Here is a 107,602-nt window from a genome sequence, read left to right as displayed (position 1 = left end):
CTATAGGTCACGTCACATCTACCAGATGCGTTCAAATAGAGCGCCCCAGACTTCGGTTTGGGGCGCTTTCTTCAGTTGTGCGCGTTGTGTTGGTGGCTATCACCTTGAGAGCTGTCGCCATGTAGGGATTTGCTGCGCCACTTCACGAGTGCCACAGCGCCTGGGAGATTACCTCTCAGGCACTCTGTATTTTGCTGTTATCCGCTATGAAAAGGGCAGCGCCGCAGGTCCTCTTGCCAGGCCGGTCGCTGCGCCGTGAAGTTAGGCTTTACTTGAGTGTCGTCGTATTGCTGATGCCACACCGGCGTGGTGGCGGGCGAAAGCGGCGGAATTAACCACGACCAGAGCCCCCGGACTGGGCGCCCCGCACGGGCTTCTGCTGCCTCAAAGGCCTGAAATTGCCGGGTGACGCTGTGGTGGTCAGCCAGACGCACACCCGCCAGGTCAAAAGAATGCAGGGTGGCCACGTTCAGCTCCAACAGAGCGCGGTCTAGCCACAGCGAACGCCGCCACGTGGTGTCTAGGCCCAGCGCACGCGCCACCACAGGCAGCTGGTTATACCGGCCTTCGTCGGCCAGATTGCGCGCTGCAATTTCAGTCTGTAGGTACCAGCCATTAAATGGCGCACACGTGAACTGCTGCCCAGCAACGTCCAGGGTCATATTGCTGATGACCGGCAGAGCAGGCCACCGGAGCCCCAGCGCCTCTATAGCCGGGTGATCTGGGTGGGTGATCGTTACCTCCTGCACCGCATCGGCTGGCAGGTCAAAGAGGGTCACCTGGCCCTCAGCCTCAATGGCCAGTGGTAGGAGGTCAAAAGGGGTGCCGGGGCCGCCGGCCCAACCCAGTCGCAGTAGATGCTCGGTGAGGGCAACGTTTTGAGGATCGCCGACCACCGAGCCGTCGCTTTGTCGGTACCCGGCGTAGCGCAGCAACTGGTCATTGTGAATCCGCACGCCTGGCCCGAAGACACTCATAAGCGGCTGGATACGCCCGCCGTTAAACGCCGTTCGCAAGTGGTCGCACAGCGTGGCGAAGACCTGCGGCGCCTGGGTCACATGCCGCAGGTCACGCACGTTGAGAGCCGCCCAGGGCAGGCGGCCTACGCAGCGCGTGCTGTTGCGCCAAGCCACACGTGCGCCGTGGGCCAGTTCATCTGTGCTGAGCGTGATGGTCCCGGTGGTCAGCACCTGCCGCCGGCGCGTCGTTAGACCCGGCGTGCCTGTCTCGGCATGGTACAGCTCCAGAAAGTCCAGGGCATCCTGCAGCGCAGGCGACGGGGGAATGAGGCGACGAGGGGCTGACATTCTGCCCATGCTGCCCCCCCTGATCACGCAAAATGTCCCTGAGCTGCAGCCCAGGGAGAGATTCAGGACAGGTTAAACGCGGGCCAGCCGAGAGAAGTGGACCGAAGATAAGAGAGGAATATAGAAGTGGGAAGTGCTCACTATCGGGTTTGCCGTATGAGTTGGGAGCAGCCCATTCCTCGATTGCCATTCACTTGCTGGTTGTGAACGGCAATCTTTCTTCTGAGTCGGTGTGCTGGTTTGTAGAGAATCTCTATTGCCGACCGTTATCAGCCCTACCCCAAACGCAAACCGCTTCGCCTTAAGGTGCGCAGTTCTTGGCCGACTGACCCTTGGTGAGTTCTGCGCTTCGGGCGTCCACCTTCTCAATGACTTCTCTGTTGTCCAGTTCGTTCACTACGGCGCCGGGCCAGAAAAAGACAGCCCAGAAGACGTTTTCCTTGCTGATGCCTTTCTTGCTTTGGGCTTCAGACCGGATGCTGGCCAGTTTGACCTGCTCGTCTTTCATTTCTGCGCAGCTGAGGTCGCTCACCGGTTTGGCAGTAGCAGCGGTGTACTTGGGGGCGCAGGCCGAGAGAGCCAGCGCAGCGGTTGCGGCCAGAGCTAACGTTACTTTGTTCACAATTCTCTTAATAGCAGAGTTCTGGAACTCATGCAACATACATTTTTAGTTAGAGAGATATGGGAAGGGGATGGTCATCTTTGTCTACCGCAGGCATAAGTCCCCAATTGTGAGGCCAATCTCTACCCAAAAACCCCCATTGTTTTTGTGGAGCTACTCTGGTAAGTACAGTCAAAACCCCTGCGCCGGGCCTGGGCAGGGGTCTGGATGTGGCGCGCTCTCCGTGACTCGAACACGGGACCGACCGCTTAGAAGGCGGTTGCTCTATCCAACTGAGCTAAGAGCGCAAAAAGCCCCCTGAACGGGGGCCAGTTTGGAGCGGGATCACGGATTCGAACCGAGGCCAGAAGCTTGGAAGGCTGCTGTGCTACCACTACACCAATCCCGCACGGCGCGTGGAGGTGCCCAAGACAGGGTCACTGGGCTGCATGGTCGAGGCGACAGGATTCGAACCTGCGACCCCTTGGTCCCAAACCAAGTGCGCTACCGGCCTGCGCTACGCCTCGAACCATCCACGCGCAGGGGGCACTATAGCAGAAAGCCGCCCGCCTCTGTGCGCGCTATGCTGCGTGGTCGTGAGTGATGGCGCAGCCCGCGTAAAAACCTACCTGGACCTGGTGAAATTCGAGCACACGGTATTTGCCCTGCCGTTTGCCTACGCCGGGATGCTCCTGGCCAGCATGCAAACGCGCGGGAGCGGGTGGCCTGGCTGGGAGGTTCTGTTGTGGGTCACCGTGGCGATGGCGGCGGCCCGCACCGCCGCGATGGGTGCCAACCGGGTGATTGACCGCTACATCGACGCCCGCAATCCGCGCACGGCCGGGCGTGAAGTGCCCAGCGGCAAGGTCAAACCTGCGCAGGCCTGGGCGCTAGTGCTGGTCAGTCTGGGCCTCATGGCTTTTGCCGCCGCGCAGCTCAATCCGCTGTGCCTGGCCCTGATGCCTGTCGCCGTCATCTTCCTGATTGGTTATCCCTACACCAAGCGCTTTACCTGGCTGTGCCACGCCTGGCTGGGCGTGACCGACGGTGCGGCGGCGGCGGGCGGCTGGATTGCCGTGACCGGGGAGTTTGCGCCGCCGGCCTGGGTGCTGTGGGCCGTGGTGATTTTCTGGATGATTGGTCTGGACGTGATCTACGCCACGATGGACCGCGATTTCGATGTGGCCAACGGTATTCGCAGTATTCCGGCCCGCTTTGGGATTCCTAGGGCGCTGCGCATCGCGGCCCTCAGCCACGGTCTGACATTTGCCCTGCTCCTGGTGGTCGGTGCGGTCACGGGCGCGAGTGTGTGGTACTACCTGGCGGCGCTGGTGATGGGCGGCATTCTGCTGTACGAACACCGCATCGTGAATCCGCAGGACCTGGCGCGCGTGAACGTGGCCTTTTTTGACGCCAACATGTGGCTGGCCCTGACCATGCTGGCCGGTGTCATTCTGGACGTGACGTGGCGCACCCTGACCTGAGCCTCAGCTGGATTCCCCTGGACGCGGCCCAGGCGTTTGTCGGCGGCGATGAGCGCCTGGCTGCCACCCTGCTGGCGCGGGCGCGGGATAGGGCCGTGCCCGACAGTCTGGTCTGGGCCGTGCTGGAGCGCCTGCACGGCCTGGTGCTGATTCATGTGCAGCGTGAAGTTGAGGGCACCTTTGCGCTGGAACGTGCCGACGCCCTGCTGGACCAGGCTGGCGCGCCCCGCCCGGACCTGGAGTGGCTGAGCCTACGGGCAGCCCAGTAGAATGCCCAGAATGGTCCACGACCCTGTGGTAGATGGCGGGCAGAGCTGGGCGGTGACACTCACTGTCAGGCTGACTCGTGGGCGCCCGGAGCATTGCTGGGCCCGGCGCTCATCCTCCAGAGGTCAGGGGTGACGCTCGAAACGTCAGAACGGGAATTCGGCGCGCGGTTCGCTGCCTACGCGGCGTCAGGCATGCTGTACCCACAGCGCGAGGGCAGTCCCCTGCTGGAGTTCGCGGTAGGTGGCAGGGTCCTGTACCTTTTTGACCGGAGCGGGCCGTATGCCGCGCGCCCAGGGCCAGCGCACCTTGTGGTGCATGGGGTGCTGGACCCACATCACACCCAGGTGTTGCCGGCCAGCTCCCACTCAGAGAGCTTGCAGGTGCTGGGCGTATCCGCTGTGGAAGGACAGGGCGAGGTGTTATGGGCCCAGCGCGGCGTGCTGGTGGTCCAGGCCCGGCTGCCGCTGGTGCTGGCCACGCTTAACACACCAATCAGCGCGCAACCTGGCGAATGGCTGGCCTTCCGCACCCTGCCACCCCTGCACGGCTTTCTCGTGGGCCCGCCCTGAGGTTGGGAGTTCATTGCGTCAAGAGCGTGCTACGAGCGTCCTGTTAAGTTCTATAAGGCGCTGTCCTCGCTCGGCACGGTGAGTCCTGACTGGATTATCTCGGTACCAATCTTCCTTCGGTAGTAGTGGGCCTCGCACTCTTTATGAACTGGTCAATCGGTCGGCTGCAGCAGAGAGAAGGCTTTGAGAGTCCTTCTTTTTTACATCCGTCTAGCTATAATGGACGTGGCCTCATTGTGAGATTTTATATGTCTGAGTTCCCGCGACTTTGATTCAATCTCACCTTCCTTTCTGACCTGTCTTCAGGCATCATAAAGGCCGCTCTCTTATGCCTGACCTCCTGCTGCCCCTCCCCGGTCCCCAAGACGACACTGTCGCCGCCTGTATCGTGCTGGTGGACCTCGTGGGCAGCACCGCACTGGCCCAGCAGCTGACCCTGTCCCATTACATGGCTCTCATGCAGGAGTTCGTGCAGGTGATGCTGCTGAGTTTTGAGGCCCGTGGGGGCCAGGTGCTGCAGCATCAGGGTGACGCGGTGCTGGCGTGGTGGCCTGCACAGCACGCTGGCCAGGCGTGCGCCGCCGCACAGGACGCGCACCGCCGCGCCTCCCGCCTGAATCTGGCTGGTCAGCTGGGGGTGCAACTCCATCTTCGTGCTGGGGTCTCGGCTGGGCCGGTGTTGATGGGCATGGTGGGTGGGCAACTCAGTGCTTACGGTCTGCCTGTCAACTACGCCAAGCGCCTCTGTGACGCCGCGCGCCCCGGCGACACCCTGATTTGCGATGGGGTCAGCAGCCGCCTGCCCCAACATCTCACCTGGCCCTGCGCGCCGCTGGCGCTGGCTGGCTTTGGTACCCAGTGCAGCGCGCACCACCTACTGGACCTTTCTGCCGACGAAAGCCGCATGAAAGTTGATTAAGCGCGTGGGCGGGCTTCTCATGAGAGCGCTCCCTAGACTGGCCGCATGGAACGCAAGCCCCTGGTACTGGTCATTGAGGACGAGAAGGACATTGCACGCTTCATAGAACTTGAATTGGCTGCCGAAGGTTACGCCACTGAAGTCGCCTTTGACGGCGTCACAGGCCTGTCTAAATTTCGTGAGGTCAACCCCGACCTGGTGATTCTGGACCTGATGCTGCCGGTGCTGGACGGCCTGGAAGTGGCCCGCCGCATCCGCAAGACGAGCAATACACCCATCATCATTCTGACCGCCAAAGACGGTATTCAGGACAAGGTCGAGGGTCTGGATTCTGGCGCCGATGATTATCTCATCAAGCCGTTTTCCATTGAAGAGCTGCTGGCCCGCGTTCGTGCCCACCTGAGGCGCGTCAACCCGGCCGTGACGGGTGAGGTGCGCGTGGCCGACCTGGTGATGAACCTGGACGGCCGCGAAATCTTCCGGGGTGGGCGGCGCGTTGAACTGTCAGCCAAGGAATTTGAGTTGCTGGAACTGCTGGCCCGCAACCCTGGCAAGGTGTTTTCGCGCTTTGAAATCGAGGAAAAAGTCTGGCCGGAATACACAGGCGGCAGCAACGTGGTGGACGTGTACATCGGCTATCTGCGCCGCAAGCTGGAAGAAGGTGGCGAGCGCCGCCTGATTCACACGGTGCGCGGCGTGGGGTATGTGCTGCGCGAGGAGTAAAACATTGCCTGGCAGCTGCGGTCTCCCGGCGCTGTTGGCCTGGAGGCCTGCTCTCACGAACGGCGCCGCTAGACTGCCTGACATGAGTGCCGCCTCTTCCCGGAGTCGCCCGTGACCCTGCGCTGGCGGCTCACGCTGTTCTATACGGCGCTGCTGACTTTCTTGCTGACTGCCGTGGGCATCATCACGCTCTATGTAATGCGCGTAAGCCTGATTGGCAGCATTGACCGGGACCTCAACTCCACCTACGAGCAGTTTGTGCCGGTCGCGCCCCGATTGCCGCTGGATTCTCAGGTCAATCCGCTGGATGAGGCCAAGTTGGCCACCCGGTATTCCTTTTCAAACTACAGTCTGGCGGTCGAGGAACTGACTTTTTACAGCCAGCAGTCGCTGCTGGACGAACTGGCCGCTGCGAATACGCCTCAACAGAAAGACCAGTTGTTTCTGTCCATCGACGCCCTGCGCCAGGCCACCCGCCGTTCTCTGGCAGTAGACACCCAACGCCCCATCGAGCTGTCGCAGGCAGAGTTAGAACGGCTGATCAACTCGCCGGATGGCCGCCTGACGCTGAACCGCTCCGTGGCAGTGGCGGCCAACGTTCAGCCCACCCTGATGCGGCTGCTGGTGCTGCTCGTGCCGTTTCAGGCGCCGGAACTGACTGTGGGGGAGCCGGCCAAGTTGCAAGACCCGGCGACTGCGGTGGGCCTGCGTCTGGTCTATGTGGGCCGCAACCTGAGCACCGTGCAGCACCTGCTGGACCAGCTGAAAAACGTCATGCTGCTGCTGTTTGGTGTCGGTCTGGTCACGGCGGGCACGGGCGCCTACGCCCTGGCGGGGCAGGCGCTTCAACCTCTGCGCCGGGTCCAGCGCGCCGCCGAGCGCATTGGCGGTCAGAACCTGACTGACCGGGTGCCAGTGCCCACGACAGGCGATGAGGTCGAGTCGCTGGCCCGCGCCCTGAACGCCATGCTGGGCCGCCTGGAAGGCAGCTTCGAGGCGCAGCGCCGCTTTACCAGTGACGCCAGCCACGAGCTGCGTACGCCCGTGACGGCCATCAGCGGCCACGCCGGGTATCTGCTGCGGCGCACCAACCCCACAGGGCAGCAGGCCGAGAGCCTGCGCATCATTCAAAGTGAATCGGCGCGGCTGACCAACCTGATTGCCAGCCTGCTGCAACTGGCCCGTTCGGACAGCGGCGCGCTGGTGCTCAGCCGTCAGCCGATCCTGGCCGCCCTGTTTCTCTCGGACATCACGCGGGAACTGGCGCCGCTGGCCCAGGCCCAGCAGACCACCCTGACGGCCGTGGGCGAGGACGTGACCTTCGAGGGTGACCCCGACCGCCTCAAGCAGGTCATGATTAACCTGGTCAGTAACGCCCTGAAAGCCGGCGCCCAGACGATTACCCTGCGCAGCGCGCAGGTGGCGGGCGAGGTGCGCCTGAGTGTGCAGGACAACGGGCCTGGCATCCCCGCCGATCAGCTGGAGCGCCTGTTTGACCGCTTTTACCGCTTGGAAGACAGCCGCAGCCGCGACCAGGGCGGCGCGGGCCTGGGCCTGAGCATTGCGCGCGGCATCGTGGACGCCCACGGCGGGCGCATCTGGCTGGAAAGCGAACCCGGCCAGGGCACCACCGCGCATGTGCAGCTGCCGATTGGCAATGTACCGGTGCTGGACGAGGACGACGTGCCGTGAGGGGTGTGGGACGTAGGCTGTGGGAAAAGCAAACTTCCTGATGTGTCCTACGTCCCACCCCCTCCTTACCCCAGCATCAGCGCGTGGAACTCTTCCATGATGTTCTCGGCGTCTCCTGTGGTGCGGGCCACCACAAAAATGGTGTCCTCACCGGCAATGGTGCCCACGATATCGTCGCGGCGCACGCGGTCCAGCAGCAGGGCCACCCCGCTGGCGTGGCCTTCGGCGGTGCGGATAACCAGCATGTTCTCGCCCCGGTCCACGTCATGCACGAAGTTCTGAAAGAGGCGAGCCAGTTCTTCCTCGGCGCCCGTGTGGCCAGCGGTCTGCGCCAGGGCGTAGCGGTGGCGGCCCTTGCCCACCGGCAGGCGCACCAGGCGCAGCTCGTTGATGTCGCGGCTGACGGTGGCCTGCGTGACCCGGATGCCCTCGGCGCGCAGGCGCTCGACCAGATCGCCCTGGGTGCTGACGCTCTCGCGGGCGATGATGTCCTGAATGCGTTTTTGCCGTTGTTCCTTGCTGAGCGCGCCTGCCATTCCTCACATGCTATGAATATTCATTCCATTATGCAATCGGGGCCTATGGGGTGGGGGGCAGCAGCCGAACGGCCTCGGTCAGGAGCTGCTCGGCCACCTCGCGCTTGCTGAGGCGGGGCCAGTCCTCGTGGCGGCCGTCTGGCCGCACCAGGGTTACCTGATTGTCGTCGCCGCCGAACGCCGTCCCCTCGCGCGTGGGGTAATTCAGCAGGATAAAGTCGGCGTTCTTGCGCTGCGCCTTACCGGCGGCCCGCTCCACCCCAGCGTGCGTTTCCATGGCAAAGCCCACCAACACCCGGCGCCCCTTGTCCCGCCCCAACTCGGCCAGGATGTCGGGGTTGGGGGTCAGGTGGATGGTCACGTCGCCAGCAACTTTCGCCTGTTTTTCGCCGCTGGGGGCGGCAGCCCGGTAGTCGGCCACGGCGGCGGTCATGACCACGAGGTCAGCGGTCTGGGCGGCCGCGACCACGGCGTCCCGCAATTCCAGCGCCGACTCAATGCGTACCACCTTCAGCCCTGCTGGGTCAGGGAGGTTGACCGGCCCGGTCACCAGGGTCACCTGGGCGCCCCGGTCCCGCGCGGCCTCGGCCACGGCAAAGCCCATCTTGCCGCTGCTGGGATTGCTGATAAAGCGCACCGGGTCCAGGTACTCGCGCGTAGGACCAGCGGAGACCACCACCTGGCGGCCTGCGAGGTCGCAGAGGGAAGGGGAGGGGGGCATCACGCCTCCGGGCTGAGCGTTGCCTGTCCTGGGCCGCAGCGCCAGCACAGCCCCGGCAATGTCCTCCGGTTCGCTCATGCGACCCAGGCCCGACCCTTCGCCCTGGGTGCCGAATGCGCCCACGGCTGGCCCCAGGAAGGCGTGGCCCCAGCCGCGCAACTGCGCCGCGTTGGCCTGCACCGCCGGGTGGGTCCACATGGCCTCATTCATGGCGGGCACCCATATCACGGGCGCGCGCACGCTCAGCAGGGTCGCCAGCGCTAGGCTACCTGCGTGACCGTGGGCGGCGCCGGCCAGCAGGTCGGCGGTGGCGCCCACCACCACAGCGGCGTCCACCTTCGCGCTGTGCAGGTGCAGGGCGTCCGGGCGGGCCTCGAACCAGTGCTCATCCGTGCCCACCGGGCCCGCAGCAGCGGTGCTGAGGGCCAGCTCGGTGGTAAAGCTCAGGGCGGCGCGCGTGGCGATCACGCGGACGTGGGCGCCCCGCTCACGCAGCCTGCGCAGGACCGCTGGGGCCTTCACGGCGGCCACGCTGCCTCCCACAATCACAAGTACGTCCGGCGCCTGTTCGCTCATCAGGGCAAAGTGTAAAGGATCGGCAAGGGGCCGCCGCTCAAGCCTGGCAGCCGCCCGGTCAGCCGGGTTCTTCTCAGAATTCCGTTCCATTCTGGAAGAGGAAAGGAGAGCGGATGTTCGCTGCCTCCGGCGCGTTGCCAGCTCAACGGCCCGACATTCCCCTTGCCTCTCTGGCCGGAAACATGCCAGAAGTCTTCACATCGAGTCTTACCCCTCGCGCTGGCCGGTCACCCAGTAGCGCACGCGCTCAGCGATATTTTCCATGTGGTCGCCCACCCGCTCCAAGCTGCGGCCCACGCGCATTAACATCAGGGCCTTGCTGATATTGCGGGGGTCTTCAAGCATGTAGGTGACCAGTTCGCGCTGAATCTGCTCGTAGAGGTCGTCCACCTCGTCGTCCATCTGCACGGTCGCCTCGGCGCGGCTCACATCGCGGTCGGCGATGGCGGTGCGCAGGTTCTGGCTCATTTCACCCAGGCGGTCCAGCATCCGCGAAAGGTTCACGTAGCGTTTGAGGGCCGGGGCCTGGGCCAGCTCGGCGCCGTCTTCGGCCACATGCACCACGTAGTCCCCCATGCGCTCGATGTCGCTGAGGCTCTTGAGAATCAGGGCCACCATGCGCAGGTCGCGGGCCACCGGCTGGTGCAGCGCGATAATCCGCAGGCACTCGGCCTCAATTTGCGCTTCCTGGGCGTCCACCTCGCGGTCCAGGGCCTTGACCTCGCCTAGGCGCTCGACCTGCTCGCGCAGCAGCACGTCGCCGGCCACCGGCAGCATCTGCTCGACGGTGCCCAGCATATTGAGGGCGCCGTTCAGAACGGCACGTAAATCGTTTTCCAGGGCTTCGCGCATCGGGAACTCCTCGGGGAGGTGGGGGCAGAGACTCGGGTGGGGTGCCGGACAAGGGGCCAAGGGGACGGAAGGAGGGTGCTCTGAGACGGACTCCGGTTGAGGCGTGTGCAGAAACGGTGAAGTCCGTCTGACCCCTGATGAGAGCGACCCTAGCACCCGGCAGCGGGGCAGGTGTCAGGGGGATGTCAGCCGGGGGCCTGCCGGCTTACAGGCCCCCCACGCCCGGCAGCGTGAAGCAAAAGGCATTCTGGCTGCCCTGGCGTTCGGCCCAGGCCTGCCCGCCCCAGCCGTGCACAATCGAGCGCACGATGTACAGGCCCATGCCGCTGCCCTGGCCAGTGGCTGACGGGCCGCGGGTGTGCGCCCCGAACAGGCTCTCGGTGTCGGCGATAGGCGGGCCGCCGTCCAGCACGCTCACCTCGATCCAGGTGCCCCGCTCGGCGGTCAGCACCTGCAGCGGCTGACCGGCCGGGCCGTACTTCAGGGCGTTTTCCACGAGGTTGAGGAGCACCTGAAGCAGCTTGTCAGGGTCGGCACGCACCAGAAAGTCCTGCCCAAAGGTCACGGCGGCGCGCCGGGCAGTTAGTTCTGCCGACAGCAGCCGCTCGGCGCGGGCAAACGCTTCGCTCAGGGGCAGGGTCCGGGCCCGCGTGGGCCGGAACCCCACCGCCAGGTCCTCGACCAGCCGGGCCAGCCGCTCGGTTTCTTGCAGTCCCTGGCGCACAAAATTTTGCGAGAGGTCGCGCGGCATGTCGTATTCCAGGGCTTCAAGCACCCCGCGCAGCGCCGCCACGGGCGTACGGAATTCGTGCGACAGGACGGCGGTGGCCTCGCGCAGTTCGGCCTCGCGGCGGCGGTGGTCAGTCACGTCCTCCACAATCAGGGCGCCGCTGCTGCCGTCGCGGGTGGCCTGGCAGCGCAGGGTGCGCCCCGAGACCTCCAGTTCCAGCTCGCCGCCGCGTTCCAGCAGGGTTTCCAGGGTGTGGCGGCGCACGACCTCCAGCACCGGACGTCCCTGGGCCCGGTCCTGGGACAGCCCCCACAGCCGCGAGGCGGCGGCGTTCACCCGCGTAACCTGCCCGCCCTGGGTCAGCAGCACCGCCTGGGGCAGGGCGTCAATCCAGCGGTCTGTGACGGGCCCGGCGGCCAGGCCCTCCGCGCCCGTCACGGGGTTTCCGTCCAGGGGCGCATGCGGTAGCCCTTGCCGCGCACGGTTTCCAGAAAGCCGGGTTTGCCGGGGTCATCGTTCAGGTGGGCACGCAACTGCGTGACGTGCTGGTCCACCGTGCGCTCCCCGCCCAGAAAGTCCGCGCCCCACACCCGGTCCAGCAGCTCGGTGCGCGCGTAGACCCGGCCCACATGCTGGGTAAAAAAGGCCAGCAGGTCAAATTCGCGCCGCGTGAGGTTCAGGCGCTGGCCCCCCAGGCGCGCCTCGGCGGCGCTCATGTCCACGCTCAGCGGCCCGTTGGTCATCAGGGGCGGCACGTCCGGCTGACTGCGCCGCAGCAGCGCGCGCACCCGTGCCACCAGTTCTGCTGCTGAAAAGGGCTTGGTCAGGTAGTCGTCGGCCCCTGATTCCAGGCCCTCGACCCGCTCGGCCTCGGCGGCGCGGGCGGTCAGCATCAGCACCGGCAGGCGGCGCAGTTCGGCGTCGGCGCGCACCCGCCGCAAGAAACTCAGGCCGCTCTCGCCGGGCAGCATCCAGTCCAGCACCAGGGCGTCGGCTTCCGGCAGGGCGGCCAGGGCCCCGGCCACCGAGTCCAGGGCCGTGACGCGCAGCCCGGCCCGCTCCAGGTGAAAGCGCAGAACGTCGCGTACCGTTCCCTCGTCCTCGATGACAACGACGTGGCTCATTGCCTTTCATTCTGACCGGCCACGTCAGGCGGATGTCAGGCGCGCGGGTCAGCCGGACTGGACAGGGGCGGGCGGCTGTCCTTTCCGCGCCCCGGAACGGTGGGTTACGCTGCACAGGCCGGTCGCCGGAACGCGGAGAGTCTGGGCCCGGCCGTATGGGAACCGCAGCGACATCCCTCTCCAGGTGGTTCTGTGAGACGCCCTCCCACGCGCAAGGAGCAACTATGCGGAAGTACTACACCTCGGAATCGGTGTCCGAAGGGCACCCCGACAAGCTGGCCGACTTCATCTCGGACAGCATTCTCGACGAGTTTCTGCGCCAGGAACCCGGCAGCCGCGTGGCCGTCGAAACCCTGCTGACCACCGGCATGGCCGTGGTGGCGGGCGAAGTGACGGCCAAGCACGCGAGGGTGGACGTGCAAAAAACCGTCCGCGACGCCGTGATGAAGGTGGGCTACACCCGCGCCAACTACGGCTTTGACGCCGAATACAGCGCGGTGCTGGTCAGCCTGCACGAACAGAGTCCCGAGATTGCGGGCGGCGTGAACCACAGTGAAGAGTGGCGCGGCATGACGGACGACGAGCGCGCCCGCCCCGAGAACGCTCACTCCGAGGTGGGGGCCGGTGACCAGGGCCTGATGTTCGGCTACGCCACCGACGAGACCCCGGAGCTGATGCCGCTGCCGGTCTCGCTGGCGCACCGGCTGACGCGGCGCCTGGCTGAACTGCGCAAGGCGGGCACCCTGCCCTACCTGCGTCCCGACGCCAAGGCGCAGGTGACCGTGGTGCGTGACGGCGAGCCGCACGAGGCGGGCCTGACCCTGGTGGACACCGTGGTGATCAGCACCCAGCACAGCGAGGACGTGACCCAGGAGCAGATTCGCGCCGACATGCTTGAACATGTCATCGGGGCCGTCATTCCCGCCGAGTTGCTGACTGATGACACCAAATACTTCATCAACCCGTCGGGGCGCTTTGTGATTGGCGGGCCGCACGGCGACACCGGCCTGACCGGGCGCAAGATCATCGTGGACACCTACGGCGGGGCCGTGCCGCACGGCGGCGGCGCCTTTTCCGGCAAGGACCCCACCAAGGTGGACCGCAGCGCCGCCTACTACGCCCGCTTTATCGCCAAGAACATTGTGGCGGCGGGGCTGGCGCGCCGGGCGCTGGTGGAGGTCGCCTACGCGATTGGCCGCGCGCATCCGGTCAGCCTGCGGGTGGACACCTACGGCACCGGCACCGTGAGCGACGAGCGCCTGGCCGAACTGGTGGGGAGGCACTTTGACGCCCGCCCCCAGGCCATCATTGCTGAGCTGGACCTGCGCCGTCCCATCTACGCGCAGACGGCGGCTTACGGTCACTTTGGCCGCGCCGAGTTCCCCTGGGAAGGCACCCACAAGGCCGAGGCGCTGAAGGCCGCTGCGCAAGGCTAAACCGGGTGGTAGCGGAGGCTGGGAGCGCAATGCTTTCAGCCTCCTTCTCGTTTGGGGTTCTGGTCGCTGCGGAGGCAACGGCTGTCGCCTCTGGGCAACTGCGTTCGGCAGCGTCATTCAACAAGCTGAAGAACCAAGCCGCCGTCGCCGCCGGGAGGTCTAGAGGGCCGCCCGCCGAGCAGAACTGCTCTGCTCTCCACGGCCCTTCTGTCTAGTTCGGAGAGGCTGGTGGAGCACTAATCGCCGGGAGCGTCAGCAGTCCCTCGGCTTCGGCGGCGGGCAGCGGGCGCGTGAGCAAAAACCCCTGCATGCTATCGCAGCCCAGTTCACCCAGCAGGGCCCGCTGCTGCGAGGTTTCGACCCCTTCAGCCGTGACCAGCAGGTTCAGGCCGTGGGCCAGGGTAATCATCACGCCGATAAAGACCCGGTTGGCCTCGGGGTCGGGCGCCGCCTGCAGAAACGAGCGGTCAATCTTCAGGAGGTCAATGGGCAGCTGATGCAGCAGGCTCAGGCTGCTCTGGCCGGTGCCGAAGTCGTCCAGCGCAATCTGCACCCCCAGGCCGCGCAACCGGGACAGTTGCTGCGCGGCCGCTTCCGGGTGGCGGGCGGCGGCCTGTTCGGTCAGCTCCAGAATCAGGTGCTGCGGTGCCAGCCCGGAAGCTTCTAGGGCCTGCTGCACGGTGGTCAGGAATCCTGGCTGCTCGAACTGCAGGGCGCTGACATTGACGCTGATGGTCAGGCCGGGGGCGCGGGTTTGCCAGGCCGCCGCCTGCCCGCAGGCTTCGCGCAGCACCCAGGCCCCGACTGGCAAAATCAGCTGGCTGTCCTCGGCAATGCCGAGAAACTCGCCGGGCGGCAGCAGGCCCTGGGTGGGATGCTGCCAGCGCAGCAGGGCCTCAAAGCCGGTCAGCGCCTGGGTGCGGACATCGTACTGGCCCTGGTAGTGCAGCACGAACTCGCCGCGCACCAGGGCGCCGCGCAGGTCGCGCTCCACCTCCAGATGACCGGGCGGCTGTGGGGACGCCTCGTCGGGGCCAGGCTGGAAGGTGCGCACCCCATTCTTGCCCCCCTGCTTGGCGCGGTACATGGCCAGATCGGCGTGTTTTTGCAGGGTGCCCACATCCTGACCGTCACGCGGCGCCACCGCCACCCCGATAGACCCCGTGACCTGCAGGGTGTGCCCGCAGACCAGAAGCGGCTGGGCCAGGGCGTTCAGAATCTTGTGCGCCACCCGCTCGGCGTCGCGCGGCTCGCGGAGGCTCCGCAGCAGGATGGTAAATTCGTCGCCGCCCATCCGCGCCACCAGGTCACCCGAGCGCACCGCCCCCCGGAGCTGCCCGGCCACGGCCTTGAGCAGCTCATCTCCGACCTCGTGCCCCAGGGTGTCGTTGACCTGCTTGAAGCGGTCAAGGTCAATAAAGAGCACACCAAACGGCGCGGGGCTGGCCGCCTGCACGGCGCGTTCCAGTTCGGCCTGAAAATGAGCGCGGTTGGCCAGTCCCGTCAGGGCGTCGTGGGTGGCCCGGTACGACAGCGCCTCCTGCGCCGCCTGAAGCGCGGTGTTGGCCTGGGTCAGCTCGGCGCTGCGGCGGCGTTCGGCGTCGGCCTCGCGGCGCAGAATCTCCACTTGCATCTGCGCGCCCATCACCTGCGCCTTGCGCGCGACCGCCTCGGCATGCAGCGTCCGGTTCAGCGCCTCGTAGGCTTGCAGGCGCTCGTAGGCCTGCTGCCATTCGCCCCGCGCGGCGTGCAGTTCGCTCAGGTGCTGCAACACCGTGCGCTCCGAGAGCCGGGCGCCGTGCTGCTGGGCTTCGGCCAGGGCCAGCAGCAACTGCTCCTGCGCCGCGTCCAGCTGCCCCAGTTGCGTCAGGGCCTGCCCATAAAAGGCCCGGATATACGCCACGTATTCCCGGTCATCCACCGCCTGGGCCAGGGGCAGCAGGTCCTCGGCCTGGCGCGCGGCGTCGCCAGCCTGGCCAGTCTGAATCAGGCAGGGCAGCAGCCAGGCGCGCAGCACCACCTCATGCTGCCGGACACCCAGCGCGCGCACGACGGGCAGGTGGGCGGCGCCCAGCGTCAGCGCGTCGGCGTAACGGCCCACATGGTAGTAGGACAGCACGAGGTTGATGGTCGAGGAGGACTGGGACAGCGCGTCCTGGGCCTCTTCGGCCAGCGCCAGGACTTCCTGAAAGACCTCCAGCGCCAGTTCGTGTTCTCCCAGTTCCAGGTGAATCAGGCCCACGTTGCTCAGGGCGCGGGTGCGGCCGTCCTCGTCGCCGCAGGCCTGGGCCAAGCGGAGGCTTTGCTGGTAGTACTCCATGCCCTCGCCGTAGTTGCCCAGCGCCACCTCACAGTTGCCCAGGTTGTTCAGAACGCGGGCGGTGATGCGGTCATCCTGCGCGCGGTCGGCAGCGGCCTGCGCTTGCCCCAGCACCTGAAGCGCCGTCGGGTACTGAGAGCGGAAGAAAAAGGTGGCTCCCAGCAGCGTCAGGGCCAGGGCCTCGCTGCGGGTGTCGCCCAGTGCGCCCGCCAGCTTCTGGGCCTCACGCAGGGCCGCCTCGGCCTGCTCGGCGTCCGACACCACCAGAGGCTCGGCCAGTTGCAGCAGGTCGCGCAGCCGCGCGGCGGCCGTGCTGGGCACCGGGTCCAGCGGGGCGCCCTGCGGGGGCAGGTCCGGCCGTGGGTCAGGAGTGGACACGCCCTCAGGGTAAGGAGAGGGGTCTTACGGCGGTCTTTACCTTAAAGTTGCACAGGGTAGGCCTGAGCTGCTGACTTCAGGAAGGGCGCCGGGCGGCGGCCAGCGCCGCCTCTCGCTCGGCGTACACGTCGGCGTGTTTGCGGCGCAGGGCGGCGGCGCTGGCGCGCGGCACCATCTCGCTGATGTCGCCGCCGTAGCTGGCAATTTCGCGCACCATCGAGGAGCTGACAAAGCTCCAGCGGGTCGCTGCCATGATGAACACAGTTTCGGTGTCGCCAATCTGGCGGTTCAGGTGGGCAATTTGCAACTCGTATTCATAGTCCGACACCGCGCGCAGCCCCCGGATGATGATGCCCTGCTGCTGCTGCGCCATGTAATCCACCAGCAGGCCGCCAAAGGTGTCTACGCTGACGTTGGGCAGGTGCGCGGTGGCTTCACGCAGGATGTCCAGCCGCTCGTCCAGGGTAAACAGGTGGCGGCCCTGCTTGCGGGCGTTGTGCATCACGGTGACGGTCACCTGCTCGAACATCTTGGCGGCGCGGGTCAGCACGTCCATATGTCCACTGGTAATCGGGTCAAAGGAGCCGGGAAAGACGGCGTTCATGGCCCCGTTACCTTAGCGGCCTCGCCCGCTCAGCTCAAGTCGGCTACCAGGCCAGAGGCTTCAGGGCGAGCGCGCCAGTAGAGCGTCAGGCTGTTGCTGCCGTATTCCCGGACCTCGTGACTGTACCCTGCATGGGGCGGCAGCTGGGTGCGGTCTGGGTGCTGGCAGATCAGCAGGCCGCCTGGGCCCACCACGCCGCTGCCCAGGAGTTTCAGGGTCAGGGCCGGAATATTGGCCTCGTAGGGCGGGTCACTGAACACCACGTCAAATTGGCCCAAGCGCGGCAACAGGGCTTCGGCGTCCCCGCGCAGGATGCGGGCCCGGAGGTCCAGCGCTTGGGCGTTGGTTTCCAGCGCCCTCACCGCGCGCGCGTCCTTTTCCACCAGGGTCACCGCGTAGCCCCGGCTGGCCGCTTCCAGGCCGATGGCGCCGCTGCCCCCGTGCAGGTCCAGAAAGGTGCCTGAGGGCGCGCGGGCCGCCAGCAGATCAAACAGGCTTTTGCGCACCCGCGCGCCGCTGGGCCGGGCACTGTCCGGCACCTGAAGCGCCCGGCCCTTGGCACTGCCACCCAGAATCCGCAGACTCATGAAACCACCGTCACTGCCCCAGGATATCCGGGGCAAGGTACGGGGCAGCAGCCTCAAAGCCGCCCAGGGCACCGGCCGCCAGCTGCCAGTCGTCGTCCTCACGGGTGGCCTGACCCGCCTGGACCAGCCGGTTAAGTTCGGCCTCGACCCGCTGCTGCACGCGGCGCAGCGGCATCTCCTGGGCGCTCTCGACGCCCCGCCAGGCGAGGAAGGCGCGGTGAAAGGCGGGCAACTGGTCCAGGCCCACGCGGGTTTCCAGGGCGCGCCAGCTGAGGTTGGGGGAGGGGTCGGCCGTCATGCGCTCCATTCTCCACCCTGCGCGGCGCGTACAATGCCCCCATGACCGCAGACCTGCCCGGCGAAGACGCTGGTGACGCTGCTCTCCCGGCCCCACCCGAACTGGTCCGGGCGCTGGAGGCGCTGGGCGGCCAGCTGGTCTGGCGCATGGGCAAGGACGAGGCCAGTGACGACGTGGTGGTGCGGCTGGGCTTCGCCTCGGCCACGCCGCGCTTTGCCCACCTGCCCCGGCTGCGCAGCGCCGGCGACGCCGAACTGCAAGCCGCCCTGAATGAAAACCGCGTGGTTATCGAATGGGTCGAGTAGGGACGGCAGCGGCTTGAAGGTCGAGGCGGCGCAGACCTTTACCGTGCCCTGGTCCGGCGCGCCGGACGCGGCCCTGGCTTTTGTACGGGCCCCGGCCCGCGCCCTGGCCCGGGTGCGCTTCTTGCGGGATCTGCGGACAGAGGGCGCGGTGGTGCGGGGCGAATTGCTGGTGCCGCTGCCAGGGCTGGGGGACGTGGACCTGCCGTTTTGCAGTGTGGTGGAGGCCACCCCGGACGGCGCCGAGTTACATCCCCAGCTGGTAAGCGGCGAACGCGCCTGGGTCGAAGTGGCGGGACAGGCCCGGTGGGCACGTGATGAACTGCACTTTGCCTTTCAGTTTTGCGCCCACCTGGCCACGCCGGACGCCCAGGGCTGGGGCGGCGCCGCCTTCGAAAAGATGGTGCGGGCGGCGGCAGGGCGCACCCTGGAGCGCGTGGCCCGCGAATTGCCCCTGGGCATCGGGCAGGCCGCGCAGGCTGAGGACTGAGGGCAGCTGCCAGTTCCACACTGGGGCAAACAACAGTCCTTCCATTTCACTTTTGCCGCAATTGCTTGCGATCACGGCCCCTGTTCGTCCCAGAAGGCTTGAGTGTTCCTTCTTCAACCACTCTGGGTTTCGCTGTGAGAGTGGTTTCCCGTTGCCTCGGTAGAGCCTCAAGTGGCTCTGCCGCTTGACAAGTTTGTTCGCCCAGTGTCTTTCCGGATGAGACCCAGGGTGGTGCTGGATGCTGCTCTGAGCGCTGCCCCTGGAACCGCTCTAGTGCCACGAGACTGGTTGATCGGTGAAGTCCTTCCCCCAGGCCCGGCAAGGTGCATATTCGGGCGACGCTTCAAGGCTCCTGCGTTACCCTGCCAGGATGACGCCGTTTTGCCGTGGCAGGTTGAGATGACGGGCCTGCTGACCCTGGTCAGGCATGGCCGCACCGCGCACAACGCGGCGGGCCGCTTTCAGGGCTGGACCGATGTGGCTTTGGACGAGCAGGGCCACGCCCAGGCCCAGGCGCTCGCTGGGCGGCTGGCGGCGCATGTCGTGCGGCCCACCCACCTGTATGCCAGCGACCTGAGCCGCACCCGGCAGACGGCGGCGCCGCTGGGCGAGCAACTCGGGCTGCCGGTGCAGACCAGCCCTGCGCTGCGCGAAATCAATATTGGGACCTGGGAGGGACGCACCCTGAGCGAACTGGACGCCCTGGACCCGGCACGGTTCCGGGCCTGGCCGCGGGTGGCGGCGCCGCAGGGTGAAAGTCTGGAAGCCGTGACCGGGCGCGCCCGCACCTTTCTGGACCGCCTGGCCCTGACCGACACCGACCACGCGGTTGTCGTGACGCACGGCGTGGTGATCACGGCCCTGCTGTGCGACCTGCTGGGCTGGAACTTCGAGGAGGCGTGGTCCACCCGGCGCGGTCTGCATGACAACACGGCCCTGACCTCGCTGCGGCGCACAGGGGGCCAGGTCAGCGTGGAGGTGCTGGCCTGTGGTGCCCACCTGTCGGCGCTGACCGTGGCCGTTTCCTGAGAGGGCCTCCACGGTCATCGTTGTCAGACACGGTTCAAGTCGAGCAGACCTGGAAAGCTGCGGGTCAGCCAGAGACTGCCTGATTCCATTGTGTTTCGTGTCTTTGGATGTTCCAGAGGGCTCCCGTATAACAATCAGAAGGCCGCCTCCGACCACGCTGGTCCGGGGCGGCCTCTGTGCGGGCACTTACGCCTGAACTTCGGGGAAGTCCAGCACGTGGGCGTCGCTCCATAGGCCCTCAAGGTCGTAATACTCGCGGGCGTCTTTGGTCATGATATGCACGACGATGCTGCCCCCAAAGGCCAGCAACAGCCAACGCTCGCTGGGGCCCTCGACGCTGGGACGCGGCAGGCCCGCCGCCTGCGCCTTCTCGCGGATGTTTTCCTGAACGGCGTTCAGCTGCAGTCCCGCTGTGGCGGTGCAAATGACAAAGTATTCGAGGGTGCTGCTGACCTCGGTCAGGTCGAGGACCAGCACGTCCTCGGCGCGGCGCTCGCGGGCCGCGTCCACGATGGCGCGCAGTTGGGTGTGGGTGGTGGGGTCTGGGATCATGGGGTCTCCGGGAAAGAGGGGGAAGGGGCAGGGGACGGCCAGCAAACGGCCGCGCGGGAAGCCAGGGGCGTGGGCTGAAGCCTGTGGCCGCCGGGTCGTTGGCAGCTCGGGGGGACGCGGGGTCTCCCGGCGCCATATCGGTGCAGTCTACAGGGCTGGCCGGGGCAGGTGCCTTGAGGGTTCAGTGATGAGGCGGCGTTCAGGGGGTGGCGGGGCGTGACGGCGTAAGCCCACGGAGAGCGGCCAGCGTCCCCTGGGCGTCCTGGCCCAGGAAGATGCCCACCTCGTCGGCGCCTACGGCAAATCGCTCGCCCTGAAGGCGCGGCAGATGCAGGGCCTCGGCCAGCAGGTTAGCGTCGGTCAGGGCCAGCTGCGTGAACACCTGACTGGCCTCGCGGCTCTCGGGGGCCACGCTGACCTCCACCTCGGGGTAGCCCAGCGCGCGCAGCGCCGCCGCCAGCGGGAGACCCAGGGCCGCGCCGCTGGCGTCCACCACCTGCACCTTCGCCTGGGGAGCTGGGGCCGACGACGTGCCGGCGGCCGACCACAGCCCCGCCAGCCGCTCGCGGTTGACCGCCAGATTGAAGGTGCCAGGAATCTCGTCGGTGGGCAGGGTGGCAAAACTCAGTTTCATCTGCCCCAGGTGGGGCCGCAGCGCCGAGAGCAGCGCCGGATCGGCGTTGGTTTCCACGCCGTTGCCAATGCCGCCCAGAATGGTGGGCAGCGCCGCCAGCCCCTGCGCTGACCGCAGCCGCCCGGCCAGCTGGGTCAGCGCCTGTTTCTGGTGGTCAATGCGGCCGTAATCGTCGCCAAAGCCCTTGCGCACCCGCAAGAACAGCACGCCCTGGTCGCCGCTCAGGTGGTGGGGGCCAGGGGCCAGCCGCAGGTCCACGCCCGCCGCCCGGTCCACCCACTCGATGCCGCCCTCGGGGACAGTGACGTCCAGGCCACCCAGCGCGTCAATCACGCGCGCCACGTAGTCGGTGCGCACAATTACGTAGGAATCCACCCGCTCGCCGGTAATCGTCTCGACCGCGCGGGTCAGGGCCTCGGGGCCGCCAGTGTGGTACTGGCTGTTCACCTTCTGGGCGCCCACGGACCGCCAGGGGTCATAAGGGCCCACGTTGGTGTCGCGCGGAATATTCAGCACCCGCACGCCCGCACTGTCCACCTTGACCAGCATCAGGGTGTCGGTGTTGGGTGGCTGCACCAGGCCCGTGCGCTGCTCCTGGTCCTTGCACGGCTGCTGGTAATAGCAGTACACGATGTCGCGCCCGGCCACCAGCACCGTGAACTGCGGGGCCTGCCCGGCCGGCGCCGCCGCCGCGCTGACGGGTCCGGCCCCGCTGAGCAGGGCAAAGGCCCCCAGGCACAGGCTGGCCAGGCTCAGGCCAAATGCCTGCAGGGCGCGCAGCCCGGCAATCCGGGGCGAGGGCGCCACCGGAAGGGAAGGGTCCGGCGTCACGACTCGAACGGCAGGGGAGGCTGGGGGCGCAGCGGGACTGAGGACGCGGCCGCCTGCGCCACACACGGCAGTGCGTGATACGCCTGCAAGGTGCGCGGATGGACCTGAATCCCCCGTCCTTGCAGGTACGTGACTTTCGAGACGATGGCGCGTTCCAGCGCGGCCCCCAGGTCGCACAGCGCCAGCTCGCGGATGTCGTGGTTCACGCCGCGCCCCGGCTCGGAGACGTCGGCGATATACACGCAGGCTGACACCGAATTGCCGCCGCGCGGCCCGGTGGTGTGGTCCTCGACGGCGTCCAGCACCACGCGGTCCTGGTATCCCCAGCGCTCCAGCAGCACGCGCGCGGCGCGGCCGTGCAGCGCCAGCGGATGCGCGGCGTCAATCTCACATTCGGGGGGGGCCAGGCGCAGCAGTTCGGCGTCGGGCAGGTCGCGGGCGATGTCGTGCAGGATGCCAGCGGCATAGGCGCGCATATCGTCCAGGCCGTTGGCGCGGGCAATCTGCGCGGCCAGATCGGCGACGCGCAAGACATGTTCGTAGCGGCGCGGCCTGACCATCAGGCGCACGCGCTCCTCCCAGCCGGTCCAGGCGGCGACGGCATGCCTGGGCACGAGAAGCTGGGCTATCACGAATGGCTGTGGCCGCTTGCCCACATCATGATCAAGACTGTACACCTTCAAGGTGTGAGTCGGCTGACTTCCGGGTCACCTTCTGAAGCCGGGCGGCCTGGGCGCGGCTTCAGGGAACGGGGGGGGTGACGACCGGGCGCGCCGCCACCGTCAGGCGTACGCTGACGGCTTCCAGGGCCTGCGCGCCAGCCGGCACCGACAGCCGCACTGGCACTGTGGAGGTGCCCACGCGGTAGGTCACGGTCCCCGAGACCTCGCGCAGCCGCCCCAGCAGTTCAGGGGCCGCCACCACGCGCACGGTGCTGGGCTGCACGCTGATGGCAGTGACAATCAGGGTAGGCGGCGGGTCATTCAGGACGACTGGCAGCGTCTTGACGGGCAGCTCGCCGGTATCCAGGCGGCGCACGGTCACGGTGGCGGGGCGCAGCGTCACGCCGGTCACGGGGAGGCCCGCGCTGCTCAGGGCCACCAGCGGCACCTCCTGCTCGGCGCCGGCCGCCAGGGCCGCCGGGCTGGTGATGATGCGGGTGACCTGGGCCAGGGTCTGCCCGGCGCCGGTCACGCTGGCCTCGGTGGGCGAGACCACGTAGCGCGGCACGCTGGATTCGGGCGGCGAGGTCACGCTGAGGGTCACGGGCAGGGTGCGCTGCACCTGGGTGTCCACGAAGCCCTGGACGCGCGTTGGCGTCAGGCGCTGCACGGCCGTGCCGGTAGGTGGGGTTACGGTAACCGGTTGGGTGAAACTGCCTTCCGGAATGCCGGTCACGTCCACGACCGCCTCAATGTTCTGGGCTTCCAGCTCGCGCAGCCGCTCGGGGCGACCCGACAGAATCACGCGCACCGAGGGCGGCGTGAGGCTGCCCACCGCCCGCTTTTCCTGGCCGTTGCCGGTGGTGTCGCGCACCGTGACCGGCACGTCAAAGCCCTGGTCCACGTTGGCGCGGCGGTCGGCGGTGGCCAGAAACCAGAGGGTCAGCGCCACGCCCAGCGCCAGCAGTTTTGGGCCCAGGTTGTGGGTAAAGCGCGCCCAGGCGTAGCGGGGGCTGAGCCAGCGCCGCCAGCGGTCCCGCGGCGCGCTCACCGGACCTCCTGCGGCGCGGCGGGGCCGGGTGGCGTCAGGTCCGGCACGCGGTCATACACCAGGGCGCGCAGCTGCTCGCGCAGTTCGGTGCCGTTCAGGTCCGGGCCCAGCCGGCCCCCCAGGGCCAGGCGCATGCTGCCGCGTTCCTCACTGACGACGAGCACCACGGCGTCGGTCAGTTCAGAGAGGCCGATGGCCGCGCGGTGCCGGGTGCCGTAGCGGCGGTAGGTGCCGTCACTGGACTGCAGCGGAAACAGGCAGCCGGCGGCCACCACCCGCGAGCCCTGCACCACCACGCCGCCGTCGTGCAGGGGCGCGTTGCGGGCAAAGAGGGCCTCCAGAAACGGCACGCTGACCAGGGCGTCCAGGCCCACCCCGGTGGCGGCGTATTCGCCCAGCGGCGTGCGCCGCTCGATGGCGATCAGGGCGCCGGTCTTGCGCTCGGCCAGGCGTTCCATGGCGCGGGCCAGATCCTGAAGGGCGGCGCCGCTGGCCCCGGCGCCCGCGCCCCTGGGGCGGCCGATGCGTTCCAGCGCCGCGCGCAGCTCTGGCTGAAACAGCACGATCAGGGCGAAAATGCCCACCGTGCCCGCACGCCCCAGCAGGTAACTGAGGGTGGTGAGGTTCAGGAGCTGCGCCGCCACCCACACGCCGGCAAAGACCAGAATGCCTCGCACCACGTTGACCGCGCGGGTGCCGGCCACCAGCAGGTAGCCCTGATACACCAGAAACGCCACCAGCAGGATGTCCAGGGCGTCCCGGACACTCACCTGACCAAATGGCGTGGATAGCAAAAGAGAGGCACTCCTTGACGAGAGGCGGCAGGGCGCAGTGTTTGCGCGCCCACTATACGGCCTGAACGTCAGTGGGCGTCCCGGCTGCCCCCCGGCCCCGGCCAACGATGGACGCTCGGTAAAGGCAAAGGGGCCGCATACCCAGGTGAAATACCCCTGTTCTGCCCGGAGGTTTCCTATGAAGATTCACTTTCTTGGCCACAGCGCCTTTCTCCTTGAAGCCCAGGGGCACCGCTTGCTGCTCGACCCCTTCCTGTCCGGCAACCCTCAGGCCAGTCTGGGGGTGAAGGAGGTTCTAGCCCTCCGGCCCAGCGCGGTGCTGATCAGCCACGCGCACGGCGACCACTGGGGCGACGCGCTGACATTTGCCCGTCAGGGCATTCCGCTGGTGGCCACCGCCGAGATTGCGGGCTATGCCCAGAAACACGGCGCCAGCGCCGCCACCGGCATGAACATCGGCGGCACCTTCCGCGCCGAGTGGGGCAGCGTTGCCTTGACCCCCGCCTGGCACAGTTCCTCGTTTCCTGACGGCACCTACGGCGGCATGCCCACCGGCTTGGTCATTGAATTGGGTGGCCAGCGCGTCTACTTTGCGGGCGACACCAGCCTCTTTTCGGATATGCGCCTGATTGGTGACCGGGGCCTGGACGCCGCCCTACTCCCCATTGGCGACCATTACACGATGGGCCCGGAGGAAGCCGCGCGCTGCCTGGAGTTGCTGCGGCCCCGTGTGGCCATTCCCATGCACTACGGGACCTTTCCCCCACTGACCGGCGACCCAGCCGTCTTTGAGCGTGAAGGCAAGGCGCGCGGCGTGGATGTGCGGGTGCTGAAGCCTGGGGAGGAAACGGACCTCTAGCGTGGAGGGGGCGGGCAGCGCTCGGCGGCTTCGCGCCTCTCGTTGGTGTCCACGGAGCCATTGAGGTGGACTTGAGCAATGCCGCCGGGGCGCAGCAACAGCGAACTGCTGGGCGTGCGTCAGCCGCTGCGCTTGCGGTCGAGAGGCAACTCAGCCCGAAGGCCCTGCGACAGCCGGAGGTCGAGCGGACTTGAAAAGATGCGCTGCAAAGCGAGTGAGAGCAAAACGGATTCCGTGCTTTATCTACGAACCAGACGGAATCTGTATCCAGTCCCTGACCCACGCCAGGCTCATGCAGGAGCCACTCTGAGCGGTGGACTGGCTGGCTGATGCTTGAAGCAGGGTCGTAAGGTGCTGCGTTTGACCGGCGGTCCGGCACAGCCCGAAAGTCCGTGCATCTCGCCTTCAGGCGGCGCCAGACCGCTGTAGAAGGTCAGCCCTCCTGGCCAACCGGTTCGCGCACGTTCAGATCATCCTGAGCGGGTGTGCGGGTCTGGTTGGGGGTGGGATCGGGGAAATCGGGGTTGGCTTTACGGGCCCCCTCTCGCGGCCAGGTGCGGGCGTCCACGTGGGGCTCGGTGGGCGGGCGCAGCTTGAGGCGAGTGGTTCGGGCGGGCAGGCCCATGGCGATGCCGTGCGGCGGAATGTCGCCGCGCAGCAGGGCGTGGGTCGCCAGCATGGCGTCGTCGCTGACCACGCTGCCCGCCAGCACCGTGGAGTGATAGGTGATGCGCGCGCCCCGGCCAATCACCGTTCGGCGCAGGGTCACGTCCGGGCCGTCCAGCACGCTGTGGGTGTGGCTGTAGATGTTCACGTAATCGCTGACCGAGGCGCCGTCGTGCAGCTCAATGCCGCCGATGTCGTCCAGCAGCACATGGCGGTGCACCACCACATCGTCGCCTACATCCATGTTGTAGCCCACGCTGAATTCCACGTTCTGCCAGCATTTGAAGTTGCGCCCCACCCGCCTGAAGATGTGCTGGGCGAGCACCCGCCGCACCGGAATGCCCAGCACCGGATTCTGGCCCAGCGGGGTCAGGTCCAGGTTCTTCCAGAGCCACAGCAGGGGCTTGACCTGGGCAAAGCGCTCCTGGTCGGTGGCCATGTAATATTCGGCCTCAAAAGTGACGTTGCCCGCGTCCAGATTTAGGGCGGCCAGCGGGGCGTCCGAGAGCAGCTGGGCATAGGAGCGGCCATACATGGCCTCGGCCAGCACAGAACAGGTCAGGGCGGCGCGGTTGGTGTTGGGGTCCGCCAGGCGGGCCTCCAGATCACGCACGAAGTCGTTGAAGGTCGCCTGCGCGCCTGCACCTATGTCTACTGGCTTGAGCCACGTCACAGCATCACTGTACCGCGTACAGTGAAAAACAAAGTAGGGAAGAGGGGAGGGACGTGCAGACGAGTGCGAGTGGTGCCAGAGACGGAGACGCTATACCTTCGTGTTGACGCTCATTGCGAGCTCTGTGGTCAGACGCGGCCCACCATTCTCTCAGTCCGGTCTGACAGCGCCACTTGACCAAGTTTCACCACGCCGTTTCCCCGAGGCAGGCTCAGGAGATGTCTCTTGAGTGTTACGGTCATGCCCTCAGGTTTGGAGGCTCAGGCGAAAAGGCCGTTGGGGTCTCCCTCTTTTTACCGATGAGCCGGACCTGCGCTCAGAAGGCGAGCTGCGGCCTGATGAAGAAGTTGATCGGTCCTCCTCTCAGTCAAGCCACCCGTCAGTCTCCGGCCCTGGCCAGAGCAGGCCGCTCCGGCCGCCCAATGCCCTGCGTCAGCGCCGCTGCGGCCAGGGACAGCAGAGCCGCCACGATGAACGCCACGCCATAAGACCCCAGGGCGTCGCGCGCCACGCCGCCCAGCCACGCGGCCAGCGCCGCGCCGACCATATGGGCGCAGAACACCCAGCCGTACACCGTGCCGACATTCCCCCGCCCAAACTTGTCGGCCACCAGCGCGGTGGTCGGCGGCACGGTGGCGATGTAATCCAGGCCAAACAGCACCGCGAAGGCCACCAGCCCTGCGCCCGGTGGAATGAACAGCAGCAGGGCCAGGCTGACGCCACGAAAGGCGTAGTAGGCGCCCAGCAGCAGGCGGGGGTCGTAGCGGTCGGTCAGCCAGCCACTGGCGATGGTGCCTGCAAAGTTAAAGGCACCCATCAGCGCCAGCATTCCGGCCGCGTACCCAGCGGTCAGGCCCGCTTCTGTGCAGTAGGCAATAAAGTGCATGCCAATCAGGCCGTTTGAGGTGGCCCCGCAGACAAAAAAGGTGAGCGCCAGCAGCCAGAACTGTCCCGAACGCACGGCCTGCCGCATCACCCCAGGGTCGGGCCGGACGCTGGGCGCCTGCTCGCCGGGTTTCAGCCCCAGAGGCTGCGCGCCAACTTCGGTGGGCTGGTCACGCAGCAGCGCGGCGGCTGGAATCAGGGTCGCCAGTGCCAGGCCTCCGATGATGACGGCACTCTGGCGCCATCCCAGGGCCCCGGCCATGGCAGTCAGGAGCGGCAGAAACAGGAGCTGGCCCGCCGACCCTGCGGCGCCGAACAGCCCCATCACCAGGCCGCGCCCGGTCACGAACCAGCGGTTGGCAATGGTGGCCCCCAGCACGCTGCCCACGATGCCGGTGCCCAGCCCGCTCAGGACGCCCCAGACCAGATGAAGCTGCCAGGCGGTGTGAATCAGGGCGCTGGCGCCGAAGCTGGCGGCGATCAGCAGAAGGCCCGCTGCCGTCACGCGGCGGGGACCAAACCGGTCCATCAGGGCGCCACTCAGGGGCCCGCCCAGGCCAAACATAATGAGGCCCAGAGACGCGGCAAAGGACAGCACCGTGCGGTTCAGGCCCAGGTCGCTTTGCATGGGCAGCAAAAAGACTCCCGGCGCCGAGCGCGCCCCGGCCGACAGTAGCAGCACCAGGGCCGCCACGGCAACGACAATCCAGCCGTAAAACAGCCCAGGACGGGACGTGGAGGGCCTCTGCTCTGACGGCGGGAGATCCAGCGGCGACATGACGCTACGGTAGCGGCTCTCTTTGAGGCCTGTCTTGCAAAAAATTGCTGGTGTGGCTGCCTATGCTGACGCGGTGAGCGCAGACCTGACGCCACGCCGGGCGCCCCTGAAGCGGGATGAAGCGCGGCTGTGGCGCGTGCCTGCGCTGGGCGGCCTGGACGTGTTGCAGGCCCGGTTCGTCAAACAGGCCTTTGCGCGGCACACGCACGAGGAATTCACTGTCGGGGTCGTGCATGAGGGCGCGGCGGAGTTCTGGAATCGCGGCGCCGAGCGCGTGGCGCCACCAGGCAGCGTCATGCTGATTAATGCCGACGAGGTCACCACCGGGCATTCCTGGGCGGAAGGCGGGTACCTGCATCTGGTGCTGTACCCCAGCGCCGAGCAACTGCGCCGGGTGGCCGAACAGGTCACCGGGCGGTCGGTGACCACGCCGTATTTTCCGCAGAGTGTGGTGGCTGCGCCAGCCGTGGCGGCGCGACTGACCAGGGCGCATCAGGCGCTGATCCATCCGGCGGCGTCGCAGCTGGCCCGTGAGACAGTGCTGCAGGACGCCTTAGTACAGCTCGTCACGGACCTGGCAGAGGCGCGGCTGTCGCCAGGGCGCGTGGGCCGGGAACGGGCCGCTGTGCGGGACGTGCAGGCCTATCTGGACGCGCACGCCAGCGAGGACGTGTCGCTGGAGGATGTGGTGCGCGTCTCGGGCCTCAGCCCCTTTCACCTCTCGCGGGTCTTTCGGCAGGAGGTCGGGCTGCCGCCCCACGCCTATCAGGTGCAGGTGCGCATCCGGCAAGCCAGGGCCAGGCTAAACGCAGGCTGGAGTCTGGCCGAAGTCGCGCTGGCGACGGGATTCAGTGACCAGAGTACATTTTCAAACCAGTTCAAGCGGCATGTGGGCGTGACGCCCGGCCAGTTCGTGAAAGGGGCGCCGGGCGCAGGGGAACACTGGTGGTCAGAGGCTAGGCTGCCACCGCGCAACCCATAGGGAGCAGGCGAAGACGCCCTAACCGTGCGAAGGATGAAGTAGCGGCCCATCCATAACCTGCCCCAGAAGCCTAGATCAGGAGGCGGCGCGGGCTTCCTGATGGAATGACCCGCGCCGCCTGCTTCTACTGCCTGGCGCCTTACCGGCGGCCGTAGGAGCCGCCGCCCCCCATCTCGGGCGTGCTGGTGCTGCGGGCGTCCCCACGGCCCACGTCGCCGCGTCCTGTGGACTGGGTGGGCGCCGCCGTGCCGAAGCCCTGCACCGGCGCGCTGCCGTAGCCGGCTGGGGCCGCCGCCGCGCCGCCCGCGTTGCCGATGCTGGGGTCGTTGGCCAGGCGGGCAAACTCCTTGGCGTCCACGGCGCGTTCCACGCCCACGTCAAAGGAAATCACGCGGCGGCGATACAGGTTGGCCAGGAAGGCGTCCATGGTGACCATGCCCTCGCGCGCGCCGGTCTGCATCACGCTGGTGATCTGGTAGGTTTTGCCCTCACGGATCAGCGAGCGCACCGCCGGATTGGCGATCAGCAACTCGTAGGCCAGGATGCGGCCCTGGCCGTCCAGTCGGGGCAGCAGCTGCTGGGTCATCACAGCGACCAGGTTGTTGGCCAGCTGCACGCGAATCTGCTCCTGCTGCTCTTCGGGAAACACGTCCACGATACGGTCAATGGATTCCGGCGCGCTGTTGGTGTGCAGGGTGCCCATGACCAGGTGTCCGGTTTCGGCGGCGGTCACGGCGGCCTTAATCGTTTCGTAGTCGCGCATTTCGCCCACCAGAATCACGTCGGGGGCCTGACGCAGCACGGCCCGCAGGGCGTCGTTAAAGCTCATGGTGTCGGCGCCAACCTCGCGCTGGTTGATGATGGACTGCTTGTGCGTGTGCATGAACTCGATGGGATCTTCGATGGTCATGATGTGTAGGCGCTTGGTGGTGTTGATGTGGTCAATCATGGCCGCCAGCGTCGTGGACTTGCCCGAGCCGGTCGGGCCCGTGACGAGCACCAGCCCGCGCGGAGCGTTGGAGATATCCACCACGTTCTGCGGCAGGCCCATGTCCTGCGCACTCTTGATCTTGGTCGGAATCAGACGCAGCACCCCGCCCACATGGCCGCGCTGCATGAAGGCGTTCACGCGAAAGCGCGCCTTCTCGCCCAGGGCAAACGAAAAGTCCAGTTCGCGCCGCTCTTCAAAGGTGCGCTGCTGCTTTTCGTTCATCATCGAGTACATCAGCTTGCGGGTGTCGGTTGGCCCCAGCTCGTTAAAGCCCTGGGCGTCATAGACGCCTTGCAACTTGAACTGCGGCGCCAGCCCGACGGTAATAATCACGTCGGACGCGCCCTTGTCGGCGGCAAAGCGCAGGATGTCGGTGATATCGGGGGCAGGCTGGGTCATGGGGGATACCTCGGGGCAGGGGAGAGGAGGGCGGGGGTTACTTGCTGGTGACGGCCAGCACTTCTTCCAGGGTGGTGATGCCGTCCAGGGCCTTTTCAATGCCGTCCTGGCGCAGGGTCTTCATGCCGCTTTTGGTCATGGCGACCTCGGCGATTTCAGTGGCGTTCTTGCCCGAGCCGATGGCGACGCGCAGCGGCTCGTCAATGACCATCAGTTCGTGAATGCCCATGCGCCCCTTGTAGCCGGTGCCGCCGCAGCGGTTGCAGCCCGCGCCGCGCATCAACTGGGCGCCCTTGAGGTCGCGCTCGGTAATCCCGAGGCGGCGCAGTACATCCGGGTCGGCGTTGGTGGGCGCCTTGCAGTCGTTGCAGACCTTGCGCACCAGGCGCTGCGCGACCACGCCCACCACGGCGGCGCCGATGTTGAAGTGCTCCACGCCCATTTCTTCCAGACGCACGATGGCGCCCGGCGCGTCGTTCGTGTGCAGGGTGGCCAGCACGAGGTGGCCCGTCAGCGCGGCTTCTACGGCGATCTTGGCGGTCTCGGTGTCTCGAATCTCGCCCACGAAGATGATGTCGGGGTCTTGTCGCAAAAAGGCGCGCAGCGCGCGGGCAAAGGTCATGCCGGCGACGTTGTTCACCTGCGACTGGATGATGCCCGGAATTTCGTATTCCACCGGGTCTTCAATGGTCGTGGTGTTCTTCTCGGGCACCGCGATGCGCTTGAGGGTCGAAAAGGAGGTAAACGATTTGCCCGAGCCGGTCGGTCCCGTCACCAGAAAGATACCGTTGGGCTTATGGATGGTGTCCAGGTAGCGCTGGTAGTTGTGTTCGGAAAAGCCCAGCTGCTCGACTTCGGGGATGTTGCTGGCTTTTTGCAGGAGGCGCATTACGGCTTTCTCGCCGTACACGGTGGGCAGGGTCGAGAGGCGCAGGTCCAGGTCAATCGAGCCCTTCTTGAAACGCACGCGGCCGTCTTGCGGAATGCGGCGCTCGGAGATGTCCAGGCTGCCCAGAATCTTGATGCGCGCCAGGATGCTCTGCGAACTGCCCTTGGGCAGTGAGTTCTGCTCGCGCAGGATGCCGTCTACGCGGTAACGCACGCGCAGGGCGGTTTCCGTCGGCTCGATGTGAATGTCCGAGGCTTCTTGCAGCGCCGCTTCGCGGATGATGTTGTCCACCACGCGCACCACGGCGTTGTCGTCCAGCCCCGCCGAGATGTCCACGTCGTCGCCGCGCTTGGATTCCTTCTCGCGCTTGTTGCTTTCCTGCACCAGTTGCTGGTTCAGGTTGGCCATGTCCTGATTGCCGAAGTAGCGCTCAATCAGCCGGATGATGTCCTTTTCCGCCATCACGGCCGGCACGATGTCGCGCCCGGTAATCAGCTTCAGGTCGTCCAGCGCAAACACGTTGCGCGGGTCTTTCATGGCGATGACCAGGCCCTCGCCCTGCAGCCGGATGGGTACCACGCCGTAGCGCCGCGCGGTGGCTTCCGGGATCATCAGGGCGACCTTGGCGTCGGGTGGATTCTGAACCGGGTCCAGGAACTCGTAGCCCAGCTGCGCGGCCAGCGAGCGCGCCAGCATCTCGGGGGACAGCTTGCCCGACTGCACCAGGGTGTCTTCCAGGCGCCCGCCGCCCGCGTTCTGCTTTTGCAGGGCGTTGTCAATCTCGTCGGCGCCCGCGAAGCCCAGCTCGACGATCACCTCGCCCAGCGGCTTGACGCGGCCTTCGCGGGCCTGCACCTGCAGGGCCTCGCGCAGCTGCGCCCGTGACAGCGTGCCCTGCTGCACCATCTGCTCGCCCAGGCGGCCACGCTGCGGATAGAAGCGCTCAATCAGCAGTTCCACATCGCGCGTCTTGGCCAGAATCAGCTGCACCGGGCGGCCCACCAGGGCCTCAAGGTCGTCGCGTTTGCGCGGGTCACTCGTCACCATGGTTACGCCCGCGTCGGTCTCGTCCACCGGCACCGCCGAGAGGCGCAGGGCGTCGGCGCGCAGCATGGAGCCCAGCACGTCTTCACTGGGCTGGAAGTCGCGCGGGTTGCGCAGGTACACCGTGCCGGACTGCTCGGCCAGCACCTCGTACAGCTGGTCTTCGGTGATCGCCTTTTGCGCCACCAGGGTCGCGCCCAGCGGCTCGCCGGTCTGCTGCTGGGCGTCCAGCGCGACTTGCAGCTGCGCGTCCGAGATCATGCCGCGCGCGATCAGACGCTGGCCCATCATGCCGCCGCCCTGGCTGGGCTCGGCGTCGGCGGGCAGGTCCACGCTCATATCCAGTTCGGGGTAGTTGCTGGCAATGGCCCACATGATCTGGTCGCGCAGCGCCTGGTACGGCTCGATGTTCAGGCCGCTGTCGTCTTCTAGCGCCTCAATGGCGTAGCTCGACAGGGGGTCCACAATCGCCACGCGTAGGGTGCCGTTGTCCATGGCAAAGGGAAACGCCTGCACATTCAGGGCGGTCTGGGCGCGCACGGCGTTCAGGGCGGCCGGGTCGGGCGTGACCACCAGCAGGTTCACCAGCGGAATGCCCAGGGCTTCTTCAATGGCGCGGGCAATGCGTTTTTCGCCCACCAGCCCAGAGTCAATCAGGATTTCGGCCAGGCGGCCCCCCACCTCGGCGTGGCGCACGAGGGCCTTTTGCAGGTCAGAGTCGTTGACGTAGCCCTGCTCAAGCAGGATGGCCCCGAGGCGCCGGTCACCGATAGAAAGTGCCATAGTTCATGTCTCCTTGCGTCACAACTGCCGTGAGGGCAGGGAAAAGGTGGGGAAGGGTGAAAAGAGGCAGCACGTAGCCAGAAAGACCCAGCGGCGGGAGAGAGGAAAGATCAGAAAAGGCGCCCATGATCAGGGCCGCCAGTCGTGGCCGTAGCGCTTGAGCACGGCGCGCTCTAATTTGCGGGCCACGCGGGTGTGGGGGAGGGCATTGACCGCCAGCGGCTGTACCAGGATGGTGTGCATGCCGCACAGGTTGCCGCCCAGCACGTCGGTAAACAGCTGGTCGCCCACCATGCCCACCTGTGTCGGGGGCAGCCCCAGGCCGCGCAGGGCGTGGCGGTAGGCGCGGGGGTTGGGTTTGCCCGCCAGCCCCACGCCCTGAAACCCCAGGTGGTCCAGCCAGAACGCGGCCCGCCGGCCCGTGGCATTACTGAGCAGATAGAGCCCGATGCCGCTCAGCTTCAGGTCGCGGGCCCACGCCAGCACCTCGGCGGCCTCGCCGCTGGCGTAGCTGCCGTAGGGAACCAGGGTGTTGTCGAGGTCCAGCAACAGGCCGTGCAGCTGACGCTCGGCCAGAAATTCAGGCGTGATGTGCGTGACGTGCCCAATCACGTCCCTGGGCCTCAGCAGGCTCTTGGAGCGCAGGCGGGTCACGCGCTCACCGCCTCGGCCGGGTGGCCGATCACAGCCCACATCCGCCCGGTGCGCCCAGCATCGCGCCGGTAGGAATAGAAGTCAGATTCGGTCGAGCAGCGGCCACTGATCCACAGGTGCTCTGGGTGCAGGCCCGCCTCCAGCAGCACGGCCTGGTTGGCCGCCGCCAGATTCAGGTGAGGCTGCTCGCCGTGCCGCACCACCGCCGCACTCAGTCCCGCCGCTTCAAACTGCTGCGCCACGCCTTCGCCCACCGGGTAGGCCGCGGCGCAGATACCGGGGCCCACCGCCGCGCGGATGCGTTCGGGCCGGGCGCCCAGCCGGGTCATGGCCTGCACGGTCTGGGCCGCCACGCGCCCCAGCGTGCCTTTCCAGCCGGCGTGGGCGGCGCCCAGCACCCCGGCCTCCGGGTCTTCGAGCAGCAGCGGGTAGCAGTCGGCAGTGCCGATAGCCAGCAGGACACCGGGGCGGTCGGTGGTCAGGGCGTCGCCAGTCCAGTGACCGCCCTGCGGCGCGTACACCACGTCGGTGCCGTGTACCTGGGTCAGGCGGGCCACCTGCGCGGCGTCAAAGCCCAGCGCCGCGCACAGGCGGGCGCGGTTTTCGGCCACGTCAGCCGGGTCGTCCTCCCGGTCATCCAGGTTCAGGCCCGCGTAGGGACCGCGTGACACGCCCCCAGCACGCGAACTGAAGGCGTGCGGCGCAGTGAGGTGCGGCGCGTGAAGAAGCATCAGGTCATCAGTATTCCTGGTCATGTCTCACCAGATTCTGACGGGGGGGGTAGGGGGGGTGTTCATGTTCTGGCGCCGGCAGCTGCGGGGCCTTCTTGCACCGGCTTCAGCGTGCCCGGCGCCGGCCCTGGTACAGTCCCCCGCATGACGGTGCAGATTGATCTGACAGACAAAACGGCCCTGGTGATGGGGGTGGCCAACGCCCGCAGCCTGGGGTGGGCCATCGCGCAGGAACTGCTCTCGGCCGGGTGCCGGGTGGGCTTTTCCTACCAGGGCGAACGCCTGAAAAGCGAACTGGACAAACTGCTGGCCGGCCGCGAAGGCGTCTGGAGCCAGCAGGCCGACGCCACTGTGGACGACGACCTGAGCGCCCTGTTCGCCCGCGTCAAAGATGAATTCGGGCACCTGGATTACCTCGTGCATTCCATCGCCTTTGCGCCGCGCAGCGCAATGGACGGCCGGTTTGTCGAGACCACACCAGACGACTGGAACACCGCCCTCAATGTCAGCGCCTACACCCTGGTCTCGGCCACCCGCCACGCCGAGCCGCTGCTACGCCCCGGCAGCAGCATTGTCAGCCTGACCTACCATGCCTCTCAGCAGGTCGTGCCCAAGTACAACGTCATGGGTGTGGCCAAGGCAGCGCTGGAAGCCGCCACCCGCTACCTGGCCAGCGAACTGGGGGCGGCCGGCGTGCGCGTGAACACCATCAGCGCTGGCCCCATGCGGACCATCGCGGCGCGCTCCATTCCCGGCTTTGGCACCATGTACGAGAAAGCGGCGGCCAGCGCGCCCCTGGGCCGCAACGCCACCCCAGAAGAGGTGGGCAAGTTGGCCCTGTTTCTGCTGTCCGACCTGGGCAGTGGCGTGACGGGCCAGACGGTCTACGTGGATGCCGGCGCCAGCATCATGAGCATGAAGGTGGAGTCCTGAGGGCAGTTTTTGCTCTGCGTTCGTCCGGGGTTTCATGAGCCGGCGGTGTTGATGAGGCTGGGTCTGCGCCCTCCCCTCAACTGCGGCCCCTTCGAGTAGAGCGTCTGCATATCTTTGAACGAGGATGTCCAGCCGTGCTCTTCACCGCGCTTTATGGACCGCCGTCCCTCTTGTTGGTCTGGCGCTCCTGATAACAATTCTGCTGCTCAGCACCCCTGACCAGCGGCCACCGCGCGAGGTATTTGAAGCCCTCTGCGAGCGCAGCATCCGCAGCTCACCTGACGTCGTGAAGGGCCAGACGGTCCGGGCGGTTACCTTGACCTACAACACCAGGGGCGGTCAAACGCCTGAACAGGCCGACTTTGCCGGTTTCAGCGTTTCATTTCTTCACGGCAGGACGGTCACTTCTGGGTTTTGCCGGCTCAATGGCACCGGCACTGATGTGATCCTCAGTGAGCTGAACAGTGTTCGCTTCTGACCGCTTGTTTTTGCTCGTTTCTGGGCAGGAATGCGGTGCGACCCCCACAGAAACCCCTATGCTGCCGGTCATGAGCCTGACGCCCAACGCCCTGCTGCTGCTCAACGCGCAGCGGCACGACCTGGATGACCGACCCGACGAACGTCAGCTGGCCCGCGACTGGGCCCACCTGGTAGATGAGGCCCGCGCCCAGGGCTGGCTGATTGCCTACGTGCAGTGGGACGGCGCAGAGGAAGAAGGCACCTGGGCCACCTTCTCGAAAGCCTGGACCCTGCACCCGGACTTCCGCGCCGAGCAGGGCGACGTGCTGGTGCGCGCCTCTTTGCCCGACGCCTTTACCGGCTCTGACCTCGGGGCGCAGCTGCACGCCCGCGCGGTGCAGACGCTGCATCTGCTGGCCTTACCCGGCACCCCTGAGCAGACGGCCACAGCGGCCAGTGCTGCCGAGCAGGGCTTTACCGTCCTGACCCTGGAGTTAAGCGCATGACAATGAACATGGACTACACCCTGGACGTGCTGGTGCGGCTGCTGGATACCCCCAGCCCCACCGGCTTTACCGAGCGCGCCGTGGCGCTGCTGGACACCGAGCTGCGCGCCCTGGGCGTCACGCCCACGCGCACCCGCAAGGGCGCCCTGACCTGGGAAGTGCCGGGCACGGCTGGCGGGCACGTCACCTTCAGCGGCCATGTGGACACCCTGGGTGCGATGATCAAGGAGATCAAGCCCTCGGGCCGCCTGCGGCTGTGGGGTCTGGGCGGCTACGACTGGGCCACCGTGGAAGGCGAAGACGTGCGCGTGCATACCCAGGCGGGCCGCGAACTGACCGGCACGGTGGTCAATGTGCGCCAGAGTACCCATGTGCACGGCGCGGCCCTGCGCGACCTCAAACGGGAAGCGGCGGTCATGGAAGTGCGGCTGGACGAGCAGGTCTTCAGCGCCGCCGATGTGCTCGCCCTGAGCGCCGCCGTCGGCGACTTCGTGAGCTTCGATGCCCGGCCCCGCGTGACCCCCGCCGGCTACGTCAAGGCGCGGCACCTGGACAACAAGGCGGCAGTGGCGGTCTTTCTGGCGGTCACCCGCGACCTGCTGGCCCAGCCAGCACCGGTCACAGCGGCCTTTCACATCACCACCTATGAGGAGGTGGGGCACGGCGCGGCCACTGGCATCCCGCCCCACACCGATGAACTGATTGCGGTGGATATGGCGGCGGTGGGCGACGGCCAGACCAGCAGCGAACACCACGTCACCCTATGCGTGGCGGACGGCGGCGGCCCCTACGACCACGCGCTGGGCAACCGTCTGCGGACGGCAGCCACTGGGGCCGGCCTGGAGCTGCGCGTGGACATCTACCCTTACTACGCCTCTGATGGCACGGCGGCCTGGCGCGCGGGCGGCGACTATCCAGTGGCCCTGATCGGCCCAGGCGTGGACGCCAGCCACGCTTACGAACGGACCCACACGGACGCGCTCCAGGCCACTGGCGCACTGATGTTGGCCCACCTGCACGCGACTCGCCTGGCCTGAAAACGTTTGCCAGCCCCCGCTCTTCCCCAGGGGTGGTATACAAGGCGGCTTTGTCCCTGTAGGCTGGACGAGTGCTGTCGTTACAGAAAGCGGCGAACATCCTGGGGGCCTTCAGTGCCGAGCAGCCAGAGTGGGGCGTGCGCGCCCTGGCGGCTCATCTGAACGTCCCCCGCGCCACCGCACACGCCTACCTGGCTGGCCTCACCGAGGCGGGCTTCCTGCGCCGCACCCCGGCTGGCAAGTACCGCCTGTCCTGGCACCTGGCCGAGATGGGCGCGCAGCTGACGGCCGCCCTGCCCTGGTTTCCCGAGGCCCGCGCCCTGATCACCCGCCTGGCGCTGGAGGTGCGCTCGGTGGCCTTTCTGTGCATTCTGGAAGGTGAAGAGGTGGTGGCCGCTATCCGTGAGCGTCACCCCGACGCCGATATCGACCTGCCTCTAGACGTCTACCTGCCTGCCACAGCGACAGCCAGCGGCAAGATTCTGTACGCCCACGCTGATCTCACGCCGCGCGCCTTTTCGGCTTGCACGCCCAGTTCGATTACCTCAATGGATGAGTGGCGCACCGAAGTGGCCAAGGTGCGCCGCCTGGGCTACGCCTATTCCATCGAGGAGTGGGTGCCGGGCCAGTGCACCCTGGGCGTGCCGTACCACGCCCTGACCCACCCCGACGCTCTGCCCGGCGACAGTGTGGTGGCCGCTATCGGTGTGCAGATGAGTGCCCAGCGGTATCTGCGCGAGGAGCGCCACATCCGCGAGCGCGTCCTGCAGATCGTGCGCGAAGCCGAGCATCTGGCCTAAACAGGCTAGGGAGCGAATTTGCCTGGCTGGGTTTGGCAGAACATCTGAATATGAGAACCCATTACTCAGCGTTGTAGCTCTCATCAGCTTGGCTCCGGTTGAGTCGTTTGAAAGAAGGTGGTGTCTGACTGGCGTGAGCAGGAATAAGCCTCTGTGCCGGCCTGCTCACGGTACAGACAGAATCTGCGTCAAAGCATTCTTACAAAGTTGTGAAAGTCATGCCGGTTGAGATGGCTTGTGACGCTCTTTCACTGGCCAGGTGACGCGGAGCTGCTGTCAGGGGAAGGGAGAGGCAGTGGAGAGACGTGCTCCACTGCCTCTGCCCAAATAGCAGCTATGAGGGCAACAGCCGTGCATGAACAGATGGCCTCATGCAAGCAGTGGGATGGCACCCCGCGTCCGCTCGCTGCGTTCGCCTCCTCCCTTCTCAGCTCAGTCTTCCCACCTCTGCCTGCAGGTTGTCCAACTCGGCACGGAGAGCAGCCGTCTGATCGTGGGCTGCGTCCAGCCGGGCCTGTTCCTGGGTGGTAAAGCGGGTGTAGGGACTCACAGCGTCTTGCAGGCGGGTGTCGGCGCGCTCCTGCTCGCGTTCATACTCGCGCCGCACGATGCGTTCAAGCGCCTCACGCAACTCGGCCACCCGCGCCCTTAGCTGCCGGTGGGCCTGAAGTCGTTTATTGGGCAGCACGAACAGCCCCAGGCTGCCCAGCGTCAACCCGGCCAGAATGCCTCCAGTAAAGTCCAGGGCCGTGGCCCCAATCAGGGCGCCCACCCCCGCTCCGATCCCCACCCCGCCGGCCAGGCCGCCAATCACGCCCTTCATGGCGTCCTCGGCGTCCCGCGAGAGGTCACGGGCCAGTTCCTGCTCGGTGGCGGCTTCCAGATGCTCACGGGCGCTGCCGGCAATCCCTTGCAGCAGTGCGCCTCTGTCATACGAAAATCGGGTGCGCGCCACCTCGCTGCTGGGTTGACGGCGAACTAAGAAGGCCTGCACGTCCTCCCAGAAATGCAGATTGGCCTCCACGAAGCGGTCAATCATGGTGCCGAACTGCCGGTCAATGGCGTCAGGCAGTTCGGCCACCGCCTCGCGCCGGAAGTCCTCTTCCAGTTCGCGGCTGTTGAGCAGCCCGCGCAGATTGGAAAACCTCAGCCGCTCGTCGATGAAGCGGTCGGCCCGCACCTCGAATTCGCTGAGCAGGCGCGCGACCCGGTTGAGCTGGCCGTCCAGTTCGCCCAGCATGCCCTCGCGGTGGGTGGCCTGCTGCGTTTCCAGGTCGCGCAACACTGCCAGGTCGCCCGCCAGGGTGCGGCGCGCAGCCTCAGCGCGGGCTTCCTCACCGTCTAGCAGGGCCGCCACTGTCCCTAGTGGGCTTTGCAGCTTGAGACGGGTGCGCTCGGTATCGGATAACCGCTCACTCAAGACCTGTCGCAGCGCCGCAAAGCCCGCGTCGCCGCCACGCTGCTCGCCGCGCGCACTGACCAGCAGCACAGGCGGAGTCAGCCCCAGCACGCCCCGCGCGCCGGTTTCGACAAACTCACGCACCTGCGTTCGCTGTTCTAGCGTTTCCAGCAGGTCGGCCTTATTGACCACCATGATGACCTGCCGCCCCCAGCGCGCCGCCAGGCTCAGGAACTGCCGCTCAGATTCAGTAAAGGGGCGGTCAGCGCTGGTCAGGAACAGGACGAGGTCAGCGCGGGGCAAGAAACCCTCAGTCAGCGCCTGGTGCTGGCGAATGATGGCGTTGGTGCCAGGAGTATCGACCAGCGCCACGCCTTCGAGGCTGGACAGAGGGTAAGTCAGGCGGCTGACGAAAGGATCGCGGGTGGGCTCAACCTGGCCGGGCCGCTCGCCGTTGACCAGCACATAAATACGGTCTGTGGTGGGGGTAACGCCTTCGGGCAATACAGACGCGCCTAGCAGGGCGTTTACAAATGAACTCTTGCCCGCATTGAATTCCCCGACGACCACCAGCAAGAAGGCCTCGTCAAGATTCTGCAGAGCTTGGCGGGCGTGCTCGGCGACGTCTTCAGGGGCCCCCTGCAAGGCCAGGAAGGCCTGAACACTGCTCATCAACTGGCGCTCACGCGACAGCAGCGCCTGCACCGAATCAGGGACCAACATGCCGCCCAGCGTACCTGCCGCGCTCCTGTTCCACCTTGACCAAGTGTTGCGCCTTGGGTGATGACCATCCTGGGCTTGGCCCTCCCCGAATGGGGGAGAAGACCCCCGTTTGGGGGCCCCTGGATGGGCGGAAAAGCGCGTCGCTGTGGAAATTTGTGCAGTAACTGTCAGAGGCGGAGTGACACCCTAACTGGTAGAGAGGTCACCTATGATGACACCCAATCCGCACACCCACAGGACGCGCCAGCAGGGCTTCACGCTGCTGGAGCTGCTGGTGATTATGGCTATCCTGGGCATTCTGTTTGGCCTCGGCGTCACCAGTTTCTCGAAGCTGCGCAATCCAGCGCGCGACACGGCCCGCACGGTGCATTCGGTGCTTTATCAACTCCGTGCTGACGCGGCTGCCAACACCCAGGCCCGGCGGATGGTTCTGGCCGCCAACGGTGACTTGCAGCTGCAGAGCGCCCTGAGCTGCGCTGAAACCGATCAGAGCAAATGGAATACGTACACGCTCAAAGTGGAATTGCCTGGTGGTACGCCAAGCCGCCCTGTCACCCTCAGTCGGCAAGGTGGAAACACGACGCCTAACGTCATTGTCTGCTATAGCCCCCGCGGCCTGGCCACTGTTGCCGGTCAACTGAATATCACCGATACAAAGGCCAACTACGCCGTACAGGTGGCGCTCAGCGGAGGAGTGAAAACCAGTGCGCAGTAACCAGTCCACTCAGGCCGGCTTCACGATCATCGAACTGTTGATTGCCCTGGCGATTCTGGGCATCGCCATGACGACGGTCATGAGCGCCCTGCTGGCCAACACCAGCCTCAACACCAAGATGGAGCGGCAGGCCAACGCGGTTCGCATCAGCGAGCAAACCTTGGAGGCTTACCGGCAACGAACCGATTACGCGGCGCTACAAAAAAATGACCTGTCAGACACGGTCACAATGAATGGCCAGAGCTATACGGTGGTCACTGACTTCTGCCCAAATGATCTGACGGAGGCCACCAAAACGGCCCTGCCCTGCAACAACACTTCGGTTTATATCCGTGTGGAGGTGAAATATGGCACGATCATTCTGCACCGCGCCGAAACGTACTTTACCCAGTTCGGCAATGAGTCCTGAGCAGCGTCAAGAGGGCTTCACCTTGACCGAACTGCTTGTGGGCATGAGCCTGTTGGCCGCTGTGATGATGATTGCCTTCTCGATGTTCCAGAGTAGCAACCAGCTGGTGGAGTCAGATACCAGCCGCATCATGGCGGCCCAGAACGCACAGACGGCCCTGGACATCATGACCAATGACCTTCGTCAAGCAGGCGAAAACCTAGCGTCTGTTCGGCTGCCGGTCTCTGGGGTCGAATTTGACAACGCTAATCAGAAATTAATTGTCCGCCGGGGCATCGCTCCCATGAGTGCAGCTCAGGTGGGCACAGCCACCGATCTGATCAGTCAGCGGCCACAGGCCCTGCGTGTATGCAAGGTCATCGACAACCGCGTACAAGTAATTGGCCCCACGCCGGCCGGTGATACTCCGTCGGGGTGCCTCTATAACGCGGGCGTCTCCGGTGATGACGTGCAGGTTCGGCCCTGGCGGGTCTTCTTTGCATCACAGGGAAATGCCTACCAGGCGGCCCTGCTGTACCGTCCCGCCGGGAATGGTCTGGCGGCAGCCTTTGCGCCTGTGGTGGTTCAGACGATCAGCGCTGTGTCGAACAATGCTGACGCGACCAAGCGGGTGGTCGAGCTGGTGCTAGCAGGAAACGTGCCTGCTGGGTTTTCCAGCACCAACAACAGCCGGATTATTCTGATTGACCAGCGCCGGTACTGGGTGGCTGACAATCAGTTGAAGCTGGCAGTGGCAGGCGAGAAAGACGCAGACGCGCAGACGGTGGCCTTCGATATAGACAGCCTGACTTTAAGCGCCACGGTGACAAACTCAGGTACCCCGGTTAACTCGCTGGCCATAGACGGCCCCTGGAACCGCGTCAAGACCATCGTGGCTGCCCTGAAGGCGCGCAATCCCAGCCAGGGTAAAGCCAACACCCGCACCTTCCAGTCGACGATTTATCCCCGCAATGTCGCCAGCGAGTCGCGTTAATGAAACTGCGCGCCGCAAAGGAGTTCTCCCTGTGATCCCTGATTCTCCTGTTCGCTCCGTCGCCGCCCCTGACCGGCAGCAAGGGTTCTCACTGGTGCTGGCTCTCAGCCTGGTATCCCTTCTGAGCATCATGCTGATTACCTACTCGCTGCTGACAGTCAACAACGCGAGAACCTCCAGCGCGACGTCGCGCGGAAGTGCCGGCTTCTACGCTGCCGAAGCGGCACTGAACGCCCGTGCCGATAACATTCGTACTCTCTTCAAGAGTTTCCGGACGCCTGGAGGTGAGTCGCCGCTGCCAGCGGGCGCCTGTGTCGGCGCTAATCAGGGCACTGAAGACATGAAGTGCGAAGAAACCACAATCGCTGGCCGTAAGGTTCAGAGTTATGTGCAGCAGAGCGAAGACCCCTATTCCATCGTGGTGGCTTCAGGCGAGCGCTTCGCTGGTTTGACAGGTGAGGAGACACCCTACACCGTCCGCAGTCAGGCACTCAACGCTGCCGGGAACCCCGAAGCCCTGGCCAACATGACCTTTCGCAGCCGCGTGGTGCCGCTGTTTCAGTTCGCCGTATTCTTCGATAAAGACATGGAATTTGATAACACGGCGAAGCTGTCGTTCACTGGCCCTATTCATTCCAACGGCAACATTTTTCTGGACTCCGGAACAGGAACAGACACCTCTCTGACCCTTGAAGGACAGGTAACGTCGGCCTACGACATTTACCGCCGGCAGAAAAAGGACAACATCTGTCAGGGGTCAGTTTCGATTGCTGCCCAGGACACCAGTATGGTTGCCCTGCCGTGTAGTTCGGCCGTGGACACGCCTTACACCAACGACTATTACAAGGCTCGCTACGGCGGCACCGTTGAGTCGAACATTGGCGAACTGGACGTGCCCTCTATTGCGGCCTTGCAGCCCACTCCTTCGGCGGAATACTGGCAAAAGGCTGACGTCCGCATTGTGCTGAAGCGCAAGACGGCGGTGTCGTCAACCTTTACCAGTGCCAACTACGACGACTTCGAGCCTTATTTCGTGAGCTCGACTGGTCAGAAACTGAATGTTAACTGCGTTGACACTGCACCCAACCCAGTGGCTAAGTTGTTGACGCCGCCGCAAGTGGCTGTCAGTTACAGTGCGACCTTCCGGGATACCCGCGAAGCGCGTTACTGGGACAACTCGGCGCAGGGCAACAACTCGGCCCGCTCAACCAAGATCATGTTGGATGTGAATGTCCGCAAACTGCTCTCGTGCATTGAGAACAGCACCAATTCAAGTGTGCTGGGTGTTTCGGGCGGTCTGCAAAATGCCACTGAAGGCGGTCTAGTGATCTACATGACAGTAGATGACCGCGGCGCCGCCAACTCCACCGTGACCAGCAGCCTGCTGGCCGTGCCACTGACCAATGGCAGTAACGGCGCGATTGCCCAGTCTGACGCCCCGGTTGCCAACAACTACGGTGTTCGGCTGTGGAATGCTGATGTCCTGAAGGCCGAGAGCGGCGCCAGGCCCAAGGGGGTTACGTTCGTGACCGACCAGGCCGCTTATGTCCAGGGCGACTTTAACAAAGCTCTGCCTAGTAGCGTCGACTGGGTGCCGTCTGCGGTTCTGGCGGACAGTTTTAATATCGTGTCTGAAGCGTGGGAGGAGCCAGCTACTTTCTGGTTGAGTACTACTTGCGTTACCTTAAGTAGAGCCACCGCCATTTTGCCTCCTGTCGTGACTGTACCCACGACCTGCCCTGCAACGAGTGCAGCAGCAGCAGCCGTGACGACAGCTGTGAGTCGCACGCTCTACTCCGACGCTGTGAACATTGATGGCCTGACCTATTATGTTTATTCGACCCAGGGGGTTGCTGACCGTAAGGCTGGAGCCGGTCTCCTGAATAATAGTACGGGCCTTACGTCCACGCTGATTCCGAGCATGCCACTGGCAAATACGGGAAACAACATTCGGGTCGAGGGTGACCTGCTGTCAAAAATGCCCCTTACTTACCGCCAGGCGTCTGAAACTACCGTGAACACCGCTATTCTGGCGGGGACAGCTACCACCGTTGCTGAGCGTAAGATTTACGACAACCTTTCTTCGGACCTTCAAAGTGGCGGTGTTCACAACATGATGCGCTTTCACGAAGAATGGGGTGCCAACGGCGGCAACGCCAAAGGCATTCAGAAGTACAACTACCGCGGTTCGCTGGTCAGCCTGGATCAGCCGCAGCATGCCAAGGGCTCGTTCCAGGTGAACACGACTACGTACAACCCGCCTCTGCGCCAATGGAAGTTTGAAGAGAATTTCCGGCAGAGTTCCAAGCTGCCCCCTCTGACCCCCCGTTTTGTCTATATCAAGCAGGAAAACTTCACCCGCGACTTCGCGCAGTAAAGTCTTCACAGGAAGGCGCGCGGCTGCCCAGGGCAGCCGCGCGCCTTCCTCGTCTCGGTTACTTTCCCTCTTCCTCGTCGAAATACTCGAAGCGGTGGGTTCCGATCTCCACCGTATCGCCTTCGCGGGCGCCGGCGCGCTTCAGAGCGTTGTACAGGCCCTGGCGCTTAAACACACTGCCCAGATACTCGGACGCTTCTTCCAGATACCGCGAGAAGCGCACAATCCGCTCTTGAAAGCCGCCGCCATGAATGGTCCAGACCCGTTCAGGCTGCCCTGTAGACACAATGCCTACTCCACGCGCCGCTGGATCAATGCGGAACTCGATTCGCAGTGCTTCCTCGCGCACGGTGTCGGGCTCAATCTCCAGGGCATGTGTCTGCGCCCACAGCTCGCGGTCAGGGAGCATCTGAAAAATGGCCTCGCGCAGCTGGGCCTGCCCCTGGCCTTCCTTAGCGCTGACGTGGACGACCGGCAGACCAAACTGGACCAGTTCATCTTCGGCCATGACCGCCAGGTCCTCGTCGGTCAGTTCGACCTTGTTCAGCGCCACCAGGGCCACCTGCTCCAGCAAGCTGGGATCGTAGGCGTACAGCTCGGCCTGCAACTGGCGCAGCTCTTCAACGGGGTTGCGTGTCACGTCCAGGACGTAGACCAGCAGGCGCGTGCGGCTGATGTGCCGCAGGAACTCTAGCCCCAGGCCTTTCCCCTCACTGGCGCCCTCAATGATGCCGGGAATATCCGCCAGGGTGAAGCGCTCGTCCAGCGGCGTGCCCGCCTCATCCAGCCGGTCCACCACGCCCAGGATGGGAGAGAGGGTCGTAAACGGATAGTCAGCAATCGCCGGGTTGGCCCGTGACAGCGCCGCCAGCAGGCTGCTCTTGCCCGCATTGGGGTAGCCCACTAGGCCGACATCGGCAATCAGGCGCAGTTCCAGTCGCACGCGGCGCTTCTGGCCTGCCGTGCCCAGTTCGGCAAAGCGGGGCGCCTGCCGGGTGCTGCTGGTAAAGGTGCTGTTGCCGCGCCCGCCCGAGCCGCCGCGCGCAATTACCCGTTCCTCGCCCACCCGCACCAGGTCGGCAATCACACGGCCGCTGTCCTCGTCAAAGGCGGTGGTGCCCACAGGCACATCAATAAAGATGTCCTCGCCGTCGGACCCCTGGCGCAGGCGGCCCTCGCCGTACGCGCCGTTGGGCGCCTTGAACTTGCGGCGGCCCACCAGCCGTTCCAGGCTCTCGACGCCCTGGGTGGCCCGCAGAACGATACTGCCGCCCTTGCCGCCGTGCCCGCCGTCTGGGCCGCCTTTTTCCATGTACTTGGCCCGGTGAAACGACATGCTGCCGTCTCCGCCGTTGCCCGCCGCCACCTCAATATTCAGAACGTCACGAAATGCCATCGCGCTGTCCTCCCTGGGACCTGGGGCCCCGCCTGCTGCTGTGGAGCGTACCGCGCCGGACAGCAGGTGCAAAAAAGTCCCCCGCCCAGTGGACGGGCGGGGGAAACCACCAATGGACGGTTCAGTCAGCGGCGGCGGCAGTGGGCACTTCGATGGAGATGAAGCGGCCCTTGGTGCCACGGTTGGTGAACACGACCTTGCCGCCTTCCAGCGCAAACAGGGTGTGGTCACGGCCCATGCCCACATTGGGGCCGGCCTTGAACTTGGTGCCGCGCTGACGCACGAGGATGTTGCCGGCCAGCACCTGCTCGCCGCCGAACTTCTTCACGCCCAGGTACTTGGGCTGGCTGTCACGGCCGTTCTTGGACGAACCTACGCCTTTCTTGTGTGCCATGTCTGTCCTCCCTTAGCCCTTGATGCCCAGAATCTTGATGGCGGTGTAGTCCTGGCGGTGGCCGGTGCGGCGGCGGTACTGAATGCCGCTCTTGTACTTGCGGATGTAAATCTTGTCGCCGCGGCCGTGCTCCACCACTTCGGCGTTCACGGTGAACTGGCTGGCTGCCTCGCCAAAGACGGTGCTGTCGCCACCCACAAAAATGGGGGTCAGGTCAAGCTTGTCGCCCGCTTCGCCTTTCAGGCTTTCCACGCGCAGCACGTCGCCTTCCTGCACGCGGTACTGCTTGCCGCCGGTCTGAATGATTGCAAACATGGTCTTTCTCCTTCTGCCAGGCGTCCGGGAAACGCTGCCCCAGCCAGCTCTGACCACTTGTCGCGCCCCCGCCGCGTGGGCGGGTCACCAAGCTCGAACTGTACCACATGGGGGCGGTGCACGGTAGTCGGGAACGCCACCCATGTCCGGGGGGCAGAACGCGCCAGGACACAGGCAGAGCAGGCAACAGAGGACCACGCCGGCAAAGGGCGAGTACGGTCTGGGTTGCGCGGCTGTTCCCGTGTCTTTTTACGTGTCCTCGCGGTACACGTCGGCTCGCGGGGGGCGAGCGGGGCGTTTCTGACCTCCGGCGCTGACCCCTTGGACGGGGCAGCTGACCCTGACAGCCTAGCACGGAACCCTGGGCCAGCTAAGCCCGTAAGGAAGAGGGTGTTTACCCGAGTCCGAGCCGTCTGGCGTGACGCCCTGGCCCTGCTGTTTGCCCTGGGCGACCGCCGCACCCCTGCTGGCGCCAAACTGCTGGCCGCCCTGGCGCTGGGATACGCCTTGCTGCCGCTGGACCTGCTGCCTGACCTGACCCCAGTGCTGGGGCTGGCCGATGACGCGCTGGTGGTGCCGGGACTGCTGGCGCTGGCGGCACGGACCCTGCCAGGCGACGTGCTGAACAGGGCTAGAGAACGGAGCTTGCAGATGCAGCGCCGCCTGCCCTGGGTGGTTCCCGCATTAGTTCTGGTGCTCTTAATTGGGATGGTCTTGCTGGGATGGGCGTTTTGGCGGGCATTGGGAGCATAGGCTAAGCAGGGCAAAGTTGCTCGCGATTCCTAAAAAATGTGTGTATCTTCTCCAGTTGATGAAAAAGCACCTGATGTTGGTTCTGCTGGCCCCCCTGGCCCTGGCCTCCTGCAACCTGTTCAACACCCCCAAGCCCGTCACCGGCGTGAGCGGTACGGTGGTGGAAGGCACGCAGACCATTAACAGCACCACGGGCGATGTGACCCTGACCACCAAGGCCTGGAGCGGCGGCGCGGGTAAGGTCGTGGTGGACGTTGCCGACGGCAACACCAACAAACTGCTGACGGAAACGGCCCTAAGCGCGCAGGGTGCTTTTGTCCTGGGCACCCTGCCGGTCCCTCCTCTCAAGAAGCTCTCCTCCGTCACGCCTACAGGCTGCACGGATAGCGTCGTTGTGAGCGATAAGGACGTTCAGGGCAACGCCGCATCCTTCCGGGTGGACGCCGCCAATGACAGGGCAATTGAACTGATGAGCGTGAGTGGCAAAACGACCAACCTGGCGATTCTGACCTACGTTGACCGCAACGTGACCCAGAAGGGCAAGGTGGAATGCAAGGACACCGCTGGCAAAGTGACCTCGACGGCTGATGTGGACGTGCGCCTAGTCAAGGGCTGGAACTGGACGTATGTGAGCCTGACCCCGAGCACCAGCACGGCGGCGGCCTCCGCAACGATGCGCAACGGCACTCCGGCAGGTGCCCAGTGGGTCTTTATGACCGCTGCCACCACCGCCAGCCTCAAGGCCCACAGCCTCTTCTAAGCCCCGCTCCTCCCAGGCTCCCGGCCTCTATGGCGGGGGCTTTTTCTGTTTATACGGTTTGCACTGTCTGACAGTAGCCAGGTAGGCACCGTGTATGGCGCATTTCGCTTCAATTGGAGGCCGTAGGGGGTCTTTTAAGGCCGCTTTAACCGTCGGGCCTACACTGATCCCATGAGACTGCTGCTTGTGGAGGACGACGCCCGCATCGCGCAGCCCACCGCCGAGGTGCTGCGGGAAGCGGGCTACGCCGTCACCTGGGCGCAGACCGGTCCCGAAGGCTTGGAGCAGGCCGCACTGGGCGAGTTTCCGCTGGTGGTGCTGGACGTGATGCTGCCCGGTATAGATGGCTTTGCCGTGGCGCGTGAATTGCGGGAGCAGGGTGTGGACTCGGCCATTCTGTTTCTGACCGCGCGGGGCGAACTGGGGGACCGGGTCGAGGGCTTGGACCTGGGCGGGGACGCCTATCTGGTCAAACCCTTTGCCATGCCCGAATTGCTGGCCACCCTGCGCGCCCTGTCGCGCCGGGAGCGGGGGGACGGCGCGCCGCGCGTCTCGTTTGCCGGTGGGCGCGGGCTGCTGAACACGGTGGCCCGCACGGTGGCCTGGGACGGCCAGGAGGTCGCCGTGACGGGGCGCGAGTACGCCCTCCTCGAAACGCTGGCGCTGGCCCCCGACCGCTGGTTTACCCGCGAAGACCTGATTGACCGGGTGTGGGGCCCGACCTTCGAGGGTGAGGCGCGCATTGTGGACGTGTACGTGCGCTACGTGCGGCGCAAGCTGGCCCCCGAGGCCATCAGTTCCGAGCGGGGACGCGGCTACCGTGCCGAGCGCTGAGGCGCCGCTGTGCCAGTAACTGTGCCCCTGACGGCTGGGCGCCGGCCAGGCCTGACCCTGCGCGCCCGGCTGGCGCTGTGGGCCGCGCTGGCCACCGGTCTGGCGGTGGCCCTGGTGGCCGGTGGCCTGTACCTGTCGGTGAATGGCTTTCTGCGGCAGGCCCAGGAGCAGCGCCTCAGTAGCGCCTTAGAAGCGGTGCAGGGGCGAGTGGAAGGCCTGTTCCGCCCCCGTCCCCCCGAGGCCGGCGGGATGGAGGACCTCTTGCCCTCTCTTCTGGGAGTGACCACCATCTCGCAGAGCGACCTGGAACGCATTGCCCGCGACCTGAACGGCCAGGGGCTGAATCTGCGGGTGGTCAGCACACAGGGGGGACAGGTGCAGGCGGTGGGCACCCAGGCCTTTCCGGCGGGGGTGCCACTGACCTTATCGCCCGGCCTGCACCAGAGTGGCGACGGCGCCTTTTTGGTGCTGGTGCGGGACCTGCGCGGCGCGGCGCGGCTGCATATCTCGCTGGACGCGCGCGCCTTGGGCGACGCCCAGCGGGCTTTTGGCCGCGCCCTGACCCTGCTGCTGCCGCTGGCCCTGGCGCTGTCCCTGCTGGTGGGCTGGGTGGTCGCCGGGCGGCTGCTACGCCCGGTGCGCAGCCTGGAAACAGCGGCGCGCGCCGTGGGCGAAGGCGGCGACCTGCGCCGGCCCCTGCCAGGGGCGGGTCAGGGCGACGAGCTGGCCCGGCTGGCCCTGACCCTGCAAGGCTCGTTTGCCCGCCTGGCCGACGCCCGCGACCGCGAGCAGAGCTTTCTGCGCGCCGCCGCCCACGACCTGCGCTCGCCCCTGGCCGCCCTGACGGCCCGCGTGGAAGGCAGCCTGGCCCGTGACCGGGACGCCGCGCGTTACCGCCACGACCTGCAAGAAATCGGCACGGATATCGCCCGGCTGGCTACTCTGGCCAACCATCTGCTGCTGCTGGCACGCGACCCGGCGGCTGTGCAGCGCGCGCCGGTGCCGCTGCGTGACCTGGCCGCCGACGCTGTGGACCGCGCCCGCGAGCTGGACCCCCTGGCCGACGTGGACCTGGAGGCCTCCCAGGCAGTCACCGTGGCGGGTGACCGGGTGCTGCTGGGCCAGGCCATCTGGAACCTGACCACCAACGCGGTGCGCCATGCCCCCGGCGCGGCGGTCACGGTCTGCGTGGAAGCCCAGGCGGGCGGCGCCCTGGTTACCGTCCGGGATGACGGCCCCGGTGTGGACGCCGACACCCTGGCGAGGCTGGGCGAGGCCTTTTACCGCCCCGACGCCAGCCGCAACCTGGACACCGGCGGGCATGGCCTGGGGCTGGCGCTGGCGCGGCATGTGGCGGCGCTTCACGGCGGCCAGTTGACCCTGGTGAGTGCGCCGGGACAGGGCTTTGCGGCCCAGCTGCACCTGCCGGGTCAGGGGGCTGGGGCCACCGCTGGCCCTGAGGCCTAACAGCGGTCCTCTCCAGGCGCTTCAGCTTCTCTCGCCATGCTGGTCATCCCTACTGAGGCGAAGCTGAACCCACTTCGCTTATCTCAGGAGGTTCAGGGCAGGACCCAGGCCGATCCCACTCCGCTCTCCGGCAGGGCGGCGCCTTTTTGCTACCCTGACGGCCAATGAACACCGAAGACGGAGCGCGCTACAGCGCCGTGGTCCTGGGCGGCGGCGACCCCGGCGACCCGTTTGCGGCGGCGCACGGCGTCAGCGTCAAGCCGCTGATTCCGGTGGCCGGCGTGCCGATGGCCGAGCGGGTGCTGGCGGCCCTGCGGGGCAGCGGGCTGATTGGCCGGGTGGCTTACGTGGGCCCGACCACGCCCGCGCTGGACGCCCAGATTGACCTGCGCGTCACGGACCACGGCACCCTGCTGAGCAACCTGGAAGCGGGCGTCGAGGCGCTGCGCGGCGGCGTGGGCCTGGCGGCGGGTGAGCGTGTGCTGGTGGTCACGGCCGATATTCCGCTGCTGACGGCCGAGCAGGTGCGCGACGTGCTGCGCGCGGCCCCCACAGACGCCGGCCTGGTGTACCCGGTGGTCACCCGCCAGACCTGCGAGGCCGCCTTTCCCGGCGTCAAGCGCACCTATGCCCGCCTGAAAGACGGCACCTTCACGGGCGGCAACCTCTTTGTACTGGACCCGGCCCTGATCGGCGCGTTCCTGCCCCGGCTGCGCGAGGTGCTGGCCGCCCGCAAGGCGCCTCTGAAACTGGCCGCCCTGATTGGCCCCGGCGTGCTGCTGCGTCTGGTCACGGGCCGCCTGAGTGTGGCCGCCCTGGAGGGGCGGGTCTCGGCGCTGCTGGGGGTCAAGGCGCGCGCCCTGGTGACCCCCCACGCCGCCGTAGGCACCGACGTGGACAAAGGCAGCGACCTGGCCCTGGCCGAGGCCCACCTGGCCCGCCCACCCGGTTCCTGAACCGCGTCCCAATCCTGAGCTGACGGCTCGGTTTTGCCCGCCTGAACGTCAAAAAGAGGGTGGCCTGCGCCCTTGCGGCGCGCAGGCGGGGTGTGCATACTGTCCCCCATGCCTCACGTAATCGTAAGCCCCTGCGTCGGCGTCAAGGACCAGGCCTGCACCGAGGTGTGCCCGGTGGAATGCATCTACGACGGCGGTGACCAGTACCTCATTCACCCCGACGAGTGCATTGACTGCGGCGCGTGCGTGCCGGCCTGCCCGGTCAGCGCCATCTTTCCCGAAGAGGATGTCCCTGGCGGCGAGGAAGACTTTATCGTCAAGAACCGCGCCCATTTCGGCCTGTAAGCGCCGCTCCTCTGCTCACCCTCCTGCGCCACCCGGCGGGGAGGGATTTTTGTGGCCCTTGCCCGCCCCCGGCCCGCAGGGCTAGCATGGCAGCGCGGCGCCCTGCGCGCGGCCCTGAGGAGGTGATGACGTGACCCCAGACCTGTTTGCCCCCGACGGCGAACCGCCCAGTTTGTGCTGGCCTTCCTCTTTTCCCCTGTTTCTGGAGGTCGCGTCATGCGCCATACCCCCCCGAGGCCCCCATGCTGACGTACTACCGCAGCATCGGCGGCAAACTGACCACCACGGACGGCTACGTTGACGGCGGCTGGATTAACGCCGCGGCTCCCACCCCGGAGGAACTGGCCCGTATCAGCCGCGAGACCGGCCTGGACCTCGACTACCTGAGTTATCCGCTCGACCCTGACGAGCGCAGCCGCTTTGAGCGGGAAGACGGGCAGCTGCTCATCATCATGCAGACGAGTTACCGCCTGGCCGAGGACAGCGACATTCCCTATGACACGGTGCCGCTGGGCATTCTGCACACCGACCACTGCCTGGTGACCGTGTGTGCCCTGCCCGAAAACCCGGTGATAGGTGACGTGATCAGCGGGCTGGTGCGCCGGGTCAGCACTGTCAAGAAAAACCGCCTGACCCTGCAACTGTTTTTGCGCAACGCCCAGCGCTTTCTGATTGACGTGCGGCAGATCAACAAGCGCGTGGACGCCATTGAAGACAAGCTGGAAAACAGTCAGCAGAACCGCGAACTGCTGAACCTCCTGAAGCTGGAAAAGAGCCTGGTGTACTTCCTGACCGGTCTGAAGGCCAACGAGGCCATGATGGAACGGGTCAAGCGCGACCGCATCTTCGAGCTGTACGAGGAAGACCGTGACCTGTTAGACGACGTGTTGATTGAGAATCTGCAGGCCATCGAAATGGCCAGTATCGCCAGCAACATTCTGACCAGCATGGCGGGCGCCTTTGCCAGCGTGATTTCCAACAACGTCAATCAGGTGGTCAAGGTGCTGACCGTGACGACCATTCTGGTGGCCATTCCGACGCTGGTCACCAGCATCTTCGGGATGAATGTGCCGGTGCCCTTTGCCCAGAACCCCAACGGCATCTGGATCGTGCTGGCGCTGGCCCTGCTGCTGGCGGGCACTCTGGCCGGGATTTTTCACCGCCTCCGGGTGCTGTGATGGCCCTGCCTCTTCATCCCTCCTTCCAGAAGGTGCTGGCCGACGTGGAGCAGTTTGGCTGGCATGTGGTCATGGTGCCTGCAGATGCCGAGGGGCCAGGGTTCGCGTACACCATCGGGCTGACGGCGACATATGGTCATCCTGAACTGCTGATCTTCGGTCTCCCGCTGCCCACGATGCACGCCATCCTGAATGTCGCCGGCGAACTGGTGCGCGCTGGGCAGAAGTTTCAGGCGGGCACACGTTCTGACGCCATTCTGGAAGGCGCTGAGGTGCTGTTTGGGACCATTAGAGACCTGTATCAGGACGAGTATCTGGGCCAGGCGCAACGGTTCTCTGGGCAGCGGCGTGTGGCCGCCCTTCAGCTCATCTGGCCCAACCGCGCTGGGCAGTTTCCGGGCCTGGAGACCCCAGTTGACCCTGACATTCAGCCGCTGCTGGACCGGTAAAACAGGAGGCCTGGCTGACCTCCTGTTGACATCAAGCACTTGAGTTGGACGACTTCGCCTCCGCTCTTCAGTCCTGCGCGGTCACCATCAGCAGCGCCCCCAGCAGGGCCAGATTTTTCAGGAACTGCGTTTGCTGCTGCGCGCGCTCTTTGCCCTCTTTGTCCCAGAAGGGGTGGCCGATCACGGTGGTGGGAATCAGGCTGGCCGCCAGGGCCGTGCTGCTGAGGCGCGGAAACAGCCCCAGGGCCAGCAGGGCGCCCGCGCCCACCATGACGCCGCTGTTGGCCTTGACGGCCAGTTCGGGTTCGGGGACCTCGGCGCCGCGCGCGGCGCGCACGATAGGTTCGGGGTTCTGCAGGTGGTCCAGGCCGTTCTTGATAAAGATGCTTGCGAGCAGCGCCCGCCCGATGAATCTCGTCACGCTCATGTGCCCTCCTTGAAACGGCCCCGCCTTTGAACTGCCCCGGAGTGTAGCGCAGCCCCGGCCCAGGCCACCTTCAGAGGCCCTGAATCACTGAGAGTTGCCGGCTCAGCTCGCGCAGCACGCCGCCCACGGCGTCGGTGCCGGCCCGGAGCAGCCCCACGTATTCTTCGTGGGTCAGGGCACCCTCCTCGGCGCCGCCCTGCACCTCGATAATCAGGCCGGTGTCGGTGGCGACCACATTCAGATCGGCGCGCGCCACCTTGTCCTCGGCGTAGTCGAGGTCCACGCGCACCTCCTGGCCCAGCAGGCCCACGCTGATGGCGCCCACGTTGTGAACAATGGGCCAGTCGGTCAGCTGGCCTTTTTGAATCAGGCGGTCACAGAAGTCGTGCAGCGCCGCGTGGCCTGCCAGGATGCTGGCCACGCGGGTGCCGCCGTCGGCGACCAGTACGTCGCAGTCCACGTAGATGGTCTGGTTGCGAAAAAAGCGCAGGTCCATCCCGGCGCGCAGGGCGCGGCCCAGCAGGCGCTGAATCTCGTGGCGCCGGCCATTTTGCAAGTTGCGCTCCCTGGCCTGACGGTCGGTGGTGGCGCGCGGCAGCATGGAATATTCGGCCGTCAGCCAGCCCTCTTTCTTGCCCCGCATGTGCGGCGCGGGTTTGTCTTCCAGGGTCACGGTGGCCAGAATCTCGGTGCGTCCCATGCTCAGGTGGGCGCTGCCGGGGGCGTGGGGGTTCACGCCGCGCTTGACCGTAACGGGGCGGGGCGTCAGAAGGTCGCGGCCTTCGCGGGGGGGCAGTTTGGGGGGGTGTGGGGCGCTCATGTCTGAATGGTCTCGATTCTGGGCGTCAGGGCCGCCCGGTGGTCTTGGGTCCCATTGTGCATGCTGCGGGCCAGCAGGGTGGTCAGCACTGGCGCCGTTGTCCTGGGGTCGCCGGTCACGAGGTAGCGCTCGGTGCCGCCCGCAGTCTGACCCGACAGGAGGCCCCGGCCGTCCAACACACGGCGGGTGTGGCGCGCCACCGCCGGGCCGCTGTCCAGCAGCGTGAAGGTGTCCCCGAACTCGGCGCGGATGCTGCCCGCCAGAAAAGGGTAATGGGTGCAGCCCAGCACCAACTGGTCGGCTCCGGCCTGCGCCAGCGGGGTCAGGATGTCGCGCAGGACGGCCCGCGTGCGCTCGCTGTCGGCCTGCCCCGCCTCGACCAGCGGCACGAGTTCGGTGCTGACGGCCTTGATGACCTGCACCCCTGCGGGCTCGGCCCACTCTCGGATGACCTCGGCCAGCAGGGTGCCGCGCAGCGTGCCGGGGGTGGCCAGCACGCCCACCACGCCGCTGCGCGTGGCCTGCACAGCCGGTTTCACGGCGGGGACCAGCCCGATCACCGGCAGGTCAAAGCGGGCGCGCAGGTGCCCCAGGCTAAAAGCGGACGCCGTGTTGCACGCCACCACGACGCCCTTGACCCCCTGGGCGTGCAGAGCGGTTACGGCGCGGTCGGTTAGCGTGCGAATCTCGTCGTCGGGGCGGGCGCCGTAGGGAACGTGGGCGGTGTCGGCCAGATAGAGGAGGTCCTCGCCGGGCAGCGCGCGGCGTAGTTCGGCCAGGATGCTCAGGCCGCCCACGCCAGAGTCGAAGACGCCCAGGGGCGCAGAGGCGGTCATTGGTCGGCAGAGCCCGCCAGCCGGGCCTGCTGCCGGTCCAGGCTCTCGACCGCCGACACGGCGACTGCCGCCACCTGAAGGAGTTCGGTGCGGTAATGGCTCAGGTCACGCGCGTTGCCCATCAGGTGTTCCAGCGCGGCGTTGTTGGCCTCCCCGACCTCCTCGCCCAGAATCATCAGCCACACGGCGGGGTCCAGGTTCTGCTCGCCCCATTTGGCGTCCTGGCGCTCGCGTTCGCGCCGGACCTCGGCCAGCACACCCGGCGTGGCCTGCGTCACAGGGCCCCGCGCAGCAAGTCGCCCAGCGCGTGAATCCCGGTCTCTATCTGGGCGGGGGTGGCGCTCGTGTAGCTCAGGCGCAGGGTGTTCTCGCCGCCGCCCAGGGCGTAGAAGGGGCTGCCGGGGACGTAGGCCACCCGCCGCTCGACGGCGGCAGGCAACAGGGCGGCCGTGTCCACCCCCTGCGGCAGCGTCAGCCACAGGAACATGCCGCCCTGCGGGGTGGTGTAGGCGACCTCGGGCGGGAAGTCGGCCTGAATGCGCTCCAGCATGAACCGCGCCCGCTCGCCGTAAGCCTGCCGCACCCGCTCGATTTGCCGGGGGAGGACCTCCTGCACCAGCTCGGCCACGATCATCTGGTTGAAGGTCGGCGTGTGCAGGTCTGCCCCCTGCTTGGCCTGAATCAGCTTGGTCATGATGGGCGCGGCCGCCTGCACCCAGGCGTCGCGCAGCCCCGGCACCAGCGTTTTGGAAAACGAGCTGGAATAGATCACGTGATTGCGGTCCGGGTCGCCGTGGAGGGCCAGGCCCAGGCTGTAGAGGCTGGGAGCGGGTTCACCGGTAAACCGCAACTGGCCGTAAGGGTCGTCCTCAATCACCAGCACGCCGTACTGCGCGGTCAATTCGACCAGTCGGCGCCGCCGCTCGGCGCTCAGGGTGCGCCCGGTGGGGTTCTGAAAGTTGGGCACGGCGTACAGCAGCTTGGCCGGGGTGGTTTTGAGGACCTCTTCCAGCGCCTCCACGTCAATGCCGCCGTCGTCGGTGGGCAGCTGCACGTACCGCGGCAGGTACGGCTGAAACGATTGCAGGGCGCCCAGATAGGTCGGGGCCTCCACCAGCACCGTGTCTCCCTCGTCAATCAGCACCTTGCCCAGCAGGTCCAGCCCCTGCTGGCTGCCCGTCATGATCTGCACGTTGGCTGCCGGAATGCCCGCCTGGGCCGCCAGCCACTCGCGCAGCGGCGGGTGACCCTCGGTGGTGGAATATTGCAGCGCCGCCGGACCGTAGCGGTCCAGCACCGTGTTGGCGGCGGCCCGCACCTCTTCAATCGGGAACAGTTCCGGGGCAGGCAGGCCACCGGCAAAGCTGATGACCTCAGGGCGCTGGGTGACCTTCAGGATTTCGCGGATGGCGCTGGCGTTCATGCTCTGTGCTCGGCGCGACAGGGCCGCGCCGAGGTCAACCGCCGGAGCAGGGGAGAGGCTCATGGCTGCCATGCTACGCCGCGCCTGAGGGGTTGACCTGACCGTGTGGACGCACTGGCGCGCCGGGCAGGTAAAGTGAGGTCGCTTACAAGGAGGCACTCACATGCTCGTGACCGGCAATGACATTCTGGTTCCCGCCCGCGCTGGCAAGTACGGCGTCGGCTCGTTTAACACGAACAACATGGAAATCACCCAGGCGATTATCCATACCGCAGAGCGGCTGCGCAGCCCCGTGATGGTGCAGATGAGCGAGGGCGCCATCAAGTACGGCGGGCAGGACCTGGCCAACATCGTCATTGACCTGGCCACGCGCGCGACTGTCCCTGTCGCCCTGCACCTGGACCACGGCTCGTCCTACGAGTCGGCCCTGAAAGCCATCAAGATGGGCTTTACCAGCGTCATGATTGACGCCTCGCACCACCCCTTTGACGAGAATGTCAAAGAAACTCGCCGCGTCGTGGAAGCCGCGCACGCCATGGGCATCAGCGTAGAGTCCGAATTGGGGCGTCTGGGCGGCATTGAAGAGCACATCGTCGTAGACGAGAAAGACGCTTTTCTGACCGACCCCGAGGAAGCGGTGCAGTTTATCGAGCAGACTGGCACCGACTACCTGGCGATTGCCATCGGCACCAGCCACGGCGCCTACAAGGGCAAGGGCCGGCCTTACATTGACCACGCCCGCATCGAAAAGATTGCCGAGCTGACGGGGATTCCGCTGGTGGCGCACGGCTCCAGCGGCGTGCCCACAGAAATCGTGGAGCGCTTCCGCACGGGCGGCGGCCAGATTGGCGAGGCGGCTGGGATTGCCGACGAGGACCTGCAGCGCGCGACCCAGCACGGCATTGCCAAGGTGAATGTGGACACCGACCTGCGCCTGGCCAGCACCGTGGGCATCCGCGAAGCCCTCCTGGCCAACCCCAAGGAGTTTGACCCCCGCAAAATCTTTGGCCCGGCCCGCGACGTGATGAGCCAGGTCATCGAGCACAAGATGCGCGTCCTGGGCAGCGTCGGGCAGGCGTAAGCCCACCCGCTTCATTCCAATCCAGAGCGGCCCACTTTCACGTCGAAGGTGGGCTGCTTTCTGCTGTCCTGCTCAGAGCTGTCGCCTGTACCCCCGGCACTCCCCCGATACCTGATCCTTCCCTGACGGACGGTTCATTTTCGAGTTGCCTGTCAGCGGGAGATTCTCACGCGGCGGCTCTATGCTCGCGGATGCATGACGCTGGCCCGGCCCCCTGTTCTTTTTGCCCTGTTGTTCGGCCTGCTGTGCGCCGGACAGACCTCTGGGGCACCCTTGACCCCGGCGCTGCCCAGCGGCTGGCAGGCCCGGCTGCTGACCCTGCTGCCCCAGACGGCGCAGAGTGTCACCCTGCTGGCCCGCCGGCCCAGTATCTCGACCGTTGACCTGGAGCTGAAGGTGGCCAGCGTGGGCGGTGATTCAAGCGTTCTGCGCCAGATTGTGGTCAGTGCGGCGCGCGGCGTCAAGCCGACGTACGACGCCCGCCTGAACGTCTCCCTGAGTGACTTCCAGCGGTATGTGGTGTTTCAGGAAACCCTGGTGTCCACCGGCAAGAGCTTCCGTCTGGCTATTACTAGAGACGCCAACCGCGTCACCTTTGGGGACGGCCCGGCCATGAACGGCGTGCTGCGTGGCGTGACCATTGACCTGAAAACCGGTGAGATGCGCTGCCCCGAGGGCTTCAGCGCCCAGCCGGTCAATGTGGCGCCGAACAACGACGCCAGCCGAGGCCTGGAAGTGCGCTCTGGCTTTCAGTGGAAAGTGTTTGGTGGCAGCGGAATTCAGGGCCGGGCCGTCAAAGGGACCTTGAGTCTGTTACAGCTGGCCAGTGGCCGCATTCTGCTGAGTTACGAGCGCACCAGCATGATCAACCACAAGGTGGATACGGGCGAACTGATTGTGGATTACTCCCGCTGAGCCAGGGAGCGCAGTTGGACTTTCTAGAGACGGGGCCGCAGATGAGGCGGCCCTCCGCCTTGACTTTGGGCTGGCACTGCGCAGCGTCCCCTGCCCCTGATGCCCGCCTGACGGGAGGTCAAGGTCTCCTCACGTTCTCTTCAGGGCGCGTCACGCCCCGGCCCCTACCCTGAGCGGCATGATGAAGCGGAATGTGTTCCTGCTCGGCGCGGCCCTGACCCTGGGCGGCCTGTCCGAGGCCAGCGCTGGCCGGTTGTCCCCGACCCTGCTGCAACGTGCCCAGAAGGGTGACCAGACCCAGGTGGGCGTCATTGTGCGCTTTCAGTTTGCCAACGACGAGCGGGGCCGCGCCCAGTTCAAGAACCTGCGCCAGCAGCTGAACACCAAGCTGGCTCAGCTGGGGCCGGTGGCGGGCTTCGTGGGGCAGGCCCTGAACTCGGGCAAGGCCACGCAGCTGTGGCTGGACCAGAGTATCTACCTGCCCATGACCCCAGTGCAGGCGCGCGCGCTGGCGCTGCTGCCCTTTGTTTCGGACGTGTTCGAGAACTTCAAGGTCGAGATTCCCAAGCCCCAGCGCGCCGTGGCCCTGAGCGCCGCCGCCGCTGCCCCCGGCGAGGCCTGGCACCTGGCCAAAATTGGCGCGCCGCAGGCCTGGGCCGCCGGCTTTAAAGGCCAGGGCATCAAGATTGGGCACCTCGACAGCGGGATTGACGCGTCTCACCCGCAGCTGAACGGCAAGGTCAGGGCCTTTGCCGAGTTCAACGCGGCGGGCGACCGCGTGCAGGGTGCCGCCACGCGCGACACCACCAACCACGGCACCCATACCGCCGGCCTGCTGGTGGGCGACACGGTGGGCGTGGCGCCCAGCGCCACGGTTATCAGCGCCCTGGTCCTGCCCAACAACGAGGGCACCTTTGCCCAGGTAATTGCCGGGATGCAGTATGTGCTGGACCCCGACAACAACGCCGACACCGACGACGGCGCCGACGTGGTGAACATGAGCCTGGGGATTCCCGGCACCTACGACGAATTTATCGTGCCGGTGCAGAACATGATTCAGGCGGGCGTGGTGCCCGTGTTTGCCATCGGTAACTTTGGCCCCACCGCCGGCAGCACCGGGAGCCCCGGCAACCTTCCGGACGCCATTGGTGTGGGGGCCGTGGACCAGAGCGGCAACGTGGCCAGCTTCAGCAGCCGTGGCCCAGTGAACTGGAACAGCACCATCAAGGGCGTGTTCGTGAAGCCGGACATCGCGGCCCCCGGTGTGGAAATCACCAGTGCCTTCCCAGATGGCAAGTACGGCGCCCTGAGTGGGTCGTCGCAGGCCAGTCCGATTGCCGCCGGGGCTGTGGCCCTGCTGCTCTCGGCCAAGCCAACGACCAGCGTGGACGCCATCAAGAACGCGCTGTACACCAGTGCCAGCAATGCCGGCAGCAAGAACAACAACGTGGGTTACGGCCAGATCAGTGTGCCCGGCGCCCTGGGCAAGTTGGGTGTGACGGCGGGCGGGACCCCAGCCCCAGCACCCACACCGACGCCCCCGGCGCCCACACCCACGCCGACTCCACCTGCCCCTACGCCAACCCCGACCCCAACGCCTACTCCTACCCCTCCAGCGGCTCAGCCCACCGGCCCGGCGGGCTACAGCCTGTGTGCCCTTGAAGGCAGCAAGTGCAACTTCAGCGGCCAGAAAGACGCGGCGTTCGGCACCGACGGCAAGTACCTGACGGGCGTGGGCACCGACGGCTTTAACTGCACTGTGGCTGACTGGGGCCGCGACCCTGCGCCTAATCAACGCAAGGGCTGCTTTATCAAAGACCGCCCCGGTACGGCGCCTGCCCCCACTCCAACTCCGGCCCCTACGCCGGCCCCCAGCACCGGCAAAAAGCCTCGCGTGCTGCTGGTTGACGACGACATGGGCCAGGGCGCCGATGTGACGGCTGCGCTGCGTGACGCCGTCAAGGCCAATGCGGTCAGCGGCGGGGCCTTCGTGTGGAACACCCAGAGCCAGGGCGCGGTGCCCCTGAGCGAGATGCAGCGCGCCGATATCGTGGTGTGGGCCACGGGCGAGCAGTACCAGAACACCATCACGGCGGCTGACCAGAACACCCTGCGGCAGTATGTGGCGGGCGGCGGCAACCTGATGATCACCGGCCAGGACATCGGCTATGATATTGGCACCAGCGCCTTTTACACCGGCACCCTGAAAACCCGCTTTGTGGCCGACAGCAGCGGTCAGGCCAAGTTTGTGACGCGCGGCGCCTTTGGCAACACGGCCTTTACCCTCAACGCTCAGGGCAGCGCGGGCAACCAGTACTACCCCGACGTGATCGCTGACCAGGGCGGCAGCAGCGTGGTGGCTTCGTGGGGCACGGCCAATGCCACAGCCGGCACCATCACGGCCCAGAGCATCCGGGTGGACCCCAACAAGACCCGCGCGGCCCAGAAGGTGCAGGAACCGCGTGGCCTAGTCGAGCAGATTGCCGTGAACATCATCAACAACGTGCTGGGACAGATTCTGGGCGGGAACACCCAGGCGCAGACCCAGAACCGTCCGCGTGTGACCGCCCAGAATGCCGGTGAGAATGCCGGCGCGATTGTGGCCAACGACGGCGGCAACTACCGGACCGTCACGATAGGCTTCGGTCTGGAAGGGCTGACCCCCAACAGCCGGAACATTCTCGTCAAGACCGCCTTCGAGTGGCTGATGAAGTAAGACTCGGATGCATTCAAGGCACCTGGAACCATGCGGTTCCAGGTGCTTTTTGCTGTAGGGCAGAAAAGAGGGCGCAGGGCTGGGCACAAGAAGGAGAGGTGAATGCTCATCGGTAGCCTGGCGCGAAGCTCCTAACTCAAGACTGGCTGTAGATTTCCAGGGCAGCTCTTAGGCCTCTTCCCACGCGGGCGCTGGTGACTGCGCCCTACCGTCAGGGCATGACCACCCTCAAAGACATCATGACAAGCGACCTGACGACCACCGATGCTGGTGCCACCTTAAAAGAGGTGGCCTCGCTGATGCGGGAGCAGGACATTGGCAACGTCCTGATTATGGACGGCGACCAGCTGCGCGGCATCCTGACTGACCGCGACATCGTGATTCGCGCGGTGGCTTACGGACACGACCTGGGCAGTGCCGCCAGCGATTACGCCAGCGGCAACGTTCTGACCCTGGACAGCCAGACCGATGTGCAGGCCGCAGCGGAGCAGATGGCCCAGCGCCAGGTGCGCCGCTTGCCGGTGACCGAAGAAGGCAAGGTGATCGGCATTGTGAGCCTGGCCGACCTGGCCACCCGCACGGGCGGCGGCGCCGATGAAAAGGCCCTGCAAGGCATCAGCCAGCCGACGATTTAAAGGCCGTCGGCTGCGGGTTGATGGAGGCTCTCGCCCGACATTGACAGAGGGCGGCGTGCTGAGAGGCATCAGCTTGGCGCTTGCTGAAGGCTTACATCTCGGTAGCCCACCGAAAAGAAGCCCACCCCAATGCGCGGGTGGGCCTGCTTTCGCCTAAGCCTTAGCCCAGCTCACGCAGCTGGCGGTACAGCTCTTTCTGGTCGTCCGTGAGTGTGGCCGGCACCGTGACATTGAGTTTCACGTACAGGTCGCCTCGGGTGCCGTCGCGCCGGGGCCAGCCCTGGCCGCGCAGGCGCATGCGCCGCCCACCGCTGCTGCCCGGCGGCACGCTCAGGTTGCCCTTGCCCGAGAGGGTTTGGACCGTCACGTCGCCGCCCAGCGCCGCCACTGGGGCCGGCACATCCACACTGGTGCTCAGGTGGTCGCCGTCCAGGTCAAAGCGGGCGTCTTCAAGTACACGGATGGTCAGCAGCACGTCGCCGCCGCCCGGACCCTGCCCCGCCAGGCGCAGCCGCGCGCCGTCTCGCGTCCCCGCCGGCACCCTCAGCGACAGGCGCTTGCCGTCCACATTGATGACCTCATCCGAGCCGCTGAACGCCTCCTCCAGCGTCACCTGAAGCTCGCCTTCGACGTTCTGCACGAAGCGTCGGCTCTGGCCTGCGCCCCCCAGGCCGCCCAGCAGGTCTTCCAGATTGACCTGGGCGCCCCCCTGGAAACCGCCGCCCCCCGGCGCGCCGCCGCGCCCCCCAGCCCGGCCAAACAGACCCTGAAAGAAGTCGCTGAACTGTCCGGAATCGAAGCCGGCAAAGTCGCCCCCTTGAAAGCCCCCGGCGCCGGGACCCGGGTAGCCGGGCGGCACGTGCCCGGTATGCCCGAATTGGTCAAAGACCTTGCGCTTCTCAGGGTCAGAAAGGACGGCGTAGGCCTCGCCAATCTCCTTGAACTTTTCGGCGGCCTTTTCGTCGCCCGCATTCTTGTCGGGGTGGTACTGCTTGGCCAGCTTGCGGTAGGCACTTTTAATGTCTGCGTCGGACGCACCGCGCGACACGCCCAGCACGTCGTAATAATCCTTGTAGGCCACGGGGGGCGCCTCCTTTCAGGGGGTCCTGGCGTCAGTCGGTCCAGGGGTCAGGACGGTGTGCTGGGGGCCAGTTTATGGATGACGGCCTTCAGGCCGTAGGTGCGGGCCATGTCCAGGGCCGTGTGACCTCTGGGGTCAGCGGCGGTCGGGGTGGCCCCGTGCGTCAGCAACAGGTCCAGCACATCGGTACGCGGCGCGCGGCGGCCAGACTGATACGCCAGACCTTCCACGTCCACCGTATGCAGCAGCGGCAGCCAGTAGCGGCTGTCATTGGCGTCAGCGCCGCGCCGCAGCAGCTCGCGGATGAAACTGGGCGGCGCGTCCCGGTCAATGGCGAGGTTCAGCAGCGGGAGGGGGGCGGTGCCCTGCCAGAACGTCACGTCCTGAATCAGGCCCAGCAGGGTCCCCAGGGTGGCCTCTGCCTCCCCGTGCCGCAGCGCCCAGCCCAGCGCCTCATGCGCTTTGGTCTGACTGGGGACCGTCTGATGGGCGCCCAGGGTCCCGGCCTTCAGCGCCCCAATCAGTGGATTGGTATCCTCGCGGCGCCCCAGTTTCAGATACTCGCCCTCGACCTGCTCGCGCGCCCAGGGTGTCTTGCGTAGAAACTTGAGGCTGCTGCTGATACTGGGGTTGGTCTGAAAGCACTTGACAGGAATGCGCCGCGCCAGTTCCTCCCAGCCGTATTCGTCGTGCAGATGCGTGACCAACCGTTCCAGCGTCACCCCATGCAGCGGGTCGCGGGCTGTTGATGGCTGACGCCTCTGCTGTGCTCCATCACCCATCAACGCGTCCCCCTCAACCCTTTTTACTCACAACCACGCGGGCTGGCCGCACCAGGCGGTCCCCCATGCGGAAGCCCAGTTGGTAGACCTGCACAATCACGTCGTCCTCGTCGCCGGCCACCACCTGCAGCGCTTCGTGCCACTGGGGGTCAAAGGCCTCGCCTTCCTTACCGGTGACTTCCAGGCCCAGACCAGAAAAGACGTTGAGAATCTTGCCCTGCACGGCCTGCATTCCGGGCACCAGCTTGGCCGGATCGGCAGCCCCCATCGTCACGGCGCGGTCCATGTCGTCATACACCGGCATCAGCGCTTCGGCGGCCTTACTGACGCCCTGACCCTGCGCGGCCTGCACGTCTTCCTGGGTGCGGCGGCGGTAGTTCTCGAAGTCAGCGGCCAGGCGGGCCAGACGGCCCTTCAGGTCGGCGTTCTCCTTCTCCAGCTCATCGGCGCGGCCCAGCTTGGCCATCATTTCCTGCACCTGACCCAGCATGCCTTCGTCCAGGCCGTCCAGCCCAGCAAAGGCGGCCTCCTGATCCTCGTCCAGATTGTCGGTTTCGGTCTCGGGCACGTCCAGTTCGGTTTCGGCGTCTATCGTCTTGGTCTCGGTGTCGTCCGGCTTACGCTGATCGTCGGTCATCTTGGGGCCTCGCTTGCGGAACATTGGTTCCAGAGTAGTGGAGAACAGGAGGGGAGAGGCGGCGCGCTGGCCGTCCTCTCCCCTGGGTGGTCGTGGTCGTGCGGAGGACGTGCGCTTATTCGGCGGGCTTGAAATCCGCGTCAATCACGTCGTCGTCGGCCTTGTTCGCCTGGGGTTGACCCTGGGCGCCCGCGTCCTGGCCCTGTGCTCCGGCCTGCGCCGCCGTCATGAAGGAACGCAGTTCTTCTTCCAGGCGCTTCTGGGCCGAGTCAATCTTGGCGTCGTCGTCGGCGCGCACCGCTTCTTCGGCCTCGTCGGCGGCGGCCTTGAGTTTGTCCTTGGCCTCCTGCGAGGCGCCTTCGTTTTCCTCAATCTGGCCCAGCGCCTGCACGCGCATAGAGTCGAGGTTGTTGCGCTTCTCGACTTTCTCGCGGCGCTGCTTGTCGGCGGCGGCGTTCTGCTCGGCTTCCTTGACCATGCGCTCGACATCGCCCTTGTCCAGCGTCGTGGTGTTCTCGATGCGGATGCTGGCTTCCTTGCCGCTGGTCTTTTCCTTGGCGGTCACGTGCAGGATGCCGTTGGCGTCAATGTCGAAGGTGACTTCAATCTGCGGCTGGCCAGCGCGCATGGGCGGAATGCCCTCAAGCTTGAAGCGGCCCAGTGACTTGTTGTCGTTCGCCATGGGGCGCTCGCCCTGCAGCACCACGATCTCCACGCCCGGTTGGTTGTTCTCGGCGGTGGTGTAGATCTCGGTCTTCTTGGCGGGGACCGTGGTGTTGCGGGTAATCATCGGCGCAATCATGCCGCCCTTGACTTCCACGCCCAGCGTCAGCGGGGTGACGTCCACCAGCACGATGTCGCCCAGCGCCGAGTCGCCCTGAATGATGCCGGCCTGCACCGCAGCACCGAGTGCCACGGCTTCGTCGGGGTTGACGCTCTCGTTGGGCGTCTTGCCGATGATGTCCTGCACGATGCGCTTGACAGCCGGAATGCGGGTCGAGCCACCCACCAGAATCACTTCGTCAATCTTGCTCGCGTCCAGCTTGGCGTCGGCCAGGGCCTGTTCCACCGGCTTGCGGACACGGCGCAGCAGGTCAGCGGTCAGTTCCTCGAACTTGGCGCGGCTCAGCGTGCGCTCCAAGTGCATGGGGGTGCGGGTTTCGGGGTCAAAGGTGATAAAGGGCAGGCTGATGGTCGTTTCCGAGGCGCTCGACAGATCAATCTTGGCCTTCTCGGACGCTTCGATCAGGCGCTGCAGGGCCTGCTTGTCCTTGCGCAGGTCGAAGGAGTTGTCCTTCTGGAACTCGCCTGCCAGCCAGTCCACGATGCGCTGGTCGAAGTCCGCGCCGCCCAGGTGGGTGTCGCCGGAGGTGGACTTCACTTCAAAGACGCCGTCGCCCAGTTCGAGGATCGTCACGTCAAAGGTGCCACCCCCCAGGTCGAAGACCAGCACGGTCTCGTTGCCCTTGCGCTCCAGGCCGTAGGCCAGCGCGGCGGCGGTGGGCTCGTTGATGACGCGCAGCACGTTGAGGCCCGCAATCTCGCCGGCCTGCTTGGTGGCTTCACGCTGCGAGTTGTCGAAGTACGCGGGCACGGTGACGACCACGTCCTTGATCTTTTCGCCCAGCTTGGCGCTGGCGTCCTGCACCAGTTTGTTTAGCACTTCGGCGCTGACCTGCTCGGGGGCGAGGTCCTTACCGTTCACTTCAATCCGCACCGACCCGCCGGGGCCTTCTTTGACGGTGAAGGGGCTGCGCGCAGCTTCTTCTTTGACTTCGTCCCAGCGGCGGCCGATGAAGCGCTTGACTTCAAAGAGGGTGGCAGCGGGGTTCAGCGCGGCCTGACGACGCGCAATCTGGCCGACCAAGCGCTCGTCGCCCTTGTAGGCCACGACGCTGGGGGTGGTGCGGGCGCCTTCGGCATTCACGATCACTTCGGGGCGGCCGCCCTCCATGACAGAGATAACGGAGTTGGTGGTACCAAGGTCAATTCCAACGGCTTTGGGCATGTTGACTCCTGTAAGGGTGGGGATTTGCCGCCGTGTGGGCAGCAGTTCTGACTGCCATCCATCATAGGCCCACAGTTGAAGACTGTCAATAGAGTTGAGTGTAGTCGGCTCAAGTTTAGAAGCGGTGAAGATGAGGGGGCTTGCCGGAAGCAGAGCCCGTCCTGAAAGCGTTAACTAATTCTGATCCAACTCGTGAAGGGGCACCACCGCCGCAACGTTGCCCACGATGCGCCCCCCATGCCAGCGCGGCGTCCCGGTCACCACGACCTCAACCGCCGCGCCGCTGTGGTGGCGCAGCCGCGTGCGGTACGACGAACTCTGGCCGCCCAGGCGCTCGGCCTGCGCCGCGAGCAGCTGGGCGTGGTCTTCGGGCAGAGTGAAGTCAAATGGGGTGCGGCCCAGCACCTTGTCCGGCACAGTGCCCAGCAGCCGGGCGTAGGCGCGGTTGACATACACAAAGCGGCCGTCCTCATCGGTCACGGTGAGCCCATGTTCCACGCTTTCCATCAGTTGGCGGGCGAACGCTAGTTCCTCGGCGTAAGACTCCTGGAGCTGGCGGTGGCCCCGCACCATCCGGACCACGCGCGGCGCCAGCCACGCGGCAATCAGCTGCACCGCCAGTAGAGGAAGCAGCACCCAGAAGGCCAGGGGGCGCGGCACCTGCCACGCCACCAGAAAACTGTCCAGGGCCAGCAGGGCGAACAGCAGATACGCCCAGCGCAGCTCCTGCTGGCCTGGTCTCATGCCTTAGCGTGCGGGGGCGGGGGTTACAGGGGTCTTACAAAAACCTGACGCTGGGCAGATGCGGCGGCTCCGCGACCTGGGGTTGGCTAGGGTCATAGGCATGAAGGTCAAACCCGCTGGATGCCTCCTGAGTGCGCTCTCGGCACTGGCTTTTGGCGGTGTGGTGCTGAGTTACGGTGCCCTCTCTTTCGTAGCCGGATTTAACGACAACGGCGACTCTTTGATTGCCGCCTAGTTGGAACAGTGGTTTTCCTGGCTCAGAGGAGCGCTGTGGGTGACAGGCCTCCTGATCCCTTGCGGGTTTTTGTTCCGCGAAAGGCCAAAGGTAGAACAGCAGGCGCGCTGAAGTGGACGTGAAGGGGCGCGCCCCGGCCGCCAAGTTCATCAGGGTGTGGGTTGGGAGGACAGACATGGGCCAGCGAGGGTCGTCAAGAGAGCCGCGTCGCGGTGCGCTTTATCCCTCCGCCCTATCCTGACCCTGTGACCTCGCCCGACGCCGCCGCTGCCCCCCATATCCACCTGCCCGACGGCTCGTGCTGTAAACCCACAACGGCGCCCGGCGGAAGCGCGCCCAAGCGCTTTGCCCACCTGCACCAGCACACGCAGTACAGCCTGCTGGACGGCGCGGCAAAACTGAAGGACCTGCTGAAATGGGCCAAGGAAGTCACGCCGGAGGGCTGCACGCCGGCCCTGGCCATGACCGACCACGGCAACATGCACGGCGCGGTGCACTTCTATAACTACGCGACCGGCATGGGGGTCAAACCCATCATTGGCTACGAGGCTTATGTGGTGCCGGGGCAGGGCACCCGCCGCGACCGTACGCGCGGGCAGGACGGCGAGAAGGGCATCTTTCACCTGACCCTGCTGGCGCGTGACTTTGAGGGCTACCAGAACCTCTGCCGCCTAAGCAGCCGGGGCTACACCGAGGGTTATTACTACAAGCCGCGCATTGACCACGAGCTGCTGCAGGAGCACCACAAAGGCGTGATCGCTTTCTCCGGCTGTCTGGGCAGCGAGGTGCAGCAACTGCTACTGCAAGGCCGCGAAGAGGACGCCAAGAAGCGCCTGCTGTGGTACCGCGAGCTGTTCGGGGAAAACTACTTCATCGAGGTTCAGGACCACGGGTTACCCGAGCAGAAGAAGAACAACCCCATCCTCAGAGCGTGGGCGCAGGAACTGGGCATTGGCATGGTGGCCACCAACGACGGCCACTATGTGAAAAAGACGGATGCCACGGCTCATGAAACGCTGCTGGCGATTCAGACGAAAGCCACGCTGGCCGACGAGAACCGATTCAAGTTCCCCTGCGACGAGTTCTATGTGAAGGACCTAGAGGAAATGCAGCGCGCCCTGCCGGTAGCCGACTGGGGCGAGGAGCCCTTTGACAACACCGCCATGATTGCCGAGCTGTGCAATGTGGACCTGCCGGTGGGCAAAAAGCGTGTGTACCAGATGCCCGAGCTGCCCATTCCCGAGGGCCGCACCATGAAAGAGGAACTGCGCGTGCAGACCTACCGGGGGACCGTCAAGCGGTATCCCGGTCACGCGACGGAAAACCTGCTGCGTGACTACGCGCTGAGGTCGCTGGAGGCATTGGGCGAGGATGCTCCAGCAGTCCTGAAGCGGGTGGACGGCTGCGACGCTCAGACCTGCGACTTGGAGACCCTGTTCACCCTGCTGGCCTTCATGGGCAGTATCTGGGAGACGCGCGGCCAGTCGGCGGGCGAGAAATACACGAAATACCCGTCACTGGAAGGGATGGAGGCGCAGGCCGAGGCGGGCCAACTGCCGGCCTACGCGCACGAGGATTGCCGCAAGGCCAGCCAGAGAGACAGCGACACCAGCATTGAACTTGACCCGTCCGAGCCTGACGAGGAAACCACCCGCGCCCATCACCTGCACGCTCTGGTCATCCTGCGCCGCGCGGAATACGAGCTGAGCGTCATCAACAACATGGGCTTCCCCGACTACTTCCTGATCGTCGCGGATTACATCAACTGGGCCAAGGATCAGGACATCTCTGTGGGGCCGGGTCGTGGGTCGGGGGCCGGCAGCCTCGTGGCCTATGCCATGCGAATCACCAACCTCGATCCCCTCGAATTCGAGCTGCTGTTCGAGCGCTTCCTGAACCCCGACCGCATCTCGATGCCCGACTTCGATATTGACTTCAACGACGCCAGGCGCAACGAAGTGATTGCCTATGTGCAGGACAAATACGGCGAGGACAAGGTGGCGCAGATTGCCACCTTCGGGACGATGGCGAGTAAGGCATGCCTGAAAGATGTGGCGCGCGTGATGGGCCTGGAATACGCCAAGGTAGACAAGGTCAGCAAGCTCATTCCGATCAAGTTCGGCAAGAGCTACAGCCTGGAACAGGCGCGCGACGCCGTGCCAGACATTCAGCAGTTGCTGGCAGAAGACGCACAGCTGCTGGAAGCCTACGAATTCGCGCTGAAACTCGAAGGCCTGACCCGCCACGCCTCGGTCCACGCGGCGGGCGTGGTGATTGGCAAAACGCAGCTCACCGACCTCGTGCCCGTCATGCGCGACACCTCCGGCGAGGGCATGGTGTGCCAGTACGACATGAAGGCCGTGGAAGACATAGGCCTCATCAAGATGGACTTCCTGGGCCTGCGCACCCTGTCCTTCTTGGATGAAGCCAAGCGCATCCTCAAGGAATCGGGCACCGACTTCGAGGCCACCTACGGCACCTTCGACGACATTCCCTTCGACGACACCAAGACCTATGAACTGATGAGCCGGGGCGACACCAAGGGCGTGTTTCAGCTGGAAGGGGCGGGGATTGCCGACGCTTCCCGCCGCCTGAAGCCGCGCCGCCTGGCCGACATCATCGCCCTGTCGGCGCTGTACCGCCCCGGCCCGATGGAAAACATTCCCACCTATGTCCGCCGCCACCACGGCATCGAAGACGTGGACTACGTGCGCGACGGCTTTCCGGCCAGTGCACAACACCTGGAAAAGATTCTGGCCGAAACCTACGGTATTCCCGTTTACCAGGAGCAGATCATGCAGATCGCTTCGGAGGTCGCGGGCTTCTCCCTGGGCGGCGCTGACCTGCTGCGCCGGGCGATGGGCAAGAAAGACGCCGAGGAGATGAAGCGGCAGAGGCAAATCTTTGTAGACGGCGCCGAGAAGAACAGTGTGCCGAAAGAAGAGGGCAATAAACTTTTCGATTTGCTCGATGCGTTTGCAAATTACGGCTTCAATAAATGTTTGACGGGCGATACGCGTGTGCCGGTGGCGGGCGGCGAGCTCCGCCGGATTGAGGACCTGTACCGCGAAGGTCAGCAAGTTGAACTGCCCAGCGTCAACGCGGCTTACCGCCTGGAGCTGCGATCCAGCGGGCAATTCTTTGACAACGGTGTGAAGCCCGTGTTCAAAGTCAGGACGGCCCTGGGGCGCGAACTGACCGCCACTGGCAACCACCCATTGCTGACGCTGGACGGCTGGCGCAACGTGGAAGACCTGGGGCCGGGCGACCGCATTGCCGCGCCTGCCCGCCTGCCCGAACTGGGCAATGAGGCCTGGCCGAACCACGAAGCGGCCTTGCTGGGCTGGGTGCTGGCCGAGGGCAACACCTGCCACCCCTGCGGCGCCTATCTGTATTCGCAGAGTGAGGCGCAGGTGGCCGATATGGTGGCCCTGGCCGACGAATTTCCGAACACCCGGCCCAGCGTCAAGATGCGTCCCGAGCGCCAGAACGTCCACGATGTTTATTTGGGGAGCGGTGTGCGCGGCGGTGCAGGTGGCAAGTCTGGCGTGCGGCTGTGGTTGGAAAGGCTGGGGCTGACAGGGGTAAAGGCCACCGAAAAAGCTTTGCCTGCGGCCGCTTTCCGCCTCAACAACGATTCGCTGGCCGTACTGATAGGCCGGTACTGGTCGGGCGACGGCTTCCTGTTCGGAGCGGGTAATACCACGCCTTACGCCGCCACCTCCTCCCGGCAGCTGGCCGATGACCTGGCCCATGTCCTGCTGCGCCTGGGGATGGTTGCCAAAGTGACCGAGAAGCATTTCGGGTACGCGCGTGGAGAAGACACCGCAGGCCGCACCGGCTACACCGTGCATCTGGTAGGGCGGCGCAGCATAGACCAGTTCCTGAACGTGATTTCGCCGCATCTGGTGGGCCGCGATAAGCAACTGGCCGCACTGCGGTCTTATTACGCCAGCGTGCCCCAGGGCCGCGAAACAATCGACACGGTGCCGGCCAGTATCAAGGCGCGCGTACAGACCGCCAAGCAGGCCAGCGGCCTGGGCTGGCGCGAGATTGAGACCCGTTCCGGTGTCTGCACCAAAGAATTCTACGGCGCGCCCAAAGCCCACAAAAAAGGCTTCCGCCGCACGACGATTCAGACCTTGGGCGAGTTCTTCAAGGATGCGGCGCTGCTGGACGCCTGCTCGGATGATCTGTACTGGGACACCATTACCAGTATTGAGCCAGCGGGTGAGGCCCAGACTTACGATCTGGAAGTGCCGGGCACCCATAACTTTGTGGCGAACGATCTCGTGGTGCACAACAGCCATTCGGCGGCCTACGGTGTCATTACTTATCAAACCGCCTGGCTCAAAGCAAACTATCCCGTTCAATTCATGGCGGCCCTCTTAACGGTCGAGCGCCGTGATTCCGATAAAGTTGCGGAATACGTCAGTGACGCCCGCAAGATGGACGTAAAGGTGCTGCCGCCGGACATCAACCGCTCGGCCGCCGACTTTGCGGTACAGGGCGAGGAGATTCTGTTCGGGCTGTACGCGATTAAGGGTCTGGGCGAGGCTGCCGTGCTCAAGATTCTGGAGGAGCGCGAGCGTGCTGGGCGGTATAAGTCGCTGGCGGACTTCTGCTCGCGCCTGGGCAACAAGGTCTGCAATCGCAAAGCCCTGGAAAGCCTGATTAAAAGCGGCGCCTTTGACCAGTTTGGCGAGCGCAACCAGCTCCTGCAAAGTGTTGAGGACGCGCTGGAAGACGCCGCTGGCACCGCCGAGGTCAACGCCCGCGCCCAGAGCGGTATGTCCATGATGTTCGGCATGGACGAGGTCAAGCAGGAGCGCGCCCTCCGCGCCGGCATTCCGACCTTCACTAACCTTGAACGCCTGTCTATCGAGAAAGAAGCGCTGGGCCTGTACATCTCTGGGCATCCGCTGGAGCAGCACGAGGGCCTGCGTGAGGCCGCCAGCTGCCGGGTGTCGGACCTGGACACCTGGTTTCAGACGCAGAGCGTGGCCCCCGGCAAGCGCATCAAGGCGGTGCTGGCGGGGATGATCGAGAGTGTGGTCAAGAAGCCCACGAAGTCAGGGGGCATGATGGCCCGCTTCATCCTGGCCGACGAGAGTGGGCAGACCGAACTGGTGGCCTTTAGCCGCGCCTACGACCGCATTCAGGACAAACTGGTGAATGACACGCCCGCCCTGATCATCGTGGAACTGGAATCCGAGGACGGCGGCCTGCGCGCCATTGCCGAGGAAGTGGTGAGTGTGGAGCAGCTGTCCGATGTGCCCAAGGTTATGTACGTGACTATTGACTTGGAGAGCGCCACGCCCGACGCGGTGGGTGAGTTTCAGAGCGTGCTAGATGAATACGCGGGGAGTATGCCCACCTACCTGCGCTTAGAAACGCCGGAACAGTTTGTGCTGTATCAGCTGGACCACGGCATGGGCAGCAGCGAGGCCATTCGCGTGCTGAACCAGACCTTCCCCTGGGCCGAGGCGTACCTGGCCTACGATCAGCAGACGATTCTGGGCCGCTTTGCACCGAAGCCGCCAGCATGGATGAACAGGCAGGGTGGGGGGATGCGGGCTTAAAAATTCACTATAATATTAAAACTATTAAAGCCAGTCGTAAATAATCAATTCATCTTAAGTTTTGATAATATCAATCTTCTCGCCTAATTCAGAGGTGTTTTTTCCATAGTAAGTTCTGGCGATCTTATCTATCATATCGAAGATTGCTTTAAAAGCATGTAGATCTGGTGGATCGCCTGCAGTCTTTCGCTTTTCTATAAATGATGCAAAAGCCGCTTTGGACAAATTTATACTCTCGATGTTATGATTCTCATCTAATCTAAAAACCTTGTCATCAATAATCAATTTATCCCATGACTTATTATTAGTGGTAATCCTTTTGTCTTGTTTATGGTGATTCGTATTCCTATCAAATTCATCTATTAAGAAGATTCTTCTACCATTTTCATCGGGAGTTGTTAAGTCCTTTGGTGTATATAACATCTCAATACAGAATGGCTGATCGGCGGGGAGGTGTCCTGGTCGTGGCAAAGTAAATCCATAGAGGTCGCTCCCAAGCTGCTTTGGCCCGTTTGCGTATCTTTCGTTTATTGTCTTATCATCAGAATCATATATAGCAATATGGAGATGCTCCAATGTTACCTTCTCTAAAACTTTAACGTGTGCCTCAAGATGCTTAATTCCCTCTATATCTGGATGAGGCTCCAAATTAAGATCGAGCGAAGGATATAAATTACTCTCTGCAAAGAATTCAAATGCTATTTGAAGATGTTTATAGTCGGTTTTTCCTTCCGCGAGTAGCCTCACTTTAAAAGTTTCGATCTTGTTATCGTCGTATGGTGGAGCCTTGTCAGTGCGGAAGCCTTTGTCGTGCTGCTGGTACATTCCTATGAGCTTCAAAACAACTGCATCCTCTCTTCCCCTAACTCTTTCCAGAAACTTTATTCTCCCCTCAATCACTCTTTTTATATCTTTTGCACTCTTATCAAATAAGTGGTGTTTGTTGTAAGCATTGACTGCATCCGACTCACCGTAGCGCACCAGTATATATATCAGATTCCTGAGGTCTCTTATGTAGCCTCTCTTGACGTTCAATTTCTCATTGATGACCACTCCGGTTACTATCTGCCTATTCCTTTTAGTGAGTAGTCGTGTCTTACTTTCGTTTAATGTGAAATCCTCATGCTCTATAATGTGTCTCAGTCTATCCGATATATTTCCGTCTGAATCTATGGCGCTTCGTGTCATTGAGATGGTGCGGTAAGATATAGTTATATCGTCGGCATATCTCGTATATAGACCTCCGCTACTCTTAGCAAAATTCATCATTTTCCTATCTAGCTTCCTAATAATTATGTTAGACAGAACAGGGGAAGTTGGCGCACCTTGAGGAAGAGCACCGTCTTTGGTCGAGAGCATTGCAATGAGGTGAGCTACCTCATCGCTAAAATTAAACGGAGCGGCAGTTAATACGCCAAAAATGCGTGCGCCGTTAATAGAAGGGTAAAAGTCTTTCAAATCGCATTTAAATAAGTACCTTCTGCCTATATGGCTCTGTGCGTTAGTTATGATGTCCCTATTTCTCCCGAAACCATGATTGCAATGAGGATTCGAAGGCTGATATATCTCGCTCAGAAGGATCGCTAATGATCTCTGTATGGCTTTTAGACCGCGATTCGGTGCATGTATTACCCGCTTCCCGCCAGACCTCTTTTTTACGTAGAAACTGACGTACTTTCTCTTATCTGATACGGCATAAGCAAAGTACGTCAGTTTAGATTTTGAGATGCCCAGCGCATTAGCTAAATCATCTTTGGTTTGCATATTTTGCTCAGCTAGCTTCCTCTAGTCGTTGTCAGGGGGCGGCTCGATATTTCGCGTTCCTGCCCAGCCTCGCCTCTCTCGCGGAAGATTTTCAACAGCGGCAGCGAACAACGCCTCCTGCGGACATTCGGCGCTGCTCGTGCTATGTGGATAAATCTCGATCCTATAAGAAAGACGCAAGTAGTGGTATTCCGTTTGCCGCAGCGAATACGCCGCAGAAAAACAAGCTAGCCGAGCACCCTTAAAATAGCATGCAAATTCAAACTTCCAGAGCCAGCTTATCCACATCATTCAGCAATGGCGTCCCTGCCGGATATTCCCCGTTAAAACACGCCAGGCACAACCCCGGCCCACTCACCGCTTCCCGAATGCCCTGCTCACTGATAAAGGTCAGGGTGTCGGCCCCAATCAACTCGCGGATTTCCTCGATGCTGTGGGTGCTCGCCACCAGTTCTTTACGGGCAGCGGTGTCAATGCCGTAAAAGCACGGGTGCTTGATGGGCGGGCTGCTCACCCGGAAATGCACTTCCGTCGCGCCCGCTTCCCGCAGCAGGTTCACGATCTGGCGGCTGGTCGTGCCGCGCACGATGGAGTCGTCCACCAGCACCACCCGTTTGCCCCGCACGGCGCTGGTGGGCGAGAGTTTCATCTTCACCTTCAGCTCGCGCGCCTCCTGGGTGGGGGCAATGAAGGTGCGGCCCGCATACGGGTTCTTGTATAGGCCGTAATCAAAGGGAATCCCGCTTTCGCGTGCGTAGCCAATAGCCGCGCCAATGCCGCTGTCGGGCACCGGCACCACAATATCGGCGTCCACGGGGTGTTCCTTGGCCAGCTGATGCCCCATGCGAATGCGGCTCTCGTGGCTATCCACGCCGTCCAGCTGGCTGTCACTGCGGGCAAAGTAAATCCACTCGAAGGCGCAGGGCGTCGGCTGGCGGGGCTGCACCATCAGGGAATGCAGGCCGCTGCGGTCCACCCAGACCAGTTCGCCGGGCAGCACGTCGCGCAGCAGGCGGGCGCCCACCGCGTACAGGGCGCAGGGTTCGCTGGCAATAGCGTAGGCGCCGTCGTCCCGTTGGCCAATCACCAGGGGCCGCACGCCATTAGGGTCGCGGAAGCCCAGCAGTTGCGTGCGGCTCATCAGCACGCAGGCAAAGCCGCCTTTCAGTTCCTTCATGGCGGCGGCGGTGGCCTCAATCAGATCCAGGTCGGCTTCGCGCGCAATCAGGTTCAGCATCACTTCGCTGTCGTTGGTGGTCTGAAACAGTGCGCCCTGCATCAGCATCGCGTTGCGGACTTCGCGGGCATTCACGAAGTTGCCGTTGTGGGCCAGTCCCAGAATGCCCTTGTTGGTGCGGGTCGTCAGCGGCTGGGCGTTAAAGCGCAGGTTGCTGCCCGTGGTGCTGTAGCGCACGTGCCCAATGCTCACGCGGGCGTTCGCCAGCCGCACGCTGTCCAGGCGGCGCTCGTCGAACACCTGGGTGACCAGCCCCAGGTCCTTTTCCACATGAAAGCGCTCGCCGTCCGAGACGCACATCCCCGCCGCCTCCTGGCCCCGGTGCTGCAGGGCGAACAGCCCCAGGTAGGTCAGCCAGGCCAGGTCGTTGGCTTCGGGCGAGTACAGGCCAAACACGCCGCATTCGTCCTGGGGTTTGTCGGTGACGGGGTCAAAAATCATCCCAGAATCCCTTTCAGCGGCGCATCGAACGCCTGGTGCAGCGTGTCAAGGTTCACGCTCAAGTGTATGTGGTGGGCCGGCAGGGCAATCGTGACGCTTGTTCCACCGCTCACACCTAACCGGCTGAACGGGACGCCGCGTTCCGCCAGCGCCGCCTCAACGTCAGCTTCATCGCGCGTGGCAACCAGGATGCGGCTGTGGGCCTCGCCGTACAGCACGGCGTCCGGGCGGGTATGGGCGGGAGCGTCCAACTCCACCTTCAGACCCACGCCGCCGGCAATCGCCATCTCGGCCAGGGCCACGGCCAGGCCGCCCTCGGCGCAGTCGTGGGCCGTGTCGGTCAGGCCCGCACGGATGAGGTGCAGGGCGGCATCAATCACGGCCTGCTCGCGGTTCAGGTCCAGCGTGGGCACCTGCCCAGCCTCCAGCCCATGCAAGGTTTCGAGGTACTGGCTGGCGCCAATGCTGTCGGCGTGGTCGCCAATCAGGTACAGGGTCTGACCTTCACCCTTCAAGTTCAGTGTGGCGCGCTTGGTCACGTCCGGCAGCACGCCCACCATGCCGATGGTCGGGGTGGGGTGAATGGCCACGCGCTCGTCGCCCTCGGTGTACTGGTTGTACAGGCTCACGTTGCCGCCCGTCACGGGGGTATTCAGGGCGCGGCAGGCGTCGGCAATGCCGTGTACAGCGCGTTCCAACTGGTAATAGACCTCGGGGCGGTGCGGGTTGCCAAAGTTGAGGTTGTCGGTAATCGCCAGCGGTGTGGCGCCCACGCAGGCCAGGTTGCGGGCGGCTTCGGCCACGGCGGCGGCGGCGCCCGCGTAGGGGTCCAGGTACACGAAGCGCGGATTGCAGTCGCTGGTGGCGGCCACGCCCATGCCGCTGCCCTTGACGCGCATGACGGCGGCGTCGGCGGCGCCCGGCATGACCACGGTATTCGTCATGACCTGATGGTCAAAGCGTTCAAAGATGGGCCGCTTGCTGGCAATAGTCGGGTGAGACAGGAGGTCCACCAGCACGGCGCCCAGGTCGCCCGGCACCGGCACACCGCTCAGGTCGCGTTCGCGCTTGGCTTTAATCTCCTCGGATTCCACGCCCTCGCGGGTGTACTTGGGGGCCTCGTTCAGCAGCGCCACGGGCAGGTCACAGACGACCTCGCCGCGCCAGGTCAGGCGGTAGTTGTGGTGGGCCTCCACCTGCCCAATCGTCACCACGTCCAGCTCCCACTTGGCCAGCAGGTCCAGCAAGTCCTGTTCCTTACCGGGTACGGGGACCAGAATCATGCGCTCCTGGCTTTCGCTCAGGCACAGCTCCATGGGCACCATGCCTTCTTCGCGGGTGGGCACGAGGTCCAGGTCCATGGTGATGCCCAGTTCCGCGCGGTAAGCCATCTCGCAGGTGCTGGAGACCAGTCCGGCGGCGCCCATGTCCTGCACCCCCGCCACCACGCCGGCCTGAATGGCTTCCAGCGTGGCTTCCAGCAGCAGCTTTTCCATGAAGGGGTCGCCCACCTGCACGGCAGGGCGGTCGGCCTGACTGGCGTTGCTGAGATCCGCCGAGGCAAATACGGCGCCGCCCAGGCCGTCACGCCCGGTTTTACTGCCGACGTAGACAATGGTGTTGCCGACCTCGCCCATCGTGCCCTTGGCCAGGTCTTCGTGGCGCATCAGGCCCAGGGCCATCACGTTCACCAACGGGTTTTCCTGGTAGCTGGGGTGAAAGGTCACCTCGCCGCCCACGGTGGGCACGCCAATGGCGTTGCCGTAGTGGGCAATGCCGTCCACCACGCCATTCACCAGAAACCTGGTGCGGGGGCTGTCGGGGTTGCCAAAGCGCAGGCTGTCCAGCACGGCAAAAGGCCGCGCGCCCATAGCGAAGATGTCGCGCAGAATGCCGCCCACGCCGGTGGCCGCACCCTGCACGGGCTCCACGGCCGACGGGTGGTTGTGGCTTTCCATCTTGAAGGCCACGCCCCAGCCGTCGCCAATGTCCACCACGCCTGCATTCTCGCCGGGCCCCTGGAGAACCTGCGGCCCCGTGGTCGGAAAGTGGCGGAACAGCGGGCGGCTGTTCTTGTACCCGCAGTGCTCGGACCACATGGCGCCTACGATGGCGGCTTCCAGGGCGTTCGGCTCGCGGCCAATGCGCGAAACCAGCAGGTCGAATTCTTCGGTGGTCAGGCCAAAGGTGCCGGCGCGGTCACGGAGAGAAGGGGCGGCTTGGGTCATGGAAACTCCTTGAGAACCAGGGCGACTTGACCCCGGTGATAGGCGGTATGGCGAAGGTGATACGACAGGCTGTCCACCACGCCGCGAGGTTTTTTCAGGGCTGGCTGGCTGGCCTCATCACTGAAACGTTCAGCTGGAGCGTGGTGAAGAGCGTTCGGCGCAGCATCGAAAACGGAGTGGAGAGCGTTCAAGATGGTGGCCGAGGTATCCGGTTCTGAAGCCAGCGAAGGGCCATAAACAGCTTGGACCCAAGAAGCTTGCTCAAACCCTAGATAACTCAAGGTGTGGCTGGGATTGAGGCCACTCAGGCCCGGCTGAATGGTGGCGCGTGTCCAGTCCATGATGTGTAGGGCATGCCAAGCGGGGCTGTGACCTGTCAACGCTGTATTGAACTGCTGGGCAGGGCAATTACCCAAAGCGGCCATAAACGCGGTAAATTCGGCGTCCAATAGTTGGCCAAATAGGGCGCGACAAGCTTCAAATAAGGTGCCAAGTGTCACGGCTGTCCCCTCTCTGCCAGCGCCCGCAGCCACCAGAGCAGGCCGCCGGCCGTCAGCACCAGCGCTAAAAAAGCGCTCAGGAACAGTTCAAAGAGGCCAGCGTCCACAGGTTCAAAAGCGGCGCTGCGGTAGGGGTTCCAGGTGGGCGCGACAGTGCCGAGCAGGCCGAGGGCGAAGGTCAGCAGCACGGTGAGCACCACAGCTGCCAGCAGCGCCGCCCCAACGGCCAGTCCCGCTCTGGGCCAGGGCAGCAGGGCCGGAACACGCCAGGCCGTGAAGACAGGCAGCAGCACCAGCGCCAGCAGCAAAGCAGCGCTGCCCCACAGCAGCAGCGTGTCCCACGGCAGGCGGCCCATGTTTTATCGCGCAGCCAGCGCGGCCGTCAGGCTCTCGAACAAGCCCCGGCCGTCTTCGCTGCCCAGCAGGGCTTCCACGGCGCGTTCGGGGTGCGGCATCATGCCCAGCACGTTGCCGCGCGCGTTCACGATGCCGGCAATGTCATTCAGCGACCCGTTGGGGTTGTCCACGTAGCGGAACACCACGCGCCCCTCATCTTCCAGCTGGGCAATGGTGTCTGGGTCTGCGTAGTAGTTGCCCTCGCCGTGGGCAATCGGAATTTCGATGACCTGACCCTGGGCATAGGCACGGGTAAACGCCGTGCCCGTGTTTTCCACGCGCAGATGCACGGGCCTGCACATAAAGTGCAGCTCGCGGTTGCGGCTCAGGGCACCGGGGAGCAGGCCCGATTCGGTCAGCACCTGAAAGCCGTTGCACACGCCCAGCACAAAGCCGCCGCGCTCGGCGTGGGCTTTCACCGCTTCCATAATCGGGCTGCGAGCGGCAATCGCGCCGCTTCGCAGGTGGTCGCCGTAAGAAAAGCCGCCGGGCAAAAACACGAGGTCGGTGCCCTGGGGCAGCTGCGCCTCGGTGTGCCAGACAAACTGGCTGCGTTCGTCCAGCAGCAGCTGCGCGGCGTGCAGGGCGTCGCCGTCGCAGTTGGACCCTGGGAACTGGATAACGGCGGTGTTCACGCCTCCTCCAGCTCCCAGCGGGCGTCTTCCATGACGGGGTTACTCAGCACATTTTCGGTGATGTCTTTCAGCTGCGCTTCGGCGGCCTCGCGGGTGCCGGTCAGGGTCAATTCGATGTACTTGCCCACGCGCACCCCGGCCACGTTGCCGTGGTCCAGGTGCGACAGGGCGCGCTCTACGGTGCGGCCCTGGGGGTCAAGGATGCTGGGCTTGAGGGTCACGAACACTTTGGCTTTGTAGGTGGACATAAAAGGCTCCAGAAATCGCGCGTTCAGGCGGCGCGGCAGATGTAGGCGGCAAAGACGCCGGACGAACTGTACTCGGCCTGCTCAATGCAAAAGCCGCTGCGTTCCAGCATGGGTTCCAGCAGCCAGGTAAAGGTGCTGAATTCTTCCCGGATGTGGGTGGCCAGCATGTCGGCGGTGTAGCTGCCGGGCGGATAGTGCGCGGCCGCTTCCAGCCACTGCGAGAGACTGGCCTCGGTCTGGGCAGGAGCAAAGGAAAAGGCGATGTCTTTCAGGCGCAGCACGCCGCCTGGCTTCAGGGCTGCGCGCAGCCGCCGCAGGGCCTGCACCTTCCAGAAATCCGGCAGATGGTGCAGGGCGTTGCGGCAGAAGATGAACTCCACGGGCGACGCCACCTGAAGACTCAGAAAGCTGCCTTTGATCAGCCTGACGTTGTCCAGGGCGGCGGCCCTGAGCTTTTCGGCGGCCGCGTCCAGCATGGCGCGTGAAGGCTCGACCAGCAGCACCTGCCGGCACAGGGGCGCCGCGGCCACCGCGAAAGTGCCTGTGCCCGCCCCCATGTCCAGCACCGTGTCCTGCCGGGAGAGGCCCAGGGCTTTTAGAACGTCGATGTCGGGCGCCGGGTCGAACTGGGCGCGCGCGTCGTAGGCCGCCACCTGGCCGGCGTCCAGATGTTCGGGGCCAGCGGTGCGCAGTTCGTCAAACGCCCAGGCGTGGGCAAGGGGGGAGGGGCCAGGCGTCATGGGTCAGGTGCCGGCGGGCGCCATCACGCGGCGCAGCATCTCGTTGTAGGCGTCTTCCACGCCGCCCAGGTCGCGGCGGAAGCGGTCTTTGTCGAGCTTCTCGCCCGTCTGGGCGTCCCAGAAGCGGCAGGTGTCCGGGCTGATTTCGTCGGCCAGGATGACGGTGCCGTCGGCGGTCCGGCCGAATTCCAGCTTGAAATCAATCAGCTTTACGCCGCGCGCCGCGAAATACGGCACCAGGAAGGCCTGCACCTTCAGCGCCAGTTCGCGGATGCGGTCCAGTTCTCCGGGGGTGGTCCAGCCCAGGGCCACGGCAGTGTCCGTATTGATGAGGGGGTCGCCCAGAGCGTCACTCTTGTAGCAGAACTCCACCACGGGACGCGCCAGGGCCGTCCCTTCCTCGATGCCCAGGCGTTTGCTGAACGACCCGGCCGCCACGTTCCGCACGATGACCTCCACCGGAATGATGGTCACAGCCCGCACGCGCTGCTCGGTCTCAGAGAGCTGCGCCAGAAAGTGCGTCGGAATCCCAGCCGCTTCCAGCTGCGGAAAGAGGTGGGCCGTGATGGCGTTGTTCACCGCGCCCTTGCCGCCAATCTGGGCCTTTTTCACGCCGTTAAAGGCGGTGGCGTCATCCTTGTACTCCACCACATACTCCTCGGCAGTGTCGGTGGCGTACACGCGCTTGGCCTTGCCCTCATACTTCAGTGCGCCTCTGGTGGTCATGCGGTCTCCGTGCCCTGGGCGGGCCAAGTAGGACAGGCGTCCCCCGTAACTTGGTCGGGGCGACGCCTGGATGTCGCGGTGCTGAACATGGGCTGTCTCCATCGCCGTCTCTCGGACGGGCTTACCGCGCCGGGCGCGGGGCGTCTCTCGGGACGCGGGTGGACATGGTGTGCAGTGGCCCCGGAAGGTCTGCCGTACCCCAGCGTAACACCCCGGCTGCGCGGGGCGGCCAGGGTGTTCAGAGGACTGGGACGAAAAGGGCGTTTGGGGCCTGGTGACAGGGTCCAGTGACGCGGTCTAGTGCGTGTCGGCCAAGTTCACGGGTCAAACTGAGGTATGCGCACCCATGACTACGATCTGATATTCCAAGGCGAAGGGCCTGAGTTCGCCGGGAAAGTCCTTGAACAGCTCGTAGGGCAGGAGTACAGGAGGCACGATGAGGTCTACTCGCCACATCAGGTCTTCGTGCTGGTCGAGGGACAGTGGTGGCGGATGTTCGCCGATGGCCTCATGCTGTACGTCCAACGCTGGGAGAAGGCACCTGAAGCGTTCGCAGTTCCTGAGGACGGGATGTTCTGGCCCCTGCGTGATCTAACCCGCGAACTGGATCTCTGGGGCGAGATCCTTCACGGGTGGTCATACGGGGTGAGAAACGCGCTTCCCTCCCTCACGCTCAATTTCGAAAGCGGCCTTCAGATCACTTTCTTCTCCAGCAATGACCATGCCTGGTCAGATTTCGACGTCACCCGGTGGAGCTGTTCCACGATGCCACAGCGCATGGCGGGAGGTCTTGATGACACCTTGGCCGACAAGCCCTAGTTTCAGAAAGGGCGCCTAGTGCCCGTGCCCGTGCCCGGCGCCGCGCTTGCCGCTGACTTCTTCACGCACCTCGGCCACCAGAAAGGTGCAGGCCTCGGCGCAGGGCAGGCCGCCCGGCACCCCGTCCAGGAAGGTGAAGGTCAGGCGCTCGCCGGCCCACAGGCGGGTGCGCAGGCAGCCGCTACAGACCTCCTGCGCCACATGTTCGACCTGGGCAGGCGTGGCCTTTTGCACCTTGGCGTAAATGCCGGTCTGGCGCCGCGCGGTGGTGGCCCAGGGCGTATGCCGCAGCGCGTGGCAGGAATGGGCGTACGTCTCTTCCACGACGGCCGGATACAGGTAATGCACGGCGCGGCGCAGGTCGGCTTCGTTCAGCACGGCGCGCCAGCCGCGCGGCAGGGTGCGCAGGGTATGCACCGGGCGGTGGTCGCCGCCGTCCGTCACGCGCGTCCGGTCACGCACCCCCTCGGGCGTCACCAGGGTCACCAGCTCGCCGCCAGGCAGCCCCTCGTCGAGCATGTGCCGCAGCTCGAAGACGCCCAGTTCGGGGGTCAGCAGCACCTCCCCTACACGCAGGCCCGCCCGCGCCCGCTCCAGAAAGGTCTGCCACGCCGCCTCGTGCCCGCGTTCGTGGTCGCCCTGGCCGCCTGCGCCGCGCGCCTCTTCGGCCAGGTGCAGCACCACGTCGGCCACCGCCGCGTGGGTGCCCACCGGCTTGGCGTAAAACACCTGCTGCGGGCCGTGCGGGTGGTCGGGAAAGGCCGTGACGGTGCCGGTCAGGCCCATATCCTCGGGAATGGTTTCCAGGGTATGCCAGCCTTCCGAGGCGAAAAAGGGCACGACCACGACGCGCGGGGCCTTCACCACGCCCGGCCAGGTGCCCACCTTCGGGTCCTCGTCCAGAAACAGGGCGTGTACCTCGGCAAAGTGGCCGCTGGCTCTCAGGCGGTCGGCGTTCTGGTAGATCACGCGGCTGCTGTTCTCATTGCGGGTGGTGCCGTGGCCCAGCACAATCAGGGCGGTGTCCTGCGGGCTGGCGTCGGGCAGGGCCTCGTGGGCGCGGGCCAGAATCACGTCGGTCATGGCCGGGTGAACGCCGTAAGGCAGCGTGTAGCGCACGGTGCGCCCGCCGATCACGCGCGCCACGCCTCCTTCAGGCACCGGCCCCTGGTGGCCCAGGCCCATCTCGCGCGGAATCACGGTCTCGGTAAAGTACCCCTCAGAGATAAACATGGGGATCACCGTGATGTCCGTGCTGGCCGTGGTTTTCAGCACCTGCCGCAGCGAGGGTTCTTCCTTCCAGTAGCCCTCAATGACTTCATCGAACAGGCCGCGCCCGCGCAGCAACTCCGCGTAGCGGTACACCGCGCCCGCCGATTCTCCGTTCAGGTGAGAGCCGTGACCAATCAGCACCAGTGAGCGCATACAGGGCCGACTGTAGCGCCGCCGGGGGCGTGGGATTGTCCCAAAAGGCGGGAAGTGGGGTGTGGGATATGGAAAGTGAAAACAGGAAGGCAGAACGCGCTGGGCTGTTCCACCCACCCCACAACTGCTTCTCTCAACTCCACTGAAGGCGCCCCTCACGCGCGGTCACGCCGGGCTGCGTAGGGTGGGGCCGTTCAAACACGGTGGGCGCCGCCCAGACAGATGGGTCTGAGGCTCTGCGCGCCGCCCGGCCCGCTTTCCCACGGAGGTTTCCATGTTCTTCCAGCAAAAAGATCGCCACGAACAGATGGCCCGCCTTGACCCGCGTGACACCAACGGCGACGGGCAGGTCAGCCCGCAGGAAGCGGCGGCCTATATCCGCGATTACCTGGACAATGCCTCGCCCGAGGAGCGCCAGCAGATCATGCGCGACTACGTCGGCGGCATGAGCGCAGATCAGCGCCGTGAAATGGGTGACGCCATCGTGCGCAGCCCCAGCAATCCGGTGCAGACCGTCCGTCATGACGATGACGACGACCTGATTGACGCCTACACCCGCACCGCCCAGGCCCCCGCCCAGGACGGCAAGAGTCCCCTGGAAGCGGCCTTTGCGCCGGGTGGGATGCTCAGCAGCCCGCTGGTGAAGGCCGGGCTGGTGGGGCTGGCCGGCATGATCGGCAGCCGCATGCTCAGGCGGTAAGAGAAAAGAGGGGAGAGGCGGGGCGCGGTGCAGAAGCCGCGCCCCGCTCCCATGTCTCTTTTCCTCCACTCCATGACCCACGGCCCACCTCCCCGACTACAATGGCCCGCAATGCCCCTGTCGTACCTCGCCCGCATTGCCCAGACCCCCGCCCCCACCTTTGAGGAAGGGGTGCGGGCCGCGCTGGTCGCGGCGCTGTGGACCGAGCTGGGCTACGTCACCGAGCGCGACGACGCCGGCAATGTGCTGACCCGCATCACCCCGCCCGGCACCGAGGGCCGCCCCGCCCTGCTGCTGGCCGCGCACCTGGATACGGTCTTTGAGGCCGGCACCGACGTGACGGTGCGCGAGGAAGGTGGGCGTCTGATCGGCCCCGGCGTGGGGGACAACAGCGCCAGCCTCGCGGTGGTGACAGCCCTGCTGCGCGATCTGCGCGGCGCGGCGGTGACCCTGCGCCGCCCGCTCTGGATTGCCGCCAACGTGGGCGAGGAAGGCCTGGGAGACCTGCGAGGCGCCAAGCACCTGCTCTCGCAGCACCGCGCAGCCCTGGGTGCCTTTGTGGCGGTGGACGGTTACCTGGGTATCGCGGTCACGCGGGCGGTGGGGGTGCGGCGTTACCGGGCGACCTTTGTGGGGCCAGGCGGCCACTCGTGGGGGGACCAGGCGCCCAGCGCCCTGCACGCTCTGGGCCGGGCCATCAGCGCCCTGTACGGGCTGCATCTGCCCACCAGCCCGCGTACCACCCTGAATGTGGGGGTGGCGGGCGGAGGCACCAGTGTCAACTCGATTGCCGGGCAGGCCGAACTGCTGCTGGACCTGCGCTCGCTGGACGCGGGCCTGCTCTCGGACCTGGATACGCGGGCGGTGGCGGCCCTGCATGCGGCGGCGCGGGAAGCTGGGGTGCGGGTGCAGCTGGAGCGGGTGGGGGATCGCCCCGGCGGCGACCTGGACAGCGGCGAACTCCTGCCTCTGGTCCGCGAGGCCGCGCGCGAGGTGCGGACCGACATTCGTGTGGCGTCCAGCAGCACCGACGCCAACGCCGCCGTGCCGCATGGCCTGCCGGCCGCCGCCGTGGGGGTGTACCGGGGTGGCAACGCCCACCGCACCGACGAATGGGTGCAGCTCAGCAGCCTGGGGCCGGGTCTGCGTTTCCTGCGCCGCCTGGTCGAACTGTATCAGCGGTCACCTGTGGCGTAGCCCAGAAAAAGGTCGTGTGGGCGGGCGCTTCTTGTAACGGCCGTCGCAATCCTGGCCCACCAAATTCCCATCTGCTGCGGGCAGAATAAGGGTCATCCATGACCAGCCCTGTCCCCCGCCGTCCCGCACCGCGTGTCTTCGCCCGGCCCTCTTTGCCGTTTCTGCGCGCCGCGCGTCTGGGCGGCCTGACCGCCCTGCTGCTGGGCGCGTCGCTGGCCCCTGGGGCCGCCGCGCAGGGTGTGGTCTCGCCCGCGCAGGACATCTTTAACAAGGTCAATCTGCTGATTCAGAACCAGTACGGCGGCCTGTCCACCGTGGACCGCGCCGCCCTGACCGAGGAGTATCAGCTGCGCCTGAGCGCCGTGTGTGCGCCTGCACCCGACACCTGCGAAGAAGCCAAGGCCTACCCCGTGCTGAGTGCCGAACTGACGGCCCTGGGGGACGACCACAGTTTCTTCAATACCCCAGAGGATTACCGCGAGTTCGTGGCCAGTGCCACTGGCGGCAACCGCCTGCAGTTTGGCGTCAAACTGGCCCGCTTAGACGGCCAGAACCGTGTGGTGACCGAAGTGGTGCCCGGCAGCGCCGCCGCAGAAGCGGGCCTGCAACGCGGCGACGTGCTGCAAACCATCGGTGGCCAGCCGTATGTCTATGAGGACCTGCGCCGCGCCCGCGAGGAAGGCCGGACCATCGTGCTGGGGGTGACGCGCCGCGCCGAGACGCTGACCCTGACCCTCACCGCGCGCGAGAGCAGCACCCGTGACCTGCCGCGCCTCTCGTTCGTGCCTGGCGCCGGGGCCGGCGAGGTGGCGGTGCTGCGCATTCCCACGTTCCTGTCGGGCGGCGGCATTGCCCAGGGTGTGCATGACCTGGTCGGGCAGGCGCAGGCGAGGGGCGCGACGGGCCTGATTGTGGACCTGCGCGGCAACGGCGGCGGCAGCCTGGCCGAGTGCGACAGTGCGGTCAGTGCCTTTGTGCCCAGCCTGACCCGCGTGGCGCGCAGCCCAGACGGCAACGACCGCACCGTGGTCAGCCGGGGCACCCGCATTGAAGACGGGATGGTGCGCGGCAGCGTGCGTAACCCCAACCTCTGGAGCGGCCCGGTAGCGGTGCTGGTGGACGAGGGCAGCGCCTCGTGCAGCGAGTTCTTTGCCTTCGAGATTCAGTACGCCGGGCGCGGCCCCATCATCGGTGAGGAAACTGCGGGTGTGGGCAACACCGCCACCCGCGTCTGGCCCGTAGGCGAGGGCGCCGTGCAACTGACCATCCTGAATTACGCCAAGCCTGACGGCACGCCCTACCCGCAGCGGGTGCAGCCCGACCAGGCCCGCGCCGAGGGTGAGCCCGAGATTCGCCAGCTCACGCAGGGCGTGGATACCTTGCTGCAAGCAGGCGTGCAGGCGCTGCAAAGTGCGCCGGCCCTGAGCCTGGACCCTTTCCGGTCGCAGCCGTAAGCCCTGAGCAGGAGCAAGCGGCCAGGCCCGGTGGGGTCTGGCCGCCTGCTTTGAGGGGATTGGCCGTCTGGCCCACTTGCCAGCTCTCCAGACTCCTCTTCAATGATTTGTAACAACGGTTGAATCTGGGGGAAGCAACAGGGAGAAAAATGATATCCGGGCGTCAAGTTTAGACATGGGTTCTGTTCCGGTTTGTCGCAGACGGGAGCTGTAGCCTGCTCATCAGCACGTTGCGGCTTTCTGTGTCACTGCGCCGCTTCTCGTACAGAGTCCCCTTGAGCACGGCCCAGCCGAGAGGGCAGCAGCTGCGACTCCATCTCGCGGGCTCCGGAACTTCTCCTTCTGGCTCTTGCCGGCTGCGCCGCTTTCCCAGTTCGCTCAGAGTTTATCGGGTGGTCTGCCCGACTCAATTGGAGCCCGTACCCGGTCCACTGGCTTTGACCACGTCGCAGCTCTCTCTATCTACCGCGCGGAACACCGCCCTCAACTGTCGGCCGCATCTCCATCCGGGCCACCATCAAAGCCTCGCAGCGCCCAGGCCAGGCCTACTGCACTGACGCCCCCGATGGCCGCCAGGGTCAACCACGGCAGGGCGCTCAGGCCCAGGTGAGCGCCCGTATCCACCAGCGCGCCCCCCAGCACGCTGCCGGCGGCCCCTCCCACGCCCAGGCTGATGGCTGAGAACCCGAAGTAACTGCCCACCAGCGCGCCCGGCGCAAAGCGCGCGGTCAGGGTCTGCTGGGTGGGGTACACGATCATGGTGCCCAGGCTATAGAGCGCCACGCAGGCGAGCAGCGCCGGAAAGGTGCCTGCCAGGCTCATCAGCCCCAGGCTGAGGCCCACCAGGGCCACGGCGGTAACCAGCGCCGTTCTGACCGGCAGCCAGCGCTCGACCAGGCGCAGCAGCGGATACTGCAGCAAGACGGCCAGTCCCGCCGAGAGGCCGTACAGCGGCCCCGTGGCCCCCGGCCCCGCCAGGCTGATGGCCTTGAGGGTGACCGCCACGTTGATTTGCGTGCTCAGGATGAAATAGCCAATCAGGACCAGCGTGAAGCGCCGAAACCGGGTGTCTTTCGCGGCCTGCCGCAGGCCCGCCAGGCTGCTGCCAGGGCGGCCCTCGGGGCGCAGGTGCGGCAGGGTGACGACCAGCACCAGGCCCGCCAGCACGTATACGCTGGCCGCCACCAGCGCCGCAGTTCGGAAGCCCAGGCCCAGCAGCGCGGTGCCGAGGAGGGGCCCCGTCACCATGCCGGCGTTGCCCGACAGGCTGGTCAGGCTGAACATGCGGGTGCGGTGGTCGGGGTGGGTCACCTGGGTAATGGCCGCACTCTTGGGCGCGTCAAACAGGCCGCCCCCCACCCCAGCCAGCAGCGCCGAAGCGAGCAGCTCGGGCAGGCTGTCCGAAAAGCCCATCCAGGCAAAGCCCAGGGTCCGCAGCGCGCAGCCCCAGACGATCAGCGGTTTTGGCCCCAGGCGGTCGGCCCAGGCGCCGCCAAATACGGTCAGGCCCTGCTGGGTCAACTGGCGCAGGCCCAGCACCAGCCCCACGCTGGCCGCCGCCCAGCCCAGCCCGCCCTGGGCCACTGGACCGCTGAAGTGCACCGTGACGAGGGGAATCACGGCAAAGAAACCGCCCCACATCAGAAAGTTGGCGGCCACGAGGCCCAGCTGCGCCGCCGAGGGGCGAAAGGGAACGGGGGGTGTCCTCACGCCGGGCAGGCTACACCCGGCCGGCCTGGCGTTGTCCCGCCGGCCGACACCAGGGCAGAGCGGCCTTAGAGACCAACGCTGCCGCACGGGGCTTTGCGGCTAAGATCGTGACCCTGAGGAAAGTGCGGTTAGTATTTTGGGACTGCCCAGCAGGTGCAGAGCTGTATTCACAGCATCTGCCAGTTCCACCTTGAGACCAGGGGCGCCTTTTTCAACTCCCGTTCAGCGTTCGTCTGAGAAGCGGCCACTGGTCGCCACCAGTGACCGCTCTGGGTTCTGCTCTTAGCCCCCCACATGCACCCGTGGGCGCCGGTCGGCGTCGGCCTCGGCCACACGCAGAATTTCGTGGGTCAGCGGCGGAATGTCGCCCTCGCCCGCCAGCAGAAAGCGCAGGGCGTTGGCGGCGGGTCCTTTCTCACTCCATTCAAAGTAGACGTGGGGGGGCGTACCTGTCAGGTCGCGCACATGCAGCAGCACGGCAGCCAGGGTGTTGGGCACGCTGGGGCCCGTGGCCCGCAGAATCAGGTGCGGTCCCACCCGCACGCCGGTTACCGGCACGGCGGCGCTGAAGTCGCTGGCGTCCCGGATGGCGACCTCTAAAAACAGGGCGGCCTCGCCCGGCGACAGGTGGTTACCCAGCCGCACATCCAGGGCCTTTTCGCGGTATTCCAGGTCGTCGCCCTGGTCCAGGTGGTTGGCGATAAAGCGTACCGGCAGGCCGCGCGCGCTCACCTCGTCCAGCATGGTCCGGGCGGTGTCGTCAAGGTCTACGCGCTGCACGCGCAGCTCAGTGCTGCGGCCAATGCGCGAGGCCACGCTTACCATCAGGATGCCCAGCACGAACAGCAGGGCGATGTACAGGCCTTCGGGGCGCTCGCTGACCGTGACCACGCTGGTGTAGATGAACACCACGCTGACCAGGGCAAAGGCGGCCGCCGCGCCCCGGTGTCCCCGCCGCCATTCGGTCAGAAAGACCGCCACTGCCGCCGAGGTCATCAGGGCCAGCACGCCCGTGGCGTAGGCGCCGGCCTGGGCGTCTACATTGGCCTCGAACAGGATGGTCACCAGTGCGCTGATGCCCACGAACAGCAGCACCAGTGGCCGCGTGGCGCGCGCCCAGTCGGGGGCCATGCCGTAGCGTGGCAGGTAACGCGGCACGATATTCAGCAGCCCCGCCAGCGCCGAGGCTCCGGCGAACCACAGAATCAGGATGGTGGCCACGTCGTAGAGGGTGCCAAAGGCGTTGCCGAAGCGCTCGTGGGCCAGGTACGCCAGCGCGCGCCCGTTGGCCTTGCCGGGCGGCGTGGCGACCGTGACGGTGGTGGCCGAGCCGCCTGGCCGGACCGTGACCAGCATGGGCACCAGGCCCCCCACCGTGTTCGCCTCGACGGTAAAGGTGCCGCTGCGGCCGGCTGGCACCAGAAAGCTGTAAATCTCGCGTGGGCGGGTGGGATGGTCCAGCGGCACATTGACCACGGCCCGCCCGGCGCGGATGTCGGCGGTGCTGACCGGCTTGCTCACGCTGGTGGCGGCCCAGAACTCGTGCCGGGGAATCAGCAGCGTGGTGACCACCGAGGACGCCAGCAGCATGACCGACATCACCAGGGCGGCGGCCGTGAGCAGCTTCTTGGCATTGCTAATGCGGCCCAGCGGCTTCTGGCGGGTGTCGTCGGGGTCGCCTTTTACCAGCGGCATGACGACCACGCCGGTCTCGAACCCCGAGAGGCCCAGTGCCAGGGCCGGGAACACCAGCAGCGCCGCGCCCAGCATGGCCAGCGGCGAGAGATACGCCTGTCCCAGGGCCGTCCACCACTCTCTGAGCAGTTCAGGGCGGGCCACGATATCCATCAGGCCGCTGCCCGCCACCACCAGGCTCAGACCCAGGTACAGGGCCACAATCCCCACGGCAATGCCCACAGCTTCCTTGAAGCCTTTCAGGAACACGGCCCCCAGCAGCGCAATCAGCAGCAGGGTGATGCCAACGTGGCGGCCTTCCAGGGCCTCTTGCAGCAGCGGGTTTTCGATCAGGTGGGCGGTGGCGTCGGCGGCCGACAGGGTGATGGTGATGACAAAACCAGTCGCCACGAAGCCGATGAGGCTCAGGACCAGCATCTTGCTGGGCCAGTAGCTCAGGAGTCGTTCGAGCATGGACAGACTGCCGTCGCCGTGGGGGCTTTCCTCTGCGACGCGGCGGTACATGGGCAGGGCACCCAGCAGCGTGACCAGGACCAGGACCAGGGTGGCCACCGGCGACAGGGCGCCGGCCGCCAGCGCGGCGATGCCCGGCTGATACCCCAGCGTCGAGAAATAGTCCACGCCCGTCAGGCACATGACCTTCCACCACGGCTGGGTATGGTGCTGGGCGGCGACCTCGCGCTCGTCCTCGTAAAAGCCTTCGGGTTCGGGCTGGTTGGTTTCCAGAAACCACTTCATGAGCGGGCTGCGTTCAGCAGGAGCCATATGCGGCAGCCTACTCCACTGCCGCGCGGGGGTGGGCAGGGGTCCGTCTGCCCTGGCCCCCGTACTGTGAAGGCCATGAGTCTCCTGACCCCTCTGGCCCCTGGCGTCTTTTACCTGCCGGGCGCGGTGAATAGCCTCGTGCTGGCCAATGGTCACGGCGGGGCGCTGCTGGTGGACACCGGGCTGGACGACAGCCACGCGCGCAAACTGCTGCGGGCTGTCGAGGGCGAAGGTCTGACGCCCAGCGCCCTCCTGAACACCCACAGCCACGCCGACCACCACGGCGGCAACGCCTTTCTTCTCAAGCGTTTTCCGGGGCTAGAGGTCTACGCGCCGCCGCTGGAAGCCGCCATCATCGCCCAGCCGCTGCTGGAACCCTGGGGGCTGTTCGGCGCCCGGCCTCCGCGCGAGTTGCAAGGCAAATTTCTGCTGGCCCCCGCCAGTCCCGCGCGGCCGCTGACGGCCACAGGTCCCCTGACGCTGGGGGGCGTCACCTTGGAGCTGCTGGAGGTGCCTGGGCACGCCCTCCAGATGGTGGCGGTGCGCGCCGGCGACGTGCTGTATGCCGCCGACGCCCTGTTTGGCCCGGAGGCGCTGGAGAAACATCCCCTGACCTTCTGTGCCGATTCGGGGGCGCAGAAAGCCAGTGCGGCGCGGCTGGGGCGCTTGCCCGGCGTGCGGGTGACCCTGCCCGGTCACGGCGCCCCCACCACCGACCTGCCGGGGCTGGCCGCCGCCAATCTGGCGGCCTACGCGCGCACCACGGCGGCGGTGCTGGGCGGGGTGGAGATGGGGCCAGCCTCCACCGATGAACTCCTGGGGCGCGTGTGCGAGGCGCTGGACGTGACGATGACCACTGCTGGGGCGGCGGTGCTGAACCGGGCGGTGGTGGCGGCCCACCTGACCGAGCTGCTGGAGGCCGGCCAGGTGACCCTCAGCGTGCAGCCCAGTGGCCTGACCTTCGCCCGAGCGTGAAGAAAGCCCGTATAGGCGCCGGCTGCGGCCCAGCGGTACGGTGACCGCATGACCAAGAAAGGCAAGAGTAGCCCCGACAAGACCAGCGCGGCCAAAGGCGCCGACAGGAGCGCCGATAAGAGCAAGGCCAAGAAGGACCGCCTGAGCGCCGAAGGGTCAGCCCCAGCCGCGACCAGCGACGGCAAGCCCGTGGCGGGCCAGGCCACCGGCAGTGCCGGGGCCGACGCCGCACACCTGAACACCACCAACAACGCCCTGGTGGACCACGCCTACCTCTCTGAAGACGAGTTCGGCACTGTGGCCGAGACCCTGCAGCGCAACCTGGCGACCACCATCAGCCTGTATCTGAAGTTCAAGAAGTACCACTGGGACATTCGCGGGCGGTTCTTCCGTGACCTGCACCTGGCCTATGACGAGTTCATTGCCGAGATTTTCCCCGGCATTGACGAGCAGGCAGAGCGCCTGGTGGCCCTGGGCGGCAGCCCCATCGCCGCGCCTGCCGACATCGAGCGCCACAGCACCGTGCAGGTGCCCACCGAAACCGTGCGCGATGCCCGCACCCAGGTGGCCGACCTGGTGGCCGACCTGACCCGCGTGGGCAAGGGCTACCGCGACGATTCGCAGACCGTGGACGAGGCCAATGACCCTGCCACCGCCGACATGTACAACGGCTATGCCCAGACCATCGACAAGATTCGCTGGATGCTTCAGGCTATGATGGACGACCAGTATCTGAACTAGCAGCAGACTCCAGAGCACTTGAGGGCAAGTTCCCTTAAGTGCTCTGGGCCGAACTGAGTGAACATCCGAAAGCATTAGCAGAAGTGGAAGCGCGGGGCCAACGGCGCCCCAACTGGGAGTCGCTGTGAGGCTTGCAGAGCCGCCGAGCAAGCGAGAGGCCGCCAGACCTTCCCAGTAGCCCACCCCTTTCTACAAGACACCTATGCCCAAATTTGACTACTCCCTGGATTACCGCACCCTGGACCTGCGCGCCCACCCCGAGCTGTACCGGGTGGGGGTGGGGGAACAGGGGGTACTGCTGGTGCAGCCGTACAAGGGCGAGATTCTGCCGCACTGGCGCTTTGCCACGCCGGACGCCGCGCGTGAAAGCAGCGAGACCATTTACGGCCTGTTCCTGGCTTACTTGAAAGCCGGTGACTTTGTGGGCGCCGATATGGCCCGCAAGTTCTTGCAAATGGGCTTCACCCGCTCGCGGCGCTACGCCAACCACAAGGGCGGCAAAAAGTACGATGGCCCCGTGCCCGACGACAAGAAAGGCCAGAGCGGCGCCCACGGCCGCCCTGAACTGCCCCGCACCCCCGAAGACCCGGTCAAGGCCGAATCGGCCCGCATCTTCAAGGCCAAGTGGGACCAGGCCGAAGCGAACGAGGACTACGCCCGGCAGAAGAAGGAACACAAGGCGAAGTATGGCTAGGGGTGGAAGTCGGGTGCGTCGAGGGTTCAGGGTAATGACGCGTTGTAGCGGTGAATGAAGAGCCAGACGACGGTTTCCAGGTGAGACTGACGCCGGCAAAACGACAGCGAACGGCGCACCAGATGCGCCAGACGGGCGCGCAAGGTCGCGTTGAAGCGCTCGATGTGTTGGGTGCCGCCGATCCGGTGCCGGTTCCCGAACACGACACTCTTGTACGCGGCCAAGCGGTCTGTATGACAGACCGCGTCCAGGTACGGTGTTTCGAGGCTGTGCCACAACCCAGAGGCACCCAGGGTGTCACGTGGGCCCAGGAAGCACCCAACGATCCGTCGGGTGTGTCGGTCCATGGCCAGCCAGATCCAGAGGGGTCGCTGGCGGTTTCTCACGAACGTGCATAATTCGTCGCATTCCAGCACCCTCCGCAAGGGTGCTGGAATGCTCAGGCTTTTTTTGCTGGGGACATCGGGTCATCAAAGCCGTGTGGGACACTGCGGCCGAGCTGTTTGAGGTGGAGCCGGAACCAGGAGCGACTGACCCCGGTGACCCGACAGATCCCTCGGTGGGAGATGCGCTCAGTCAACAACCGGTCAACGAGAGCGACGGTCTCCACTGAAACCCGATGCCAGCTCGGTTTCAGCGTGAACTGGTGACCACAGATGCGGCAGAGATACCGCTGCTTGCCCGTATGGGCGTGACCGTTTTTAACGATGCGGACGGCGCCGCACTGCGGACACTCCAGACCGTTCATACAGCATTGAACACCCGTCATGCTCAGAAATCCACGACCGTCGGGTGCATACCCTTGACTCAGGCCGTATACCGCGCTAGAGTTGTTGACATCACCGCCCAAGAGGCGGCTTTTTTATTGTTGTAGGTCGGCCGGTGTGTTGACGTTGCGCAGGCCAGGCAGGCCAGAGACCAGCACCGTGCTTTCCCTGGAAGCGGCCAGGCGCAGGCGCCGCTCGCCACTGTCCAGCAGGCCAGTCACCCTGGGCAATAGCGCCGTGTGATACAGCGCGGCCAGTGGTTGTGGGCGCCCGCTGGCGTCCAGGGCCTGCACGCTCAGGGCCTCTGGCGTCCGGGCCGCCCACAGCGCCTGCCAGTAATCAGGGGTTAGGTCCGGCAGGTCAACGCCGGCCAGGGCCACCCAGCCGGGGGGAGCAGCGGCCAGAGCCGCCTCCAAGCCAGCCAGCGGCCCCTCGCCGGGCCGGGTGTCAGGAACCGGGTGCCAGCCAGGCGCGTCGTAACGGCCCGGCGGCGCCACCAGCAGGCGCGTGGGACAACCTTGAAGACTGGTGCACACCCGGTTCAGCAGGGTTTGCCCGTCTAGCAGCGCCATCGCCTTGTCGGACCCGAAGCGGCTGGAGCGGCCTCCTGCCAGCACGGCCGCCGTCAGGTCGTTCACTCGCGCGGGCCGCTCTGACGTTCCAGCAGCCGCAGCGCCCAGGCCACTAGGCGCGGCCCTGGGCGGCCGTAGGGCGGATAGGTAAAGCGCACCACACTGCGTCGGGGTTCGGTCAGCACGGCGCGCTCATGGCTGAATGCCCGGAACCCGTGTTCGCCGTGGTAGGCGCCCATGCCGCTGGGTCCCACGCCTCCAAACGGCAGATGGGGGTTGGTCAGGTGGACGACTGTTCCGTTGACCACCATGCCGCCGCTGGTCGTCTCGCGCTGGACGCGGCGCGTCACGGCCTCATCCTCGGCGAACAGATACAGGGCCAGCGGGGCGTCCAGCCGGCGAATCAGGGCCAGGGCCTCGTCCAGCGTGCGGTAGGTCAGGATAGGCAGCACCGGGCCAAACAGTTCCTCGGCCATCAGGGGCATGTCCGGGGTCACGTCAGCCACGATGGTCGGGGCCACAAAGCGCTCGGCGGGGCTGAATTCGCCGCCGCGCACCACCCGCGCCCCCTGCGCCACGCTCTGACGGGTCAGGCGCTCCAGACGTTCCACGCTGCGGTCGTCCACCAGTCGCCCGTAATCGGGGCCGGCGCGCAGCCACGCGCGGTCACCGTAGCGGCGCGCGATTACCTCGTCCAGGGCCAGCAGCAGCGCGCCCTGCTGGTGTTCAGGCACCAGCACGTAGTCCGGGGCCACGCAGGTTTGCCCGGCATTCAGCAGCTTGCCCCAGGCAATTCGCTCGGCGCTCAGGGTCAGGTCGGCGCTGGCGTCAATGAGGGCCGGACTCTTACCGCCCAGTTCCAGGGTCACGCTGGTGAGGTGGTCGGCGGCGGCGCGCATGACCTGGCGGCCCACCGCCGTGCTGCCTGTAAAAAAGATGTGGTCAAACGGCAGGTCGGTCAGGGCGCGGGCCACCTCGGCGTCCCCTTCCACCGTCGCCACAAGGTGCGGCTCAAAGACGCTGTCCAGCAGTTCGCGCAGCGCCCGGGCCACATGCGGCGCCTTCTCGCTGGGCTTCAGGATGACGGTGTTGCCCGCCGCCAGGCTGGCCACGAGTGGCGCCAGGGCGAGGTTCACCGGGTAATTCCAGGGGCTCAGAATCAGGGTGACGCCGCGCGCCTGCGGCTGAATCTCACTCCTGGCGCCCAGCAGCACCGCTGGGGTGGGGGCGGTGCGGGTGGCCATCCAGCGCGGCAGTCGGCGAATGGCGTGCTGAATTTCTTCCAGGACTGGGTGAAGTTCTGTGATTTCGGCCTCGGCGCGGCTTTTGCCCAGGTCCCGCTTCAGGGCGTCGGCCAGGGCCGTGCGGCGGGCACGAATGGCGTCGTGCAGGCGGCGCAAAATCGCTTGCCGCTGCGCGGGGGTCGTCTGCGCCGCCGTCCAGCGGTGGGCGCGCTGCCGCTCGAAAAGGGCGTGCAGGTCGGGCGTGGTGGCCGGGGGGGCAGGCTGCGTCATGGACACCTCTGGGGAGTGGAGCTTGAACTGAGTATAACGCAGAGATGACTGGTCTGACCAGTTGGCTGCTGCTGGTCTAGCAGTCAGAGCAAACGCTTCTATGCAGCCTTCAGGACCTGTGCTGGCTCTTGGCCGTCTTGTCATAAAGCAGCCAAAGCAACACTCTGCGCCGCATGGATGCCGACACACTACGGCCGATTCGTTTCAACTCTTGTTCGGAGGTGGCCCTATGAAGATGATCTTGGCTGGTTCGGTCCTGACCCTGGCTCTGAGTGCCTGCACCATGATGTCGCCGATGACCTACACACTGGGCAAGCAGCCAGCAGGCGGCGCCCTGAATTCAAGTGGGACGGTGGACGTCAAGAAAGACGCCATGATGGTCATGACCAGTGCCAAAGTCATGGGACTGGCGCCCAATACTTATTACGTGGCGCACTACCATAACCAGGGAACGGCCAGCACTGACCCGTGTAGCAGCAATGGCCCAGCCATCATGAGCAGCAAGATGGTGGCCCAGTCAGACAGCATGGGGATGCTGACCCTGATGGGGTCCGTGGCCGCCAGCGACGTGATGAGCGCGACCTACTTCAACATTCACACGGCCAGTGACGCGTCGGGCACGCCGGCAGATGCTGGCGTCAGCTGCACGCCTGTCAAGATCATGTAAAGGCAAAGCCGGCAGCGCCAGAGGGGAATGGTCCCCTCTGGCGCTGTTTTTATCTGGGATGGGACTGTGCCAGCAGGAGGGCTTACATCTAGGGGATCATGGGGTAGAGCGATTCCAGTGCTTTTCTAAACCTGGAGATAGAACCTGCGGCGTCCTGTTTTCGCACCAGCTTCGCTCGCTTCCTCTCGGCTTCAAGGCTGACTTTTTTCGACCTTATAGCCCCAACATCGCCCGGTAACTGGCCACCAGGGACCCGCCCCACAGCAGCGCCACCACGGCCCCCAGCGCCAGGTAGGGGCCAAACTTCACGCGGTTCTCGCGGCGGGTCGCCATCTGCACTAGGCCCAGCAGCGCCCCGGCAAACACTGCCACCACCAGCGCCACCAGCAGCCTTTCCCAGCCCAGAAAAGCGCCAATGACGGCCGCCAGTTTCACGTCGCCAAAGCCCATGGCGCTGGCGTCGCTCTGGGCGTCGTCCTGCGGGGTGTCGTCTTCACGGTGGCGTCGCCAGTGCACCCACCAGTACACACCGCACACCAGCGAAACCGCGCCGGCGGCGGCCAGGGCGCCTTGCACCATCAGAATCATGCCGGGGCCAAAGCCGGCGCTGCCCAGCATCACGCTCACGAGCAGCCCGCCCAGGGTCAGCAGTTCGGGAATGCGCACCACGCGCCGCGCGGCCAGATTGACCCCCGCCGACAGCAGGCCCACGCCTGCGCCCCACCACGGCCCCAGCCACGCGCCCGCCAGCAGCGCCAGGCTGATTTGCTGGTAGCCCAGCGGGAACTCGGGAAACTGCCGCTCCCGGAAACGCCGCAGCACCCATGACCCCAGCTGGTTAATGGCGACCAGCAGGCCCGCACCCAGCAGGGCGCCCTGTACTGCGCCGGCAAAGTCCGGCAGCTCCGGCGCCCCCCACCAGCCGTTCAGTGCGCCAAAGGCCAGGCCCAGCGCCACGCCGGGCAGGGTCAGTTCGTCGGGAATGGTGTAGGTGTCCAGGTCAATGGCGCTGCCCACCAGCAGCAGCGTGAAGAGCACCATCAGCCCCAGGGCGCCCCAGCCCACGGTCAGCGGCGGAAACAGCGCGGCAATGGTGGCGTAGCCGATGCCCGTCAGCAGCTCCACCACTGGATAGCGCGCCTTGATGGGCGCCCCGCAGTAACGGCATTTGCCCCGGAGGGCCAGCCAGGAAAAGACCGGCACCAGGTCCGCCACGCCCAGCCGGTGGTCGCAGTGCGGGCAGTGGCTGGGCGGGAAGGCAATGTTCTCGCCGCGCGGCAGCCGCCAGATCAGCACATTGGAAAAAGAGCCGACCAGCAGGCCCAGCAGACCGGCAAACACCACAAGCAGGAGGTCAGGACTCACGCCAGCAAGTCTAAGGGGCGAAGTCTTACAGAGACGTCTTCAGGCGTTACTGACTGCCCTGCATCCGCTGCCGGATGTGGGTGATGTCCCAGCCAGTCAGGTTGGCCAGGGTCTGGGCCTGGGCCTCGTTGCGGCGCTTCAGCTCAGTGCGGTAGCTGGTCATGGCCGCACAACTGGCGCTGCCCTGGTACGGGTGGCGCAGGATGTACCGGCCCTGAAAGGTGGTCTGGTTGTTGGTCACCTTAAAGTGCAGGTCCTGCGGAAAGGTCGCCGCCGTATAGCGCACATGCAGCCGGGTCAGGTAGACGGGCTTGGCGGGCCCCGCCGGGACGTCTTGCGAAGATGCGGGCGCTCGGCCCCAGTCCTCCTGCCGCCAGAACACGCCGGCCTCTTTCAATTCCTCGGGTGTGGGCGGCTCGGTGGAGCAGGGGTCACAGTTATTTGTGTTCCAGGCGTATTCCAGCAGGGCCACATTCTTGCCTTCCCGCTCGTAGGCGCGCCGGAAAACGTGGCGGTAGAAGGGCGCAAACTGGTTTTTCACCAGCAGCGGCACCTCTTTATTGGTGGGAATGGAGGCCGTGCGGTAGTTGCTCGTCTCTATTCGGCCCTGCGGCGAGAGCAGATAGACTGTCAGGTCCTGCTCGCCCGGCGAATTGAGTGTGCCCAGACGAATGGGCAGCATGAATTTTTCCGAGGTATAGGACAGCACAATCGGATTTAGAAAGCCGCCCCCAGCCTGTTCAAAGCGCTCGACATTCACCCGCACCACGAAGAACTTCATGCCGCTCTTGAGGTAGCCCCCCAGCATCGCGTCGGCCCCGGCCGGCAGCTTGTAGCCCTCGCCGCGCAGGTACGCCGCCAGGCCGCTTTGCTGACTCGCACTCAGAATCAGGATGTCGTACTCGCCCACCTGGTAGCTGGCTTCGATCTTCACGCCCTGGGCCTGGGCACGCAGGGCCGCCCGGTCCTCCACGGGGGCCGAGGTGGGGGCTGCCATCGGCATTGGGGGGGGCACCGGCGCACAGGGGTTCTCGTCGAAATACTCCACCAATCTTGGCGCGCTGTAGGCGTCCAGCTTCTTGACGATGCTGGGGTCGCCAATGCGGATGTCATCCCGTTTGGGCACCATCGGAATAGGCACAATGCGCGCAAAATCCTTCACACTGCCGCTGTAGTCGTTCATCATCGTGAAGACGCTGCGGTTTCCGTCACGCGCGATGATGACCTGATTGGTGCGGTTAAACAGCTTGCTGTCGGCCTTCGCCACAAAAAAGCCGCAGAAGGCCGCCGCCGAGGAGGTCAGGGCGAGGCCGAGAACAGTCCAGATCAGCCGGGTTTTTCGCATGGGCACTCCGGTGAGTAGAGGGGAGAGGGCGTGTGGTGATAGAGGCAGCATACCTGTGCGTCAGCGCCGGAGCATACGGATGTGCCGTGCAATAGAAATGGGCGCGGAAGAAGCTCCCCGCGCCCTGGTGTGTCTCCGGCTAGTGCCGCCCGAAGTGCCCCAGTTGCGGGACATTGGGGGTCCACGCCGGCTTCTCGACCACCTCGCCGTAGAGGTCGTATTCATCGCTGTCTTCAATCTGCACGCGCACGATGTCGCCAATCTTGATCTGGCCGGCAAAATCGCCTGCAAAGACATACACCTGGCCGTCAATGCCGGGGGCGTCGCCCTTGGTGCGGCCGATCAACTTGGTGCCGGGCAAGTCGTCCTCGTCGTCATTGAATTCGTCCACAATCACGTCCATCACGCGGCCCACCTTCTCGGCCAGCTTCTCGGCGCTGATGCGCTGGGCGACTTCCATGAAGCGGGCCAGGCGTTCCTGCTTGACCTCTTCGGGCACGGCGCCGTCCAGCGCATTGGCATCGGCTTCCTCGACATCCGAGTACGCAAATGCTCCCACGCGGTCCAGCCGGGCGTCTTCCAGAAACTGGAGCAGCGCCTGAAACTCGTCCTCGGTTTCGCCCGGAAAGCCCACGATAAAGGTGGAGCGGATCACCAGTTCCGGGCAAATCTCGCGCCAGCGGCGAATGGTGTCCAGCTGCTTGCCCGCGCCGGGGCGCCGCATGCGCCTGAGGACACTGGGGCTGGCGTGCTGCAAGGGCACGTCCAGGTAAGGCAGAATCTTGCCCTGCGCCATCAACTCCACAATCTTTTCAACGTGTGGGTACGGATAGACATAGTGCATCCGCACCCAGGCGCCCATCTCGCCCAGCTTCACGGCCAGGTCCGTCAGGTGGGCGCGCACCTGCTCCCCTTGAAATTCAGACTCGCGGTAGCGCACATCCACCCCGTAGGCGCTGGTGTCCTGCGAGATAATCATGATCTCTTTGGTACCGCCCGCAATTAAGCGGAACGCTTCGTACAGCACGGCCCCAGCATCACGCGACACCTGAAGGCCCCGCAGCTTGGGAATGATGCAAAACGAGCAGGTGTGGTTACAGCCCTCGGCAATCTTGACGTAGGCGTAGTGGCGGGGCGTCAGCTTGACGCTGGGGGCAAAGACGTCGCCGTGGCGAGTGGTCTCACGCTCAGGGCGCATGCCAGGGGCGGCCACCGGCAGCAGGCCCGTAAAGGCGCCCTGGTCAAGGGGCAGCAGCTCGCGCACGTGGCCCATCACGTCGTCCACCGCCTCGCTGCCGGTAATGGCGGCGACCTTCGGGTGACGCTCCATGATTTTCTCGGGGCGCTCGCCCAGGCAGCCGGTCACGATGACTTTGCCGGTGGCGTCCAGCGCCTCACCAATGGCGTTCAGACTTTCTTCCACGGCGGGCGTAATAAAGCCGCAGGTGTTGACAATCACGGCGTCGGCGTCCTCGTAGCTGGGGGCCACCTCGTAGCCCTCCACGCGCAGCTGGGTCAGAATGCGCTCACTGTCCACCAGGGCTTTGGGACAGCCCAGGCTGATAAACCCCACTTTTCTCGTGCCCCCACTGCTCTTTGCCGGGGCGGGCGTTACCTGTGTCATGTGACTCCTTGCTCGTGCGCCGCGCCCGTCCCACACTCCGCGGAGGCCAGGGGCACAGAGTTCAGCCCGCCACTGTAGCGCGGCGGGCTGGGGCAGGGAAGGACCTAAGTTACAGGGCGCACGCGGCTGCATAGCCTCTGCTGAGCTTGTCCCGCTTCTCGCAGTACACTGCGCCTCAGCATGAATGCCAAGGTCATTGTGGTCACGTCCGGCAAGGGGGGCGTGGGCAAAACCACGACCACCGCGAATATCGGGGCAGCGCTCGCCAAGCTGGGCGAGAAGGTCGCCGTCATTGACGTGGACGTGGGCCTGCGCAACCTTGACGTGGTGATGGGCCTGGAATCGCGCGTGGTTTTTGACCTTGTGGACGTGCTGGAAGGCAAATGCCGCATGAGTCAGGCCCTGATCCGGGACAAGCGCGTCGAGAACCTCTTCTTGCTGCCCGCCTCGCAGACCCGTGACAAGGACGCCCTGGACCCCGAAGTCTTTAAGGGCGTGGTGCGGGACCTCGTGGAGCAGGAAGGCTTTGACCGCATCCTGATTGACAGCCCCGCCGGCATCGAGTCAGGGTTCAAGACCGCTGCTGCTCCGGCCGGGGGCGCCCTGGTCGTGGTGAACCCCGAGGTCTCCAGCGTGCGCGATGCCGACCGCATCATTGGCCTTCTGGAAGCGCAGCAGGTCAGTGAAATCCGGCTGGTCATCAACCGCCTGCGGCCCAAGATGGTCGCCAGCGGCAACATGCTCAGCGAAGCCGATATTCTGGACATCCTGGGCGTCAAACCCATTGGCATCGTGCCGGAGGACGAGGGCATCATCGTGTCCACCAACGTGGGTGAACCGGCGGTGCTGGGCAAGACCAAAGCCGGCGAGGCGTTCATGGCCACCGCCCGCCGCCTGAAGGGCGAGGACGTGCCGTACCCCAAGTTTGAGGAAGACCGGGGCTTTCTGGCCGCGCTGCGCCGCCTGTTCGGGGGGGCCTGAAGTGTTTTCGTGGATGAAGCGGGGCCGCACCAAGGAGACCCTCAAAGACCGCCTAGAACTGGTGCTGGCCTACGACCGCGCCCAGATTCCGCCGGGCAAGGTGGACGCCCTGCGCAACGACCTGCTGGAAGTGGTGCGGCGCTACTTTCCGGCCGGAAACAGCTCTGTCGAAATCGAGCAGCGCGGCGATATGGTCGTCCTGATGGCCAACATTCCGCTGGACGAGGGTTCGCCTGGCCGGGCCAAGTAAGGGCTTCAGCTGGCTTTTGCGGTCCGGAAGGGCCGCCGGTGCTTTTCCGGATGTGCCGTAATGAAGCGCAAGCTGTCTCTTCTCCTCCTATTCTGCAAAGCCCTTTGAGTCCACTCGGATTCCCCCAGCGTTTTGCCCGGTTCAATTCAGCGTCCGTCTCAACTGTGGACCGGCCCTGAGCCGTCTCACCCGCGCGCGCCGTAGCCTGTACCCGTGAAGTACGATCTGCGGTTTCCCATCGTGATTGCGGCCCTGCTGGTGGTGGGCCTGATGACCGTCAGCACGGCGGCGCTCTCGCCGCGCGCCTCCAGCGGCATCTTTACCAAGCAGCTCCTGGGGGTGGCCCTAGCCGCGCTGCCGATTGGCCTGCTGTGGTGGGCCGGGCGTGACCGCATCTACCGTTACGCACCGCACCTGTTTGCCGCCGCCCTGGGGCTTCAGGCCAGCACGTTTGTCATCGGCAAGGAGGTCAATGGGCAGCGCAACTGGATTTTGCTGGGCCCACTGCAGTTTCAGCCGCTGGAGATCCTGAAATTCGCCCTGATTCTGATGTTGGCGGTGGTGCTGGCCGGCGGCTACAAGGGCCTGAGCACCTATGCCCGCGCCTTTGCCGTGTTCCTGCCAGCGGCAGGCCTGGTGGTCGTTCATGACTTTGGCGGCGCCATGGTTCTGGGGGTGATGTTTGGCGTGATGTTGCTGGCCGCGCGTATTCCGGCCTGGCACGCCCTGGTGGCGGTGGCCGCCCTGGCGGTGGTGGTGCCCACCGTGTTGTATCCCCACCTGGAGCCGTATCAGCAAAAGCGCCTCACCATTTTTCTGGACCCCTACGCAGATCCGCGTGGCGCGGGCTATCAGGTCATTCAAAGCACCATCGCCGTGGGGTCCGGGGGCCTTCAGGGCAAGGGGTATAAGCAGGGCAGTCAGTCGCACAACGGCTTCCTGCCCGAAGCCCACACTGATTTCGCCGTGTCCACCTGGCTAGAAGAACAGGGCTTCGTGGGCGGCGTCATCGTGCTGGTGCTGTACGGCGCCCTGCTGTGGGGGTTGGCAGGTATGGCCGCCGAGGCGCCCCGCCTGCAAGACCAGATTCTGTTTGCCGGGGTGCTGGGGCAGGTGGGGTTTCAGGTCATCGAGAACGTGGGCGCCGCCCTGAGTGTGCTGCCCCTCACGGGCATCACCCTGCCGCTCATCAGCTACGGCCTGAGCAGCCTGGTCAGTACCCTGGCCACGCTGGGGCTGGCGTATGTCGTTCACCGTGACCGCTTTGAGGGTCAGCTGTAAGTCGTCACTTTCCGCTCAATTAAAAAAGTCTGGCCATAAGACTTCGTGAACCGCGCCCAGGAAAGCCTCTGGGCGCGCAGTGTTACGGTGAACTGCGTTGTCAGCACCGCAGGGTTCGGGCCGGGCGCGGGAGTGCCCAGGCCGGCCTGCTGTTCACGGAGGCACACCATGAAGATCACCGACGGGCTGGACTCGTTTTTCGCAGAAGGCGTCCCGGCACTGGCGCGGGTCACGGGCGCTCCTGAGACCGATGTTCGCCGCATTCTGGCAGCGGGCCTGCCCCGGCAGCTGGACGCTCTGGCCGAGCAGGCCGCGCTTCCTGAGGGACGGGCGCATCTGGGCGAAGCTGTGGCCACCCTGCCCGCGTTTACTAGCGTGTCTGGCGCTCTGGCCGAGCCGGATGGTGCCGAGAATCTGGAGCAGGCCGGCATCCTGCTCACCCCGGCCCTGCTGGGGACAGACGCGGATGATCTGGCGCGGGCCACAGCTCAGGAGGCAGGCGCTGACCCAGGCGTGAGTGCCCGCCTGCTGCACATGGCTCTGCCACTGCTGCTCAGCCGTCTGGGGCAGCGCGGGCTGAGCAGCCAGAATGCAGCGGCCCTGAGCGAGGTGCGCGGTCAACCGCTGGCGCTGGCGGCGCTGTTGGGGGCGGGCACAGTGGGGGTAGCAAGCCTGACGCCGCCGATTCAGACGGCTGAGCCTGCGGTGACCTCGCCTGTGGTGACACCGCCTCAGGTCGCGGCGCCCGTGGTGCCGCCGGTGACGGTTGGCTCTGTGGCTGGCCCGACTGTGACCACGCCACCGCCCAGGCGCCGCAATTTCTGGTGGCTGCTGCCTCTGTTGCTGCTCTTGCTGGTCGGTGGGTGCTGGCTGCTTCAGCGGCCGCCCGCCACGGGAACCACGGATAACACGGCCACCAGCACGACCACCACAGGCAACGCCCTCACTATTACCTCGCCAGCGGCCGACACCGACTTGCCCTCAGCGCCCTTCACCATGACTGGGACCGGCGCAGCCGGCTCCACCCTGAGCGTGCTGGACGGCGAGACTGAAGTGGGAACCACCACGGTCGGGACGGACGGCACTTGGAGCACGGAGGTGCCTGCCCCAGCGGCCGGGCCTCACACCTTCGCCGTCCAGAGCGGCGAGACCCGTCAGGCCGTCAATGTCACGGTGGCTGGGGACGACACCTCAGGCACAGACACAGGGACTAGTGCGGGCGATGAGGCGAGCACTGGAGACGCGACGGCCACGGTAGGCATTACCGAGCCGCAGGAAGGTGCGGGGCTTCCAGCCGGGGCTTTCGAACTGCGCGGCACGGGCGAGGCGGGGCAGACCCTTGAACTGCTGGAGGGTGACACCAGCCTGGGCAACATCACGGTGGGTGACGACGGGCAGTGGGCGTTCACGGTGCCCAGCCCCGCCGCTGGTCCGCAGACCTACGCCGTCCGGGATACGAACGGGACGGCCGTGGGCACCCTCAACGTAACGGTCGCGGCGCCTCAGGCAGGCGCCACTGCGGCCAACTGCACCGAAACGTACACCCTCAGCATCAGCGATGGCCAGGCGGTCGCGCAGCCCTTCCGCTTTGGCGGGGTCGGTGAGGGTCAGGGCTACAGCGTGACGGTCCGGCGTGGCGAGCGCGTGGTGGGCCGCAAGGACCTCCCCCTGGATTCCACTTGCGGGTGGAGCTATCAGAGCCGCCCGGGTCCTGGGGCCATCACCTATGAGGTGCGTCCTTTGGGCAGCACCGACGCCGAGCCCCTCAGCACTGTGAATCTCAGCGTGCGTTAACGCTCCCAGCGGCTGACGCTCCAGATTCCGGCAAAAGGAAAGAACTGCCCCGACCGCTCCTGTGTGGCCACAGCACTGATGCTGCCGTCCAGATAGAGCGCGTCGGGGCAGCTCAATGTGTCCCGGAAGAAAGTCGCAAAGCTGTAAAAGTTCACGGGTGTGCTGCTGAGGGCAAATTTGACTGCGCCGCCCTGACAGACACCGACCCCGCTGCGTAGCTTGAACGAGGTGCTGGCTGCCCGAAACTGAGGATGAACGACTCCCTTCTGCACCAGCAGAGGCCCAGACTGTGTGGCGAAATCGGGTGTGAGGCGCGCCGCCTCGAACGCCCTGGTTTCGGTCACCCCAGCCTGTTCACCCTTGAGCCAGAACACGCCGTTGGGCACCAGGGCAAAGTTTCCGCCTTGCTGAGCGCGGTTCAGGGGTGTCAGCGTCTGCCCCTTCTCGATATGGAGGCCCAGAGGTTTTAGACCCGGCGCATAGATGCCACTGTTGGTGGCAAAAAGAAGGGTGCGGCCTTCTTTGCTCAGGCGCGCCCGCAGCTGTTCAAAGGTCGTGTAGGGCGCGTTCGTCGTGGGATTGAGCCAGTGCAGGCGCAGGGTGTCGCGCGCCGGCATCACGGTGGCCACGGTGTAGCTCACTCCACCAGCCTTCACGGTTTGGACAGTCAGCGCCGAAGCGGTGGGAGCGGCAATCAACATCAGGAGGGCTGTGAGACGGAGCATGAATCATGATGTCGCGCTCCCATGAGGCCACACAAAGGACGTCTGGTGGCCGTTTTCTGGACTGCTGGCCCTTTCCTCAACCTGGGCGCAAGAGAGGGTGCTTGACAGAAATCGCAGGCGC

General features: G+C 65.4%; 103 protein-coding genes and 3 tRNA genes. 47 read left to right on the top strand and 59 right to left on the bottom strand.

The window, feature by feature from the left end; all coding sequences use genetic code 11:
• Positions 1-197 precede the first annotated feature (197 nt).
• From K7W42_RS14775 to K7W42_RS14755, 5 genes are all read right to left on the bottom strand, one after another.
• A complete protein-coding gene (locus tag K7W42_RS14775; protein WP_224575675.1) occupies positions 198-1,307 on the bottom strand; it encodes a nitric oxide synthase oxygenase in 1,110 nt (369 codons plus the stop codon).
• 301 nt (positions 1,308-1,608) lie between these two features.
• Positions 1,609-1,968 (bottom strand): hypothetical protein, encoded by a 360-nt coding sequence (locus K7W42_RS14770; RefSeq protein WP_224575673.1) that lies wholly within the window; start codon positions 1,966-1,968, stop codon positions 1,609-1,611.
• Between the two features lie 171 nt (positions 1,969-2,139).
• A tRNA-Arg gene (locus tag K7W42_RS14765) sits at positions 2,140-2,216 on the bottom strand.
• A 27-nt stretch (positions 2,217-2,243) separates the two neighbouring features.
• Positions 2,244-2,317 (bottom strand) — tRNA-Gly (locus K7W42_RS14760).
• 41 nt (positions 2,318-2,358) lie between these two features.
• Positions 2,359-2,435: transfer RNA gene (locus K7W42_RS14755), tRNA-Pro, on the bottom strand.
• A gap of 69 nt (positions 2,436-2,504) precedes the next feature.
• On the opposite strand from K7W42_RS14755, the gene mqnP reads away from it, so the two are divergent.
• The 6 genes from mqnP to K7W42_RS14725 all read left to right on the top strand — a co-directional run bounded on the left by mqnP (position 2,505) and on the right by K7W42_RS14725 (position 7,565).
• Positions 2,505-3,392: a menaquinone biosynthesis prenyltransferase MqnP gene (mqnP, locus tag K7W42_RS14750; RefSeq protein WP_224575672.1), complete on the top strand. Its 888-nt coding sequence runs from the start codon at positions 2,505-2,507 to the stop codon at positions 3,390-3,392.
• A complete protein-coding gene (locus K7W42_RS14745) occupies positions 3,374-3,661 on the top strand; it encodes a hypothetical protein (protein WP_224575671.1) in 288 nt (95 codons plus the stop codon). The genes mqnP and K7W42_RS14745 overlap by 19 nt, the downstream gene beginning before the upstream one ends.
• A 192-nt stretch (positions 3,662-3,853) precedes the next feature.
• Entirely contained in the window at positions 3,854-4,231 is a 378-nt protein-coding gene (locus tag K7W42_RS14740) for a hypothetical protein (RefSeq protein ID WP_224575670.1), read from the top strand.
• A gap of 328 nt (positions 4,232-4,559) precedes the next feature.
• Positions 4,560-5,150 carry an adenylate/guanylate cyclase domain-containing protein gene (locus tag K7W42_RS14735; protein WP_224575669.1) on the top strand — a complete coding sequence of 197 codons (591 nt, stop codon included), beginning with the start codon at positions 4,560-4,562 and terminating at the stop codon, positions 5,148-5,150.
• A gap of 45 nt (positions 5,151-5,195) precedes the next feature.
• The gene (locus K7W42_RS14730; protein ID WP_010887388.1) at positions 5,196-5,873 is read left to right on the top strand and encodes a response regulator transcription factor; all 678 of its coding nucleotides are present in this window, start codon (positions 5,196-5,198) and stop codon (positions 5,871-5,873) included.
• A gap of 111 nt (positions 5,874-5,984) precedes the next feature.
• The gene (locus K7W42_RS14725) at positions 5,985-7,565 is read left to right on the top strand and encodes a sensor histidine kinase (RefSeq protein WP_224575668.1); all 1,581 of its coding nucleotides are present in this window, start codon (positions 5,985-5,987) and stop codon (positions 7,563-7,565) included.
• A gap of 65 nt (positions 7,566-7,630) precedes the next feature.
• On the opposite strand, the gene argR is transcribed toward K7W42_RS14725, so the two are convergent.
• The 5 genes from argR to K7W42_RS14700 all read right to left on the bottom strand — a co-directional run bounded on the left by argR (position 7,631) and on the right by K7W42_RS14700 (position 12,104).
• Positions 7,631-8,101 (bottom strand): arginine repressor, encoded by a 471-nt coding sequence (gene argR, locus K7W42_RS14720; protein WP_224575667.1) that lies wholly within the window; start codon positions 8,099-8,101, stop codon positions 7,631-7,633.
• Between the two features lie 43 nt (positions 8,102-8,144).
• Entirely contained in the window at positions 8,145-9,398 is a 1,254-nt protein-coding gene (gene coaBC, locus K7W42_RS14715) for a bifunctional phosphopantothenoylcysteine decarboxylase/phosphopantothenate--cysteine ligase CoaBC (protein WP_224575666.1), read from the bottom strand.
• Positions 9,399-9,605: 207 nt separating this feature from the next.
• Positions 9,606-10,250 carry a phosphate signaling complex protein PhoU gene (gene phoU / locus K7W42_RS14710; RefSeq protein WP_157458844.1) on the bottom strand — a complete coding sequence of 215 codons (645 nt, stop codon included), beginning with the start codon at positions 10,248-10,250 and terminating at the stop codon, positions 9,606-9,608.
• A 205-nt stretch (positions 10,251-10,455) separates the two neighbouring features.
• On the bottom strand, positions 10,456-11,418 hold the full coding sequence (locus tag K7W42_RS14705; protein ID WP_224575665.1) for a sensor histidine kinase: 963 nt from the start codon (positions 11,416-11,418) through the stop codon (positions 10,456-10,458).
• Positions 11,415-12,104: a winged helix-turn-helix domain-containing protein gene (locus tag K7W42_RS14700; RefSeq protein WP_157458843.1), complete on the bottom strand. Its 690-nt coding sequence runs from the start codon at positions 12,102-12,104 to the stop codon at positions 11,415-11,417. Before K7W42_RS14700 ends, K7W42_RS14705 begins: the two co-directional genes overlap by 4 nt.
• Positions 12,105-12,328: 224 nt before the next feature.
• Here K7W42_RS14700 and metK point away from each other — a divergent pair, with 224 nt between their 5' ends.
• Positions 12,329-13,540 (top strand): methionine adenosyltransferase, encoded by a 1,212-nt coding sequence (gene metK, locus K7W42_RS14695; RefSeq protein WP_224575664.1) that lies wholly within the window; start codon positions 12,329-12,331, stop codon positions 13,538-13,540.
• Between the two features lie 211 nt (positions 13,541-13,751).
• On the opposite strand, the gene K7W42_RS14690 is transcribed toward metK, so the two are convergent.
• The 4 genes from K7W42_RS14690 to K7W42_RS14675 form a co-directional block, all read right to left on the bottom strand.
• Positions 13,752-16,238: an EAL domain-containing protein gene (locus tag K7W42_RS14690; protein ID WP_224575663.1), complete on the bottom strand. Its 2,487-nt coding sequence runs from the start codon at positions 16,236-16,238 to the stop codon at positions 13,752-13,754.
• 76 nt (positions 16,239-16,314) lie between these two features.
• Positions 16,315-16,842 carry a pantetheine-phosphate adenylyltransferase gene (coaD, locus tag K7W42_RS14685; RefSeq protein WP_224575662.1) on the bottom strand — a complete coding sequence of 176 codons (528 nt, stop codon included), beginning with the start codon at positions 16,840-16,842 and terminating at the stop codon, positions 16,315-16,317.
• Between the two features lie 29 nt (positions 16,843-16,871).
• Positions 16,872-17,429 (bottom strand): RsmD family RNA methyltransferase, encoded by a 558-nt coding sequence (locus tag K7W42_RS14680; protein ID WP_224575660.1) that lies wholly within the window; start codon positions 17,427-17,429, stop codon positions 16,872-16,874.
• Between the two features lie 10 nt (positions 17,430-17,439).
• Complete coding sequence (locus K7W42_RS14675) at positions 17,440-17,727, bottom strand: hypothetical protein (RefSeq protein ID WP_224575658.1); 288 nt, start codon at positions 17,725-17,727, stop codon at positions 17,440-17,442.
• A gap of 41 nt (positions 17,728-17,768) precedes the next feature.
• Between K7W42_RS14675 and K7W42_RS14670 the strand changes: the two genes are divergently transcribed.
• The 3 genes from K7W42_RS14670 (at position 17,769) to K7W42_RS14660 (ending at position 19,548) form a co-directional block, all read left to right on the top strand.
• The gene (locus tag K7W42_RS14670; protein WP_157458838.1) at positions 17,769-18,032 is read left to right on the top strand and encodes a DUF3248 domain-containing protein; all 264 of its coding nucleotides are present in this window, start codon (positions 17,769-17,771) and stop codon (positions 18,030-18,032) included.
• A complete protein-coding gene (locus tag K7W42_RS14665) occupies positions 17,998-18,519 on the top strand; it encodes a DUF3809 domain-containing protein (RefSeq protein WP_224575656.1) in 522 nt (173 codons plus the stop codon). Before K7W42_RS14670 ends, K7W42_RS14665 begins: the two co-directional genes overlap by 35 nt.
• A 399-nt stretch (positions 18,520-18,918) precedes the next feature.
• Positions 18,919-19,548, top strand: coding sequence for a histidine phosphatase family protein (locus K7W42_RS14660; RefSeq protein ID WP_224575655.1), 630 nt, complete (start codon positions 18,919-18,921; stop codon positions 19,546-19,548).
• 186 nt (positions 19,549-19,734) lie between these two features.
• Here K7W42_RS14660 and rsfS read toward each other — a convergent pair whose 3' ends face one another.
• The 5 genes from rsfS to cdaA form a co-directional block, all read right to left on the bottom strand.
• Positions 19,735-20,100 (bottom strand): ribosome silencing factor, encoded by a 366-nt coding sequence (gene rsfS / locus K7W42_RS14655; protein WP_224575653.1) that lies wholly within the window; start codon positions 20,098-20,100, stop codon positions 19,735-19,737.
• A gap of 199 nt (positions 20,101-20,299) precedes the next feature.
• On the bottom strand, positions 20,300-21,565 hold the full coding sequence (locus tag K7W42_RS14650) for an LCP family glycopolymer transferase (RefSeq protein ID WP_224575651.1): 1,266 nt from the start codon (positions 21,563-21,565) through the stop codon (positions 20,300-20,302).
• Complete coding sequence (gene yqeK, locus K7W42_RS14645) at positions 21,562-22,125, bottom strand: bis(5'-nucleosyl)-tetraphosphatase (symmetrical) YqeK (protein WP_224575681.1); 564 nt, start codon at positions 22,123-22,125, stop codon at positions 21,562-21,564. The genes K7W42_RS14650 and yqeK overlap by 4 nt, the downstream gene beginning before the upstream one ends.
• A gap of 181 nt (positions 22,126-22,306) precedes the next feature.
• Positions 22,307-23,278, bottom strand: coding sequence for a CdaR family protein (locus tag K7W42_RS14640; protein ID WP_224575649.1), 972 nt, complete (start codon positions 23,276-23,278; stop codon positions 22,307-22,309).
• A complete protein-coding gene (gene cdaA / locus K7W42_RS14635; RefSeq protein WP_157458834.1) occupies positions 23,275-24,072 on the bottom strand; it encodes a diadenylate cyclase CdaA in 798 nt (265 codons plus the stop codon). The genes K7W42_RS14640 and cdaA overlap by 4 nt, the downstream gene beginning before the upstream one ends.
• 178 nt (positions 24,073-24,250) lie before the next feature.
• Between cdaA and K7W42_RS14630 the strand changes: the two genes are divergently transcribed.
• A complete protein-coding gene (locus tag K7W42_RS14630) occupies positions 24,251-24,931 on the top strand; it encodes a metal-dependent hydrolase (protein ID WP_224575647.1) in 681 nt (226 codons plus the stop codon).
• 433 nt (positions 24,932-25,364) lie between these two features.
• Here the strand turns inward: K7W42_RS14630 and K7W42_RS14625 are convergent, their stop codons facing one another.
• Both K7W42_RS14625 and K7W42_RS14620 read right to left on the bottom strand, forming a co-directional pair.
• Positions 25,365-26,270, bottom strand: a complete 906-nt coding sequence (locus K7W42_RS14625; RefSeq protein ID WP_224575645.1) for an acyltransferase — start codon at positions 26,268-26,270, stop codon at positions 25,365-25,367.
• Between the two features lie 379 nt (positions 26,271-26,649).
• Positions 26,650-27,933: an MFS transporter gene (locus K7W42_RS14620; RefSeq protein WP_224575643.1), complete on the bottom strand. Its 1,284-nt coding sequence runs from the start codon at positions 27,931-27,933 to the stop codon at positions 26,650-26,652.
• Between the two features lie 73 nt (positions 27,934-28,006).
• On the opposite strand from K7W42_RS14620, the gene K7W42_RS14615 reads away from it, so the two are divergent.
• The gene (locus K7W42_RS14615) at positions 28,007-28,915 is read left to right on the top strand and encodes a helix-turn-helix transcriptional regulator (RefSeq protein ID WP_224575641.1); all 909 of its coding nucleotides are present in this window, start codon (positions 28,007-28,009) and stop codon (positions 28,913-28,915) included.
• A 139-nt stretch (positions 28,916-29,054) separates the two neighbouring features.
• On the opposite strand, the gene K7W42_RS14610 is transcribed toward K7W42_RS14615, so the two are convergent.
• The 4 genes from K7W42_RS14610 to pgeF all read right to left on the bottom strand — a co-directional run bounded on the left by K7W42_RS14610 (position 29,055) and on the right by pgeF (position 34,430).
• Complete coding sequence (locus K7W42_RS14610; protein ID WP_157460224.1) at positions 29,055-30,305, bottom strand: type IV pilus twitching motility protein PilT; 1,251 nt, start codon at positions 30,303-30,305, stop codon at positions 29,055-29,057.
• 37 nt (positions 30,306-30,342) lie between these two features.
• Complete coding sequence (locus tag K7W42_RS14605; protein WP_224575640.1) at positions 30,343-33,021, bottom strand: type II/IV secretion system protein; 2,679 nt, start codon at positions 33,019-33,021, stop codon at positions 30,343-30,345.
• A gap of 129 nt (positions 33,022-33,150) precedes the next feature.
• Positions 33,151-33,675 (bottom strand): YqeG family HAD IIIA-type phosphatase, encoded by a 525-nt coding sequence (locus K7W42_RS14600; protein WP_224575638.1) that lies wholly within the window; start codon positions 33,673-33,675, stop codon positions 33,151-33,153.
• The gene (gene pgeF, locus K7W42_RS14595) at positions 33,672-34,430 is read right to left on the bottom strand and encodes a peptidoglycan editing factor PgeF (RefSeq protein ID WP_224575636.1); all 759 of its coding nucleotides are present in this window, start codon (positions 34,428-34,430) and stop codon (positions 33,672-33,674) included. The genes K7W42_RS14600 and pgeF overlap by 4 nt, the downstream gene beginning before the upstream one ends.
• Positions 34,431-34,550: 120 nt before the next feature.
• Here pgeF and K7W42_RS14590 point away from each other — a divergent pair, with 120 nt between their 5' ends.
• The 5 genes from K7W42_RS14590 (at position 34,551) to K7W42_RS14570 (ending at position 38,141) form a co-directional block, all read left to right on the top strand.
• Entirely contained in the window at positions 34,551-35,339 is a 789-nt protein-coding gene (locus K7W42_RS14590; protein ID WP_224575635.1) for an enoyl-ACP reductase FabI, read from the top strand.
• A gap of 124 nt (positions 35,340-35,463) precedes the next feature.
• Positions 35,464-35,817 (top strand): hypothetical protein, encoded by a 354-nt coding sequence (locus K7W42_RS14585; RefSeq protein WP_224575634.1) that lies wholly within the window; start codon positions 35,464-35,466, stop codon positions 35,815-35,817.
• A gap of 70 nt (positions 35,818-35,887) precedes the next feature.
• On the top strand, positions 35,888-36,304 hold the full coding sequence (locus tag K7W42_RS14580; protein ID WP_224575633.1) for an isochorismatase family protein: 417 nt from the start codon (positions 35,888-35,890) through the stop codon (positions 36,302-36,304).
• Positions 36,301-37,341: a M42 family metallopeptidase gene (locus tag K7W42_RS14575; protein ID WP_224575632.1), complete on the top strand. Its 1,041-nt coding sequence runs from the start codon at positions 36,301-36,303 to the stop codon at positions 37,339-37,341. The genes K7W42_RS14580 and K7W42_RS14575 overlap by 4 nt, the downstream gene beginning before the upstream one ends.
• 71 nt (positions 37,342-37,412) lie before the next feature.
• Positions 37,413-38,141: an IclR family transcriptional regulator gene (locus K7W42_RS14570; RefSeq protein WP_224575631.1), complete on the top strand. Its 729-nt coding sequence runs from the start codon at positions 37,413-37,415 to the stop codon at positions 38,139-38,141.
• A 427-nt stretch (positions 38,142-38,568) separates the two neighbouring features.
• Here K7W42_RS14570 and K7W42_RS14565 read toward each other — a convergent pair whose 3' ends face one another.
• Positions 38,569-40,263 (bottom strand): dynamin family protein, encoded by a 1,695-nt coding sequence (locus K7W42_RS14565; protein ID WP_224575630.1) that lies wholly within the window; start codon positions 40,261-40,263, stop codon positions 38,569-38,571.
• A gap of 208 nt (positions 40,264-40,471) precedes the next feature.
• Here K7W42_RS14565 and K7W42_RS14560 point away from each other — a divergent pair, with 208 nt between their 5' ends.
• From K7W42_RS14560 to K7W42_RS14545, 4 genes are read left to right on the top strand one after another with little or no spacing between them, the layout of a single operon-like run.
• Positions 40,472-40,978, top strand: a complete 507-nt coding sequence (locus K7W42_RS14560; protein WP_224575629.1) for a prepilin-type N-terminal cleavage/methylation domain-containing protein — start codon at positions 40,472-40,474, stop codon at positions 40,976-40,978.
• Complete coding sequence (locus K7W42_RS14555; protein ID WP_224575628.1) at positions 40,968-41,387, top strand: type II secretion system protein; 420 nt, start codon at positions 40,968-40,970, stop codon at positions 41,385-41,387. Before K7W42_RS14560 ends, K7W42_RS14555 begins: the two co-directional genes overlap by 11 nt.
• Positions 41,326-42,360 carry a PilW family protein gene (locus K7W42_RS14550; RefSeq protein WP_369411368.1) on the top strand — a complete coding sequence of 345 codons (1,035 nt, stop codon included), beginning with the start codon at positions 41,326-41,328 and terminating at the stop codon, positions 42,358-42,360. The genes K7W42_RS14555 and K7W42_RS14550 overlap by 62 nt, the downstream gene beginning before the upstream one ends.
• Positions 42,361-42,391: 31 nt before the next feature.
• The gene (locus K7W42_RS14545; protein WP_224575615.1) at positions 42,392-44,737 is read left to right on the top strand and encodes a hypothetical protein; all 2,346 of its coding nucleotides are present in this window, start codon (positions 42,392-42,394) and stop codon (positions 44,735-44,737) included.
• A gap of 58 nt (positions 44,738-44,795) precedes the next feature.
• Here the strand turns inward: K7W42_RS14545 and obgE are convergent, their stop codons facing one another.
• From obgE to rplU, 3 genes are all read right to left on the bottom strand, one after another.
• Complete coding sequence (gene obgE, locus K7W42_RS14540; RefSeq protein ID WP_224575613.1) at positions 44,796-46,133, bottom strand: GTPase ObgE; 1,338 nt, start codon at positions 46,131-46,133, stop codon at positions 44,796-44,798.
• A 121-nt stretch (positions 46,134-46,254) separates the two neighbouring features.
• Complete coding sequence (rpmA, locus tag K7W42_RS14535; RefSeq protein WP_157460236.1) at positions 46,255-46,527, bottom strand: 50S ribosomal protein L27; 273 nt, start codon at positions 46,525-46,527, stop codon at positions 46,255-46,257.
• 12 nt (positions 46,528-46,539) lie between these two features.
• A complete protein-coding gene (gene rplU, locus K7W42_RS14530) occupies positions 46,540-46,842 on the bottom strand; it encodes a 50S ribosomal protein L21 (RefSeq protein WP_157460237.1) in 303 nt (100 codons plus the stop codon).
• 390 nt (positions 46,843-47,232) lie between these two features.
• Between rplU and K7W42_RS14525 the strand changes: the two genes are divergently transcribed.
• The 8 genes from K7W42_RS14525 to K7W42_RS14490 all read left to right on the top strand — a co-directional run bounded on the left by K7W42_RS14525 (position 47,233) and on the right by K7W42_RS14490 (position 53,584).
• Positions 47,233-47,595, top strand: coding sequence for a DUF1232 domain-containing protein (locus K7W42_RS14525; protein WP_224575611.1), 363 nt, complete (start codon positions 47,233-47,235; stop codon positions 47,593-47,595).
• Positions 47,596-47,653: 58 nt separating this feature from the next.
• Positions 47,654-48,355, top strand: coding sequence for a hypothetical protein (locus K7W42_RS14520; protein ID WP_224575610.1), 702 nt, complete (start codon positions 47,654-47,656; stop codon positions 48,353-48,355).
• 171 nt (positions 48,356-48,526) lie between these two features.
• A complete protein-coding gene (locus K7W42_RS14515; RefSeq protein ID WP_224575609.1) occupies positions 48,527-49,189 on the top strand; it encodes a response regulator transcription factor in 663 nt (220 codons plus the stop codon).
• Positions 49,190-49,198: 9 nt separating this feature from the next.
• Positions 49,199-50,656, top strand: coding sequence for a sensor histidine kinase (locus K7W42_RS14510; protein WP_224575608.1), 1,458 nt, complete (start codon positions 49,199-49,201; stop codon positions 50,654-50,656).
• Between the two features lie 164 nt (positions 50,657-50,820).
• Positions 50,821-51,612 carry a nucleotidyltransferase family protein gene (locus tag K7W42_RS14505; RefSeq protein ID WP_224575607.1) on the top strand — a complete coding sequence of 264 codons (792 nt, stop codon included), beginning with the start codon at positions 50,821-50,823 and terminating at the stop codon, positions 51,610-51,612.
• 108 nt (positions 51,613-51,720) lie between these two features.
• Positions 51,721-51,957, top strand: a complete 237-nt coding sequence (locus K7W42_RS14500) for a ferredoxin (protein WP_157460242.1) — start codon at positions 51,721-51,723, stop codon at positions 51,955-51,957.
• A 242-nt stretch (positions 51,958-52,199) separates the two neighbouring features.
• Positions 52,200-53,135 carry a magnesium transporter CorA family protein gene (locus K7W42_RS14495; RefSeq protein WP_157460243.1) on the top strand — a complete coding sequence of 312 codons (936 nt, stop codon included), beginning with the start codon at positions 52,200-52,202 and terminating at the stop codon, positions 53,133-53,135.
• Positions 53,135-53,584, top strand: a complete 450-nt coding sequence (locus K7W42_RS14490; RefSeq protein WP_224575606.1) for a DUF4262 domain-containing protein — start codon at positions 53,135-53,137, stop codon at positions 53,582-53,584. The genes K7W42_RS14495 and K7W42_RS14490 overlap by 1 nt, the downstream gene beginning before the upstream one ends.
• Positions 53,585-53,651: 67 nt before the next feature.
• On the opposite strand, the gene K7W42_RS14485 is transcribed toward K7W42_RS14490, so the two are convergent.
• The 5 genes from K7W42_RS14485 to K7W42_RS14465 all read right to left on the bottom strand — a co-directional run bounded on the left by K7W42_RS14485 (position 53,652) and on the right by K7W42_RS14465 (position 57,153).
• On the bottom strand, positions 53,652-54,011 hold the full coding sequence (locus K7W42_RS14485) for a DoxX family protein (protein ID WP_224575605.1): 360 nt from the start codon (positions 54,009-54,011) through the stop codon (positions 53,652-53,654).
• Between the two features lie 70 nt (positions 54,012-54,081).
• Complete coding sequence (gene rph, locus K7W42_RS14480) at positions 54,082-54,831, bottom strand: ribonuclease PH (RefSeq protein ID WP_224575604.1); 750 nt, start codon at positions 54,829-54,831, stop codon at positions 54,082-54,084.
• Entirely contained in the window at positions 54,828-55,667 is an 840-nt protein-coding gene (gene murI / locus K7W42_RS14475) for a glutamate racemase (protein ID WP_224575603.1), read from the bottom strand. The genes rph and murI overlap by 4 nt, the downstream gene beginning before the upstream one ends.
• Positions 55,664-55,945 (bottom strand): nucleoside triphosphate pyrophosphohydrolase family protein, encoded by a 282-nt coding sequence (locus K7W42_RS14470; RefSeq protein WP_224575602.1) that lies wholly within the window; start codon positions 55,943-55,945, stop codon positions 55,664-55,666. Before K7W42_RS14470 ends, murI begins: the two co-directional genes overlap by 4 nt.
• A complete protein-coding gene (locus K7W42_RS14465) occupies positions 55,942-57,153 on the bottom strand; it encodes an aminotransferase-like domain-containing protein (RefSeq protein WP_224575601.1) in 1,212 nt (403 codons plus the stop codon). The genes K7W42_RS14470 and K7W42_RS14465 overlap by 4 nt, the downstream gene beginning before the upstream one ends.
• Before the next feature lie 100 nt (positions 57,154-57,253).
• On the opposite strand from K7W42_RS14465, the gene fba reads away from it, so the two are divergent.
• The 4 genes from fba to K7W42_RS14445 all read left to right on the top strand — a co-directional run bounded on the left by fba (position 57,254) and on the right by K7W42_RS14445 (position 62,437).
• Positions 57,254-58,171: a class II fructose-1,6-bisphosphate aldolase gene (gene fba / locus K7W42_RS14460; protein ID WP_224575599.1), complete on the top strand. Its 918-nt coding sequence runs from the start codon at positions 57,254-57,256 to the stop codon at positions 58,169-58,171.
• A gap of 195 nt (positions 58,172-58,366) precedes the next feature.
• On the top strand, positions 58,367-59,086 hold the full coding sequence (locus tag K7W42_RS14455; protein ID WP_224575597.1) for a hypothetical protein: 720 nt from the start codon (positions 58,367-58,369) through the stop codon (positions 59,084-59,086).
• A 181-nt stretch (positions 59,087-59,267) separates the two neighbouring features.
• Entirely contained in the window at positions 59,268-61,802 is a 2,535-nt protein-coding gene (locus K7W42_RS14450) for a S8 family peptidase (protein WP_224575679.1), read from the top strand.
• A 218-nt stretch (positions 61,803-62,020) separates the two neighbouring features.
• Positions 62,021-62,437, top strand: coding sequence for a CBS domain-containing protein (locus tag K7W42_RS14445; protein ID WP_224575596.1), 417 nt, complete (start codon positions 62,021-62,023; stop codon positions 62,435-62,437).
• A 160-nt stretch (positions 62,438-62,597) separates the two neighbouring features.
• Here the strand turns inward: K7W42_RS14445 and K7W42_RS14440 are convergent, their stop codons facing one another.
• The 5 genes from K7W42_RS14440 to K7W42_RS14420 all read right to left on the bottom strand — a co-directional run bounded on the left by K7W42_RS14440 (position 62,598) and on the right by K7W42_RS14420 (position 67,689).
• Positions 62,598-63,518: a DnaJ C-terminal domain-containing protein gene (locus K7W42_RS14440; protein WP_224575595.1), complete on the bottom strand. Its 921-nt coding sequence runs from the start codon at positions 63,516-63,518 to the stop codon at positions 62,598-62,600.
• 47 nt (positions 63,519-63,565) lie between these two features.
• Positions 63,566-64,300, bottom strand: a complete 735-nt coding sequence (locus K7W42_RS14435) for a VF530 family DNA-binding protein (protein WP_224575594.1) — start codon at positions 64,298-64,300, stop codon at positions 63,566-63,568.
• A gap of 13 nt (positions 64,301-64,313) precedes the next feature.
• Positions 64,314-64,961: a nucleotide exchange factor GrpE gene (locus tag K7W42_RS14430; RefSeq protein ID WP_439648866.1), complete on the bottom strand. Its 648-nt coding sequence runs from the start codon at positions 64,959-64,961 to the stop codon at positions 64,314-64,316.
• 91 nt (positions 64,962-65,052) lie between these two features.
• Positions 65,053-66,945 (bottom strand): molecular chaperone DnaK, encoded by a 1,893-nt coding sequence (dnaK, locus tag K7W42_RS14425; protein WP_224575593.1) that lies wholly within the window; start codon positions 66,943-66,945, stop codon positions 65,053-65,055.
• Between the two features lie 174 nt (positions 66,946-67,119).
• Positions 67,120-67,689, bottom strand: a complete 570-nt coding sequence (locus K7W42_RS14420) for a PAS domain S-box protein (protein ID WP_224575592.1) — start codon at positions 67,687-67,689, stop codon at positions 67,120-67,122.
• A 100-nt stretch (positions 67,690-67,789) separates the two neighbouring features.
• Between K7W42_RS14420 and K7W42_RS23015 the strand changes: the two genes are divergently transcribed.
• Both K7W42_RS23015 and dnaE read left to right on the top strand, forming a co-directional pair.
• Positions 67,790-67,924, top strand: coding sequence for a hypothetical protein (locus K7W42_RS23015; RefSeq protein WP_255639390.1), 135 nt, complete (start codon positions 67,790-67,792; stop codon positions 67,922-67,924).
• A gap of 245 nt (positions 67,925-68,169) precedes the next feature.
• A complete protein-coding gene (gene dnaE, locus K7W42_RS14415) occupies positions 68,170-73,506 on the top strand; it encodes a DNA polymerase III subunit alpha (protein ID WP_224575591.1) in 5,337 nt (1,778 codons plus the stop codon).
• 54 nt (positions 73,507-73,560) lie between these two features.
• Here dnaE and K7W42_RS14410 read toward each other — a convergent pair whose 3' ends face one another.
• The 9 genes from K7W42_RS14410 to purC form a co-directional block, all read right to left on the bottom strand.
• Positions 73,561-75,270 (bottom strand): reverse transcriptase domain-containing protein, encoded by a 1,710-nt coding sequence (locus K7W42_RS14410; RefSeq protein ID WP_224575590.1) that lies wholly within the window; start codon positions 75,268-75,270, stop codon positions 73,561-73,563.
• Between the two features lie 259 nt (positions 75,271-75,529).
• Positions 75,530-76,948, bottom strand: coding sequence for an amidophosphoribosyltransferase (gene purF, locus K7W42_RS14405; RefSeq protein ID WP_224575589.1), 1,419 nt, complete (start codon positions 76,946-76,948; stop codon positions 75,530-75,532).
• The gene (gene purL / locus K7W42_RS14400; RefSeq protein ID WP_224575587.1) at positions 76,945-79,176 is read right to left on the bottom strand and encodes a phosphoribosylformylglycinamidine synthase subunit PurL; all 2,232 of its coding nucleotides are present in this window, start codon (positions 79,174-79,176) and stop codon (positions 76,945-76,947) included. The genes purF and purL overlap by 4 nt, the downstream gene beginning before the upstream one ends.
• Positions 79,173-79,676 carry a DinB family protein gene (locus K7W42_RS14395; RefSeq protein ID WP_224575585.1) on the bottom strand — a complete coding sequence of 168 codons (504 nt, stop codon included), beginning with the start codon at positions 79,674-79,676 and terminating at the stop codon, positions 79,173-79,175. The genes purL and K7W42_RS14395 overlap by 4 nt, the downstream gene beginning before the upstream one ends.
• Entirely contained in the window at positions 79,673-80,032 is a 360-nt protein-coding gene (locus K7W42_RS14390) for a hypothetical protein (protein ID WP_224575583.1), read from the bottom strand. Before K7W42_RS14390 ends, K7W42_RS14395 begins: the two co-directional genes overlap by 4 nt.
• A gap of 3 nt (positions 80,033-80,035) precedes the next feature.
• Positions 80,036-80,707: a phosphoribosylformylglycinamidine synthase subunit PurQ gene (gene purQ, locus K7W42_RS14385; protein ID WP_224575581.1), complete on the bottom strand. Its 672-nt coding sequence runs from the start codon at positions 80,705-80,707 to the stop codon at positions 80,036-80,038.
• On the bottom strand, positions 80,704-80,955 hold the full coding sequence (gene purS / locus K7W42_RS14380; protein ID WP_224575579.1) for a phosphoribosylformylglycinamidine synthase subunit PurS: 252 nt from the start codon (positions 80,953-80,955) through the stop codon (positions 80,704-80,706). Before purS ends, purQ begins: the two co-directional genes overlap by 4 nt.
• Positions 80,956-80,978: 23 nt before the next feature.
• On the bottom strand, positions 80,979-81,695 hold the full coding sequence (locus tag K7W42_RS14375) for a class I SAM-dependent methyltransferase (RefSeq protein ID WP_224575577.1): 717 nt from the start codon (positions 81,693-81,695) through the stop codon (positions 80,979-80,981).
• 3 nt (positions 81,696-81,698) lie between these two features.
• Positions 81,699-82,421 carry a phosphoribosylaminoimidazolesuccinocarboxamide synthase gene (purC, locus tag K7W42_RS14370; protein ID WP_224575575.1) on the bottom strand — a complete coding sequence of 241 codons (723 nt, stop codon included), beginning with the start codon at positions 82,419-82,421 and terminating at the stop codon, positions 81,699-81,701.
• A gap of 336 nt (positions 82,422-82,757) precedes the next feature.
• Here purC and K7W42_RS14365 point away from each other — a divergent pair, with 336 nt between their 5' ends.
• Positions 82,758-83,240 (top strand): hypothetical protein, encoded by a 483-nt coding sequence (locus tag K7W42_RS14365; RefSeq protein ID WP_224575573.1) that lies wholly within the window; start codon positions 82,758-82,760, stop codon positions 83,238-83,240.
• Positions 83,241-83,255: 15 nt separating this feature from the next.
• Here K7W42_RS14365 and K7W42_RS14360 read toward each other — a convergent pair whose 3' ends face one another.
• Positions 83,256-84,665: a CbiX/SirB N-terminal domain-containing protein gene (locus K7W42_RS14360; RefSeq protein ID WP_224575571.1), complete on the bottom strand. Its 1,410-nt coding sequence runs from the start codon at positions 84,663-84,665 to the stop codon at positions 83,256-83,258.
• Between the two features lie 274 nt (positions 84,666-84,939).
• Between K7W42_RS14360 and K7W42_RS14355 the strand changes: the two genes are divergently transcribed.
• From K7W42_RS14355 to K7W42_RS14345, 3 genes are all read left to right on the top strand, one after another.
• A complete protein-coding gene (locus tag K7W42_RS14355; RefSeq protein WP_224575569.1) occupies positions 84,940-85,365 on the top strand; it encodes an EF-hand domain-containing protein in 426 nt (141 codons plus the stop codon).
• A 111-nt stretch (positions 85,366-85,476) separates the two neighbouring features.
• Positions 85,477-86,562, top strand: coding sequence for a M20/M25/M40 family metallo-hydrolase (locus K7W42_RS14350; protein WP_224575568.1), 1,086 nt, complete (start codon positions 85,477-85,479; stop codon positions 86,560-86,562).
• A gap of 98 nt (positions 86,563-86,660) precedes the next feature.
• A complete protein-coding gene (locus K7W42_RS14345; protein WP_157460269.1) occupies positions 86,661-88,016 on the top strand; it encodes a S41 family peptidase in 1,356 nt (451 codons plus the stop codon).
• 483 nt (positions 88,017-88,499) lie between these two features.
• On the opposite strand, the gene K7W42_RS14340 is transcribed toward K7W42_RS14345, so the two are convergent.
• Together K7W42_RS14340 and K7W42_RS14335 are read right to left on the bottom strand one after the other, a co-directional pair.
• Positions 88,500-89,726, bottom strand: a complete 1,227-nt coding sequence (locus K7W42_RS14340) for an MFS transporter (RefSeq protein ID WP_369411367.1) — start codon at positions 89,724-89,726, stop codon at positions 88,500-88,502.
• Between the two features lie 282 nt (positions 89,727-90,008).
• A complete protein-coding gene (locus tag K7W42_RS14335; RefSeq protein ID WP_224575565.1) occupies positions 90,009-92,186 on the bottom strand; it encodes an APC family permease in 2,178 nt (725 codons plus the stop codon).
• Between the two features lie 75 nt (positions 92,187-92,261).
• On the opposite strand from K7W42_RS14335, the gene K7W42_RS14330 reads away from it, so the two are divergent.
• The 3 genes from K7W42_RS14330 to K7W42_RS14320 all read left to right on the top strand — a co-directional run bounded on the left by K7W42_RS14330 (position 92,262) and on the right by K7W42_RS14320 (position 94,596).
• A complete protein-coding gene (locus K7W42_RS14330; protein ID WP_224575563.1) occupies positions 92,262-93,161 on the top strand; it encodes an MBL fold metallo-hydrolase in 900 nt (299 codons plus the stop codon).
• A gap of 48 nt (positions 93,162-93,209) precedes the next feature.
• Positions 93,210-93,902: a Dps family protein gene (locus K7W42_RS14325; protein WP_224575561.1), complete on the top strand. Its 693-nt coding sequence runs from the start codon at positions 93,210-93,212 to the stop codon at positions 93,900-93,902.
• A 202-nt stretch (positions 93,903-94,104) separates the two neighbouring features.
• Positions 94,105-94,596 carry a DUF4385 domain-containing protein gene (locus K7W42_RS14320; protein WP_224575559.1) on the top strand — a complete coding sequence of 164 codons (492 nt, stop codon included), beginning with the start codon at positions 94,105-94,107 and terminating at the stop codon, positions 94,594-94,596.
• A 26-nt stretch (positions 94,597-94,622) separates the two neighbouring features.
• On the opposite strand, the gene K7W42_RS14315 is transcribed toward K7W42_RS14320, so the two are convergent.
• The 4 genes from K7W42_RS14315 to K7W42_RS14300 all read right to left on the bottom strand — a co-directional run bounded on the left by K7W42_RS14315 (position 94,623) and on the right by K7W42_RS14300 (position 97,449).
• On the bottom strand, positions 94,623-95,012 hold the full coding sequence (locus K7W42_RS14315) for an IS1 family transposase (protein WP_224575557.1): 390 nt from the start codon (positions 95,010-95,012) through the stop codon (positions 94,623-94,625).
• Positions 95,013-95,035: 23 nt separating this feature from the next.
• Positions 95,036-95,344 carry an IS1/IS1595 family N-terminal zinc-binding domain-containing protein gene (locus tag K7W42_RS23445; RefSeq protein ID WP_439648865.1) on the bottom strand — a complete coding sequence of 103 codons (309 nt, stop codon included), beginning with the start codon at positions 95,342-95,344 and terminating at the stop codon, positions 95,036-95,038.
• A 114-nt stretch (positions 95,345-95,458) separates the two neighbouring features.
• Complete coding sequence (mobA, locus tag K7W42_RS14305; protein ID WP_224575555.1) at positions 95,459-96,001, bottom strand: molybdenum cofactor guanylyltransferase; 543 nt, start codon at positions 95,999-96,001, stop codon at positions 95,459-95,461.
• Entirely contained in the window at positions 95,998-97,449 is a 1,452-nt protein-coding gene (locus tag K7W42_RS14300) for an aldehyde dehydrogenase family protein (protein WP_224575554.1), read from the bottom strand. The genes mobA and K7W42_RS14300 overlap by 4 nt, the downstream gene beginning before the upstream one ends.
• Positions 97,450-97,678: 229 nt before the next feature.
• Here K7W42_RS14300 and K7W42_RS14295 point away from each other — a divergent pair, with 229 nt between their 5' ends.
• Positions 97,679-98,116: a superoxide dismutase gene (locus K7W42_RS14295; RefSeq protein ID WP_224575552.1), complete on the top strand. Its 438-nt coding sequence runs from the start codon at positions 97,679-97,681 to the stop codon at positions 98,114-98,116.
• 213 nt (positions 98,117-98,329) lie between these two features.
• Here the strand turns inward: K7W42_RS14295 and K7W42_RS14290 are convergent, their stop codons facing one another.
• The 3 genes from K7W42_RS14290 to rimO all read right to left on the bottom strand — a co-directional run bounded on the left by K7W42_RS14290 (position 98,330) and on the right by rimO (position 102,450).
• Complete coding sequence (locus K7W42_RS14290; RefSeq protein WP_224575551.1) at positions 98,330-99,481, bottom strand: prepilin peptidase; 1,152 nt, start codon at positions 99,479-99,481, stop codon at positions 98,330-98,332.
• Positions 99,482-99,527: 46 nt separating this feature from the next.
• A complete protein-coding gene (locus tag K7W42_RS14285) occupies positions 99,528-100,826 on the bottom strand; it encodes a DUF2330 domain-containing protein (RefSeq protein ID WP_224575550.1) in 1,299 nt (432 codons plus the stop codon).
• A gap of 139 nt (positions 100,827-100,965) precedes the next feature.
• Positions 100,966-102,450 carry a 30S ribosomal protein S12 methylthiotransferase RimO gene (gene rimO, locus K7W42_RS14280; RefSeq protein WP_157461610.1) on the bottom strand — a complete coding sequence of 495 codons (1,485 nt, stop codon included), beginning with the start codon at positions 102,448-102,450 and terminating at the stop codon, positions 100,966-100,968.
• Positions 102,451-102,630: 180 nt separating this feature from the next.
• On the opposite strand from rimO, the gene minD reads away from it, so the two are divergent.
• From minD to K7W42_RS14260, 4 genes are all read left to right on the top strand, one after another.
• Positions 102,631-103,431, top strand: coding sequence for a septum site-determining protein MinD (minD, locus tag K7W42_RS14275; protein WP_157461612.1), 801 nt, complete (start codon positions 102,631-102,633; stop codon positions 103,429-103,431).
• A 1-nt stretch (position 103,432) separates the two neighbouring features.
• Positions 103,433-103,681 carry a cell division topological specificity factor MinE gene (gene minE / locus K7W42_RS14270; protein WP_224575549.1) on the top strand — a complete coding sequence of 83 codons (249 nt, stop codon included), beginning with the start codon at positions 103,433-103,435 and terminating at the stop codon, positions 103,679-103,681.
• A gap of 213 nt (positions 103,682-103,894) precedes the next feature.
• The gene (locus K7W42_RS14265; RefSeq protein ID WP_224575548.1) at positions 103,895-104,962 is read left to right on the top strand and encodes an FtsW/RodA/SpoVE family cell cycle protein; all 1,068 of its coding nucleotides are present in this window, start codon (positions 103,895-103,897) and stop codon (positions 104,960-104,962) included.
• A 168-nt stretch (positions 104,963-105,130) separates the two neighbouring features.
• Positions 105,131-106,756 carry a DUF937 domain-containing protein gene (locus tag K7W42_RS14260; protein ID WP_224575547.1) on the top strand — a complete coding sequence of 542 codons (1,626 nt, stop codon included), beginning with the start codon at positions 105,131-105,133 and terminating at the stop codon, positions 106,754-106,756.
• Here K7W42_RS14260 and K7W42_RS14255 read toward each other — a convergent pair.
• Entirely contained in the window at positions 106,753-107,481 is a 729-nt protein-coding gene (locus K7W42_RS14255) for a phosphodiester glycosidase family protein (protein WP_224575546.1), read from the bottom strand. The two genes, K7W42_RS14260 and K7W42_RS14255, sit on opposite strands and share 4 nt — an antisense overlap.
• Positions 107,482-107,602: the final 121 nt, after the last annotated feature.

It is taken from the genome of Deinococcus betulae (assembly GCF_020166395.1).
GTDB classification, from domain to species: domain Bacteria; phylum Deinococcota; class Deinococci; order Deinococcales; family Deinococcaceae; genus Deinococcus; species Deinococcus betulae.
This window is presented reverse-complemented; position numbering and strand designations above follow the sequence as displayed.

Bases quoted from the DNA above. Each gene is read 5' to 3' on its own strand.
- K7W42_RS14520 (WP_224575610.1), top strand. From the start codon at position 47,654: ATGAAAAAGCACCTGATGTTGGTTCTGCTGGCCCCCCTGGCCCTGGCC.
- metK (WP_224575664.1), top strand. From the start codon at position 12,329: ATGCGGAAGTACTACACCTCGGAATCGGTGTCCGAAGGGCACCCCGAC.
- K7W42_RS14560 (WP_224575629.1), top strand. From the start codon at position 40,472: ATGATGACACCCAATCCGCACACCCACAGGACGCGCCAGCAGGGCTTC.
- K7W42_RS14285 (WP_224575550.1), bottom strand. From the start codon at position 100,826: ATGCGAAAAACCCGGCTGATCTGGACTGTTCTCGGCCTCGCCCTGACC.
- K7W42_RS14505 (WP_224575607.1), top strand. From the start codon at position 50,821: ATGAACACCGAAGACGGAGCGCGCTACAGCGCCGTGGTCCTGGGCGGC.
- K7W42_RS14390 (WP_224575583.1), bottom strand. From the start codon at position 80,032: ATGGGCCGCCTGCCGTGGGACACGCTGCTGCTGTGGGGCAGCGCTGCT.
- K7W42_RS14665 (WP_224575656.1), top strand. From the start codon at position 17,998: ATGAAAACCGCGTGGTTATCGAATGGGTCGAGTAGGGACGGCAGCGGC.
- K7W42_RS14660 (WP_224575655.1), top strand. From the start codon at position 18,919: ATGACGGGCCTGCTGACCCTGGTCAGGCATGGCCGCACCGCGCACAAC.
- K7W42_RS14255 (WP_224575546.1), bottom strand. From the start codon at position 107,481: ATGCTCCGTCTCACAGCCCTCCTGATGTTGATTGCCGCTCCCACCGCT.
- K7W42_RS14300 (WP_224575554.1), bottom strand. From the start codon at position 97,449: ATGACGCAGCCTGCCCCCCCGGCCACCACGCCCGACCTGCACGCCCTT.
- K7W42_RS14565 (WP_224575630.1), bottom strand. From the start codon at position 40,263: ATGTTGGTCCCTGATTCGGTGCAGGCGCTGCTGTCGCGTGAGCGCCAG.
- K7W42_RS14770 (WP_224575673.1), bottom strand. From the start codon at position 1,968: ATGTTGCATGAGTTCCAGAACTCTGCTATTAAGAGAATTGTGAACAAA.
- K7W42_RS14740 (WP_224575670.1), top strand. From the start codon at position 3,854: ATGCTGTACCCACAGCGCGAGGGCAGTCCCCTGCTGGAGTTCGCGGTA.
- K7W42_RS14345 (WP_157460269.1), top strand. From the start codon at position 86,661: ATGACCAGCCCTGTCCCCCGCCGTCCCGCACCGCGTGTCTTCGCCCGG.
- phoU (WP_157458844.1), bottom strand. From the start codon at position 10,250: ATGCGCGAAGCCCTGGAAAACGATTTACGTGCCGTTCTGAACGGCGCC.
- K7W42_RS14575 (WP_224575632.1), top strand. From the start codon at position 36,301: ATGACAATGAACATGGACTACACCCTGGACGTGCTGGTGCGGCTGCTG.
- rplU (WP_157460237.1), bottom strand. From the start codon at position 46,842: ATGTTTGCAATCATTCAGACCGGCGGCAAGCAGTACCGCGTGCAGGAA.
- coaBC (WP_224575666.1), bottom strand. From the start codon at position 9,398: ATGAGCGAACAGGCGCCGGACGTACTTGTGATTGTGGGAGGCAGCGTG.
- pgeF (WP_224575636.1), bottom strand. From the start codon at position 34,430: ATGACCAGGAATACTGATGACCTGATGCTTCTTCACGCGCCGCACCTC.
- purL (WP_224575587.1), bottom strand. From the start codon at position 79,176: ATGACCCAAGCCGCCCCTTCTCTCCGTGACCGCGCCGGCACCTTTGGC.
- K7W42_RS14775 (WP_224575675.1), bottom strand. From the start codon at position 1,307: ATGTCAGCCCCTCGTCGCCTCATTCCCCCGTCGCCTGCGCTGCAGGAT.
- rsfS (WP_224575653.1), bottom strand. From the start codon at position 20,100: ATGATCCCAGACCCCACCACCCACACCCAACTGCGCGCCATCGTGGAC.
- rpmA (WP_157460236.1), bottom strand. From the start codon at position 46,527: ATGGCACACAAGAAAGGCGTAGGTTCGTCCAAGAACGGCCGTGACAGC.
- K7W42_RS14445 (WP_224575596.1), top strand. From the start codon at position 62,021: ATGACCACCCTCAAAGACATCATGACAAGCGACCTGACGACCACCGAT.
- K7W42_RS14455 (WP_224575597.1), top strand. From the start codon at position 58,367: ATGACGCTGGCCCGGCCCCCTGTTCTTTTTGCCCTGTTGTTCGGCCTG.
- K7W42_RS14700 (WP_157458843.1), bottom strand. From the start codon at position 12,104: ATGAGCCACGTCGTTGTCATCGAGGACGAGGGAACGGTACGCGACGTT.
- K7W42_RS14495 (WP_157460243.1), top strand. From the start codon at position 52,200: ATGCTGACGTACTACCGCAGCATCGGCGGCAAACTGACCACCACGGAC.
- K7W42_RS14420 (WP_224575592.1), bottom strand. From the start codon at position 67,689: ATGAGACCAGGCCAGCAGGAGCTGCGCTGGGCGTATCTGCTGTTCGCC.
- K7W42_RS14680 (WP_224575660.1), bottom strand. From the start codon at position 17,429: ATGAGTCTGCGGATTCTGGGTGGCAGTGCCAAGGGCCGGGCGCTTCAG.
- obgE (WP_224575613.1), bottom strand. From the start codon at position 46,133: ATGGCATTTCGTGACGTTCTGAATATTGAGGTGGCGGCGGGCAACGGC.
- K7W42_RS14605 (WP_224575640.1), bottom strand. From the start codon at position 33,021: ATGGCACTTTCTATCGGTGACCGGCGCCTCGGGGCCATCCTGCTTGAG.
- K7W42_RS14465 (WP_224575601.1), bottom strand. From the start codon at position 57,153: ATGAGCCTCTCCCCTGCTCCGGCGGTTGACCTCGGCGCGGCCCTGTCG.
- K7W42_RS14365 (WP_224575573.1), top strand. From the start codon at position 82,758: ATGCGCACCCATGACTACGATCTGATATTCCAAGGCGAAGGGCCTGAG.
- K7W42_RS14435 (WP_224575594.1), bottom strand. From the start codon at position 64,300: ATGGGTGATGGAGCACAGCAGAGGCGTCAGCCATCAACAGCCCGCGAC.
- K7W42_RS14485 (WP_224575605.1), bottom strand. From the start codon at position 54,011: ATGAGCGTGACGAGATTCATCGGGCGGGCGCTGCTCGCAAGCATCTTT.
- K7W42_RS14260 (WP_224575547.1), top strand. From the start codon at position 105,131: ATGAAGATCACCGACGGGCTGGACTCGTTTTTCGCAGAAGGCGTCCCG.
- coaD (WP_224575662.1), bottom strand. From the start codon at position 16,842: ATGAACGCCGTCTTTCCCGGCTCCTTTGACCCGATTACCAGTGGACAT.
- fba (WP_224575599.1), top strand. From the start codon at position 57,254: ATGCTCGTGACCGGCAATGACATTCTGGTTCCCGCCCGCGCTGGCAAG.
- K7W42_RS23445 (WP_439648865.1), bottom strand. From the start codon at position 95,344: ATGAACGGTCTGGAGTGTCCGCAGTGCGGCGCCGTCCGCATCGTTAAA.
- K7W42_RS14330 (WP_224575563.1), top strand. From the start codon at position 92,262: ATGAGTCTCCTGACCCCTCTGGCCCCTGGCGTCTTTTACCTGCCGGGC.
- K7W42_RS14375 (WP_224575577.1), bottom strand. From the start codon at position 81,695: ATGACGCCTGGCCCCTCCCCCCTTGCCCACGCCTGGGCGTTTGACGAA.
- K7W42_RS14735 (WP_224575669.1), top strand. From the start codon at position 4,560: ATGCCTGACCTCCTGCTGCCCCTCCCCGGTCCCCAAGACGACACTGTC.
- K7W42_RS14350 (WP_224575568.1), top strand. From the start codon at position 85,477: ATGCCCCTGTCGTACCTCGCCCGCATTGCCCAGACCCCCGCCCCCACC.
- minD (WP_157461612.1), top strand. From the start codon at position 102,631: ATGAATGCCAAGGTCATTGTGGTCACGTCCGGCAAGGGGGGCGTGGGC.
- K7W42_RS14450 (WP_224575679.1), top strand. From the start codon at position 59,268: ATGAAGCGGAATGTGTTCCTGCTCGGCGCGGCCCTGACCCTGGGCGGC.
- K7W42_RS14325 (WP_224575561.1), top strand. From the start codon at position 93,210: ATGACCAAGAAAGGCAAGAGTAGCCCCGACAAGACCAGCGCGGCCAAA.
- K7W42_RS14360 (WP_224575571.1), bottom strand. From the start codon at position 84,665: ATGCGCTCACTGGTGCTGATTGGTCACGGCTCTCACCTGAACGGAGAA.
- rimO (WP_157461610.1), bottom strand. From the start codon at position 102,450: ATGACACAGGTAACGCCCGCCCCGGCAAAGAGCAGTGGGGGCACGAGA.
- K7W42_RS14670 (WP_157458838.1), top strand. From the start codon at position 17,769: ATGACCGCAGACCTGCCCGGCGAAGACGCTGGTGACGCTGCTCTCCCG.
- K7W42_RS14295 (WP_224575552.1), top strand. From the start codon at position 97,679: ATGAAGATGATCTTGGCTGGTTCGGTCCTGACCCTGGCTCTGAGTGCC.
- K7W42_RS14320 (WP_224575559.1), top strand. From the start codon at position 94,105: ATGCCCAAATTTGACTACTCCCTGGATTACCGCACCCTGGACCTGCGC.
- K7W42_RS14585 (WP_224575634.1), top strand. From the start codon at position 35,464: ATGTCCAGCCGTGCTCTTCACCGCGCTTTATGGACCGCCGTCCCTCTT.
- K7W42_RS14430 (WP_439648866.1), bottom strand. From the start codon at position 64,961: ATGTTCCGCAAGCGAGGCCCCAAGATGACCGACGATCAGCGTAAGCCG.
- K7W42_RS14410 (WP_224575590.1), bottom strand. From the start codon at position 75,270: ATGCAAACCAAAGATGATTTAGCTAATGCGCTGGGCATCTCAAAATCT.
- dnaK (WP_224575593.1), bottom strand. From the start codon at position 66,945: ATGCCCAAAGCCGTTGGAATTGACCTTGGTACCACCAACTCCGTTATC.
- K7W42_RS14515 (WP_224575609.1), top strand. From the start codon at position 48,527: ATGAGACTGCTGCTTGTGGAGGACGACGCCCGCATCGCGCAGCCCACC.
- K7W42_RS14490 (WP_224575606.1), top strand. From the start codon at position 53,135: ATGGCCCTGCCTCTTCATCCCTCCTTCCAGAAGGTGCTGGCCGACGTG.
- K7W42_RS14620 (WP_224575643.1), bottom strand. From the start codon at position 27,933: ATGTCGCCGCTGGATCTCCCGCCGTCAGAGCAGAGGCCCTCCACGTCC.
- purC (WP_224575575.1), bottom strand. From the start codon at position 82,421: ATGACCACCAGAGGCGCACTGAAGTATGAGGGCAAGGCCAAGCGCGTG.
- K7W42_RS14550 (WP_369411368.1), top strand. From the start codon at position 41,326: ATGGCACGATCATTCTGCACCGCGCCGAAACGTACTTTACCCAGTTCG.
- K7W42_RS14610 (WP_157460224.1), bottom strand. From the start codon at position 30,305: ATGACCCAGCCTGCCCCCGATATCACCGACATCCTGCGCTTTGCCGCC.
- K7W42_RS14730 (WP_010887388.1), top strand. From the start codon at position 5,196: ATGGAACGCAAGCCCCTGGTACTGGTCATTGAGGACGAGAAGGACATT.
- K7W42_RS14355 (WP_224575569.1), top strand. From the start codon at position 84,940: ATGTTCTTCCAGCAAAAAGATCGCCACGAACAGATGGCCCGCCTTGAC.
- K7W42_RS14500 (WP_157460242.1), top strand. From the start codon at position 51,721: ATGCCTCACGTAATCGTAAGCCCCTGCGTCGGCGTCAAGGACCAGGCC.
- K7W42_RS14580 (WP_224575633.1), top strand. From the start codon at position 35,888: ATGAGCCTGACGCCCAACGCCCTGCTGCTGCTCAACGCGCAGCGGCAC.
- K7W42_RS14335 (WP_224575565.1), bottom strand. From the start codon at position 92,186: ATGGCTCCTGCTGAACGCAGCCCGCTCATGAAGTGGTTTCTGGAAACC.
- yqeK (WP_224575681.1), bottom strand. From the start codon at position 22,125: ATGGTCAGGCCGCGCCGCTACGAACATGTCTTGCGCGTCGCCGATCTG.
- rph (WP_224575604.1), bottom strand. From the start codon at position 54,831: ATGAGCGCCCCACACCCCCCCAAACTGCCCCCCCGCGAAGGCCGCGAC.
- K7W42_RS14630 (WP_224575647.1), top strand. From the start codon at position 24,251: ATGAAGATTCACTTTCTTGGCCACAGCGCCTTTCTCCTTGAAGCCCAG.
- K7W42_RS23015 (WP_255639390.1), top strand. From the start codon at position 67,790: ATGAAGGTCAAACCCGCTGGATGCCTCCTGAGTGCGCTCTCGGCACTG.
- K7W42_RS14590 (WP_224575635.1), top strand. From the start codon at position 34,551: ATGACGGTGCAGATTGATCTGACAGACAAAACGGCCCTGGTGATGGGG.
- murI (WP_224575603.1), bottom strand. From the start codon at position 55,667: ATGACCGCCTCTGCGCCCCTGGGCGTCTTCGACTCTGGCGTGGGCGGC.
- purF (WP_224575589.1), bottom strand. From the start codon at position 76,948: ATGATTTTTGACCCCGTCACCGACAAACCCCAGGACGAATGCGGCGTG.
- argR (WP_224575667.1), bottom strand. From the start codon at position 8,101: ATGGCAGGCGCGCTCAGCAAGGAACAACGGCAAAAACGCATTCAGGAC.
- K7W42_RS14675 (WP_224575658.1), bottom strand. From the start codon at position 17,727: ATGACGGCCGACCCCTCCCCCAACCTCAGCTGGCGCGCCCTGGAAACC.
- purS (WP_224575579.1), bottom strand. From the start codon at position 80,955: ATGTCCACCTACAAAGCCAAAGTGTTCGTGACCCTCAAGCCCAGCATC.